This window comes from Nostoc sp. (assembly GCF_036916655.1).
Taxonomy (GTDB): Bacteria; Cyanobacteriota; Cyanobacteriia; order Cyanobacteriales; family Nostocaceae; genus Nostoc.
This window is the reverse complement of the sequence record NZ_JBALFY010000019.1, coordinates 115344-229294: the sequence shown is the minus strand read 5'-3', so window position 1 is coordinate 229294 and position 113951 is coordinate 115344. Positions and strand designations below refer to the sequence as shown.

The 113951-nt window shown below is 41.3% G+C and carries 103 protein-coding genes, 1 tRNA gene and 1 pseudogene (1 of these 105 only partly in view); 47 read left to right on the top strand and 58 right to left on the bottom strand.

What is annotated here, in order from left to right:
- The 6 genes from V7L31_RS05275 to V7L31_RS05250 form a co-directional block, all read left to right on the top strand.
- Positions 1-194: transposase (locus tag V7L31_RS05275; RefSeq protein WP_442944356.1), on the top strand; the 194-nt coding region annotated here is incomplete at its 5' end.
- Positions 195-651: 457 nt separating this feature from the next.
- On the top strand, positions 652-1848 hold the full coding sequence (locus tag V7L31_RS05270) for an ABC exporter membrane fusion protein (RefSeq protein WP_442944359.1): 1197 nt from the start codon (positions 652-654) through the stop codon (positions 1846-1848).
- A 107-nt stretch (positions 1849-1955) separates the two neighbouring features.
- Positions 1956-3128, top strand: a complete 1173-nt coding sequence (devC, locus tag V7L31_RS05265; protein WP_334695257.1) for an ABC transporter permease DevC — start codon at positions 1956-1958, stop codon at positions 3126-3128.
- Positions 3129-3217: 89 nt separating this feature from the next.
- Positions 3218-3916, top strand: coding sequence for a DevA family ABC transporter ATP-binding protein (locus V7L31_RS05260; protein ID WP_334695256.1), 699 nt, complete (start codon positions 3218-3220; stop codon positions 3914-3916).
- A 595-nt stretch (positions 3917-4511) separates the two neighbouring features.
- Positions 4512-5447, top strand: coding sequence for a M23 family metallopeptidase (locus tag V7L31_RS05255; RefSeq protein WP_334695255.1), 936 nt, complete (start codon positions 4512-4514; stop codon positions 5445-5447).
- A gap of 120 nt (positions 5448-5567) precedes the next feature.
- Entirely contained in the window at positions 5568-6107 is a 540-nt protein-coding gene (locus tag V7L31_RS05250) for a late competence development ComFB family protein (protein ID WP_334695254.1), read from the top strand.
- A gap of 93 nt (positions 6108-6200) precedes the next feature.
- Here V7L31_RS05250 and V7L31_RS05245 read toward each other — a convergent pair whose 3' ends face one another.
- Complete coding sequence (locus V7L31_RS05245) at positions 6201-6845, bottom strand: L,D-transpeptidase (protein ID WP_442944358.1); 645 nt, start codon at positions 6843-6845, stop codon at positions 6201-6203.
- A 666-nt stretch (positions 6846-7511) separates the two neighbouring features.
- On the opposite strand from V7L31_RS05245, the gene V7L31_RS05240 reads away from it, so the two are divergent.
- The 3 genes from V7L31_RS05240 (at position 7512) to V7L31_RS05230 (ending at position 9758) form a co-directional block, all read left to right on the top strand.
- Entirely contained in the window at positions 7512-7664 is a 153-nt protein-coding gene (locus V7L31_RS05240; RefSeq protein WP_334695253.1) for a hypothetical protein, read from the top strand.
- Between the two features lie 665 nt (positions 7665-8329).
- Entirely contained in the window at positions 8330-8986 is a 657-nt protein-coding gene (locus tag V7L31_RS05235; protein ID WP_099101330.1) for a sigma-70 family RNA polymerase sigma factor, read from the top strand.
- Positions 8987-9143: 157 nt separating this feature from the next.
- Positions 9144-9758 carry an anti-sigma factor family protein gene (locus tag V7L31_RS05230; protein WP_334695252.1) on the top strand — a complete coding sequence of 205 codons (615 nt, stop codon included), beginning with the start codon at positions 9144-9146 and terminating at the stop codon, positions 9756-9758.
- Between the two features lie 9 nt (positions 9759-9767).
- On the opposite strand, the gene V7L31_RS05225 is transcribed toward V7L31_RS05230, so the two are convergent.
- Both V7L31_RS05225 and V7L31_RS05220 read right to left on the bottom strand, forming a co-directional pair.
- Positions 9768-10223 (bottom strand): gamma-glutamylcyclotransferase family protein, encoded by a 456-nt coding sequence (locus V7L31_RS05225; RefSeq protein ID WP_334695251.1) that lies wholly within the window; start codon positions 10221-10223, stop codon positions 9768-9770.
- Positions 10224-10333: 110 nt separating this feature from the next.
- Positions 10334-10531: a hypothetical protein gene (locus V7L31_RS05220; RefSeq protein ID WP_334695250.1), complete on the bottom strand. Its 198-nt coding sequence runs from the start codon at positions 10529-10531 to the stop codon at positions 10334-10336.
- Between the two features lie 128 nt (positions 10532-10659).
- On the opposite strand from V7L31_RS05220, the gene V7L31_RS05215 reads away from it, so the two are divergent.
- The 3 genes from V7L31_RS05215 to leuS all read left to right on the top strand — a co-directional run bounded on the left by V7L31_RS05215 (position 10660) and on the right by leuS (position 13951).
- The gene (locus tag V7L31_RS05215; protein WP_334695249.1) at positions 10660-10866 is read left to right on the top strand and encodes a hypothetical protein; all 207 of its coding nucleotides are present in this window, start codon (positions 10660-10662) and stop codon (positions 10864-10866) included.
- A 16-nt stretch (positions 10867-10882) separates the two neighbouring features.
- A complete protein-coding gene (locus V7L31_RS05210) occupies positions 10883-11035 on the top strand; it encodes a hypothetical protein (RefSeq protein WP_334695248.1) in 153 nt (50 codons plus the stop codon).
- A 270-nt stretch (positions 11036-11305) separates the two neighbouring features.
- A complete protein-coding gene (leuS, locus tag V7L31_RS05205; protein ID WP_334695247.1) occupies positions 11306-13951 on the top strand; it encodes a leucine--tRNA ligase in 2646 nt (881 codons plus the stop codon).
- Positions 13952-14202: 251 nt separating this feature from the next.
- Here the strand turns inward: leuS and V7L31_RS05200 are convergent, their stop codons facing one another.
- Together V7L31_RS05200 and V7L31_RS05195 are read right to left on the bottom strand one after the other, a co-directional pair.
- Positions 14203-15822: a tetratricopeptide repeat protein gene (locus tag V7L31_RS05200; RefSeq protein ID WP_334695246.1), complete on the bottom strand. Its 1620-nt coding sequence runs from the start codon at positions 15820-15822 to the stop codon at positions 14203-14205.
- A 302-nt stretch (positions 15823-16124) separates the two neighbouring features.
- The gene (locus V7L31_RS05195) at positions 16125-16346 is read right to left on the bottom strand and encodes a DUF4327 family protein (protein ID WP_179068884.1); all 222 of its coding nucleotides are present in this window, start codon (positions 16344-16346) and stop codon (positions 16125-16127) included.
- A gap of 282 nt (positions 16347-16628) precedes the next feature.
- Between V7L31_RS05195 and V7L31_RS05190 the strand changes: the two genes are divergently transcribed.
- On the top strand, positions 16629-17861 hold the full coding sequence (locus V7L31_RS05190; protein WP_334695245.1) for a cysteine desulfurase-like protein: 1233 nt from the start codon (positions 16629-16631) through the stop codon (positions 17859-17861).
- A gap of 70 nt (positions 17862-17931) precedes the next feature.
- On the opposite strand, the gene V7L31_RS05185 is transcribed toward V7L31_RS05190, so the two are convergent.
- From V7L31_RS05185 to V7L31_RS05165, 5 genes are all read right to left on the bottom strand, one after another.
- Positions 17932-19191: a molybdopterin molybdotransferase MoeA gene (locus V7L31_RS05185; protein WP_334695244.1), complete on the bottom strand. Its 1260-nt coding sequence runs from the start codon at positions 19189-19191 to the stop codon at positions 17932-17934.
- A 150-nt stretch (positions 19192-19341) separates the two neighbouring features.
- Positions 19342-19662, bottom strand: coding sequence for a hypothetical protein (locus V7L31_RS05180; protein ID WP_334695243.1), 321 nt, complete (start codon positions 19660-19662; stop codon positions 19342-19344).
- Between the two features lie 379 nt (positions 19663-20041).
- A complete protein-coding gene (locus V7L31_RS05175; protein ID WP_334695242.1) occupies positions 20042-20719 on the bottom strand; it encodes a PEP-CTERM sorting domain-containing protein in 678 nt (225 codons plus the stop codon).
- A gap of 87 nt (positions 20720-20806) precedes the next feature.
- Positions 20807-21379 (bottom strand): cation transporter, encoded by a 573-nt coding sequence (locus tag V7L31_RS05170; protein WP_334695241.1) that lies wholly within the window; start codon positions 21377-21379, stop codon positions 20807-20809.
- Between the two features lie 122 nt (positions 21380-21501).
- Positions 21502-21867 (bottom strand): ArsR/SmtB family transcription factor, encoded by a 366-nt coding sequence (locus tag V7L31_RS05165; protein WP_334695240.1) that lies wholly within the window; start codon positions 21865-21867, stop codon positions 21502-21504.
- A gap of 156 nt (positions 21868-22023) precedes the next feature.
- Here V7L31_RS05165 and V7L31_RS05160 point away from each other — a divergent pair, with 156 nt between their 5' ends.
- The 6 genes from V7L31_RS05160 to V7L31_RS05135 all read left to right on the top strand — a co-directional run bounded on the left by V7L31_RS05160 (position 22024) and on the right by V7L31_RS05135 (position 25819).
- A complete protein-coding gene (locus tag V7L31_RS05160) occupies positions 22024-22581 on the top strand; it encodes an RDD family protein (protein ID WP_334695239.1) in 558 nt (185 codons plus the stop codon).
- A 43-nt stretch (positions 22582-22624) separates the two neighbouring features.
- On the top strand, positions 22625-22819 hold the full coding sequence (rpmG, locus tag V7L31_RS05155; RefSeq protein WP_012411241.1) for a 50S ribosomal protein L33: 195 nt from the start codon (positions 22625-22627) through the stop codon (positions 22817-22819).
- Between the two features lie 2 nt (positions 22820-22821).
- Positions 22822-23037 (top strand): 30S ribosomal protein S18, encoded by a 216-nt coding sequence (gene rpsR, locus V7L31_RS05150; RefSeq protein ID WP_012411240.1) that lies wholly within the window; start codon positions 22822-22824, stop codon positions 23035-23037.
- Positions 23038-23149: 112 nt separating this feature from the next.
- On the top strand, positions 23150-25210 hold the full coding sequence (locus tag V7L31_RS05145) for a ribonuclease catalytic domain-containing protein (protein ID WP_334695238.1): 2061 nt from the start codon (positions 23150-23152) through the stop codon (positions 25208-25210).
- Between the two features lie 157 nt (positions 25211-25367).
- Complete coding sequence (locus V7L31_RS05140) at positions 25368-25625, top strand: ribbon-helix-helix domain-containing protein (RefSeq protein ID WP_334695237.1); 258 nt, start codon at positions 25368-25370, stop codon at positions 25623-25625.
- A complete protein-coding gene (locus V7L31_RS05135; RefSeq protein ID WP_334695236.1) occupies positions 25625-25819 on the top strand; it encodes a type II toxin-antitoxin system RelE/ParE family toxin in 195 nt (64 codons plus the stop codon). The genes V7L31_RS05140 and V7L31_RS05135 overlap by 1 nt, the downstream gene beginning before the upstream one ends.
- A 229-nt stretch (positions 25820-26048) precedes the next feature.
- Here V7L31_RS05135 and V7L31_RS05130 read toward each other — a convergent pair whose 3' ends face one another.
- The 3 genes from V7L31_RS05130 to hemE form a co-directional block, all read right to left on the bottom strand.
- Entirely contained in the window at positions 26049-27656 is a 1608-nt protein-coding gene (locus tag V7L31_RS05130) for a B12-binding domain-containing radical SAM protein (RefSeq protein WP_334695235.1), read from the bottom strand.
- Between the two features lie 240 nt (positions 27657-27896).
- Positions 27897-28847 carry an NAD-dependent epimerase/dehydratase family protein gene (locus V7L31_RS05125; RefSeq protein WP_334695234.1) on the bottom strand — a complete coding sequence of 317 codons (951 nt, stop codon included), beginning with the start codon at positions 28845-28847 and terminating at the stop codon, positions 27897-27899.
- A gap of 162 nt (positions 28848-29009) precedes the next feature.
- Positions 29010-30071, bottom strand: a complete 1062-nt coding sequence (gene hemE, locus V7L31_RS05120) for a uroporphyrinogen decarboxylase (RefSeq protein ID WP_334695233.1) — start codon at positions 30069-30071, stop codon at positions 29010-29012.
- A 287-nt stretch (positions 30072-30358) separates the two neighbouring features.
- On the opposite strand from hemE, the gene V7L31_RS05115 reads away from it, so the two are divergent.
- Positions 30359-31096, top strand: coding sequence for a hypothetical protein (locus tag V7L31_RS05115; protein WP_334695232.1), 738 nt, complete (start codon positions 30359-30361; stop codon positions 31094-31096).
- A 33-nt stretch (positions 31097-31129) separates the two neighbouring features.
- Here the strand turns inward: V7L31_RS05115 and V7L31_RS05110 are convergent, their stop codons facing one another.
- The 3 genes from V7L31_RS05110 to V7L31_RS05100 form a co-directional block, all read right to left on the bottom strand.
- Positions 31130-32449 carry an ABC transporter substrate-binding protein gene (locus V7L31_RS05110; protein ID WP_334695231.1) on the bottom strand — a complete coding sequence of 440 codons (1320 nt, stop codon included), beginning with the start codon at positions 32447-32449 and terminating at the stop codon, positions 31130-31132.
- A 54-nt stretch (positions 32450-32503) separates the two neighbouring features.
- Entirely contained in the window at positions 32504-33670 is a 1167-nt protein-coding gene (locus V7L31_RS05105; protein WP_334695271.1) for a glycosyltransferase, read from the bottom strand.
- A 174-nt stretch (positions 33671-33844) separates the two neighbouring features.
- Positions 33845-34504: a glycosyltransferase family 2 protein gene (locus V7L31_RS05100; protein WP_334695230.1), complete on the bottom strand. Its 660-nt coding sequence runs from the start codon at positions 34502-34504 to the stop codon at positions 33845-33847.
- An 826-nt stretch (positions 34505-35330) separates the two neighbouring features.
- On the opposite strand from V7L31_RS05100, the gene V7L31_RS05095 reads away from it, so the two are divergent.
- The 3 genes from V7L31_RS05095 to V7L31_RS05085 all read left to right on the top strand — a co-directional run bounded on the left by V7L31_RS05095 (position 35331) and on the right by V7L31_RS05085 (position 37149).
- Positions 35331-35654 (top strand): hypothetical protein, encoded by a 324-nt coding sequence (locus tag V7L31_RS05095; protein WP_334695229.1) that lies wholly within the window; start codon positions 35331-35333, stop codon positions 35652-35654.
- Between the two features lie 36 nt (positions 35655-35690).
- Positions 35691-36041, top strand: coding sequence for a class I SAM-dependent methyltransferase (locus V7L31_RS05090; RefSeq protein ID WP_334695228.1), 351 nt, complete (start codon positions 35691-35693; stop codon positions 36039-36041).
- A gap of 364 nt (positions 36042-36405) precedes the next feature.
- Positions 36406-37149, top strand: coding sequence for a class I SAM-dependent methyltransferase (locus tag V7L31_RS05085; protein WP_334695227.1), 744 nt, complete (start codon positions 36406-36408; stop codon positions 37147-37149).
- 536 nt (positions 37150-37685) lie between these two features.
- Here the strand turns inward: V7L31_RS05085 and V7L31_RS05080 are convergent.
- The 5 genes from V7L31_RS05080 to V7L31_RS05060 form a co-directional block, all read right to left on the bottom strand.
- Positions 37686-38327: an FkbM family methyltransferase gene (locus tag V7L31_RS05080; RefSeq protein WP_334695226.1), complete on the bottom strand. Its 642-nt coding sequence runs from the start codon at positions 38325-38327 to the stop codon at positions 37686-37688.
- A gap of 138 nt (positions 38328-38465) precedes the next feature.
- Entirely contained in the window at positions 38466-39368 is a 903-nt protein-coding gene (locus V7L31_RS05075; protein ID WP_334695225.1) for a S66 peptidase family protein, read from the bottom strand.
- 29 nt (positions 39369-39397) lie between these two features.
- On the bottom strand, positions 39398-40861 hold the full coding sequence (dacB, locus tag V7L31_RS05070) for a D-alanyl-D-alanine carboxypeptidase/D-alanyl-D-alanine endopeptidase (protein ID WP_334695224.1): 1464 nt from the start codon (positions 40859-40861) through the stop codon (positions 39398-39400).
- 62 nt (positions 40862-40923) lie between these two features.
- Positions 40924-41394: a tellurite resistance TerB family protein gene (locus V7L31_RS05065; RefSeq protein WP_334695223.1), complete on the bottom strand. Its 471-nt coding sequence runs from the start codon at positions 41392-41394 to the stop codon at positions 40924-40926.
- A 373-nt stretch (positions 41395-41767) separates the two neighbouring features.
- Entirely contained in the window at positions 41768-42580 is an 813-nt protein-coding gene (locus V7L31_RS05060; RefSeq protein ID WP_334695222.1) for an SDR family NAD(P)-dependent oxidoreductase, read from the bottom strand.
- A 387-nt stretch (positions 42581-42967) separates the two neighbouring features.
- On the opposite strand from V7L31_RS05060, the gene V7L31_RS05055 reads away from it, so the two are divergent.
- Positions 42968-43945: a threo-3-hydroxy-L-aspartate ammonia-lyase gene (locus V7L31_RS05055; protein ID WP_334695221.1), complete on the top strand. Its 978-nt coding sequence runs from the start codon at positions 42968-42970 to the stop codon at positions 43943-43945.
- Between the two features lie 76 nt (positions 43946-44021).
- Here the strand turns inward: V7L31_RS05055 and V7L31_RS05050 are convergent, their stop codons facing one another.
- Positions 44022-49364 (bottom strand): trifunctional serine/threonine-protein kinase/ATP-binding protein/sensor histidine kinase, encoded by a 5343-nt coding sequence (locus V7L31_RS05050; RefSeq protein WP_334695220.1) that lies wholly within the window; start codon positions 49362-49364, stop codon positions 44022-44024.
- Positions 49365-49570: 206 nt separating this feature from the next.
- A complete protein-coding gene (locus tag V7L31_RS05045; RefSeq protein ID WP_334695219.1) occupies positions 49571-51880 on the bottom strand; it encodes an NAD(P)-binding protein in 2310 nt (769 codons plus the stop codon).
- Between V7L31_RS05045 and V7L31_RS05040 the strand changes: the two genes are divergently transcribed.
- Positions 51879-52022: a hypothetical protein gene (locus V7L31_RS05040; RefSeq protein WP_334695218.1), complete on the top strand. Its 144-nt coding sequence runs from the start codon at positions 51879-51881 to the stop codon at positions 52020-52022. The genes V7L31_RS05045 and V7L31_RS05040 overlap by 2 nt on opposite strands.
- On the opposite strand, the gene V7L31_RS05035 is transcribed toward V7L31_RS05040, so the two are convergent.
- On the bottom strand, positions 52023-53273 hold the full coding sequence (locus V7L31_RS05035; protein WP_334695217.1) for a hypothetical protein: 1251 nt from the start codon (positions 53271-53273) through the stop codon (positions 52023-52025). It lies immediately after the preceding gene.
- 42 nt (positions 53274-53315) lie between these two features.
- Positions 53316-53513, bottom strand: a complete 198-nt coding sequence (locus V7L31_RS05030; protein WP_334695216.1) for a hypothetical protein — start codon at positions 53511-53513, stop codon at positions 53316-53318.
- Between the two features lie 65 nt (positions 53514-53578).
- Between V7L31_RS05030 and V7L31_RS05025 the strand changes: the two genes are divergently transcribed.
- Positions 53579-54892, top strand: coding sequence for an amino acid permease (locus tag V7L31_RS05025; RefSeq protein WP_334695215.1), 1314 nt, complete (start codon positions 53579-53581; stop codon positions 54890-54892).
- Positions 54893-54966: 74 nt separating this feature from the next.
- Positions 54967-55512 (top strand): RNA 2'-phosphotransferase, encoded by a 546-nt coding sequence (locus V7L31_RS05020; RefSeq protein WP_334695214.1) that lies wholly within the window; start codon positions 54967-54969, stop codon positions 55510-55512.
- 101 nt (positions 55513-55613) lie between these two features.
- Here the strand turns inward: V7L31_RS05020 and V7L31_RS05015 are convergent, their stop codons facing one another.
- The 4 genes from V7L31_RS05015 to V7L31_RS05000 all read right to left on the bottom strand — a co-directional run bounded on the left by V7L31_RS05015 (position 55614) and on the right by V7L31_RS05000 (position 60583).
- The gene (locus tag V7L31_RS05015; RefSeq protein ID WP_334695213.1) at positions 55614-56822 is read right to left on the bottom strand and encodes a NupC/NupG family nucleoside CNT transporter; all 1209 of its coding nucleotides are present in this window, start codon (positions 56820-56822) and stop codon (positions 55614-55616) included.
- A gap of 217 nt (positions 56823-57039) precedes the next feature.
- Positions 57040-57696, bottom strand: a complete 657-nt coding sequence (locus V7L31_RS05010; RefSeq protein ID WP_334695212.1) for a hypothetical protein — start codon at positions 57694-57696, stop codon at positions 57040-57042.
- Between the two features lie 163 nt (positions 57697-57859).
- Positions 57860-59848 carry a S8 family serine peptidase gene (locus tag V7L31_RS05005; RefSeq protein WP_334695211.1) on the bottom strand — a complete coding sequence of 663 codons (1989 nt, stop codon included), beginning with the start codon at positions 59846-59848 and terminating at the stop codon, positions 57860-57862.
- Positions 59849-60373: 525 nt separating this feature from the next.
- Positions 60374-60583, bottom strand: a complete 210-nt coding sequence (locus tag V7L31_RS05000) for a hypothetical protein (protein WP_334695210.1) — start codon at positions 60581-60583, stop codon at positions 60374-60376.
- Here V7L31_RS05000 and V7L31_RS04995 point away from each other — a divergent pair.
- Positions 60568-61122 (top strand): hypothetical protein, encoded by a 555-nt coding sequence (locus V7L31_RS04995; protein WP_334695209.1) that lies wholly within the window; start codon positions 60568-60570, stop codon positions 61120-61122. The two genes, V7L31_RS05000 and V7L31_RS04995, sit on opposite strands and share 16 nt — an antisense overlap.
- 191 nt (positions 61123-61313) lie before the next feature.
- Here the strand turns inward: V7L31_RS04995 and V7L31_RS04990 are convergent, their stop codons facing one another.
- The 4 genes from V7L31_RS04990 to V7L31_RS04975 all read right to left on the bottom strand — a co-directional run bounded on the left by V7L31_RS04990 (position 61314) and on the right by V7L31_RS04975 (position 68732).
- The gene (locus V7L31_RS04990; protein ID WP_292848210.1) at positions 61314-61916 is read right to left on the bottom strand and encodes a superoxide dismutase; all 603 of its coding nucleotides are present in this window, start codon (positions 61914-61916) and stop codon (positions 61314-61316) included.
- Between the two features lie 908 nt (positions 61917-62824).
- Positions 62825-64432, bottom strand: a complete 1608-nt coding sequence (locus V7L31_RS04985) for a bifunctional pantoate--beta-alanine ligase/(d)CMP kinase (RefSeq protein ID WP_334695208.1) — start codon at positions 64430-64432, stop codon at positions 62825-62827.
- A gap of 386 nt (positions 64433-64818) precedes the next feature.
- The gene (locus tag V7L31_RS04980) at positions 64819-66969 is read right to left on the bottom strand and encodes a serine/threonine-protein kinase (RefSeq protein WP_334695207.1); all 2151 of its coding nucleotides are present in this window, start codon (positions 66967-66969) and stop codon (positions 64819-64821) included.
- A gap of 71 nt (positions 66970-67040) precedes the next feature.
- Complete coding sequence (locus V7L31_RS04975; protein WP_334695206.1) at positions 67041-68732, bottom strand: serine/threonine-protein kinase; 1692 nt, start codon at positions 68730-68732, stop codon at positions 67041-67043.
- Positions 68733-68924: 192 nt separating this feature from the next.
- Here V7L31_RS04975 and V7L31_RS04970 point away from each other — a divergent pair, with 192 nt between their 5' ends.
- Positions 68925-70493 (top strand): phenylacetate--CoA ligase family protein, encoded by a 1569-nt coding sequence (locus V7L31_RS04970; protein ID WP_334695270.1) that lies wholly within the window; start codon positions 68925-68927, stop codon positions 70491-70493.
- A 220-nt stretch (positions 70494-70713) separates the two neighbouring features.
- Here V7L31_RS04970 and V7L31_RS04965 read toward each other — a convergent pair whose 3' ends face one another.
- Both V7L31_RS04965 and V7L31_RS04960 read right to left on the bottom strand, forming a co-directional pair.
- Complete coding sequence (locus tag V7L31_RS04965; RefSeq protein WP_334695205.1) at positions 70714-72429, bottom strand: NACHT domain-containing protein; 1716 nt, start codon at positions 72427-72429, stop codon at positions 70714-70716.
- 123 nt (positions 72430-72552) lie between these two features.
- Complete coding sequence (locus tag V7L31_RS04960) at positions 72553-73140, bottom strand: Uma2 family endonuclease (protein ID WP_334695204.1); 588 nt, start codon at positions 73138-73140, stop codon at positions 72553-72555.
- Between the two features lie 153 nt (positions 73141-73293).
- On the opposite strand from V7L31_RS04960, the gene fni reads away from it, so the two are divergent.
- From fni to V7L31_RS04945, 3 genes are all read left to right on the top strand, one after another.
- Positions 73294-74343, top strand: coding sequence for a type 2 isopentenyl-diphosphate Delta-isomerase (fni, locus tag V7L31_RS04955; protein WP_334695203.1), 1050 nt, complete (start codon positions 73294-73296; stop codon positions 74341-74343).
- Between the two features lie 90 nt (positions 74344-74433).
- Positions 74434-76269, top strand: a complete 1836-nt coding sequence (gene sppA / locus V7L31_RS04950; RefSeq protein ID WP_334695202.1) for a signal peptide peptidase SppA — start codon at positions 74434-74436, stop codon at positions 76267-76269.
- Positions 76270-76373: 104 nt separating this feature from the next.
- Complete coding sequence (locus V7L31_RS04945) at positions 76374-77009, top strand: glutathione S-transferase family protein (protein WP_334695201.1); 636 nt, start codon at positions 76374-76376, stop codon at positions 77007-77009.
- A gap of 322 nt (positions 77010-77331) precedes the next feature.
- Here the strand turns inward: V7L31_RS04945 and V7L31_RS04940 are convergent, their stop codons facing one another.
- Both V7L31_RS04940 and lipA read right to left on the bottom strand, forming a co-directional pair.
- A complete protein-coding gene (locus V7L31_RS04940; RefSeq protein ID WP_334695269.1) occupies positions 77332-78267 on the bottom strand; it encodes an NAD(P)H-dependent glycerol-3-phosphate dehydrogenase in 936 nt (311 codons plus the stop codon).
- Between the two features lie 24 nt (positions 78268-78291).
- Positions 78292-79176 (bottom strand): lipoyl synthase, encoded by an 885-nt coding sequence (gene lipA, locus V7L31_RS04935; protein ID WP_334695200.1) that lies wholly within the window; start codon positions 79174-79176, stop codon positions 78292-78294.
- 137 nt (positions 79177-79313) lie between these two features.
- On the opposite strand from lipA, the gene V7L31_RS04930 reads away from it, so the two are divergent.
- From V7L31_RS04930 to V7L31_RS04900, 7 genes are all read left to right on the top strand, one after another.
- Positions 79314-79387: transfer RNA gene (locus tag V7L31_RS04930), tRNA-Pro, on the top strand.
- A 218-nt stretch (positions 79388-79605) separates the two neighbouring features.
- A complete protein-coding gene (locus V7L31_RS04925; protein WP_334695199.1) occupies positions 79606-79920 on the top strand; it encodes a YkvA family protein in 315 nt (104 codons plus the stop codon).
- Between the two features lie 534 nt (positions 79921-80454).
- A complete protein-coding gene (locus tag V7L31_RS04920; RefSeq protein WP_334695198.1) occupies positions 80455-82029 on the top strand; it encodes a CPBP family intramembrane glutamic endopeptidase in 1575 nt (524 codons plus the stop codon).
- Between the two features lie 778 nt (positions 82030-82807).
- Positions 82808-83083: a TM2 domain-containing protein gene (locus V7L31_RS04915; protein WP_179067054.1), complete on the top strand. Its 276-nt coding sequence runs from the start codon at positions 82808-82810 to the stop codon at positions 83081-83083.
- Between the two features lie 109 nt (positions 83084-83192).
- Positions 83193-83372, top strand: coding sequence for a hypothetical protein (locus V7L31_RS04910; protein ID WP_334695197.1), 180 nt, complete (start codon positions 83193-83195; stop codon positions 83370-83372).
- A gap of 618 nt (positions 83373-83990) precedes the next feature.
- A complete protein-coding gene (locus V7L31_RS04905; protein ID WP_334695196.1) occupies positions 83991-86498 on the top strand; it encodes a heavy metal translocating P-type ATPase in 2508 nt (835 codons plus the stop codon).
- Positions 86499-86858: 360 nt separating this feature from the next.
- Positions 86859-87356: an FHA domain-containing protein gene (locus V7L31_RS04900; protein WP_179067052.1), complete on the top strand. Its 498-nt coding sequence runs from the start codon at positions 86859-86861 to the stop codon at positions 87354-87356.
- Between the two features lie 82 nt (positions 87357-87438).
- Here V7L31_RS04900 and V7L31_RS04895 read toward each other — a convergent pair whose 3' ends face one another.
- Positions 87439-87786 carry a hypothetical protein gene (locus V7L31_RS04895; RefSeq protein ID WP_179067051.1) on the bottom strand — a complete coding sequence of 116 codons (348 nt, stop codon included), beginning with the start codon at positions 87784-87786 and terminating at the stop codon, positions 87439-87441.
- 185 nt (positions 87787-87971) lie between these two features.
- Here V7L31_RS04895 and thyD point away from each other — a divergent pair, with 185 nt between their 5' ends.
- Positions 87972-88892 carry a thylakoid membrane protein ThyD gene (thyD, locus tag V7L31_RS04890; RefSeq protein ID WP_334695195.1) on the top strand — a complete coding sequence of 307 codons (921 nt, stop codon included), beginning with the start codon at positions 87972-87974 and terminating at the stop codon, positions 88890-88892.
- Between the two features lie 115 nt (positions 88893-89007).
- Here the strand turns inward: thyD and V7L31_RS04885 are convergent, their stop codons facing one another.
- The 3 genes from V7L31_RS04885 to V7L31_RS04875 all read right to left on the bottom strand — a co-directional run bounded on the left by V7L31_RS04885 (position 89008) and on the right by V7L31_RS04875 (position 90287).
- Positions 89008-89253, bottom strand: coding sequence for a hypothetical protein (locus V7L31_RS04885; RefSeq protein WP_292845435.1), 246 nt, complete (start codon positions 89251-89253; stop codon positions 89008-89010).
- A gap of 141 nt (positions 89254-89394) precedes the next feature.
- Positions 89395-89817 (bottom strand): tetratricopeptide repeat protein, encoded by a 423-nt coding sequence (locus tag V7L31_RS04880; RefSeq protein ID WP_292845438.1) that lies wholly within the window; start codon positions 89815-89817, stop codon positions 89395-89397.
- Positions 89818-89930: 113 nt separating this feature from the next.
- The gene (locus V7L31_RS04875) at positions 89931-90287 is read right to left on the bottom strand and encodes an iron-sulfur cluster assembly accessory protein (protein WP_179069217.1); all 357 of its coding nucleotides are present in this window, start codon (positions 90285-90287) and stop codon (positions 89931-89933) included.
- A 473-nt stretch (positions 90288-90760) separates the two neighbouring features.
- Between V7L31_RS04875 and V7L31_RS04870 the strand changes: the two genes are divergently transcribed.
- From V7L31_RS04870 to V7L31_RS04855, 4 genes are all read left to right on the top strand, one after another.
- Positions 90761-92395 (top strand): DUF6930 domain-containing protein, encoded by a 1635-nt coding sequence (locus V7L31_RS04870; protein ID WP_334695194.1) that lies wholly within the window; start codon positions 90761-90763, stop codon positions 92393-92395.
- A gap of 1783 nt (positions 92396-94178) precedes the next feature.
- Positions 94179-94355: a CopG family transcriptional regulator gene (locus V7L31_RS04865; RefSeq protein ID WP_292845444.1), complete on the top strand. Its 177-nt coding sequence runs from the start codon at positions 94179-94181 to the stop codon at positions 94353-94355.
- A gap of 276 nt (positions 94356-94631) precedes the next feature.
- On the top strand, positions 94632-96071 hold the full coding sequence (gene zds, locus V7L31_RS04860) for a 9,9'-di-cis-zeta-carotene desaturase (RefSeq protein WP_334695193.1): 1440 nt from the start codon (positions 94632-94634) through the stop codon (positions 96069-96071).
- 42 nt (positions 96072-96113) lie between these two features.
- Positions 96114-96557 (top strand): SRPBCC family protein, encoded by a 444-nt coding sequence (locus V7L31_RS04855; protein ID WP_179067044.1) that lies wholly within the window; start codon positions 96114-96116, stop codon positions 96555-96557.
- A 74-nt stretch (positions 96558-96631) separates the two neighbouring features.
- On the opposite strand, the gene V7L31_RS04850 is transcribed toward V7L31_RS04855, so the two are convergent.
- From V7L31_RS04850 to V7L31_RS04830, 5 genes are all read right to left on the bottom strand, one after another.
- Positions 96632-96850 (bottom strand): type II toxin-antitoxin system HicB family antitoxin, encoded by a 219-nt coding sequence (locus V7L31_RS04850; RefSeq protein WP_334695192.1) that lies wholly within the window; start codon positions 96848-96850, stop codon positions 96632-96634.
- Positions 96843-97055 carry a type II toxin-antitoxin system HicA family toxin gene (locus tag V7L31_RS04845; RefSeq protein WP_334695191.1) on the bottom strand — a complete coding sequence of 71 codons (213 nt, stop codon included), beginning with the start codon at positions 97053-97055 and terminating at the stop codon, positions 96843-96845. Before V7L31_RS04845 ends, V7L31_RS04850 begins: the two co-directional genes overlap by 8 nt.
- A gap of 152 nt (positions 97056-97207) precedes the next feature.
- Complete coding sequence (locus V7L31_RS04840; protein WP_118161629.1) at positions 97208-97444, bottom strand: 2Fe-2S iron-sulfur cluster-binding protein; 237 nt, start codon at positions 97442-97444, stop codon at positions 97208-97210.
- A gap of 58 nt (positions 97445-97502) precedes the next feature.
- Positions 97503-98987 carry a cobyric acid synthase CobQ gene (gene cobQ, locus V7L31_RS04835; protein WP_179067039.1) on the bottom strand — a complete coding sequence of 495 codons (1485 nt, stop codon included), beginning with the start codon at positions 98985-98987 and terminating at the stop codon, positions 97503-97505.
- 241 nt (positions 98988-99228) lie between these two features.
- A complete protein-coding gene (locus tag V7L31_RS04830; protein ID WP_334695190.1) occupies positions 99229-99633 on the bottom strand; it encodes an Npun_F0494 family protein in 405 nt (134 codons plus the stop codon).
- A gap of 194 nt (positions 99634-99827) precedes the next feature.
- Between V7L31_RS04830 and V7L31_RS04825 the strand changes: the two genes are divergently transcribed.
- On the top strand, positions 99828-100265 hold the full coding sequence (locus V7L31_RS04825) for a peroxiredoxin (RefSeq protein ID WP_334695189.1): 438 nt from the start codon (positions 99828-99830) through the stop codon (positions 100263-100265).
- Positions 100266-100342: 77 nt separating this feature from the next.
- Here V7L31_RS04825 and V7L31_RS04820 read toward each other — a convergent pair whose 3' ends face one another.
- The 5 genes from V7L31_RS04820 to V7L31_RS04800 form a co-directional block, all read right to left on the bottom strand.
- Complete coding sequence (locus V7L31_RS04820; protein ID WP_334695188.1) at positions 100343-100747, bottom strand: hypothetical protein; 405 nt, start codon at positions 100745-100747, stop codon at positions 100343-100345.
- Positions 100748-100787: 40 nt separating this feature from the next.
- A complete protein-coding gene (locus tag V7L31_RS04815) occupies positions 100788-101675 on the bottom strand; it encodes an ABC transporter permease (RefSeq protein WP_334695187.1) in 888 nt (295 codons plus the stop codon).
- Between the two features lie 123 nt (positions 101676-101798).
- Positions 101799-102818, bottom strand: a complete 1020-nt coding sequence (locus V7L31_RS04810; RefSeq protein WP_334695186.1) for an ABC transporter ATP-binding protein — start codon at positions 102816-102818, stop codon at positions 101799-101801.
- A 134-nt stretch (positions 102819-102952) separates the two neighbouring features.
- Entirely contained in the window at positions 102953-103936 is a 984-nt protein-coding gene (locus V7L31_RS04805) for a choice-of-anchor A family protein (protein ID WP_334695185.1), read from the bottom strand.
- A 194-nt stretch (positions 103937-104130) separates the two neighbouring features.
- The gene (locus V7L31_RS04800; protein WP_334695184.1) at positions 104131-105600 is read right to left on the bottom strand and encodes an aminotransferase class I/II-fold pyridoxal phosphate-dependent enzyme; all 1470 of its coding nucleotides are present in this window, start codon (positions 105598-105600) and stop codon (positions 104131-104133) included.
- A gap of 135 nt (positions 105601-105735) precedes the next feature.
- On the opposite strand from V7L31_RS04800, the gene V7L31_RS04795 reads away from it, so the two are divergent.
- Positions 105736-106443: a M15 family metallopeptidase gene (locus tag V7L31_RS04795; protein ID WP_334695183.1), complete on the top strand. Its 708-nt coding sequence runs from the start codon at positions 105736-105738 to the stop codon at positions 106441-106443.
- A gap of 193 nt (positions 106444-106636) precedes the next feature.
- On the opposite strand, the gene V7L31_RS04790 is transcribed toward V7L31_RS04795, so the two are convergent.
- The 7 genes and pseudogenes from V7L31_RS04790 to V7L31_RS04760 form a co-directional block, all read right to left on the bottom strand.
- Positions 106637-107110, bottom strand: coding sequence for a TspO/MBR family protein (locus V7L31_RS04790; protein WP_334695182.1), 474 nt, complete (start codon positions 107108-107110; stop codon positions 106637-106639).
- 90 nt (positions 107111-107200) lie between these two features.
- On the bottom strand, positions 107201-107674 hold the full coding sequence (locus V7L31_RS04785; protein WP_179067027.1) for a TspO/MBR family protein: 474 nt from the start codon (positions 107672-107674) through the stop codon (positions 107201-107203).
- 356 nt (positions 107675-108030) lie between these two features.
- Complete coding sequence (locus tag V7L31_RS04780; protein WP_334695181.1) at positions 108031-108471, bottom strand: hypothetical protein; 441 nt, start codon at positions 108469-108471, stop codon at positions 108031-108033.
- A gap of 702 nt (positions 108472-109173) precedes the next feature.
- Positions 109174-109851 (bottom strand): response regulator transcription factor, encoded by a 678-nt coding sequence (locus V7L31_RS04775; protein WP_334695180.1) that lies wholly within the window; start codon positions 109849-109851, stop codon positions 109174-109176.
- A 93-nt stretch (positions 109852-109944) separates the two neighbouring features.
- On the bottom strand, positions 109945-110919 hold the full coding sequence (gene era / locus V7L31_RS04770; protein WP_334695179.1) for a GTPase Era: 975 nt from the start codon (positions 110917-110919) through the stop codon (positions 109945-109947).
- A gap of 279 nt (positions 110920-111198) precedes the next feature.
- A complete protein-coding gene (locus V7L31_RS04765; RefSeq protein ID WP_334695178.1) occupies positions 111199-112581 on the bottom strand; it encodes a 1-acyl-sn-glycerol-3-phosphate acyltransferase in 1383 nt (460 codons plus the stop codon).
- A 186-nt stretch (positions 112582-112767) separates the two neighbouring features.
- Positions 112768-113338, bottom strand: a pseudogene (locus V7L31_RS04760) (Uma2 family endonuclease).
- A gap of 177 nt (positions 113339-113515) precedes the next feature.
- Here V7L31_RS04760 and V7L31_RS04755 point away from each other — a divergent pair.
- Positions 113516-113951, top strand: the beginning of a protein-coding gene (locus tag V7L31_RS04755) for a proline--tRNA ligase (protein WP_334695177.1). 1379 nt of this gene lie beyond the right edge of the window; the window shows 436 of its 1815 coding nt (coding positions 1-436); its start codon is at positions 113516-113518; its stop codon lies beyond the right edge, outside the window.

Below are 113951 nucleotides of genomic sequence, written 5' to 3'. Positions count from 1 at the left end.
AGGATGAATGTCGGATTCGTTCTCTGCACAGCCCACAGAATTTTTCTTTGCTACGTCGCATTGCTCTTAATGCCTTAGAGCGAGAATCCTCTTTCCGCCGCAGTATTCGCCAAAAGTCACGGCGAGCCGCGATGAATGATCAGTATATGATTTCTGTGTTGGTGGCAGCTCTTTCAAACTCAACACTCTCCTAGAACCCCACTATCAATAGGGTTTGAGATGCGCTAACCCTGAGGGAAATATGATGTACCTAATACGATTGGTAAACGCTATTATCATCAAAATTTGATATAAATTTCTACTGATCGCAATCACACCAAATATTTTTTGTTATTTACTTAATTTGATTATGATTGTTGGCGCTGTTACAACCCGGAATTTTAAAACCGTTTACTATACCTGAGTACTTTCATAAAACAAAAGTAGTTTGCTAAAAACATAAACCTATAATTTGGTAGAGATATTCGTTATTATCCTAGCCAGCTAAATCACTTTATCTAAGTAAAATCTCAGCAATTTCCAAATTATTTTGTGGACTTGGAAGTGATAAATCAAGAATAACTGACTCAAAAAGTAGGAATTAGTAAACAAGTACAGAGAAAAGCCTAATCTGTTCTTTTTTCTGCGCCACTAGTTAAGAGGTAATCTATGGTGCGAAACTCAAAGCTAGGGTACAGAACGTTCCCTAAGTCTATTCTGCGTCCATCCGTTGCTATAGGTATAATTGCATCTTTATTGGTTGGCGGAATAAGTTTTTATATAGTAAAACGCTGGCAAAATTATGCAAATCCAGAGGCACAAGTGCCAGTAACACAATTACCACAGTTAACAACGGTAACGGCTTTAGGACGACTCGAACCACAGGGAAAGGTAATTAAACTCTCGGCTGCGGTGTCTGCTGAAGGAAGTCGGGTAGAAAAGTTGTTGGTGAAGGAGGGAGATAGGGTAAAGGCGGGACAAATAATTGCAATTTTGAACAGCCGCGATCGCCTCCAAGCAGCTTTAAAAGAAGCACAAGAACAGGTAAAAGTAGCTCAGGCCAACCTAAACCGCACCAAAGCAGGTGCTAAACGCGGTGAAATTGCCGCCCAAAAAGCTGCGATCGCTCGTCTAGAAGCCCAAGGCCAAGGTGATATTAATGCCCAAGCGGCGACAATTGAGCGATTTCAAGCCGAAGTGCGTAACGCCCAAGCAGAAGACGAACGCTATCAGCAACTATATCAACAGGGCGCAATTTCCGCTTCTCAACGGGATAGCAAGCGTTTAAACTTGGAAACTGCCCAAAAAAGCTTGCAAGAAGCCCAAGCACAATTAAGTCGTACCCAATCAACTAGCCAACAACAGGTCAAAGAAGCTACAGCAACACTCGATGAGATCGCTGAAGTGCGCGGAGTGGATGTAGAAGCTGCCCAAGCGGAAATTAATCGTGCCGTAGCAGCCATGAATCTGGCAAAAGTCAATCTTGAACAAGCAGAGGTGCGATCGCCCCAAAATGGACAGGTATTTGAGATCCATACCCATCCTGGGGAATTAGTCTCAAATGATGGCATTGCAGATATTGGACAAACCAGCCAGATGTATGTCATCGCCGAAGTCTACGAAAGTGATATCGGTAAAGTACATTCAGGGCAGCAGGTGCGAATAATTGGTGATTACCTACCGATTGAATTACAGGGAATCGTAGATCGCAAAGGCTTGCAAGTGCGACGGCAGAATGTCATTAACACAGATCCCGTCAGCAATATCGACAACAGAGTAGTAGAAGTCCATATCCGACTAGATGAAACTTCCAGCCGAAAAGCTGCCACCTTAAGCAATATGCAGGTTAAGGCAGTAATTGAATTGTGAAAAGGGGATTGGGTACTGGTTACTGGGTACTGGGAGTGGGAGATTCTGAAGTCGATGAACAAGTCCCTAATCCCTAATCCCCAATCCCTAATCCCCAGTCCCTAATTATGAGATTGCTCAAACAACTGCAACGGCGAACCCCTCTAGGATGGCTGCAACTGAATCATGAAAAAAGCCGTCTTTTTGTAGCATTATCAGGCATTGCCTTTGCGGATCTTCTCATGTTCATGCAGCTGGGTTTTCAGACCGCGCTGTATGACAGTAACACCAGACTACATCGCAGTTTGCAAGCAGACATTGTTTTAACTAGTCCCCAAGCCCGCAACTTGCCAAGCTTGTCTACATTTTCTCGTCGGCGACTTTACCAAGCAATGGATATACCAGGGGTAAAGTCGGCGGAACCAATGTATTTCAACAACACAATCTGGAAAAATCCCCAAACGCATCGGGAGACGGGGGTGTTAGTTATCGGTTTTAACCCAGATAAGCCAGCCTTTGATTTACCAGATGTTAACCAGCAATTGCAAGCGATCAAACTACCCGATACCGTGTTGTTTGACCGTGGTGCAAGAGGAGATTATCAAAAAGCGATCGCTCAAATTGACCAAGGTAAAACCCTGACTACTGAAATAGAACGGCGTACCATTACCATTAGTGGTTTATTTCAAGTCGGGGCTTCCTTTGGTTCTGATGGCAACCTGATTACCAGCGATCAGAACTTTTTGCGGCTATTTTCTGGGCGACAGTCCAACAGTGTCAGTTTAGGTTTGATTGTTCTTAAACCAGGCTATGACCCGAAAAAAGTGGCAGCAATGCTCAAAGCCTACCTCAGAAATGATGTCAAAGTATTAACCCACGCCGAATTTATTGAATTTGAAAATAATTTCTGGAGAACAAATTCCCCAATTGGATTTATTTTCAGCCTGGGCGTATCAATGGGATTTGTGGTAGGCGTGATTATTGTCTATCAAGTCCTCTCCACCGATGTTAATGCCCACGTTCGGGAATACGCCACCTTTAAAGCAATGGGATATCGCAATTATTACTTACTAGGTGTAGTGCTTGAAGAATCCTTGATATTAGCAGCACTGGGCTTCTTTCCCGGATTGGGAGTGTCTTTAGCACTTTACCAATTGACTCGCAAGGCTACAAATTTGCCCATGTACATGACTGCAATTCGGGCGTTGCAGGTATTAATGTTGACCATACTTATGTGTACCATTTCTGGTGCGATCGCTACCCGCAAACTCCAAGCCACCGACCCTGCTGATATGTTTTAAATTTGTCATTCGTCATTGGTCATTGGTCATTTGCAAAGGACAAAGGACAAATGACCAATGACGATCGTCACGAGTAATCAGATCTATTTATGACTAGTCAATCCATCATCTCCATTCAGAATCTCGACCATCACTTTGGTCACGGCCCACTCCGCAAGCAAGTTTTATCTAACATCAACTTAGAGATTAACGCCGGTGAAATCATTATGATGACCGGGCCCTCTGGTTCGGGAAAGACTACCTTGCTGACATTAGTGGGTGGCTTGCGTTCTACTCAATCTGGTAGTTTGCGGGTGTTGGGACGAGAACTTTGTGGCGCGAGTGCTGAACAACTAGTGCAGGCGCGACGGCGTAACGGCTATATTTTCCAGGCACATAACCTGCATGGTAGTTTAACGGCACTCCAAAATGTCAAAATGGCTTTGGAATTACACAAACATCTTGGGCCAAAAAAGATACTAGCTATGTCAGCCCAGATGTTAGAGCAGGTAGGATTAGGAAATCATTTGCATTACTATCCTGATAAACTATCTGGGGGACAAAAACAACGAGTAGCGATCGCTCGTGCTTTAGTCAGTCATCCTCAAATAATCCTTGCAGATGAACCCACCGCCGCCCTTGACAGTCAATCGGGACGAGATGTAGTTAATCTCATGCAAAAACTGGCAAAAGAACAAGGCTGTACCATCTTAATGGTTACTCATGACAACCGCATCCTAGACATTGCCGATCGCATTGTTGATATGGAAGATGGCAAACTCAAATCAAAAGTAACACTATCAACCTAAAGTTGATTACTGTATTCCATCATTCAGAGTCGATTTATAAAGTAAATCTTAAGTGTGGGAGGGCAAACTAAATTTGTGCATTAGAATCATGGCTTTTTTGGCGTTAAAGCGCTATTAAGAGCAAATATTAATATATTTACATTCTTTAATCTAGTTTAATTTATCCTCGTCAATTTACTTAGTTTAAGTAATTTCCCCATACCGATTTCAACTCAACAATGTGATATTAGTGTCCAGTTGAAAAAGTGTCCAGTTGATTCCAAGATTTTCTTAAAGTATTATTTATGTAATGACTGTAACCACAACGGGTTTCCTTTGTTGCTTAACAAGTGACACATATAACAAGCCATGAGAGCATTTTTGCCATCAATCTAGTTAAATTCTATGCTCATTCTCAATGTCATACACCTTGGTTATTAGAGTTAAGACCAATTCAATAAAATTACAGATAAAATAATTAGCCCTTGCAATCCATAAGTATCTGGAGAATTTCCGAAAATTTATGGTTGTCAACAACATCGGCTTCAAGCAGGAAACACTGGCGATTATAAGCTAGTCTATTTTCCAACACAAGCAAGGGATTTTTTGTAGTTATATGATTATTGAGAATAGCGCTAGTAGTTCAAACAAAAATTTGCTCGGTTTTGATGTCAAAACTTTGACAACCAATCGTCGTGCAATCAATGTGTTCAAGGCAATATTTGCTGTTCTCCCGATCGCTTTGGCATTGCCTGTAGATGCCTTACAAGTAAAGGTGACTCCCACTAATCCGAAATTAGGGGATACACTTTCAGTGGAGATTAATCTAGATAATCCAAAAAATGGTACAAACCCAACAGTAGCTAGTGGCAAGAATACATACCCAGCCTTTGAAATTGCACCCAATCAGTATCGGGCTTTTGTTCCGACAACTCCATTAGAAACAGCTGGAAATAGAACACTTCGGATTGCGGGAGATGGTCAAATACAAAACTTGGCAGTGAATGTGCTTAATCGCAAATTCCCCGTACAACGCATTACTTTGCCACCTGGCAAAGCCGGAGTGGATGCTACAGAATATGAACTGAAGCGCGTGGCAGTTTTTAAAGCGCTACAAACACCAGAAAAGTATTGGAATGGAGTATTCCTAAAGCCAAATGCAGGGCGAATGAGTACAAACTATGGTGTACGTCGCTACTATAATGGTACATTTGCAAAGGACTACTATCACCGTGGTCTTGACTACGCTGGTGCTGCCGGCTCACCAGTCGTTGCCCCAGCTGATGGGCGAGTTGCTTTGGTAGGTAGGGTATCCCAAGGGTTTCGGATACACGGTAACGTAGTTGGCATTGACCACGGTCAAGGAGTAACCAGTATTTTCATGCACCTAAGTCGTATTAACGTTAAAGAAGGTGATTTTGTGAAAGCTGGTCAACTAATCGGTGCAGTCGGTTCAACGGGTGCTGCTACAGGGCCACATCTACACTGGGGTTTTTATGTCAACGGACAATCTGTTGACCCAACACCTTGGCAAACTAAAGTCGTTAACTAGTAGAGGCGGAATTAATCGCGTCTGTGCATAATTTGTATATTTTTGCTGATAATTAGGCAAAACAAATTGAATTGATACCGTCCCTACCTTGCTTGGCTAACATAAATGATGATAAGCATTATGAGCATCGAAAAAATTGTAGAACAAGCTCTCCAGGATGGTTATTTGACACCAGCAATGGAAGCAGAAGTCGGTAGAATCTGTGACAACGCCTCTGAACTCTCAATTGAAGAGTATATGGCGCTGGATCGGCTGATGGGTGCGCTATTGACTGGTGAGGTAGTGGCGGTACCTCGCAAACAATTTATTAACGTTATGGAAGAATTGGTGCTAACAGAAGCGATCGCACGAGTCGCAGAAATTGAAGCCACGAGCGAAAGTTCTCTAGATGTCGGGGATATTGCTGCTTACGCTCTCAATCGGCTACCACCTTTATATGCTACTACAGAAGAAGGTGCTAACTTCCAGCGCCAAACGGCTCAGGCACAACTCCAAGACTTAATTTCTCAACAAGTAAGCGAGGCGATTAACCGTTACCTCGATCGACCCAATTTCTTCCCAGAACGGCAAGCTTTGGGTAAAAACAGTGGCAATGAAGTTGTACGCCAAGTTAGTGCTTTACTACAAACTTATGCACCTAACTTTGAGCAAAAATTATGATTTTAAGAGTCATTGGTCATTGGTCATTGATCATTGGTCATTGGTCATTGGTCATTTGTTCTAGATAAAGGACAAATGACTAATGACTCTTAATTAATCACGTACTACGACTGTTGTACCTATTGTTACTTGCTCATACAACAATCGGACATCAGAATTACGCATTCTTAAACAACCGTGGGATACAGCCGTTCCTACCAGGTCAATATCTGGCGTACCATGAAAGCCAATTTCATTCCGTCCATCTGACCAAAAACCAATCCATCTATCTCCCAAGGGACTATCCGTACCAGCCTGAAATACTTTACCCGTAATTGGGTGACGCCAAATTGGATAGTGCCGCATGTGGATCACCTGAAAAGACCCTGTGGGTGTTTCCCAACCTTTCTTACCAACAGCAATGGGGTAGCTGGCTATTACCTCATCTCCTGCATATACATAAGTGCGGCGATCGCTTAAATCAACCACCACTTGCGTCTTCGTATTTGCCAACTTATTAGATGGTACTTGTTGGGCTGAAGCCTGAGACCATAGACCTTTTGGCCAACTATCCGCAACTGGATTTTGTCTTTCTACTTGCGCCACTAACCGCGTCTGAGTTGGTAGTTCAGCTGCTTTAGCGACATTATTCTTAATAATTTTGGGCTGAGTTTGAGGCTTAATATTAGGAGATTTGGGTGTAGAAACCCCCCGAACTACATTCTTATTAATTATTTTTGGCTTAGTTTGAGCCTTAATAGCAGAAGATTTGAGTGTAGAACCCCTACGAGTAGTTGCTTTCGCTACATTCTTCTTAATTATTTTTGATTTAGTTTGAGGCTTAATAGCAGAGGACTTAAGTGTAAACGTCCTCTGGACAGTTGAGCCTTGGGTAGCTTCATCAGCTGGCACAGATGCACCCAACGCAATTTCCCCTAAACTAACTTGGGAAAGATTTTTATAGGCTCCCTCTGGCCGGCTTCCCTTAAGATTGCTTTGGATAGAATCTCGCCGCATCGAAGTAGATGCAGACTTTTCAGACTGCCGTTCCGCCGTAGTAATACGCCAATGGACAGCTAAGGAGAAAAATGCTGTACCAAAACAAAGCAGCATTACCATACGCCCTACAGATTCGTTTCTTACCATTGCCATCGCCTATTGTTTATCCCTGACATATTCAGCCGAGTAATTGGGTGAGTTCATCATCCGAACATCAAAAATTTATCAATACTTATCATTTCTGCTATAAATCTGCCAACACCTCTGGGCACACTAAGACTATGCGAATTGTCCCAAAGGCAAAACTCTAGGTGAGCAACCTCATTCCTCGGAAGTTCTGCGGGTTGTAAGCCTTTAATAAGACTTTCTGGTAGAACTTTTGAAATGTAGCAATCAATCATTAATGGTGTAGGTGAAAGAAAAACCATGTTTGAAAAACTATTGCTAGCAGTCACAATTACATTTTCCCTCAATTTCTTTTTTCAAGTTCGCGTACCAGAGCAACATAACTCTAGTACTGCCTACGGGCCACAACCAGAACAACCAGTAACTATTGTGGTAACAAAATCAAAAAAATAAATCACCATACTAGCAACTACAGCAACTCAACTTCCAGAAATTATCACCTGAATTTTAAAAGTATCAAGAAGCTATAATTACAAAATTTTATCTTTATCCTTATAACCAGATTTAATTATTTTAATCAAGCGTATATACCCAGTTGCTAAAAGTATCAAAGTGTGCATATAATTACAAAACTTTTGTTAGCAAAAACTGCTGCGACCCAAAGGAAACAAGGGTTGAAGTTGAGCCACTCTCCAAATCTCTGCCACAGTTCTCCTGCAAGACGCGCTCGATAGCTCAACGTTAGCGTTAGCGAGGCACGAGCGTCTGACTCCCTACCGCTACGCTATCAGTGTATATCTGTCGCAAGAGCAACTTCCGTTCACCTTGAAAGTGCTGTGAGCAGATAGCTATGGTTGAGCCAGTGCTGAGTAAAAATCCCAGTCCCTAGAACATTTTCATGTAAGGCTTTTGAAACTCGTTTCCCCTGGACTCCCCCCTGCCCCCTGCAAAGACAACAATGAGAGCAGTATAAGGAAAAATTGACTCTGCTTATTGCTATGAATGTATCCAAAATTGTATGCTTCAGTGTTCCAGTAATAAATCCGTCACCTGAGCATGGAACTTCTACCCCATTAGCAGGTCTAATAGATAGGGATGATTTAGAGCCAGTACGATCTATGAGTCAATCGATTACTGTATCCTGGTCAACGGTTGATGCAAAGTATCCAGAAGCATCAGTGCAAGTTGACAAACTCCCTAACCACGATTTAATTTTGCGCTGTCAAGCCGGACTGCGACCAGATCGTGCTGCGTTTGCAGAACTATTACGCCGCTATCAAAGTCAAGTCGATCGAGTTCTATACCACCTGGCTCCAGATTGGGCTGACAGAGCCGATTTGGCTCAAGAAGTTTGGATTCGAGTATATCGGAATATCAACCGATTACAAGAGCCTGCTAAATTTCGGGGCTGGTTAAGCCGTATTGCCACCAACTTGTTTTACGACGAGTTACGGAAACGCAAGCGGGTGATGAGTCCTTTGTCACTGGATGCTCCTCGTTCGTTAGAAGACGGTGAGATGGATTGGGAAATCGCTGGCGATACTCCCGGCCCTGAGGAAGAACTGACAACTAGAGAATTTTACGAGCAATTGCGGGAAGCGATCGCGGATTTACCGGAAGTTTTTCGTACTACCATCGTCCTGAGAGAAATCGAAGGTATGGCTTATGAAGAAATTGCCGAAATCACTGGAGTTTCATTAGGAACTGTGAAGTCAAGAATAGCCAGAGCTAGATCGAGGTTGCAAGCTCACTTGCAGAATTATCTAGACTCCTAATTTACAGGATCTTGCCTCTGCCCAATGGCAGAATTTAAGCATAGATTAAGAATTACCATAAAGACGTAGATCGCTTCTGCCTTTAGGAGGAAAATTGGCTAATTTTCCCAAAATTCCCGCCCAGTTTACCTGTGTATGAATTGGTAATAATGTTAAGATGACTACTGATTCTCAGTTTTACGACCGTTCTCCTTTGCAACTTCCTCAAAATTTGTCAGATGGAATGGCCAATCATACCAATGAATCAACGGGTCTTATGGATATGGTGAAGCGCGATCGCTTCGAGTTATTGAGTGCTTATCTCGATGGTGAAGTCACAGCCACCGAACGCAAGCAAGTAGAAGAATGGCTGGCAAATGATGCCTCAGTTCAATGCTTGTATGCCCGACTGTTAAAGCTGCGCCAAGGCTTGCGGACGCTCCCAGTGCCCACAGCCCAACAATCACCAGAAGTAACAGTTCAGCAAGTATTGACACGTTTGCACCGCTGCTCCCGTCTAAACTGGATGGTGGGAGGTGCTGCCGTTGCTGCTTGTGCGATCGGCATTGTATCTGGCTTCGTCGGTGGTGGTTCGAGAATGCCGCAACTGGCACAACGACCAGAAACAGAACCGATACAAACCTCTTCAGCGTCTATAGTTCCCCCTTCGCCGCTGATGGTAGGACTAAATAACCCGGTAATTGAAATTCCGAAAGCAGCAGTAGCCTCACCGGAAAATTCAATTCATCAGGTACAGCCTCAAGGTCACGACCCCAAACAAGACATCAATTAATCTCAAAGTTTACAGTTCATAACTGTACTCTAGGGTTAAACCGCAGCCACTCCACCAGCCATCAGGTTGGAGGAAGCCTCTTAATTGCTCAACTTGCTCTAGAGTCATTAAATAAACCCAAGCCCAACTATAAGAGAGCGACTGTGCCTCATAAACCTCGATAATTTGCCGATTATAGAGGTTTTCTGGGGTTTGTCTATGGGGCTGGTAATCTTCCAGCACATCTAACTCATTCAAAATCTTTGGGTTAGAAAAAGAGAGCAAATATCCGTAAACTTTGCTATCACCTAGCGTCATCGCTGGGTAGCCCATTGGCAGAGCAAACAATTGTCCTTGTACAAAAGCTTTTTTTACATCTACTACCTTGCCAGCACAGTATCTTTTATAGTTAGCTTCACCTGGTTTGAGCGTGCCGTAAACAAAAACCCGCACCAAATCAGAAGATTTTATATTTGATTCAACCATCGCCTATTTTTACCATCTGAATCGACAGCAATAAAAACTTATCATAGTGAATACCTCTAGATATTAATATCTAGAGGTATTTTTATTTACTCAGATTAATAGTCAAGTAGTTAAGTACTACTCTTGCCCTGATTCCTGTCTAGCTTCTCTTGAATAGCTTCTCTACAAAATTCAGGAGGGTTATCTTGTTGCTGCACTTCTTCTTTCATTGTCTTAGTCATGCGTATATTCATTTTCTCGGTCAGTGGCTCCTCTCTGTCAGTAGTAAATTTTTTTAAATTTTCTGGAGTTCCTTTAGGATTAGCCATTGTTGAGAAATATAAATATAGCTTGATCTACGTGGAAGCGAGTAAATAAGATTTTAAATCGATGGTGTTTTCATCCTGGTAAATGGTTCACCACCGATACCACTTTTACAAATGGGTAATTCTATTTTATGTTCACACGTGCAGAACTCGAAATCAAAACCACTGCTGAGTTGAGAGACTTGTGTAGACGTTACGGATTAAAGCCTACTGGGAATGGAGGGTACAAGACTAGTTGGATTGTCACCTTGATGGCATTCCCACAGATAGCACTCACTCAAACTTTGGCAGGGAAGAGGCTTGAAGTCACCAGGCTTCAGCGTTATTCAATTCCTTGAAGGGGTGGTAGATGAGATGAATTCACCCACTGATGAGCAAGCGGCGCTGATTAAGCTGACGATGGAGGGCAAAGCCATGAGCTATCCTGACAGATACGACCAAGAGAATTTGCTTAACATGTACAAGGCTAAGATGCACCTTGAAATGGCGATCGCATTACTAACCTAGTAAATCAATTTAGAACCATAACACATTTAGTCCCCAGTATCCTAAGCTTAGGGACTTTTCTATGTTCCATATACCTAAAGTTGTTGGACTATTAGTCTAAGAACTTTAGAGATATAAGATAGATAGAAATAGAGGGTAGAAAGAAATAGTAAATTAATTTTGTAAATTAAATTAGAAAATTACTAGACAAATAATTCCCTCAGTATAGTGGTTCAAACGTACTAGTAAAGTCAAATACTAGAAAATTAGTAGAAGTAAAGTGTAACAGGCATGAAACCATTGGAAATACGTGATTCTGTTGATTCCCGATACAACCCAGCAGCAATTGAGGAAAAATGGCAAAAAACATGGGTAGAACTTGGCTTAGATAAAACACCGACAGCTAGCAACAAGCCAAAATTCTACGCTCTTTCCATGTTCCCTTACCCATCGGGCAGCCTACACATGGGTCACGTCCGTAATTATACGATTACTGATGTGATTGCCCGTCTCAAACGAATGCAAGGGTATCGGGTAATACACCCAATGGGTTGGGATGCCTTTGGCTTGCCAGCAGAAAACGCCGCCATTGACCGTGGTGTACCACCAGCAAAGTGGACTTATCAGAATATGGCTCAGATGCGGCAGCAATTGCAGCGTCTTGGTTTATCTATTGATTGGGAATGCGAACTTGCTACCTGTTCACCAGATTATTACAAGTGGACACAATGGATTTTCTTGCAGTTTTTGCAAGCGGGGTTAGCTTACCAAAAAGAAGCAGCTGTAAATTGGGACCCCATTGACCAAACTGTACTGGCAAACGAGCAAGTTGATAACGAAGGACGTTCTTGGCGCAGTGGGGCAATAGTTGAGCGTAAATTATTACGCCAGTGGTTTTTTAAGATTACCGACTACGCCGAAGAATTGCTCAATGACTTGCATAAATTGACAGGTTGGCCGGAACGCGTCAAGTCGATGCAGGCAAACTGGATTGGCAAATCTACAGGCGCTTACTTAGAATTCTCTATTATTGGGATAGATGAAAAAATCGCCGTGTACACCACACGTCCAGATACCGTTTATGGTGTCAGCTACCTGGTGTTAGCACCAGAACATCCTTTAACCAAGCGCGTCACGACAAAAGAACAACAAACAGCAGTAGAAGCCTTTATTAAAGAGGTTTCCCATCAAAGTGAGTTGGAACGTACCGCTGAAGACAAACCGAAGCGGGGTATCCCCACAGGTGGTAAGGCAATTAACCCATTCACAGGGGAAGAAGTGCCGATTTGGATTGCTGACTATGTACTGTATGAGTATGGTACTGGAGCAGTGATGGGTGTACCAGCGCACGATGTGCGGGATTTTAAGTTTGCCAAAAATTACAATTTGCCAATTGATTTTGTCATCGTTTCCCCAGATGATGTTGCAGGTTTTGACTTAACTCCCACATCAGAGGTTGATGAAGTCACACAACTCATCCAAATTGAATATAACCAGGCATACACTGAACCAGGAATTTTAATTAATTCTGGGGCTTTTACTGGTTTGACTTCCACAGATGCGAAACAAGCAATAATTGAATACGCCCAACAACAAGGTTTTGGGAAAGTGCGAGTGCAATATCGCTTGCGGGATTGGTTGATTTCGCGGCAGCGTTATTGGGGCGCACCGATACCTGTAATTCATTGTCCCAACTGTGGGATAGTACCAGTACCCGACAAAGATTTACCAGTACAGTTGCCGGAAGAGGTGGAATTTACTGGACGTGGCGGTTCACCTTTGGCTCAGTTGGAAAGCTGGGTAAATGTACCTTGTCCAACTTGTGGCACTCCAGCGAAGCGGGAAACTGACACGATGGATACTTTTATTGATTCCTCGTGGTATTTCTTGCGGTTTCCTGATGCTAAAAATGAACAACAGGTTTTCGATTCCAGTAAAATAAACGATTGGATGCCAGTCGATCAGTACGTGGGTGGAATTGAACATGCGATTTTACATTTGTTGTATTCGCGGTTCTTTACTAAGGTTCTGCGGGACAGAGGCTTGTTAAATTTTGACGAACCTTTCCAACGCTTGTTAACTCAAGGGATGGTACAGGGTTTAACTTACCTAAATCCTAATAAGGGTGGTAAAGATAAATGGATTCCTTCTAATCTGGTAAATTCAGCCGACCCACGCGACCCCCAGACAGGTGAACCGTTGCAACGTCTCTATGCCACTATGTCTAAATCAAAGGGCAACGGTGTAGCACCAGAAGATGTAATTGCCAAATATGGTGTAGACACAGCGCGGATGTTCATCTTGTTCAAAGCGCCGCCAGAAAAAGATTTGGAATGGGATGAAGCCGATGTGGAAGGACAATTCCGCTTTTTAAATCGGGTTTGGCGTTTGGTGACAGATTATATTGCGGCTGGGGTATCCCGTAAAAAAGCCCAATCTGATTTAACTAAAGCAGAAAAAGAATTGCGACGGGCGATTCACACAGCTATTCAAGCGGTGACGGAAGACGTGGAAGACGAATATCAATTCAATACAGCTATTTCCGAATTGATGAAGTTGAGTAATGCCCTAACTGATGCTGATGGTAAAAATTCACCAATTTACGCAGAAGGTATTCAGACTTTGGTGGTTTTACTAGCACCATTTGCACCACATATTGCTGATGAATTGTGGCATTTATTGGGTGAAAGTAATTCAGTTCATACTCAGACTTGGCCATCATTTGACCCTGATGCTTTGGTAGCTGATGAAATCACTCTAGTGATTCAAGTTATGGGTAAAACTCGCGGCTCGATTCAAGTACCAGCACAAGCAGATAAAGCCGCGTTGGAGAAATACGCGCGTGAATCAGAAATTGCCCAACGTTACATCGAAGGTAAAGAGATTAAAAAGGTTATTGTGGTGCCTGGAAAGTTGGTGAATTTTGTAGTCAGCTAAGAGGATGTTTGTCAAAATTCTTTGTGAAACTGTACAAAATCAGACTTGGTGAGACAAGGGGCTTAAGCCCCTTGTTTTAGGCAATCTCATAGGTAATCGTGTATTTTGCTAAGAACAAGGGGAGCATCTCGCCTTCCTCTCAATACTTTTTGGTTAAGACAAGAGACGCGATGAATCGCCGTCTCTACAATAATCAATCTCTTGTATAAACGCCGATTTATCGCGTCTTTAAGATTTATAATTTTCATCGTTTAGAAGTTTAAAATATCTAATGATTCTTCTATTTCTAAATCTAATATTTTTTCTCGTGTATCTTTGAGTGCTTCTAGCTTACCTTCTTGACGATAGATATCTGCCGCTTTTTGAAAATCTTCAATTGCTCCCTGTTTATCTGCGATTTCTAAACGAATATTGCCCCGATTATAATAGGCATCAGCATAGTTGGAATTAATCTGTATCGCCTGAGTGTAATCTTCAATTGCTCGCTCAAAATCTCCTAAATCTGAATGAGCATTACCACGGTTATAATAAGCATCGGCATAATTAGAATTAATCTGTATTGCTTGAGTATAATCTTCAATTGCTCCCTCAAAATCTCCTAAGTCAGAACGAGCATTACCACGTTTTTTATAAGCTATGGCATCTTGAGGATTAATCTTGATTGCTTGGGGAAATCCCGGTTGAGAGCCTAATAAATAACGAGCAATTCCACGGTTTTTATAAGCATTAGCATAATCGGGATTAATTTTAATAGCCTGGGTATAATCTTCAATTGCTCCTTGATTATCTCCTGCATGAGAACGAGCTTCAGCCCGATTTTTATAGGCTACGGCAACATTAGGATTAATTCTGATTGCTTGGGTATAATCATTAATTGCTTCTTCTAATCGCCCCAGTTGATAAAAGGCTAAACCTCGTTTATTATAAGATTTAGCATCATGGAGATTCATCTGAATTGCCTGAGAATAATCTGCGATCGCAGTTTCATAATCTCCTATTTGATAGTGAGCTAAACCTCGTTTATAATATATACTAATATCACTATGGTTAACTTGTAAAGCTTGATTATAGTTGGCGATCGCATTAATATATTCTCCTTTTTCAAAATATTCATCACCTAGCTTTACGTAAACTAGATTTAAATCTTCACCACTATATTCAGGTTTAAAATAAGGTTTGACCACCTGATTCATAGTTGGTTTAGATAGAATTTCCTGTTTCGGGAGATATTTATAAATTGGTGGTTGTTGCCTAGAAGAATTATTTATAGAAGATTGTAATTGTTCTAGATAGCACCATAAACCACCACCATATAGTAATTGTTCTATCCCAAAAGAAATTTTACCAGTTTTCAACTTAATCATTCGGGTTGGGAGAAAGCCTGCTAAAAAAAGGTGATATTCAGATTGTGCTTCACTCACATCCTCTTGAATCAAAATGCAAACTACAACTGCATTTTTCTCAACTTCTTCAGAACTAATTGACCATCTTACTCTGTCAATTCGACCGTGACGAGATTTAACCTCAATACCAATAGATGGGTCAGAAGTCAAGGTAAAATCTATATTGCCATCGCCGCCGAATCGCTTTTCATAATCGACTTCGGTAATAAAATCAGCTAAACGTTCTTTGACAACTTCCTCACCCAACTTCCCTTTAAGATAGCTAATAAAAACATCGCGGACTGGTAAAACACGCTTATATTTTTCAGCCATCTGCCAGCAAAATTCCCGTAGTGCCTTTAACCTTTCTCCAGAGATTACAGTTAATTCACTATATTGACCTTCTGTTTCACAATGAAGCAGACAACCAGATGCTAACCTTTTAATAAAATCAGACTGTAGCGATCGCAGTAGTGTAATCCAGTCCATTGATATTTCTGCGAATCTTTTAATGAGATTATTCTATTAAAATATCCATTCGGCGTAAACCTTTTAATTAGCTTGGGCGATATTCCCAAAAATCTTTTACTATTTTGTAATAATTCTTAATCTAAGTTAATATATCATTATTACAATTAGCATTTTACTTTCTATTAAGATTTATTGCGTATCTTCAGACTTTTTTGTTGATAACCCCCGATTTAATTCGAGGGCTTTTAATCCCGAAAAACTAATTTGTAATTTTGATTTATTGGAATGCTGCTAATAGAATTCAGCTTTTCAATGCAGCCTCAATCATCTTCCCACAATTCGTGATTCAGTAGGTCAATAATTCTATCTCTGAGTAAAAATTCGTTTTTTTCTAACTCAAGTTCAAAATTCACCCAGTCACGATGAGGAATATATTTACAGATGGTATAAATCGGGTGTTGACGGTTAAGAAGTCCTTTTTTAACTAGTCTAAGTGCTTCTTCCTTGATAACCTCGATGTCGTATTTAACAGTAGTGTTCATAGGTTGTTCCTTTGTTTTCAATCAAGGAATTAAGAGTGGAAACAATACTTGCTTTGACTCTCCCTTAAACTTATCAAATAAAATTGGCGAGAATTGTGAAGAATCAAGACATTAACCCTTGCTGGAAATGTAGGTGTGTCAGTAAGATACTCTTTGTATACTCCCTTGGATAGATGATTACAGAGTAACAAGCTGTAAACTCTAAAAGGGGATGTAGATGCTCTCTGGGCGACTTGCCAAAAGTAAGCTAGGGTAAAGAACATTCTCTAGATTACTTATACTATGCTCCTGAATCTTGATAAAGTTCGTCAATATTTTCCCGCTTTAGCTGGTGAATGGACTTTTTTTGATAATGCTGGCGGGTCACAAACCCTGAAAAAAGTAGTAGATAGAATTAGCGAATTTCTCTTGAGTTCTGATGTTCAGTTGGGAGCTTCTTATGGGGTTTCTCAACTTGCAGGAGAACGATTGGCTCAAGCAACTAGGGGAATGGCTACTTTCATTAATGCCAATTCTTCTAAAGAAGTGGTCATGGGCCCATCTACTACAATGATGTTGAAAATTCTCTCAATTTGTCTGGGTCAAACCTTTACACCTGGCGATGAGGTGATTGTGACGAATTGTGATCATGAGGCCAATATTGGTGCTTGGGTCGCTCTTGAAAAACAAGGAATTAAGGTTAAAGTGTGGCAAGTTCGTCCAGATACTTTGGAACTTCATTTAGCAGATTTAGAACCATTGATGAGTCACCGTACCAAACTGGTATCCTTGACTCATGCTTCTAATGTTCTGGGAACCATCAACCCGATCAAAGAAATTGCTGCATTTGTACACGATCGCAACGCTATGATTTGTGTAGATGGTGTAGCTTATGCACCCCACAGATTAATTGATGTCCAAGATTTAGATGTTGATTTTTATACTTTGAGTTGTTATAAAGTCTATGGCCCACACCATGCCTTACTTTATGGTAAGGAAGAACATTTATTAAGATTGCCTGGTCTTAACCATTATTTTATTGAGCAGACAGATATACCTTATAAATTTCAGTTAGGAAATGTCAATTTTGAACTAAGTTATGGAATGTTAGGTTTATGTGATTATTTAAGTGAGTTAGCACAATTACACTATGGGAATGAAACAGCACCAGATTTGAGAAATCAAATGGTGCAAGCATTTGATTTAATTAGCATACATGAAGAACATATTAGCGATCGCCTCCTAAATTACCTCAACAGTAAGCCTAATGTGCGAGTGATTGGTCAATCAAAGGCTGACCGTCAAACCCGTGTGCCAACTATATCTTTTGTGGTAAATGGAATCAATAGCTCAACCATTCCGGCAAAAATTGACCAACACTATATAGGAATTCGCTATGGAGACTTTTATGCTAAACGGCTCATTGAATACCTGGGGTTAGCATCCCAAGGTGGAATAGTTCGGGTGAGTATGGTGCATTACAACACCATTGAGGAAGTTAACAGTTTGATTGAGGCTTTTGAGCAGATATTTTAGTCATTAGTCATTAATCATTAGTCATTGGTTATTCTCCCTCATCTCCCCAGTCCCCAATCCCCAATCCCCATTACCCAAGCTGCAAAACTTGCACTTCTTCTTGTGGCGAAATTAATGTTTTACCCACTGGTAGAACTGCTAAAGCATTGGTTTGAGCTAAATTAATTAAATTGCCGGAACTATGACTACCACCAGCTTTGTGAAATTCGTAAACTCCATTAATTAAATGCAATTTACCCCAAAGGTAAGTTTCACGCTTGCCATCCGATCGCAATTCATCATGCGATCGCACTTTCAAAAATACTGATTCCCAACCTTCAGTAATTCCCGAAAGTTTTTTGATTGCTGGTAGCACAAACCGCCAAAATGTCACCAATACAGCCGCAGGATTCCCTGGTAAACCAAAGTAGAGTGGGGAGTGGGGAGTGGGGAGTGGGGGAGATTGGGGAGTGGGAAGTGTGGCGACGGTGAGGGGTTTTCCTGGCCTCATTTCTACAGCCCGAATGTGGATTTTTGCTCCTAGCGATTCGAGAATTTTGTCAACATAATCATAATCTCCCACTGAGACACCACCAGAGGAGATGACTATATCAGCGATCGCAACGGCGTGGCTAATAACTTTCTCCAGAGCAACTGGATCGTCTTTCACAATGCCTAAAATTAAGGGTTCTGCGCCACTTTCTCTTACCAAAGCTGCGATCGCATATTGATTAGAATCCACAATTTGCCCTGGTTTCAACGGTTGTTCGACTGTCGCCAACTCATCACCAGTGGAAAAAATTGCCACACGCAGACGGCGGTAAACACTTAATTGCGGACACTTTGCTGCTGCCAGTATGGCAATTTCTGAGGCATTTAACTTAATTCCTGCTGGCAGTAGTTGTGTTCCAGCTTGATAAAAAGATGCTTTGTGTCTGACAAATCCTTGGGGTTTTGGCGCATCTAGGATAAACACGCGGTTTTCCTCCCGGCGTGTCTTTTCTTGCATCACTACAGTATCCGCACCTGCTGGGATCACTGCACCTGTGAAAATCCGCGCAGCTTGCCTTGGTTGAATCGTTGACTGAGGCTGATACCCCGCCGGAATATCTTCAACAATTTCTAAAATTGCTGGTTCTTCGGCACTAGAGTGCTGTACATCTTCGTAGCGGACTGCATAGCCATCCATTGCCGAATTATCCCAATGAGGAAAATCTAGCGGACTGGTGACAGGTGTTGCCAAAATGCGACTATCTGCTGTCAATAAATCGACAACTTCTGTATCTCGTTGACGATCCAACGGTTGTACCAAATTTAAAATAATTGCTTCTGCATCGCTGACTGATAACATAGCGATCGCCTCCGAATTTTCTTTTATCCCTGTAAAGTAGCACTGAGGACTCAATCAAGAGAGCATTTTGTTCTAATGATTCTGATTTTTTGAAAGCTGCTTGATTTTGGAGGTTTTTTTCTGTCTTCTCTATACACGTAAACGCTTACGTCAAGAGTAATTTGGCTCATCTCTACCAATACCTAATTCTCTTAGCTTGACTTTGATACTTGCCCATTCTTGACCACAGTAGTAGTATTTTTTCTCTAGTAAGTTTACCAAATAGTATCCTACCTTCCCGCCATTAATGCGAAATAATTCAATAACAACTTTCTTTTTAGTTGTACCGAACATGAATTCTATATCACCCTCATTTGGTAGATTCAGTGGGTTATAAAAGGTTTTACCTTTTAGAAAATGCCAATAAGATTTTTCTGGGGTAATTTTACGTTCGATAATTCGGTATTTAATAGGATGAATTATTTTTTCCATAGAAACTTCTTAAGAGGTTGTTTGAAAAGTCTAATTTATTACTCACTGGGCGACTGGAAGTCACGCTTACACAACCCAAACCCACCTCCGTAGGTTAAAAACTCTTGATTTTATCTTAATCAACAGAGGTGGACTAAGTTTTGTGTAGGAGCGAATTCTATAAGACTGTTGGCGAATTCATAGGGGGTCTAACCTATCATTATCTATCGCTCTTGATTTCCCTGATTGGAGTCCGTTGAAACGGACTTGAGCTATTAGCCCGAAATTTATTTCAGGGTGGAAAGGAACGCCAAACCAAGGTTTTAGGGGTGAGGGGTCAAACCCATCGATAATTGACCAACAGTCTCATTCTATTCGCCCAAAACTTTTCAAACATCCTCTAAGAGTTAAACTTCTCTTTTACTTCTGTAAAGTAACACTGATCAATTTTAGATTTTGGATTTTGGATTGATTTCTGCTTGAGAGTAAATCCTAAACTACACACTGCCAGTAAACCAATAATTATGTTTCCTTCGGGGACTTTGGATACCTGAATCGAATTGTTGCTTAAATCTAGTATTTGCTTTATGCCTGCTGCATCTCTGTTGTTAAAACCAAATTCTCTAACTAGAACCTCATTACTAAAACCTTGGTCTATGAGTGCGAGATTATTATTCAGCCATGTGTCACCAGGAAGCTCATCATCCTTGCCAACATCAAAGGGGCCAAAGATTTGTTGCGTAGTGTTATCAAAGTTGAATCTCAAAAAGCTGTAGTCAGATACACCATTCAGCACTGGAGTAAAACTATTTATGAGATTATGCAATGGATCAAAGAAGGAAATTGAGAGAGACTGTAAGTTATTTGTAGCTCCCGAACCCACCTCAGAAATGATGTTGGGAGCAGTTGTTGTATCGTAGTTAAATGAACCTTGAGCTAAATAACCGGTGTCTCCCTTCCAGTTAAATTTGAATTCAGCAGCATGAACTAGGTTGTTGGTGGTGGTTATAGCGATCGCTAACCCCAAAGCAGTAGTCGTCACCAGACTAATAGCTGTTTTAGTAAACAGATGTGTCATAGATACAACTTCCAAATTAATTAAAATGAAGTTTCTACAACAATACAATATTTTGCAAAATTCAGAATGAAAGCACTGATTTCTGACTTAAGCTCTTTCCAACTCTCTCCAAGACCTAGAGAGGACTGATCCTGCTGACTTCGCAAAAATAAACGTGAGCATAAGTCCTACTAATAAATCCGGCAAAGATGATTTTGTTAGAAACACCAATCCAGCCGCCACAAGTACAGATGTGTTGGCGATAATGTCGTTACGAGAACAAAGCCACACAGAAGACATATTGAGGTTATCGCTCTTATGCCTTGTCAAAAGATAAAGACAGAACAAGTTGCTACAAAGGGCAATCAATCCAACTGTACTCATGATTTGCAGGTCAGGAGTTGTGTTAAAAAACACCTGATGAGTAGCCCTGGCAAATATCACTACAGCAGACAAAAACATAATAGCTCCTTTGAGCATGGCGGATTTTGCCTGTGATTTTGCTCCCTTATTGATTACGTAAAGACTGCTTCCGTATGCGATCGCATCCCCTAGCATATCCAGAGAGTCTCCCGTCAGAGAAAGGGATTTGGACTGAATGCCAGAGAGGAGTTCTACAACGAACATCACTGCGTTTACACCCAGAACAATCCACAAAACCTTGCTCTGGCGCTTGGTCATTTTTTCCAGTTCACATGATTTGTTTTGGCAGCAGTGGTCAGACATTATCTAGGTTCCTTAGTCACTTGCTTATTCATTCCAACATTCAAAAGAATATCATAATGACAAGATAAAAAAAGAGACTACCGAACAATCTTTTGCAACACAAGATCCAAAATTTCACCTACAAATTGATCTCGCAGTGAATAATAGACGAGTTTCCCATCATTCCTATACTTAAGTACTTTGAGGTCACGAAGCTTCCGCAAATGGTGTGATGCCACAGAGACTTGCACACCAAGAACCTCCGCAATATCACAGACACACAATTCTTGGCGATCTTTCAAGGCATGGAGTATCTTCAGCCGAGATTTGTCAGCAAGAGCAGTAAAGAGTGTTTTAGCTTCTTCAAGGGTCTCCTCCATCGGCATTGCGTCGCGGACATGAACAACTAACTCGTCATTGAAACAGCGCACTTGACAAATGTCATCTGGTTTCAGTTTCGGCACAAGAACTTCCTACAAATCATCTAAAAGCCAGTCTAGCAGTGATTTAGGGTGCTTACTGTATACTTCAATCGCGATCAAAGTTATAGCCCTCACCTTAATATAAAAAACAGGAGCGATCGTTATTTCCCAACCCCTAAATAAAAATACTTATTTTGTATGACTATCGAACGACTTCCCCAAAAACACTATCCCAAGGCTGAAATTGGGCGGCGAGGTATGGCATTGGGACTTGATTTCCTTGGTGTCTGGTTAGTCAGTTCCCTGCTAGGAGGCGGCGATATCGGGATTCAATTTGTAGAAATCTTAGTTTTTGTCATACTTTGGCTAGTTTCGCGGGTGCTAGTACCATACAACAATCAAGGGCAAAGTTTAGGGCGTTGGGCTTTCGATTTAAAGGTGTTGGAAGTCGAAGATGGTGAAGTAGTGGGTAGAATTCCAGATTTGCTCTCACTGGTGAAGCGAGAGGCGATTATCGGCTTGGGTGCTTTATTAGTGTCAATTGCCCTGAGCAATATTAGAGCCAATCCCACTGCTATACTGCTAGTATTTCCCCTAGCGATCGATTGTGGCACAGCCTTCTCTGATACCCAGATGCGGCAGGCTTTACACGATCGCTATTGCGGAACTTTCATTGTTTCGTCGCGCCGTGGCTACTCTCTCGATATAAAAATTAAAAGATTAGTTGATAATATGCGGCGGAATGTGAGAAGATAGTCATTTGTGTTAATTCTCTTCAGGCTTCACTGTTTGTAAGATTATGGCTAAGAGTAAAGGTGCCCGCATTATTATCACACTAGAGTGTACTGAGTGCCGGACAAATTCAGATAAGCGTTCTGCTGGTGTTTCACGTTATACCAGTACCAAGAATCGCCGCAACACCACCAACAGGCTAGAACTGAAAAAGTTCTGCACCCACTGCAACAAACATACCGTTCATAAGGAAATTAAGTAGAGATGAGTTATTTCCGTCGTCGTCTTTCTCCGATCAAGCCAGGAGAACCAATCGATTATAAAGATGTTGATTTATTGCGTAAGTTTGTCACCGAGCGGGGTAAGATACTGCCACGTCGGATTACAGGGCTGACATCTCAGCAACAGCGAGAGTTGACATTAGCAATTAAGCGATCGCGGATTGTGGCTTTGTTGCCATTTATCAATGCAGAAGGCTAAAAAGAGTGATGAGTTATGAGTTATGAGTGATGAGTTAAGAATCAAAACTCCTAACTCCTAACTCCTAACTTAAAACTATTTAAACTGTTCACCAAATTAAAGTGCGAGAGTTGTGGAGAAGGGGACGCTAGTTGAATTTAGGGTTCAAGGCGATCGCCGTCTGGGCATCGTAGAACGTCCAGACGGTAAAACCCGCTGGTTTGTGGTAGACGAACGTGGTCAATCCCACAGCCTCGCGCCTAGACAAATAACCTATACAGTTACCGGACAGACTTACAAGACCTCTGAGATTGCCAGCTTTTTGGAGCAGGTCAAGCCTTATTTAGACCCATCTAGCTTAGAAGTAGCTTGGGAATTACTAGTTGAAGATGGGGAAACTGTTACCCCCGACCAAATGGCGAATCTGCTATTTTCCGAATCAGCTGCGCCTCTTTGTTATGCCGCCTATTGCTTGTTATCAGATGATAAACTTTACTTCAAGCAAAAAGGAGACGCTTACGAGCCGCGAACTGCTGCTCAAGTAGCAGAACGCCAGCACCAAGTAGAGGTAGAGGCACTAAAAGCTAAAGGACAGCAGGAATTTTTAGTTCGTGTAGAGCAGGCGCTCAAAGGTGAAGCCGTAGAGTGGGGGCGTCACGATCGCCAGCGCTTAGAAGGACTAGAGAAATACGCAGCGCTAATCGCTGATACCGTGCGGACGGGGGTTAATTATGACTCCTTGGCTCGCGCTTATCCGCCCAGCGCTGCCGTATTAGAAACAATGACCATGCTGGGACGACCCACAACGCCCCAAGGGGCCTTTCAATTATTGGTAGATTTGGGTTACTGGAGTCCTTATGAAAACTTGTTCCTGCGTCGTTCTTCAATTCCGATTCAATTTCCTCATAAGGTATTAGAAGTGGCGCAACAGCGTTTGGATTTCCCGCCAATTGACTCAGATACAAACCGCCTTGATCTGACTCACCTGAAGGTGTACACCATTGATGATGAAACGACTACAGAGATTGACGATGGTCTGAGTTGGGAAGTACTACCCGATGGACGGGAACGCCTCTGGGTGCATATTGCCGATCCCACTAGATGGTTAGTGCCGGAAGATGAATTAGATTTGGAAGCCAGAAAGCGCGGTACTACAGTCTATTTACCGACGGGGATGATTCCCATGTTTCCCGAAGTATTGGCAACTGGGCCAATGAGTCTGATTCAGGGAAGAATTTGTTGCGCCCTCAGTTTCGGAATTATTTTAGGTACAACTGGGGGAGTAGAAGATTATAGCATTCATACCAGCTTAATTAAGCCGACTTATCGCCTCACCTACGAAGATGTCGATGAAATGCTGCAATTACGGGTACAGGCAGAACCGGAAATTGCGGCGATCGCTATTTGGGCACAGCGACGCAGAGCTTGGCGTTACGCCCAAGGGGCAATTAGCATCACCATGCCCGAAGCGACGATCAAAGTCAAAGGTGAAGAGATCCACATTGATATTTTGGACGATTCCCCATCGCGGCAACTAGTGGCAGAAATGATGATTGTTGCCGGTGAAGTTGCGGCTCGTTATGGTAAAACTCATAACATACCTTTGCCTTTTCGCGGTCAACCGCAACCAGAATTACCTCCAGATGAGGAATTGCTGCTACTTCCAGCCGGATTCGTTCGCGCTTGCGCCATGCGTCGTTGTATGCCCAAGAGTGAAATGAGCATTACGCCTTTGCGTCATGCTGGTTTGGGTTTGGATACTTACACCCAAGCCACCTCTCCCATCCGCCGCTACAGTGACTTACTCACCCACTTTCAAATTAAAGCCCATTTGCGGGGTGAAGTTCTGCCATTTTCCGCAGATCAACTTAAAGAAGTGATGATGACTGTCAGCAGTATCACCCAAGAGGTGACGATGGTGGAACGACAAACTAATAGATATTACGCACTAGAGTATTTACGCCGTCATCCAGAAGAAACTTGGGATGTGACAGTGTTGATGTGGTTGCGAGAAGACAGCAACTTAGCCCTAATTTTGTTAGAAGATTTGGGCTTGCAGTTACCAATGGTTTTCAAACGTTCTGTGAACTTGGGCGAACAGATAGTAGTGAAAGTTAGCCACGCCGATCCACAAAAAGATATGATCCAGTTTCAAGAAATAATTTATCAAGAAGCCCAAACAGCGGCGAATTAACTAATTTGTCATTTGTCATTTGTCATTAGTAATAATCACCTAGTATTATCAATTACGAATTATTTTACCATTGCTCCAATTGCTTTCGGTTAGGATATAGAGTAAACGGAATGAGGGAATAATTGTGAATATATCTTTGACCCCATAACTGGAGCGGTTGGTTAAGGATAAGGTTAATAGTGGTCGATATCACTCAGTAAGTGAGGTGATGGGTGAAGCATTGAGATTGCTAGATGAACGCGATACCTGCGGCGGGCTACGCCAACGCGCTCGAGAAAAACGTTTAGCAGAACTGAAAGCTAAAATCCAAGAAGGTATTGAAGCCTCAGAGCGTGGTGAAGAGGTATTTGCAGAAATTGAAGAAGATATCCGACGCGCCAAAGCTCAAATGCAACAAGCTGAGGCTGCTAAATAATGAGTCGGTATGTTTTAACAATTCCAGCCAAGCAAGACCTCAAAGAGATTAATCGCTATATTATCCGCTACAATCTTGATGCAGCTCGAAGACTGAACGAAAAATTAAACAGCAGTGTAAACTGTTGGCTGATTTTCCTAATATGGGGCAAGGTTCCGATACTTTTGCCAGTGGTTTACGAAGTTTCCCAGTAGAACACTACTTAAAGATTTTGATGAAGTCTTTAATATTTCTAAAATAATTAAAAATTCTACTATTTAGAATTCTCAACTTGAGATTAACACTTTGCTAATGAGTCATGCAGCAGAGTTAATTTTTCAAATAACTGGGATTGAAAAAGCCAAATAGCTCATATAAGTAGATACAAGTTTTTAATTGAGAACGGGTAATAAGTAATTTATTTACTATTACCCATTACCAGCCTTAACTAACTACCGCTTCCGCTTTTTCCTCAGTTTTTTCCTTCACTAGCACATAAGGCGTTTCTGCACCTTGTGCTAGGTATTCTGCTAGCTGGCTTTCAATTTGATCGCGGACTATTTGGCGATACTCTAGAAAATGCTCGTTGTGGGCGCAAGCAGAGATGTAATGCTCAACAACTCCAGGGTTCCGCTTGAGAATGCTGAACAAATGATGCCAGAATTTCCAGCGGGTTTCCCGTTTGATGCCTTGTCGCCAAATCACAATCAGCAAGGCTTTCACGACAATCCACTCTGGCATTTTTGCTGGTGCTTTCCAACTTGGCAAACCCATCATTAAGAAGCAGCGGTAGGTACGATCCAAGTATTGCACTGGGTCGTATAAAGTACAAAATGCCTCAATATATTCTCGTGCAAGTTCTTCTAGGGGACGAGTGGGGACGAAGTTCATCAATGTTGTTTGATTGATGTTGGCAATATTGGCATTTTGGTTTTCTCGCAGTCGTCCTTCCTTTTTCAAGCGATGCCAAAGGGCGGTATTGGGTAACGCTTGCAACATGGCAAAGGTAGTAGAAGGAATTGCAGCAAGTTCTGCAAAGCGGACAATGCGATCGCCTGCGCCTGCTTTTTCACCATCAAAGCCAATAATAAACCCAGCCATTGGGCGCAATCCCGCTTTGGTGATGGTTTGCACCGCCTCAGTTAGAGAACTGCGAGTATTTTGAAATTTCTTGGTCATTTGTAAACTATCTTCATCCGGCGTTTCAATTCCCAAAAACACCGCCGAGAAACCGCACTCAACCATCAATTCCAACATTTCTGCATCTTGTGCCAAGTCAACTGATGCTTCCGTGTCAAATCGGAAGGGATACTTATGTTCTGCCATCCAGACTTTTAACTCTTTCAGCAACAATTTTACATTTCGTTTGTTGCCAATAAAGTTGTCATCCACCATGAACACACCCCGTCGCCAACCCAATTCATAGAGATAATCTAACTCTGCTAACAGTTGGGCTGGGGCTTTGGTGCGTGGTTTGCGCCCGTAGAGAACAATAATGTCGCAAAATTCGCACTGGAAGGGACACCCGCGCGAAAACTGCACCGACATCATGTCATAAGCATTCAATTCCAATAAATCAAAGCGGGGTATTGGTGTGCTTGTGACATCAGGTTTTTCTGTGGCGCGGAAAGTCCCAGAAGTTTCACCCCGTTGAATTGCCTCAATAAACATGGGCAGCGTAATTTCCCCTTCATCCAGAATCAGAAAATCTGCGCCAACATTTTCAACTTCGTGAGGTACAGAAGTGGGGTAGGGGCCGCCAACTGCAACTAGCTTGCCACGTTTTTTTGCTTCCTGGATTTGCTCAAGTAAATCTTGTTTCTGGACAATCATCGCAGAGAGGATTACTACATCTGCCCATGCCCACTCTGCTTCTGTTGCTGGACGGATGTTGCGATCGACTAGCTTGAACTCCCATTCTTGGGGCAGAATCGCGGCTACTGTTACTAAACCTAGAGGTGGTAGTAAAACCTTGCGATCGACTAACTCCAAGATTTTTTCATAAGACCAAAAGGTTTTGGGAAATATCGGATACACTAACAGGATTCGCATGTAGTATCAATCCTCACACTTTGATTGTTATCCCACTCTAACGAAAATAAAGAGTTATTGACTTTTTATTAAAGTTGTTTTATTTTACCACTGATATTTTTACCTAAAATGGGGTAACTATAGCAGTTCTGGTTTGGATACAAGAGACGTTAGGCGCACAGCAATATAAATTACTAGTAAGTTAATGCTCATTATTGTTTTTGGCTTATCATACCAAGAAGGCATAAACTCCCTTACTGGCTAAGGTTTAACGCCACTAATATTTAAAACATCATTCATGGTTGCACAGTAATTTGGCAAGCCGAAACTATCGGGATTGATAAATTTTTCATAAGTAAAATGCCGATAGTTCATGCAAAACCGATCCCAAGCGGCCATCTGAATGCGGAACAGAACAATAATCAAATTAGCCAACGCCAAAGATATGGGAATACCAAAGTAAATCTTTTTGCCCAAATAAGCGCAAAGTTCTTCTATTGCTTGATTAGCAGTTAACGGTGCTTGACCTAAAACAAGCTGACGTGGTTGATCGTTTTCGGGAGGATGATCGATTAAATATCGTACAACAGTGGCAATATCTCGTGCATGGATAAAGTGAAAACTGCCATCTGCTTGCAAAAAGCGAATCAAATTAATATATTTCGTCACTTCTGGAATGCCAGATGTGACAGCAGAATAGGGTTTATTGGCATCACCACCCAATACTAAAGTGGGAAATACTGTGGTAATTTTGGGTGCGATCGCTAATTTTTCTTTTTTCTCTAAGCACTCATATTTAGAACGGATATAATCTGTCCCAATTTCGCCGGCTTCTTTTAATGGTTGATTGTACCGATCCAAAACGCTGGCTGTCGAAAAATAAATTACCTGTTGGCAACGTTCTGGATCTAGTAGTTCTAGCAACTCTATAGTCTTGACGACATTAATATCAAATGTCTCATCACCGCCCCAAGCTGTGGCTGTGAGTACCGCCGTATCAATTGTGGATAGCAAATCAGCAAACTGGCGAATATTCTGCATATCACCTTGTAAAACGTTGATACCTGAACGTGCGTTGGTATCAATTTGCAGTTTGCTTGGGTTCCTAACTAGTAGATACAGTTCGCAATCTGTTTCCTTAATTAAGGCTTCTGTTAAATAATGACCTACACAACCACTTGCACCAGTTACTAAAATCCGTTTCTGGCTCATAGAGAATTTTTCAAAATTTAGGAGTTAAAACTAAAGAGTAAAGAATAAAGTTAAAAGTTCCAAATCAGGATCTACTCTGAAAATTTTAGATTTTGAATTTTGGATTTTGGATTGAAGTAAAAATCTAAAATCTAAAATCTAAAATCTAAAATTGGATGACTCCTAACCCTTAACTCCTGCAAGATTCAATTCCTTTGCGGTTTCAAAGAAGAAAGCGACATTTTCTTCGGGAGTTTCTGGGAGGACACCGTGACCGAGATTGAGAATATGACCCCAATTGCCAGCTTTGCGAACGGTATCAAGGATGCGATCGCGGATAAACTGTTTAGAGCCGAATAACACGCCTGGGTCAAGATTTCCTTGAACTTTGACTTGCTTACCCAATCTGGCTCGTGCATCTGCCATATCTACAGCCCAGTCTACACTGACAATATCAGCGCCAGATTGTGCCATTCTTTCCAACACACCCGCACTACCGCTAACTAGCAAAATCAAAGGTGTTTCGGGATGGGTTTGCTTGACTTGCTGGAAAACTCTCTGCTGATAGGGGAGAGCAAAGGTATCATAATCTTGAGGGCTTAATTGACCTGCCCAAGAATCGAACATTTGGATAACTTGAGCGCCAGAGTCAATTTGGTAGCGGGCATAAATGGCGATCGCATCTGCTAATTTAGCTAACAGTTGATGCAATATCGTCGGATCTGAGAATGCCAGATTTTTGATGATGGAATAGGTTTTAGAACCTTTTCCTTCTACTGCATAAGCTGCTAACGTCCACGGCGCACCCACAAAGCCCAACACCGTTGACTTATCGCCTACTTCCGAACGCAGCGCTTGCAAAATCGTTTTGATGAATGGTAGCGCTGCTTCTGGTTCTAAGGGATGCAAATTATCAATTTGTTCTTGAGTGCGGAGGGGTGAATGAATGATTGGCCCTTTACCTTCCGCGATGTCCATGTCAATACCCAAACCAGGTAATGGGGTGACAATATCAGAAAATAAAATTACTCCATCTGGTTGGAAAGCTTTCCACGGTTGCAAGGAAACTTCAATTGCTACATCTGGAATTTCCGAGCGATCGCGAAACGAAGGATACTTATCTCTTAAGTCTCGATATGCTTTCATATATCGTCCAGCTTGTCGCATCATCCATACAGGGGGACGATCTACTACTTCACCACGAGCAGCCCGTAAGAGATGAGGAGTTGTTGAATAAACACTCATTTATCACTTCATCCTAAGTCACAACTTTTATGCCACTGTTTAGCTTATCATTCCGGGATTACGCTTTTTCAGCAGGTTTGGAGATTAGAGATTGGGGATTGGGGACTGGGGACTAGGGATTGGGGACTAGGAATTAATTGGGGACTGAGGAGTAAAAAATAGGATAAAACAAGAATCAATATTGGACTGAGGATTGGGAATTGGGAATTAGGTATGGTTATTATCCTTATCCCCTAGTCCCAGTCCCCAATCCCCCAGTCCCCAATCCCCAGTCCCCCTAACTCCCTATGCAAACTGACTCTAACAGTCCCGACCATCTTGCATCTGCTAGTAACGAGCCTAATCCAGGAAAGTATTTGATTCCGCGATCGCAGCGACAGAGGTTCTTTATTCAGTTTACCTTAATGACTCTCATTGGATGGGTTGTGGGTGGCGTTGCCAGTATTGCTTTAGAGAAAATTATTCTCCACAACCTCTCATCTAATATTGTCACCCAAGCACAAACATGGAGCATTTTGGTCAGAAGTCTCAGTAATGTTGTATTTGCCGTAATTTTCGCTGCTGACCAGAGCCTTGTTCTTTACAGATATTTACCGGGTTGGCAGTGGCTATTTGCTACTAGCATCGGCTGGCTGATTGCCAATGGCGTTTCTACAGCCTGGATTAAGTATATTTCAACCATTGTCTCATCATCTCCTGAAGAAACTTTTATTTTGGGATTTCTATTTGCGATCGCTTATATTATTTCTGGTATTTGGCTAGGAATTTGCCAATGGCTGGTATTGAGGCGATACACAGCAGACATTTGGTGGTGGAATTTTTTACCCTCAATCTCTTTCTTCTTGATTACTATTTTGGTTTGGTTGCTTTTTATTGTGCAAAATTTGATTCCAGAAACCTACCGTACTCCCATACTATATTGGAGTGGACAAGGACTGACAGCAGCGATTCTCGGAGCCATACCAGCAATTGGTTTGTGTACATTGAAAAGAAATTTACATCCCAAAACTAGAGTTTCTTCATGACTTTTATCGATAGTACCCAATACCCAGTCCCATTTATTTGTCATCCCAAATCAGTTCTAAACGCTCTTGTGCTATCTTGAGAGCTTTTTCAGCAGACTCTCCTAGCAATGTCGCTTCTATCGCTCGACCAAGACTGTCAGAAATACGGCTATATCCAGCAATAATCGGTTGAGAACGTGCTACAGGTAGTTGGTCAAAAAACACTTTTAACATTGGTTTTTCGGTGATAAATTGCTGATAAGCTTTGCTTTGAGCTGATGTGAGAGTAACTGGCAAAAAACCCGTCCCTATACACCATTCGGTTTGGAATTCCTCGCTCAAAACATACTCTAAAAATTTGAGTGCTGCTTGCTCTCTTGCTGGTGTGGTCTTCATCACAAATAAATTTCCGGTACCTGTGACTGTCGCAGGTCTGACACTTGCTGGTATGGGTAATACTTGATGATCGACCTCAGACTTCATAATTAAAGTCCAAGGGCCTGTTATTTGCATCGCTACACGACCTGCAATAAAAGCGTCTTCTTCATAACCTCGTTCTGGGGCAGAAAGCAATACTGAACCATCTTTCATGAGGTCTTGCCAAAATTTTAAGGCCGCGATCGCACCCGCATTCATTAAATTGGGGCGATTATTAATCACAATTTCTCCCTCAGCACCAAGTAAAAATGGGAACCAACTAAATACAGTCCATCCTCCTTTTCCTAAAGGCAGTAACATGCCATACTGTTCAGGGCGGCGATCGCCATTGCGGTCTATAGTTAATTTTTTGGCAACTTGTCTCAATTCATCCCAAGTCTTGGGTAATTCTGTAATTCCCGCAGCTTCAAAAAGTTTAGGACGATAAAAAATCCCAATATTACTGGTGTGCATTGGTACTGACCAAATGTGACCATCTAACTGCATTTCTTCCAGTAGATTAGGTCTAATGTCTGACTTGAGAGCCGATTTGTCTAACCAATCTTCTAAAGATCGAATTGCCCCTAATTCCACAAATTGACCTGTATATTCAGGATGGAATGCCAGCATATCTGGTGGCACATTGGCAACTACTGAGGTCAATATTTTTGGTAATTGAGGTTCACTCTCAAATATAGATTGCACCTGAATATTAGGATGAGTATGATTAAAGTTATCTACTAATTTTTGAAAGATATCTCGATTTGCTGGGGGATTAATAGCGTGCCATAGTGTTAGATGAATTACCCCATCTTCCTTTTGCCTTATACCCTGACAACTAGATAAAAATATCAGACACAAACTTACAATGATTCCTAAAATAAAAAACTGCCGAGCCGAATTTCTCAATAAACACCAAAAATCTCTAATTTTAGGAGCTAAAAAATTATTATTCATACAAAGTCTTTAGAAATAAATATTAGGTAAGATAGCATATTATTCGATTTTTACTCATTCTGAAATAACTTGCTTTATCAAAACTTCTAATCTTTCAGCACAGCTAGCCACACTAAATAATTGTGCAATTTCCTCAGAGCGTTCAATCTTCTCCTGAGGAGTTTTTATATGGTCAATAATGGCTGCTGCTAATGCATGTACATTACTTGGTGGTATTATTGTCCCACATTTAAGTACTTCAGAAATCTCACGTGGGCCAACTGGGCAATCAGTAGCAATAAATGTTACCCCACTAGCTACAGCTTCTACAAGAACCAGTGGTAAGCCTTCAAAATGGGAAGCAAGTATAACTGCTCTAGACAGTGAGAAATAAGCTCTAGGATTGAGAACAGAACCCGCAAACAGCACAATTTCATCAATATCTAAAAACTTTGCTAGAGCTTGTATCTCTGTCTCTAAATCACCTTCCCCTAACAAAATTAGCCGAATATTTAAGTGATTTTCACTAACTTTAGCAAATGCTTTGAGTAAGGTTTTATGGTCTTTTTGATGGTGAAATCTAGAAGCACATACAAAGGTAATCAACTGCGAATTGTTCAACCAAGATTTGGCTGTAGGATGAAGAGGTTGGTTATTAATATCATCTATAGCTGGATTATACGATATTACAGTTCGATGATGCTTTAACCCAATATTTACTAATCTTTGATAGAGAGAATTGCAAACAAATATTAATCCACTAGCTTGCTGAAGCGCAAGCATATCAATTTTGTTAGTAAAACTGGTAAATAAGTTTTGAATCAAGGCGCTAATGGGATTTGTTTTACGTTCAACCTGTGATTCAGAAATATAATCGCTGTGAATATAGCTAATATAGGGAACAGAGAAACTGCCAGGAATGAATTTAGATAGATAAAAGAGTTTAGTAATAAATGCAGTATGACAAACAATAATATCCGGTTTTTGTTCAGCAATCACCCTGCTTAATTTTATTGCTACCCATATTTGGTGTATCATTCCCCCAATAATAAATAGAGTCCCTGCAACTTTCATCACAATCACAGTTTTGGCTGCTTTAAAAGATACTATCCATTGTGACTCTAGAACAGTAAGCACCACAGTAGAAACTTCGTAGCCAGCTTTGGACTGAGAAGAAATTAGCGAATCAGCAACTTTTGGCGCTCCACCAATGTTATTCAAAACTATATGACAAATATGCATAGTTGCAGGTAGCATTATACTGAGTGAATAGAGTCGAAGAAGAATTCAGTAGTCAGAATCAAGACGCGACTCGAAAATACTCGCTATCCGCTAATCTTACAGAATTCATTCTGTTCGCGGATAGCTAAGGTTTAGCCCATTCTGAATTCTGCACGATAAACCGAATTCAAGTTTTTAGGTTAATGAGCGCTGTTCCAAAACATCCTTGGTAATGCTCGTTTCTGCTCTTGTATAAACGTAGGTTTGTGGTTCTGTAACTTTTTGAGTTTTGAAAATTTTTTCTGCTCGTTTCCAAAAGTCTGTATCTTCTCCATAGGGAATATTATTAAATCCCTGCAATTCAAAAAATACTCGCCTCTTACCAAAAAATGTCGGGCCTAAAACACATTCGCGTAAGTTAATGATTTTACCTGGTTGAAAATAATCGGCGACAAAAATCTCTTCTTCAGAAAAAAATCCTCCTTCTATCAAGTCAATTTCTGGATTAGCCTGCATGTATCTAAGTCGCGACTCCAGATGATTGGTTTTATATGTATCATCGCTATCAATAAATGTGATGTATTTGCCAAAGGAAGCTTGAACTCCGGCGTTTTTAGAGTACCCTAATTTTTTATTTTGGTGTTTTAAATAACGTATATTATTAAATTTTTGCAAATATGGATTGACAATTTCAAAAGTATTATCTTGGCTACCATCATCAACTACCAACAGTTCCCAATCTTTAAAAGTTTGCTCAAGGACACTATTGATGCAAGTATTCAAATATTTTTCTCGGTTGTAGGTACAAAGTATAACTGAAGTTTCGGGACTGAAGTCAAAGACAATAGGACTCATAAGAGTTTAGATGTTCAATTTGTAACTAGTTGAAAATTGTTCACACTGACAGTTGAGCATCACAACCAAATAATGATGCTATTTGTGATTTATTCACTAAAGATAGCTACACGCACCATTCGCGGAGCGTCTCGTAGAGAAGGCATCGCACAATACTTGCTGTACAGTAAAGGTAAGTAGATTTTACCGTGATTTATACTTTACTGGTTGACTGCCTCAGGCAATTTTACAGACTTTATAAAACATTACTTAAACATTATTGTCCTAAAGATGGCATTTACCTTATTTTCCTTTCGGGACTATAGCCTAGATTAGTGGGCGTGTCTACACAATTACAAGTGCTTATATCGGTTCCCACTCAAGTGCGGTATAAAATTATATCGCAAGGTGTAAGGGCAATTCATGTAGACGCGAACGCGAGTGCGTCTCCAAGAGTTGCGGCTTCCCGCAGGGCACATTGGTGTCAACTTAAGCTGGAAATACCTTCCTTATCTGTCGGCTTCCATGCCCGCCCGGAAATAAATTTTCGGGCTAATAGCTTAAGTCTACTGAAGTAGACTAGGGATTTTTGGCGATATTTTAGTCATCTTTCAGATGACTTTAGCTATGAGATAGGGATTTACAATCCCTGGCGGACGTGCGGTTTCATGTTAAGTTGACACCAATGCACAGGGCATTGCCTCTATAGGCTTACCTTATGTGAACGAGAACCGCTACACCTGCTGATTAATCGCATTTGGCAACCTATAGCTAAGATTGAAATTTGCTCTGGCTCTCTCAACTGTGGTACTATTACTGCCTGTTATCCCTACTACAGTATTTATCAATGCAGCCGTCAAATTTGGAAATTAATAGAAACTTCTGGAACGAGTATGCTGAACAGTGGAGTAAATATAATTTTCAAATTCCTAACGATCAAATTTCACAGCCTGAAAAAGATTCTTCCATAAGTTATTTAGGTGATGAATGGGGGACAGCAGAAGATGTGGAAGAAATTATTAGTGAATATATTTTCCCATTTTTAACTAAAAATAGCACAGTCGCAGAGATAGGTGTTGGTGGTGCTAGAATCGCAGCCAAAGTAGTTGAAAATGTCGAAAAGCTATACTGTTTTGATGTAGCGCCAGCAATGCTAGATAAGGCAAAATAAAGGATTGGACACTATCCTCAGGTAGAGTTTCATTTAATGGAAAACTCTGAATTTGAAGCCGGGTTGGGTGAAAAATTTGATTTCATATATTCTTTCGATGTTTTTGTACATTTGGATTTACCAACAATTTGGAAATATTTAAACAGTATTTATAAAATACTCAACAAGGGTGGGAGAGCTTTTATTCATACCAGTAGTATAACCACACCAAATGGTTGGACAAGGTTTTGCAGCAAAGCAGATAGTGAACAATTGTATTATACAACTTCACCAGAGGCAATTAAGTGGCTTATAGAAAAGGCACAGATGACTGTGATTAAAGAGTCTATGCCAGATGGAAACAACTTTTATCTGGAACGTGATTATTTGGTGGTGATACAGAAATAGCTGAATTTTTGAGCGCAAATTGTAGGTTATGACTGAAATACAATTATAACCATGCGATCGCCTCTCTTTCTCTACCCTGTAAATACTTCTAATTTTCGCAAAGCCCACTAGTACCGCAAGGCGGGATTCAAAATTCAAAATAAATACACCGTAAGCTTTTCATTGATTGAGAATAGGTGGTTTATTTACGCCGTGTTGTACTAGGGGCAATTGCCTTTAATAAATCACCTAATTATATGTTTAATGGCATAATTATCGTTTCCAGATTGCATCAATCTTAGGTTCTTGAAAAAAAGTAAGTATAAAAGATTGATTCAGTTTAAGATATAAAATATTGAGTTAATGATAATAGTTAATTAAAATCATGGTTAAGCATCTCGCTCCAGCTTTCTTAAGCGATTATTGGCAAAATTCATTTAACTTAAAACAGCATCTACAGGATTTTTTGCATTTAGATTCAGAAACACTAGAAAAAAGGTTAGCAACGGGACAAGAAGAAATGGCCGAGTTAGGCCATAAAGATTTTGATTGGGAAAAAGCAACAGACTTTTATCGCGAACAAGTGGGAGAGGTTTATTTATTTGAGTTAGGAGCTTGGCATCTAGAACAAAGTCAAAATATTGAAAACACGTTACATTTGATTGTAGATCATGCTCAAGGTCGGGTGTTAGATTTTGGCGGCGGGATTGGCACTCATGCACTTAATGCTGCCCTTTGTCCACAGGTTGAGCAAGTGATATATTGCGATCTTAATCCTATTCATTATGATTTTGTGCGTTATCGAGCAGAACAGATGGGCTTGAGCCACAAAATGAGTTTTTACTTGGAAATGCCTGAAAAAGAGACTTTTGATACTATCATTTCTTTTGATGTTTTAGAACATTTGTCAGACCCCACTCAACAGTTACTAAAGTTTCATCAAGCGCTGACACCAAGTGGTAAAACAATCTTGAATTGGTATTTCTTTAAAGGCTTTAATCAAGATTATCCTTTTCACATTGATGATCCTCAAGTAGTAGAGACTTTCTACAGGACGATTCAGAGCAAATTCTTGGAAGTTTTTCACCCTTATTACTGTACAGCTCGTTGCTACCGGAAATGGGATTGAGTTTAAGAGGCGATTAGAAATCGCGGCTACACGAGACTTTACCCACCTCCGTGGGTTAATAAATTTAGGGGCTTGAAACCCTAATGGCAGGGGAAATGAGCGAATCTTTCTCCCCTGCCTCTTGGTCAATTCACGGTGGGTTTGACCCCTAACCCCTAAAATATTGGTTTGGCGTTGCTTTCCCGCCCTGAAATAAATTTGGGGCTAATAGCTAAAGTCCGTTGAAACGGACTGAAATTAGAGTAATGAGGAATGATGGGTTAGACCCCTTATTAATTTGCTAACAGTCTCATTCTATTCGCCTAATGCTTTTGAAACATCCTCTAACTCAAGCCCCACAGTAGTTTTTACGTGTCAGGATCAAATACTGTGTTTATAAACTAACATGAGTATCGTACCAAGGTTCCTGGATTTTAAGCTTGTCTAGGAAAATTTTACCTATGGGGAACCGGTAAATAATTCCATTCACTCCGATTATTTTATAAGTCCAAAAAATGCCTTTGTAGACTTTGATTACTTCACTTTCAGAAAGCCAATTAACCTGGGGTTTCTTCACCAAAAAGTCCGCTAGCGCCATATTCAAACTGATGTGGGATATATTGACCTTCTCGTGCTGGTGAAGGGCAGATTTGTTTAGGTACGTGCCCTTGACTGATGGCTTTGAATTTGTGATAACCCAGTTCTGTTAACAGCGCAAATTCTTCCAGCAGTTCTTTCCAAGAAGTCTTGGTTGATTCTATAGATAAGAACTGTGGTTTAGTATTAAACTGCCGTAATGCCTGTATACATAATAAATCAGCACCTTCAATATCTACTTTGAGATAGTAGGGAATGCCAAACTCCTCTAAAATTCTTTCAAATCTGCGCCCTTCTACAGTTATCTCAATAGAAGGTGCATCAAAAGAGCTTTTGTTCCGAATAGCCCAATCTGGTGAAGTTGTACCCCAAAAGCTTCTCTCCAAGTTGGCGTAAAACGTGACCAGATCATCTTTTGATGATATAGCAATATTTAAGAGGGTAAGTTGACCCTTTTCTATATATAAATTTAGTCGCTTTTTTGTAGCTTCGTAAAGCTTAGGATGAGCTTCAATACCAACAACCCGAAAGCCTTTTTTTAAGTAAAATTCTGTATCTTCACCTGTGTGAACGCCGACATCAATTATTAAGTTTTTATCCATCAATCACGTTTTCCTTGAATAATCATACAAGCGTTCAAACATGTAATACTTTACACTATCTATAGTTGTTATATAGAAATGCTACCAAAAGAAACTTTTGATACACTCATTTTTTTATTCAGCGGATCTGATTTTAACTTAATGTGGATGCGCGATCGCTAATATTCCCGCATCCCCATCTAAAGTTACCTCTACACCCACCGGTAAGGCTGCATTGGGACTATCATGGCCAAAAGGTAAATCGGAGACAACAGGAATCCCCAAATCACCTAAGCGATCGCGCAATACTTCTTCTACACTAAAACTAGATATAGTGGGTGGTGCTTCACAGCGAGTAAAACCACCCAAAGCAATACCGCAGACTTGAGACAAAGCCCCACTCAAGCGCCACTGTGTCAGCATCCTATCGATGCGATAAGGTGCTTCGGTAACATCTTCCAACGCCAAAATTACACCATCTAAATTTGGTAGAATTGGTGTACCCAAAAGGTGAGTAGCCACCGTGAGATTACCTGGTAACAAAGTGCCAGTAACTACGCCACCACCCCAACCGTAACCTTTGAGAGGAGTGAAAGAACTACTTTCTAACCAATCAAATAATCGCTCAATTGACCAATCGGACTCATCTACCAAAGTCGTCATTACCGGGCCATGAACGCCGGAAATACCTGCTGTATAAAGGCTCCATAATAAAGCGGTGATATCAGAAAAGCCGATGAGCCATTTGGGAAGCCCTGAGTTTGACCAATTCCAATTTTCTAAGATGCGAGTGCTACCAAAACCGCCTCTGGCACAAAGGATACCACGACAATCAGGATCTTGCCATGCTGCTGCTAGCTGGTGACGACGGGTTTCATCTGTCCCAGCTAGATAGCCCCATTTATCATCTATCTGAGGACTGATTTCTAATTGATAACCGCGCGATCGCCAAATTTCTAGACTCCGTTCAAATGCCTCAAATTCTCGCAAAGCACCACTAGGGGCAATTACTCGTAGTAAGTCTCCAGATTTCAAGGGCGGTGGTAAAATTTTGGCTGGCATGAAAAAATTTAAGAGTGAAAAGTATCATATTAACAGTGATGCAATTGCGTTAACAACACAACAACTTCATCAATTGCCTGGCGTACAACTGTTGCAGACTGATCCGACTGATTGACGATAATACTAAAAACCAGCGGCTCATACTTTGGTGCATTTATATATCCAGATAGAGAAACGACACCATTTAACGTACCTGTTTTTGCTTGCACAATTCCCTCAGCAGGTGTATCTTGAAAACGACCCTTGAGAGTTCCACTTTTACCCGCTAAGGGTAAAGATGCACGATAGATATATGCGGTTGGTGTTTTTGCGATCGCTCGCAAAATTTGTACGAAAGCTTCTGGTGTCACTAGATTGCGACGAGACAAACCCGAACCATCCACTAAAATATAATTTACTGGATCAACTCCCAATTTAGTTAAACTGGCTTTGACAACTTCCAAACCGACATCAGCACTAGTCTGATTTTTCACTCTAGTTTTTTTCACAGCTAACGCTCTCAGGAGTGCTTCAGCATAAAGATTATTACTATTCTGAAGAGTTTCCATTAATAATTCAGATAAAGGTGGCGATTCTACGAATGCTATTTCCTCTTGATGAACACCACCACTTACTACTAATGTTTGTCCCAAAGTAATTTTTTCTGTTGCCAAAGCACTACGGAAGCGTCGTAAGAAATAATAATTAGGATCAACTACAGGCAAATCTACTAAAGATGGTTCAGAATTCGTTGTCAGTTGTCCTTGAATTCGTAATGTTGTTCCTGATAATTCGCGGGTAACATTAACGTAGCTTGGTTGATTTTGGGCAGCGGTTACTGACTGATTAATTATCCGCCATTGTTTTGCCTCGCCAGGATCAATCCACACGACTTGCAAAGGTTTACCTACAGCCTGCGGTACAAGTTTTAAACTAAAAATATTTTGATTGAGAATAAAGCTGCTGACTGGTGTGCCATAGTCTGACTGCACATCTTCCCATTGCCAGGTGGGGTTAACAATATCCCCTTGAATATAACTATCATCAGCAATCAACCGCTGAATTTGGGTAATACCTTTCTGTTTTAGCTGCTGTGCTAATGCTTGTAGTTGAGTATCACTTAAGCTAGGATCTCCCCTTCCGACAACACTTAAAACACCATTACCATTCTGATAAATAGAGGTGCGAATCCGAAAATTAGCACCCAATGTTTGCAATGCTGCTGCTGTTGTCAGCAATTTGAGATTAGACGCGGGAGTAAAATACTTCTCGGCATCTCGACTATAAAGAATTTGTCCGGTTGACAGGGGTTGTACCAAGATTCCCCAACGCACCCGACTAAATAAGGGACGATTGATTACAGCATCTATGGCTGTTCCCAGTTGGGTAGAGCAAATTGATTTTGTGGTAGTTGCTGGTGCAACTGGGGTTTGTGCTTTAGCTGCTGGCAGGGTAACACCGATTTGAGTACCCAGAAACAGCAGCATCAAGCTAAGAGAAATTTTCCTAGTCATCAGATAGTTATTAAAACTACTTGATGATAATACCTTAGTTGGATGGGAGTAAATTAATACTCTTATTCATCTTCATCTTCGTCTTCGTCTTCGTCTTCCCCGAATACTCCGTCTATAAGTTCTTGTGCGCGTTCGTCTGAAATCTTTAAGGCTTCCTGAAGCTCAGAGATATAATCTTGTTCACTTTCGGGTACTTCTTCATCAATCCCTACTACTAAGATTGCTGTGATATATGCAGCTTCGCGATAATCTCTATTGGGTAAGGATTCGACGGATTGGGCAATTAAATCTTCTGGATCTTCTTCTTCAATCAAGCTGACGACTTTTTCGGTTAGTTCTTCAAAGTCATCGTCAGAATAATCTTCAAATAAGCCAACCCGACTGAGAAATTCACTTAAAGCATATTCTTCGGTTGAAGAAATACCTTCACCATCGGCAGCTGCGGAAAAAAGTCCAATAACTGCGATCGCAACTTCTGGTTCTAGAGCAACTGAACTAACACTACGGCCTTTGGGCAATTTGCGTTGAGACATAATTATCCTCTAAAAGTTACGTGATATTTCAGGAAGTCATAGTTTGTGGTTTTTATGCTTCCTCAAATTTAGGATTCCCAAAAAAATGCGGAAATATACATTGACATAAATCTTTTTTTCATAAAAAATACGTAGAAAAATATATTCTCTACGTATAAAAACGGTTAAAAAAGGGACTGGGGATTAGGGATTAGGGACTGGGAAAATTGTTCGGGGATTCAGACCACTACGCAAATTTTGTTCGCGCAGCGTTCGCACAAGAAGAAAACTCTTCCTAGTCCCCAGTCCCCAATCCCCAGTCCCCAGTCCCCAGTCCCCAATCCCCAATCCCCAATCCCCATATTCTGGCAAAATTGGGATGCTCCCGATGGAACTACCGATTTTTTTTAAGTTCGTGCATACTTCTGACAACTTTTGTCACTAAATTTCTGGGTGTAAATCTGACACTTTCACTCAATATCTTATTTGTCATACCAGGAACGACAACAGTTTTATTTTTCATTAAGCTTCGATAAGCAATTTTCGCGACGGTTGCCGTATCCATCATTCTCTTAACGCTAGCAATCTTGGAATTTTCCATTGCAGCAGTTTGCTGGAATTCCGATGCTGTTGGCCCTGGACAAAGAACAGTCACGCTGACACCAGTGCCCTCTAATTCATTAGCGATCGCTTCTGAAAATGATAAGACATAGGCTTTAGTGGCAAAATAAACTGCCATTAGTGGCCCTGGTTGAAAAGCAGCCGCAGAGGCCACATTTAATATTTTTCCATAGTTTTGCTCGACCATATCCTTCAGGAATAACTTAGTTAAATGAGTTAGGCTGACGATATTTACCTGTAGCATTTTCAGTTCAGTGTTGAGGTCTGTTTCGGTAAATGCTCCATAAGTACCAAAGCCAGCATTGTTAACCAGCACATCAACCTTGATCGATGCTTGCTGTAGTTCTGTAAAAATTTCTTTTGGAGATGTTGGTATAGATAAATCCTTAGCGAAAATTTTGACAAAAATGCCAAATTTTTGCGGAAATTCATCTATAATTTCATTAAGTTTTTGTTCATTCTTATCCACTAGCACAAGATTATAACTATGACGAGCAAAAATCTGGGTTAATTGATAACCTATTCCACTAGCCGCTCCGGTAATGAGAGCAGTTTTTTTTTGCCGAATTTCGGATGTTTTATTCATGTTGCCAAAAGGAGTAAGGTGATAATTAATTTAAGCTTTATCGAACAGAATTCAGGAGTCAGGAGTCAGAATTCAGCAATGTTTTCTATATGACTGACGAATAGCGCCGACGGCAAGCGAGTCTTGTCTGCGACACGCTACGCGAACGAGCGTCTTAATTCTGACTCCTGTTAGCGATAGCGGGGCATTTAGCCCATTCTGACTTCTGAATTCTTCTTCAAAAAACTAGTTACAGCAATATATAATGTTTGCTACAACTAATTTTATGAGGACAATAAATGATGCTATCCACCTGAAATTTAATATGCCTCGATCAAGCATATTAAACGCAAATATAAAAATCTGTATCTATATCAACAAGAGCAAATATATTTAATATTGTTATCAATGTCACAGCATAATTCTGTTACTATAACTGACGTGCAAGCAGCACAAGAGCGAATTTTAGGGATTGCCCACCGCACACCTGTACTGACTTCTAGAATCGTTAACGATCGCACCAATAGCCAGGTATTTTTTAAGTGCGAAAATTTTCAACGCACAGGGGCATTTAAATTTAGAGGTGCATACAATGCTCTAGCCCAACTATCAATAGCACAAAAACAAACAGGCGTTATCACCTATTCATCAGGAAATCATGGCCAAGCGATCGCTCTAGCTGGTAAACTCCTTAATATTCCCACCACCATTGTCATGCCTGATGATGCACCCACTGTCAAACAAACTGCCACTCGTGGTTATGGTGCAGAGATAATTTTATACAATCGCCAAGAAACAAACCGAGAAGAATTAGCCCAAAGTTTAGCAACCGATCGCTCTTTGACACTGATTCCCCCTTACGATCATCCTCATGTCGTCGCTGGACAGGGGACAGCTGCTTTAGAACTGATTCAAGAAGTTGGTGAGTTGGACTTACTATTAGTTTGTTGTGGCGGTGGCGGATTACTTTCAGGAAGTGCGATCGCAGCCAAGTCACTTTTACCCAATTGTAAAGTAATCGGGGTAGAACCAGCGATCGCCGACGATGCTACTAGATCCTTTCACACCAAAACCCTACAAACTGTCAAAAATCCCAATACCATCGCCGATGGTGCGCGAACTCCTAGCCTTGGTCAAATTACTTTCCCCTTAGTGCTGCATTACGTCGATGATATGGTGACGGTATCAGAAGAGGCGATTCTTCGCACCATGTTTTTCTTGTGGGAACGTCTAAAAATTGTCGTTGAACCCACTGGAGTCCTCGCCGCCGCCGCCTTACTCGAAGGTGGTGTAGTGACAGCACCAGAGGCGAAAATTGGTGTCATCATCAGTGGTGGGAATGTAGATTTGGCGCAAGTTGGTAAATTGTTTTCTGACGCAGACTGACCGAAAATTAACGTTTCCAACCCGCGCAGGCGGATTTTGCCTGTGTAGCCGCGACTTCTAGTCGCCTCGTACAAAACTAGATTGCCCGCTTTTGCCAACAGGGAATTTGAATGATAAACTCTGCACCCTGTCCAGGCTCAGAAATGCACTCTATTGTACCTTGATGTTTGTCTACTACGATTTGATAAGTGATTGATAATCCTAAACCAGTACCTTGTCCCACAGGCTTAGTAGTGAAAAAAGGATCAAATACTCTTTCTCTGACACTATCACTCATCCCTACCCCATTATCCTTAATGGAAATAACGACTAAATCAGCGTTGACTACTTGAGTACGAATTGCGATCGCGCCAGAAGTACTCTTAGTCTCGTCTGCTTTTCTGTCCTCATTTAACTTTTCTAAAGCATCAATCGCATTATTCAGAATATTCATAAATACCTGATTTAGCTGCCCAGCATAACATTCAACTTTTGGCAAATCACCGTAATTTTTGATAATCTCAATTGCAGGCTTACCTGGTTTAACTTGGAGACGGCTTTGCAAAATTAATAAGGTACTCTCAATTCCCTCATGAATATTCACCGGTTTCATGTCAGACTCATCTAACCGAGAGAAATTACGCAATGTCAACACAATCTCCCGAATGCGTTGTGTGCCAATTTTCATAGAAGCTAAAGTTTTAGGCATATCTTCTTTAATAAAATCAACATCAATATTTTCTAAAAACTCTTCAATTTCTGGTGCTAAGTCGGGATAGATATTTTGATAAATATCAATCAATCTCAGTAAATCTTGCGTGTAATTATCAATGTGAGCTAAGTTACCATGAATAAAACTTACAGGATTATTTATTTCATGAGCAATACCAGCAATCATTTGCCCCAAACTTGACATTTTTTCGGTTTGAATAAGCTGAGTTTGAGTTAGTTTTAATTCCCGCAGTGTTTGCTGTAATCGCACATTATTTTCATTTAATTCCCTAGTTCTTTCTTGGATTTTCTCTTCCAATTTAGCGTAGAATTGGGCATTTTCTAAGGAAATAGCTGCTTGTGAAGATAGCATCTTTAATACTTGTATTCTATCGGAAGTAAATGCTCCCACTGTTAAATTATTTTCTAAATAAAGTAACCCAACTAATTTACCTTGATTAACAATAGAAGTACATATAAGCGATTTAATTTTATGCTCAATAATATATGGATCTATCGTAAAACTTCCTTCATTACTGGCATCAGATAAAACTACATCCTTTTTTGTTCTTGCAACATAATTAATCACAGAAATAGGTAATTGCTGACTATTTTCTAGTGGTATTGACTGACCAACAGTTAAATCATCTCGATCGACAGTTGCTTTAGCTTCAATAAATAACTTTCCTGCTTTATCTAGCAGCAAAATACCAGTCTGAGCGCCAGCATTCTCAATCACAATTGTCATTAATCTTTCTAGTAAGTTTTCCAATAAAATCACTTCTGACAAAGCTTGTGATGCTTTAATAACCGTGATTAAATCTAGCCCACTTGATTTTTCATTAGCAGTGGAAGTAGTAATCGTATTACTTGTAAATCCTCCTTGAGATTGAGTGGAAACCTTAGTAATTAATTCTGGATATTTTAATTCCAAATCCTTAAATTTAGCACTCGCCCCCCAACGACGATAACCATAGTGTGCCTTTGTCATATATAGCGACGCAAATTCATTTCTCCCTAGACTGAGATAAAATTCTGCCGCACATTCATAAGCTAGCGCCTCTTCATGAATATATTCAGAATTACGAGCGCCTTTAATTGCGCGATCGTAGTGTTCCATCGCCACTAATACTTGTCCTAAAAATCGTGCCTTTTCGGCTTCTACAAGTTCATATTTGTGCTGATTATTTATAGGTGAATGAACCGCCCATTCATTTAATTGATTTTGATTTTCTTCTACTTTCTTTATGGCAGTTTTTATATCTGTTTGGGAAGTAGGATTTAAACAGGGAGCCAACAATGACAGAGAATAATAAAACTTATATTGAGGTAGATAAACAGTCCCACTAGCTGCAACTTCATACTGTTGTGCTAATTGAGCATTTTTAACAGCCTGGCTATAATCTTTAGAGAAATAACTCAGAATACTTTTAGCAAGATAAGCATAAAATATAGCTGTAATATTCCCAGCCATTCTCTGCATTACTGATTCATTAAAACTATCGCCCTCTAAACAAGATTCATTATCCTGTCCTTGAACTAGTTCGATTACCATCTGTTTTAAGATCAGTAAGCAAATTGTAAAATGTTCTTGCTGTATTTTATGCGCTAAATTAATATATTGCTCTAGTCTTTGCTCAACAATCTCTAAATTTTCTCCACTCCAGAAAGGATGCCAACAAACCAATAATCCATTGTAACCCACATACTCAATATCCCCTGTATCTAAACCACTTTGAACACCATCTTGTAGAGGTTCTATCGTTGCTTGAATATGTTCTTTCCAATGTCTAACAAAAATATTAAATAAGGCGTACACTTTAGACTTAATTTGTCTAGCGTTAAATTGATCTAAAATCTTTAAAGATAATTTACCAAAACGATATCCTGATTCAATATCCTTAAGAGGCCCACATAAAATTAGCCCATAAAAACCATAGGCATAAGCTGCAAAAGATGAATTGCCATACTGCACACATAAATCAACCATCGTAAAAGCAATCAGTGGTAAAAGTGCAGGATCGGCTAAATAAGCGGGAGGCATAGCTGTCATTAGTATCCTCATGGCAGCTAGCTTATGAGCATCAGTCATTTCTGGCCGATTGACTAATTCTTCAATTGTTAACTGTGCTGGTGGAGTTTTAGACAATGAAACTCCCAACATCTCTAGTACCTGCAAATCTAAATCTAATGCTTCGCGCATTCGATTTTGAGCCACATAAAACTGAATTTTTTTCTCATATACTTTAACAGTATCAAGAATAGTTATGCTATTATTTATAACGCTAGTAAATAATGCTTCTGCTTGCTCAAAATTTGCATTTAAATATTCTACTTCTACTGTTTCTACATGAAGGTTAAGAGTTAATTCATAATAGTTTTGCCAAGAATCAATTGCAAGTAAGCTTAGACCTTGCTTCAGAAATTTTACAGCAGATTCATAAGCAGCAGAATCTTTAGCTTTCCGTCCAGACATAAGATTTAATTGAGCTAGTTTATATCTTTCTTCTGGAGAAGTGATTAATTCAGTACCGATATTTAACTGATTAACAATATCGAAGATTTTTTCTTCTAATAAACTTTCGTCTAAATTGTTTAATAGCAGTCTACCAATATTTAAATGAATCTCCTTTTTATGCTCATCAGGTATCAACGAATAGGCTGCTTGTTGCACGCGATCGTGAAGAAATTTATAATCAATTATAAAAACATCAACATGGTTTAATAGTTGTGGTTGTTTATAGCTATCACTTAAAGGTATGACTAAACCAGCTTGTAGTGCTTCCCAAATATCAAATGCTGTGTCATTCTGAGATTTATTATTAACACAAGAAAGTATATTTAAGTTAAATCGATTACCAATACAGGCAGCTATTTTTAAAATATTTTGGGTACTATCTTTAAGCTTTTGAATTTTACCGATCATTAATTCAACAACATTGTCAGTAATTCCTAGCATCTGAATATGCTGAATATCCCATTGCCATTTACCAGCAACAAAGTTGAATAAAAGCAGATTTTCTTGATGGATAAATTTGAGTAATTGATTGATAAAAAACGGATTCCCAGCAGTTTTGTTAAAAATCATTTTGGACAAATCTTTAGATTCCTCTAAGCTAGACTTTAGGCTGTCGTTAATTAACTGACAAACATCAGTTATTTTTAAATTTTGACAATGGATAATCTGGACAGGACTACTATTTTTTTCAATTTCCCGCAAAACTAACATTAAAGGATGACTGGGATCAACTTCATTATCTCGGTAAGCTCCAATTATCAATAAATATTGAATTTCAGTATCTACAGCTAATAACTGAATTAATTTTAATGAAGCTAAATCTGCCCATTGTAAATCATCTAAAAATACAACTAATAGATGCTCTTTTTGAGCAAATACATTGATAAACTTTTGAAAAACCAAGTTAAAGCGATTTTGTGCTTCTGCTGAAGCGAGTTGTGGTACTTCTGGTTGTTGACCAATAATAAGTTCTAGTTCAGGAATAACATCAATGATAATTTGAGCATTTGGAACTAGAGCCTCTAAAATTTTTACTTTCCAATTGGCTAATTGTGCTTCACTTTCTGTCAGTAATTGCTGCATTAACTCTTGAAATGCTTGAATCAGAGAAGCATAAGGAATATTGCGCTGAAATTGCTCAAATTTACCAGCAATAAAATAGCCTCTGTTTTTGATAACAGGTTTATGGATTTCATTCACTAATGCTGATTTACCAATCCCCGAATAACCAGCAACTAATATTAATTCTTTATTTCCTTGATTAACTTTTTCAAAAGCAGTCATTAATATATCTATTTCTACTTCTCGTCCATACAACTTTTCGGAAATTTGTAGTTGGCTAGACTGATCGTGCTGACCAATGGCAAAGTTAGTTATAGAATTAGTTTGCTCTAATTGATTCAGACAGTTTTCTAAATCTGCTTTAATCCCAAAAGCACTCTGATATCTTTCTTCAGCAGTTTTGCTGAGTAATTTCATAATAATTGCAGAAATTACTTGAGGAATTTCTGGGATTAACTGATCTACTGTTGTAGGTTGTCTAGCAATATGACAATGAACTAATTCCATTGGATCAATTACTGGAAACGGTAACTGACCTGTAATAATTTCATAAAAAGTTATACCCAACGAATAGAAGTCTGTACGGTAATCAACTGTTCGGTTCATTCTTCCTGTTTGCTCTGGGGACATATAGGCTAGAGTTCCTTCAAGCAAATCAGGATTACTGAGTTTGGGTTTTTCTTGCAAAAGCAGTGATGAGATAGAAAAATCAATAATTTTAACTTGATGAGTTTCTAAATTAACAATAATATTCTGTGGTTTAATATCTTTATGAATAATATGATTTTGGTGTAATTCACCTAATGCTTGGGTAATTTTAATACCTATCTTGAGAAAATAAAGTAATTTAATTTTCTCTGATTGAATAATTTTATAGAGAGAACTACCATCAAAATTTTCTAAGATAATTGCCAAACCATTGTTGTATTTTTCTAAGCTATAAGCTTGTATAACTCCAGGAATATCTAAATTTTTTATTAGTTCATATTCATGCTTGAATGCTGCTATATCTTTTAGTTCAGGGTATTCTATTTTTAAAAGTTTAATAACTACTAGTTTGCCATCCTTATTTCTCGTGGCTCTATAAACAGTAGTTTTTATTCCTTCATGAATTAATTCTATTATTTGGTAATTAGATAATTTAATCATTTGTTATATTGGCATTTTTAATGATTTTCAAACTTCTCAGATGATTATCCTATCATTTACAGAATAATAAATACATTTTTAAAGTCGGTTATTTAACAAACTTTAAAAATGTATCGTTCTACCAAAAAATCTAGATTTTCGCAAACTAAGTAATGCTACATTTTGTTGAGTTTGTCAAAATCCACCTCATAAATTTGAACATACCTTTAGAACCAAGAATCCCACTCACCAATAATTTTTTTGGTGTATTTTATATGGAAGCATTGGTCTAGAATTACTCGTGTCGCTTGCATTGCAGATATCACAGTAGCTTCCACACAACCGGAATTGTAGCCGTTGTTAATCCAGTCGCCAGCTAAGTAAAGATTATCAAATCCAGATTCATCAGTTTTGAGTCGATACTTGGTACTTCCAGGTACAGACAGTACATAACGTTCTGATGGATTAATGTTAACTCGCCAGTATTGAGCTTTAAAGCGTTCTACTCCCTGGCGGTTTTGAAAATCTACTAGTAAATCCCAATTCAAACCTTGGGGATTTTTTGGGTGAGTAGCATCAGGCCAAAGGTTTCCGATGTAATTGTTGAGGAAGTTAATTGCCTGTTGCTCTACCTTTTTTTGAGCTTTAGCTGGAAAATTATATTCTGTGTGGGGAGGAATTCCTGGATCTGCAATTACGCCGGTGAAATAAGCTACGTTATAAGGATAATGCTCAGAAGTCCAATTTTCTCGTTGTAATAACTCGCTCATATCTGCATAGACATCGAGTGGTTCAACGTAAGCGCCCAGCACAGGACTAGATTTTTGCCATCCTAATTGCGCTAAGGTGGGCTTAAGCCATATTTGTCCGCCTTGAGTAGTTACTGTTTTGACTTGCTTTAACATATCATGCCATTTTTGATGGGCTGGATTTTTTTTGGCATGGAGCAATTCACTACAAATAGATGGTAAGGCAGCTATGGAAATTCCCAGCAGCACAATATCAAAATCATCGCCTTTGGTGAGGGTAATTTTGTCTACATTTTGCCAAGGTGTCCAATGTGACTCAAGGTCAATTTCTTTATCTTGGAGTTTTTGGGCTTCTTCATCGACAATCTGATCGTAGAGAGGTTGATTAGGCCAGCAACGAATGTCTTTAACTGTGATAAGTGGTTGATATTCTTGCTCTGGGTTTTTTAAATTTACTTGGCGAGCTAAGGTAATGCTTGCTATTGATTGCTGGTCTTTATCCAAGTGTAACTGCTGGACAACATGGAAGAATTTGAATTTCACACCGCGACGCCTTAGCAGTTCATATAGTGGAGTGACGACTACCTCTGCCATGCCTGATTGCATTTTCCACATGATGGCACCATTGTATTTAAACAAGATGGTGGTGAGGACACGGATAGCTGTTCCGGCTGCTAGTTGTGGTTTATTGGTATTGCCTTCTGGAAAGCCATATACTAAATCGTATAGGACGCGAATAAATGCTGATTTAACGCTTGATTCCCTAGCTCCATGTTTTCTTAGCCAGTCTTTGTAGTTGTACTCATCTAAACTGTCTAGGGAACAAAAATCAATGATCTCATCTACAAATAAACCCCGGATATTTGCTAATGCTAGGTCGATGAGTGTTAAGCGCCAAAAGATTTCTGAATTTTGTCCGATTTTAGATTCTATCTGACTGCTCAAGTGTGTTTGAAAGCGCTTTATTAGTTTGACAATTAACTGGTGATGTTCACGCCTATGAGTTTTAGGATTTCTAGGTAGTGATTGAACTAAGTTGTGGGCAAGGTTTAAGAAAAGTCCTTCAGAAGTCAAGTCTAGGTTTTGGAAGATATTGCTAATGTATTGGTTGATATTGTTCAGCCATCCTCCCCAAAAGATAGGTTTTTGAAGAAATAACTGAATCAACTCGCTCGGAAATTCCAAGAGACTACTATCTGATAAAAATTCTACTACCTCTCTACCTAATACTATTTGTTTGGCAAGAGATGCTGAGAAACTTTTAGCAGAATAGGACTGTTCGTATTTATGAATGCCGGCGTAAGTCTGAATGACGAATTCAATGGTGGTGCAGATATGATCCCAAAGGGAACAAATGCCGCCACCTTTCCAGGGAACGAGAGAATTGGTAGGGAAGTTAAAAGGCAAAGTTACCCAATTTTGATTGATGTATTCTTCTAAGACGATGAGACTGTGGGGTTTGAATGCATCTTCTATGGTGCTGAAAGGCCCGTTACCACCAAGTTCGTCGTAGCATTGCTTGAGTAAACGAAAGGCATTTTCGTAAAATCCAAAAAAAATGTGCAGTCCGTGTTCTTCGATGCGGTAGTCAGGTTCATAATCAGGTGCATGGGGTTTGATGTTGCGTCCAGTTGCACATTTACCACCCAAACGCCAACCTGTTTGATAAATAGTAATGTCGTAGAGATTATCCCATCCTGGTTGACTGGTTAATTCATAAGCGGTGGTTAATGATGCCATTCCACCGCCTAAGATAGCGATCTTTTTTGGCTTTAAGGTTTCGGACATGGTTATTTTTCGTTATGTGGTGAGGGTAAATAAGGAAAGAGCAGGTAGAGGAGATAATTTACTCAGAATTCAGAATTCAGAACTCAGAACTCAGAATTCAGAACTCAGAATTCAGGACTCAGAACTCAGAATTCAGAACTAATTAATTTTTCTGTGGTGCTTGCCAAACGGCTTTTCCATCTTTGAGGATGAAGTCGAAATGCAGAACGAAACCAAGCTTGACGGGGATATTTATTGACTCGCTACCTGCGGGATAACCTTTGGCTAGTCCTAAGTCTTGGACGATTGGTTGGCTAGCGAAATTATTGATTTTTAATTGAAATTGATCGCCAAAATTCTTGAAGCCAAAGAGTTTGCCACCATAGAAGGTTTGTAGCTGCATGGGGGATTCAATCAGTGCTTGATAGCAGGCTTTTTTGCTATTTTCTACGTCGCGGATTTGTTTGAGGGTAACGAGGGGAACGACTCTTTTTAGAAGATATTCGATGAGATTGAAGGGTAACTGTAAGCCAGGAATTACAACTTCGTCGTTATCAAATAATAAGCTAGCGATCGCTCTTACTGATTCTTCAAAGCTGCCCCATGTTTTGATATCTTGATGTTTATCTCCTGTACCGATGCGTTGAATTTCCAGCAGGCGCGCATCTAGAGATTGACTTGTAGGAGAAAATTCTTTAAATACTAAGGTGTCTACGGTTAATAAATCCGGTTCTTGATTTAAGTCAGGAATCTTAAATGTGCCAAGTTGTTTAAAGAAGCCGTAGACTTCTCTACCAGAAACTAGGATGGGAGAATTATTTACGTATAAGTAAGGCATGAAGCAAGCTAGGCGTTCGGCAATGAATAAAGGCCCAACTCTTTTACCTACTACTGTTAACATCCAAAAGATAGCTTCTTCTTCATGCACAGTTCCTTTGTCATAGTCGGGTGGATAAATAGAACTTAAAGAATTTATCTTGTTGAATGTCAAGATGAGATAGTTTGTCGCTGGGCGATATTCAATCTCGCCGTTATTGGGATCGTTGAGATATTTATCACACACCTCTTGCAACTTTGCCATTGAACCTTCAACCACAAAGCCGTACATTTTTGTGTCTTTGATTTCGTAAGGTTGATTAAATGCCTGTCCATCTGCCCGTTCTATATATTTAGGGTATGATGATTTGTTACCGCCTCTGCCAAAGTAATTTTGGAAAAAACTAGTTGCGTCTTGTTCCATATTTTTGCCTTTTACGGCTAAATCTTGGAACAATTGATCTGGTTTTTGTTGGATTTGGGTAAGGTAATCTGTAAGTTTTTGGGGTTCTTGAAATAGGGTAGTAAATTCGCTAAAAGCGCCTAAAGCCGTATGGAAACCTGTTTGTATTGTCTGCAAAGGGTTGTTGGTATTCATCGGGTTGTGGGGAATAAATGAGTCTTGTTTGAAGTATTCCCTTTACACTGGCTTTTCTAACAAATTACTTAGATGGCGAAATTTGGCTATTAGATTTACCACTAACGCGACTAGTGTCAATCGAATAACCAATGTCAGGAGGGGGTTCGATGCTTGGGGGCGATGCGGTATTGTGGAGAGTGCGATCGCACTTTTTGTGAATGTACTACGAAAATTTTGCTGAAAAACCCTGATGTTCATGGTTTTTGCGAAGAATATTTCCCCATGCTAATATTGTTAGCTTGGTTTAAGTACAGATATTCAGTATGGTTCCCGTAAAGACTGTTCTCAAAGATTCAGAGGAAGTCACTCGGTTGTTTTCTCATCTCGAATTTGATGGCAAAAAGCTTAATCATCAACCGGGTAGTCTATTGGGAAGTACTGCGTTGATCGCAGGAACCACCGTCGGGGCGGGGATTCTCGCTCTACCAGCCGTTACCTTGCCATCTGGTATTGTGCCATCCACATCTGGATTAATTGCTGTTTGGCTCTACGCTTTATTTTCAGGGTTATTGATTGCAGAAGTTACCTTAAACACGATGCGAACACAAGGGCGTTTGAGTATCGGTTTTTTGGGAGTTGTAGAAAATATCCTTGGTAAGTTGGGAGCGCGAATTGCTGGAGGCGCATATTTATTCATGCATTATGCTCTCTTAGTGGCATACATCACTGAAGGTGGAGAGATTTTAAGAGTTGCGGCGGCAAAAGTCTGGGGTGTGCAGATATTGCCGATGTGGTTAGGTACAACGACTTTCACGCTCTTATTTGGTGGCATTATGTATCTTGGGCGAGAAAAGTTTATTGAGAAATTAAACAGCGCCTTTGTTGGAATTGTGATCGTTTCCTTCTTGGGACTATTATTTTTAGGAGGAAGCCACATTCAGACTACCCAACTCTTATTTCAGGATTGGAGTGCCCTTGGTAGTGCTATTTCAGTGATGTCTGTAGCGCTGTTTTTTCAAAACGTTGTGCCGCTAATTGTGACACAACTTGAAGGAGATGCCTGCAAAATTCGTCAGTCCATCTTGATTGGTTCTGTGATTCCTTTAATTATGTTCTTGGCGTGGAATGCCGTAATTTTAGGAAGTGTCAGTCCTGATATGCTACATGGCACATCTGATAGTAGTGTTTTTGATCCACTGCAAATTCTCCGAGCTGGTGGTGCAGGGCAATGGTTAGGAGTATTAGTATCCATTTTTTCAGAGTTTGCGATCGTCACATCATTCATTGGATTTGTGTACGGATTGCTGGATTTGTTCAAAGATATTTTCCTTTCTACAAAGGGTGGATTTGCTAGCCGCTTACCCCTCTATTCGCTGGTTCTTTTCCCTCCTATGACTCTCGGAACGCTCAACCCCAGCATCTTTTTTACTGCCCTAGATTACACTGGAACATTTAGTATCTCAGTTCTAGGTGGAATTATTCCGGCGTTAATGAGTTGGAAGCAACGTCAAGAACAAGAAAACTCAAATAGTGTCAATCAACCACTCGTTCCTGGTGGAAAGGTGACGCTCATTGTGATGATTGGAGTGGCATTAGCCATGATGGGACGACAAATTCTGTCAATTTACCATCATTGAAGGAGAAAGACCCGATGAAAATTTAATGTAACATATAGGTATACGATTGTAGTATAAGTTTCGGACACAATTAAATGAGTGATTCTCGCCTCGTTAAAATTAGCAAATATCTGAGCAAATATCTGCGACATACACCGGATGCAATTGGAATTCAACTGGCTCCCGGTGGTTGGGTTGATGTTGATGAACTACTTAGCGCTTGTGCTAAAAACAAATTTCCGCTCACCCGTCAAGAATTACAGGTGGTAGTTGAATCCAGTGATAAACAACGCTTTTCTTTTGATGCTACAGGTAATCTGATTCGTGCTAACCAAGGACATAGTGTAAAAGTCGATTTACACTTAGAAGCTGTTGTTCCTCCAGATGAACTTTATCACGGCACGGGACACAAATCTGTAGAGTCAATTCTGCAAACAGGACTTTCCAAAATGTCGCGGCATCATGTTCATTTATCAAAGGATATTGCAACAGCAAAAACTGTTGGTGCAAGACACGGAAAACCAGTGGTTTTTGCTGTAAATGCTGCGGCAATGCATCAGGCGGGTTACATCTTCTATTGTTCTGCTAATGGTGTTTGGTTAGTTGAGAATGTACCACCTGAGTATCTACAAAAAATTTGAACTGGGAATTGGGGATTGGGGACTGGGGAAAATCATGAGTAAGATTTGCTTGGGATCTGAATCCCCATTCAAATATTCAAATCTTCCAAGTCCCCCCCACTTCAAATCAATATCCCAGCAATACAAGCGGTGATAAAACCCGCTAAAGATCCGCCAATCATTGACTTTAGACCCATACGAGCTAAGTCATGTTGGCGATTAGGTGCTATCCCTGTAATGCCGCCAATGGTAATGCCAATTGAACCGATGTTAGCAAAATTACATAATGCATAAGTCGCAATAATTACTGCGCGTTGGGAGATTTTACCACTTTCAATTAGTGCTTTCAAATCCAAAAAAGCAATAAACTCATTCAAAATTGTTTTTGTACCCAACAAAGCCCCAACTTGCCGACAATCAGCCCAAGGTACGCCCATCAGCCACGCCACGGGAGCCATAATAAAAGACAAAATCCACTGTAACGAGAGTTGCTGGAAACCCACAAATGACCCTAACCATCCCAGTAAGGCATTGAGGGCAGCTAATAATCCCAAAAAGGCGATAATCATTACCCCAACGTTAACTGCTAGCTTCACGCCGTCAATTGCTCCAGTAGTAGTAGCATCAATTACATTTACATAATTGGTTTTTACATCCGCTTTGACCTTGCCAACCGTTTCTGATACTTCTGTTTCTGGATAAAGTAATTTTGATACCACCAACGAAGTGGGAGCAGTCATAAAGAAAGCAGCAATCAAGTGTTCTGCTGGTATGCCAAAGGAAAGATATGCCCCTAAAACTCCAGCAGCAATTGTCGCAAAACCACCCGTCATTACGGCATGGAGTTCCGATTGCGTCATATTTGCTATATAAGGTTTAACTATCAGCGCCGATTCTGTGGGCCCCAAAAAGATGTTAGCTGCACAGGATAAAGATTCCGAGCCTGATGTTTTCATCGTCTTCATCATTACCCACGCCATCACATTTACAACTCGCTGTAAAATGCCGTAGTAATACAAGACGCTGATGAAGGCGGAGAAAAAGATAATTGTGGGCAGCACTTGGAAGGCAAAGAAATGATCCTTAAAATTTTCTCCAAAGACAAATTTGGCACCGACATCAGAAAATGCTAAAAATTGGCTGACAATATCTCCGAGAGATTTAAATATATTTAGACCCCAAGGAGTTTTAAGAATCACTATCGCAAACACAAACTCCAATCCCAAACCCCATGCCACGATTCGCCAACGCACCGCACGACGATTAACAGAAAAGGCGTAGGATATACCGATAAAAACTAAAATTCCCAACGCAGAGATAGCGCGTTCCATTTTTACTCCCAAAAAGTATCGCTAAGGCACTTAGTCAAAGAGCATACACAAAATACGGCTATTTTTGTGGCTTTTTAGTCAATTACTAGAGTTTTGATGTGTAAATAAGAATTTAGCGATCGCACATTTAGCAGATTTATATTTTCTGACAAATTTGTCTTCTCAAACTTTAAGCACACTTATATTAATAGGAACATTCAATGTTAACAGGAAAAAATTAATATTTTTTGTAAGCTGAGTTGAAGCAAAAGATAGTTACGCGATCGATGTTTAAAGCTTTACGAATTTCTTCTGAAGTAGTTTTGAGAACATCTTCCTTATTGAAGGATTCTCGCACCCAACGGGTAATTTTGATTAATAGTTGGGAGTAATTCGTTTCGGCTTCTTTCTCTGGCACCAAAATCGAAAACAGGTCTGTGAATAAGGTGATGTTTCTCTCTAACATCACTAATTCATCTTGGCTAGCGATAAAAACTTGAGTAAACTCACTGTCTGGACGTAGCCGATTTTTGATATTGTTAGAAATTGCAGCAGCGTTGCTAACTCGACTAATAACTCGATTTGTCACAAAAACAGCGATCGCACCAGCTAAAATTGCTGTAACCCCCATACCAGTTAACAAGAGTGATAGTTGTCTTTGTAGGGCAAGTTCAATTTCTGTTGAGCTTTTGACACTCTCAAGTCTTACTTGCGGAATTTGTTTGCTAATTAAATTAATGCCGTAGTAGTAAGTAGTTGTTCCAATTGCAACCACAGCCAGGACACTAATACTGAGTGCCCACACTATTGCTTTAGTCTTTAAACTCCATTTTTGCTGCCATAGCCTTTGTTGACGATTTCGCCTTGCTTGCTTTTGAGAAAAAGACTGGCTCATAAATCAAACCTGGAGTGCTGCAATTGAGAGTTAAGTAAATAACCTCACCCACCAAATTTTACACAAAATTAAACAACGACTGGTTTTCAGGAGTATTTTAAGGCAGTAATCCTCTACATCCAAGTTCATACCTCAATTCAGCAACACCCACAAACGTATTGGCTTAAAATCCAATTTCAATGGTCAAGCTGCGAATCTTTCCTATATCTGCGTTAGCTTTATCTGCAACTTCTAGAATCCAGGTTCCTTGAGGACTTTTACCTTTGAAGGCAGCAAGTTTAGGGGTGTTTACCTCATCATAAGTCGTTTTGATGTTATCTGTAGCTCCGCCCTGGCGATCGTGCAGAACTATTGGCAGTATGGCAGTTTGCACTGGGGGAAGGAGAGTAACTATAAGATCCCCAATATAAGTATGCTCGATGTCTACTAGAACTTTGATGGATTTCAAAAGGGTGGTATTAGCGATCGCCAACGATAATGTTGATACTTGCAAATCATTAATGGGAATATCTTGAACTGCTTTAAATATGCTAATGGGCGATGTTTGAGCAGGCTTGGCCAACTCTACAGCTTTGAGAGCATTAATTCGACCGTAACCGTAGAAAGGGCTATGACCATTGGCATCATATTTACCTCCAGTGGGGTCAATGCGATCGCTAGAACGTTTAAAAATATCTCGCACTTCATCCCAACGCAGATTTGGGTTTCTGGCAAGAATCAAGGCTGCAACACCCGCAGCACCCGGACAAGCGCTGGAAGTTCCGCCAAATTCATTTGTGTAGTTGCCTGCGGCATCACCTAGATTCTGATTACCCGAATTATAACCAAGTACACCAGAGCGATCGGTCGTCCAAATTCCAGAGGTTTGAGAACTATCACCATTGTTGCTGGGGAAGGCGCACCAGACCGCTTGACCAAAGTCACTATAAGCGCTTCTCTTACCGTAGTCATTACAAGCTGCCACCGCAATCACTTTTTGGTAGCTGGCGTAGCCGTCGTTATCCACGCTTTCATTACCATTGCCAGCAGCGAATAAAACTACACAACCCTTGCCGTTGCGCCCCTTGTTGATTGCAAAATCTATAGCAAGTCGTGTGGAATCAGGCAGAGGTACTTTTTGCTTGTGTACAGGATCGTCTGGCTCAAACCAAGTACCGTCTGCTGGGCCCCAGCTACAAGAAATCACATCAGCACCATTTTGAGCCGCCCAAATAAAAGCATCTGCTTCATCTTGTGAACCCAACGCCGAAGCTAAACGAATCGGCATCAGCTTTGCGCCTGGTGCGACACCAGATGCCCCAAAGTTGCCGTTTCCACAAGCTACACCAGCACAGGATGTGCCGTGGTTATTATCGTTTCCTGGTCTGGGATTGTTCGTTTTACGTGTGACATCACGTGGGGCAACAATCTTGCCGGAGGAACGGAACTCTTCATGATCGAGATCCACACCGTCGTCGATAATTGCAATAATTGTCCCTGTGCCATCGCTCAACTTCCAAGCTGCTTCAACGTTGGCGTGGGCGTTGATTATCTTACCATTAATTGTTGTTTGCTTTAAGTGCCACTGCTGCGGGAAAACCTGACGTTGGCGTGATTCACGCGCTAGTTCAGGATGGCACAGTTCCACTGATTCTTCATTCAAAAGTCTCTCGGCAATGTCAAAGACGGCCATACCAGTATTTGTAGGCGCGCTGACAAAATAAGCATTTCGTGCGTATTCAAGTTGGCGTTTAATTGTTAAGCTATAACGTCTTAAAACCTCTTGGCAGACCCTTGACCCTTCCTCGCTGTCAAATTTAACAAAAAGGTTTTCAGTGTAAACTACAGGTTGTTGGGATATTGGATCGATCAGGACACGTCCGGCAAATTGGACTTCAGATTCATTGTTGAGAATTTCACGGGCGCGATCGCGCAAAGCGACACCCTGATTCGGAACTTTCGCTTGCAAAATTTCTACACCCGCTTGCCGAAACCGTGTTGTTAACTCAAATTGATTGAGGATACTACGAGCTATGGGTGATACAGGTGCGACTTCAAAGGATCTTGCACCCACAATAGTGCTTCGGCTTTCAGTACGTACTACAACATGTTCGTTGCTGATCGCAAATTCATACTTTTGGCCGTTCTGTCCACCATAGCGAACCTGAACCATTGTTTAATCTCCTAAATGTTTTGAAAATTGGGAATTGGGCATTGAGAAGAGGCAGAGGGGCGGGGTGCGGGGGGCAGAGGGGAAAACTTTTCTCCCTTTCTCCCTCCCTGCCCCCTGCTCCCTTGCTTCTTTCCCAGCCCTGAGTGGGGAATTTCACTCATTACTCATTACTCCTAAGAGTCATGGGGAAACCGTATTATGCCTTAATTTTAAGGACTGCTGCATACATAGTGAGATGCTGTTTAGTTTATGGATGTTTTTTATTTCATGTGTTATATGTGTATTACGATACAAAATTTAATCTATCTAAATTCATACAAGTCTTCGATTCGTTTTTCCAGAAAAGAGGAGATTCAAAATCAGGTTGCTTTAAAAATCTTCACTACCAGTAGGAACGAACTGTACGTCAATGAAGAGGAAAGGGGGCAGGGAGCAGGGAGCAGAGGGGAGAACCCCATAAATAAATTTAGGGGCTAATAAAACGGACGCATTATTTCTCTCTACGAGACGCCAAAGGCGAACGTGCTACGCATCTCGAAATAAATATTTTTGCTTTTGGGCATAAATAAATTTAGGAGCTTGAAACCCGAATAGCAGAGTAATTCCAGAATCTTTCTCCCTTGCCCCCCGCTCCCTGCTCCCCTGCCCCTTGGTCACTATGAAAAAAATCCATTTTATACCACTGAAAAACGCTATAACATCATTAGAACTTGAGAAAAATGTTTTATTTTCCATCTGAGTATTTTCTACAGGTTTACTCTCTACCCCTGAGTGCTGAAGTGAGATTGCAAAAAGATTCTTTTTCTGAGTATCCCCAACAAATTCGCGTTGGTAGCGGTCGCACTGCTGTATCCTACACTCGTAAGTCTGGATACTATGCAATACATTACAATCAAGCCAGCACCGTGCCAGCAAATGCTATTTTACAACTGAATAACGGTGCGATCGCAGTTTTTTCAGGCGAACCCAATCAATCAGAAAAGGGTCTATTAAGTCCAATTTATACACTAGAAGCAAATGCTTCCTTAGCAGTCCCCACTGGACTGGTTTTTATTCGCTTTCCTGAAGGCGTTGACGTGGAGTCGCAGCGCGAGGTTATTAATCAAGCGGGTTATGAAGTAGCACAAAGCCTTTATTATGCGCCTCATACCGCTTGGTTGCGTGCCAAATCAGGTAATATTTTTGATGCGATCGCTGGAATTTCGCAGTTAGAAGCGATCGCTAATGTTGAGAATGTCGAACCTCAAATGCTTATGGAAAGAGGTTGGAGATAAATTATAAATTACAAACTATGCATCTGGTGAGGGGTTTAAAAATTATTGAAATATCTCATTTGCCCAGATAATTAAAAGCAGCCACGACACTAGTCATGACTGCTGGTAATTATTAATAAATTAACTGGTTGTCTCCGCTTCACATATTTATTAAAAGCTACTGTTACAACCAATTTAAGATTGACAGATGATTAAGCTTTAGCAAAGTTTTCAGCAGCAAAGTCCCAGTTAGCCACTTTGTCTAGGAAATTCTTGATGAACGCTGGACGGGCATTTCTGTAGTCAATGTAGTAGGCGTGTTCCCAAACATCCAAGGTTAGGAGTGCTTTTTGTCCATGAGCTAGTGGATTTTCTGCATTCGGTGTTTTAATCACTTTCAGCGTACCACCATCATCAATCAACCAAGACCATCCGCTACCGAACTGAGTTGCGGCAGCGTTAGAGAACTCTTCTTTGAATTTGTCAAAGCTGCCGAAATCTTTGTCAATCTTGGCTGCAAGTTCACCAGTGGGTGTGCCACCACCGCCTGGCTTTAAGGAATTCCAGAAGAAGGTGTGGTTCCAAACTTGGGCGCTGTTGTTGAAGATTCCCGCCTTAGAGGAGTCTTTGAAGGAAATTTGGATTACTTCTTCCAGAGACTTATTGGCAAGTTCTGTGCCTTCAACCAGCTTGTTCAGGTTGTCTACATAAGCTTTGTGATGCTTGCCATGATGATACTCTAAGGTTTCGCCTGATATACCAAAAGGCTCTAAAGCATTCAATTCGTAGGGTAGGGCGGGTAGTGTAAATGTCATTTTATGAAATCCTCTCTTTACCGGTTTCCAGTTGAAAGCTATTGCAGAAGCTTAGGAAATTAGCAGCTTTTGTTTTTGACAGTTTTATGATTTTCATGATGAAACATAAAACTTAACATCGTTATTCTACTACCAAAGTGAAGATGAAAACAAAGTACTTTTGTGATAAGTTAAATCGCTAGTAATTGCTGACTATAAATAAAAATGGCTAATATTTCACAAATTCCAGAGACTAATAAGTAATTAGCATTTAGTAATTCCGGCTTTCATACTTCCATCTTGAGTACGATTATTGCGATGTCAAAAATCAGTCTAAAGCCAGATGATTTAATGCTTAATTAATCTAATATTTTTAGTACGAGGCTGAAAGTTATGATTTTCAATCAAGATAGCCAATAGTCAAATTAGCTATTTTGTTTTTAAGAGTGTTCCAAAAAATAAATGATCCAAAAGCCGTCATAGCGATTGCTTCGCTTCAATCGCTATGACTGGGATTGCTTCGCTTCACTTGCAATGACAATTGGGGATTTTTTTACTTCGAGTACTCTAAATGCAGTTTTGAGGATGGTGGGTGAATAATCATTCCCCGCATTTCTCACAAGCTTGAAATGCAGAGGTGCAGGGGAGCAGGGGAGCAGGGGAGAGTTCAATGTGCCTTGTTCTTTCCCCTCTGCCCCTCTGCCTCTCTGCTCCTCTGCACAAGCTTTTGAGAGATGTGGTGAGAAATCCGGGATTCACCCACCACTCTTTGAAACTAAACAACTAACAGCAAACAGCGATGATTAGGGAACTCCAAGAAATAAATTATCCAAAGTTGTGGGGTGGGCAACATGAGCGCCATATCAACTGGGCTATCGTGTCGCCCACCCCACAAGAGTTAATTGAATATTTTTTTATTTGAAAGTCCCTTACCACCCAGATAAACGCTGCTGGTAATAGCTAACGATTTGTGCTGTGACTTCAGACACGTCCAAACCATCGGTTTGAACTTCGATCGCATCTGCTGCTTTTTGCAAAGGAGAAACTTTGCGATTGCTATCTTTCCAGTCACGTTCGGCGATGTCGTGTTCTAGCTGCTCTAAACTCACTTCGGGTTGACCTTGTTTGTTAAAGTCTTGCTGGCGACGACGGGCGCGTTCGCTGACTGAAGCGGTTAAGAAGATTTTCACTTCGGCATCGGGGAACACGTGAGTACCGATATCCCGACCTTCAGCGACTAAACCACCTCTTTTACCCCAGTTTTGCTGTTGTTTAACAAGTGCTTGACGGACAGCGCTTTGTGCGGCGATCGCCGATACTTGAGAAGTTACCTCAATGGTGCGAATTGCCTGGGTAACATCAATACCGTCAATCCAAACCCGCACAGACGCTTGTAAGTCTTGGGTGGGAGTAAGTTCAATTTTGCACTGATTAGTTAATTCTGCGATCGCACATTCATCATCAATAGCAATCCCTTGTTGTAGTACTAACCAAGTGACAGCACGGTACATCGCTCCTGTATCTAAATACACTAAACTCAGGTTTGCTGCCACTTGCCGCGCCACTGTGGATTTTCCAGCACCGGCTGGCCCATCAATGGCGATAATAGGTTGACGATCGCGCAATATCGTATTGTCAATCAAACGTGTAGCACCAAGACGAGCTGCGATCGCCAACATTCCTTCCTCCTCAACTTTTTCTAAAGACATTAACGTAGTCGGTTCAACCAATTCAATATATTCCACTGAGACCGTGCTGACCATTGCCACTTCTTGCTGTACCACTGCTATTAACTTGTTGCTATTGCGATCGCCTGCCCGAAACGCGGCTTCAGCCCGTCGCAAGCCACGATATAACACCGCTGCTTGCTCTTTTGCCGTTGCAGTCAAATATTGATTACGAGAACTGAAGGCAAGACCCGAAGCTTCCCGCACTGTTGGACAAGCAACAATTTCTACTGGCAAATTTAAATCAGCTACTAAGCGTTTAATAATTGCTAGTTGCTGACCATCTTTTTGACCAAAGTAGGCACGATTGGGCTGCACCAAATTGAAAAGTTTGGTAACAATCGTAGCTACACCCTGAAAGTGACCCTGGCGAGAACGACCACACAAGCCTGTTATCATAGCAGATGGGGGGATAACTTGTGTAACTTTTGATTCTTGTATACTCTTCTGAGGAACGGCCATCTCTTCCGCAGTCGGTGCAAAAATAGCATCTACCCCAGCTTGTTCGCAAAGTTGTTGGTCTTGCTCTAAAGTGCGGGGATAGCGTTGATAATCCTCATTGGGAGCAAATTGCAGCGGATTAACAAAAATACTCACAATCACCGTAGAATTTTCTTGTCGCGCCCGTTGGATCAAGCTTAAATGACCTTGATGTAAATTCCCCATCGTTGGCACCAGACCGACTGCCGTCTGATACCAGCCAGTAATGTCATCTAGTTTCAGATTCTCAGTAACCGTTATCTGTTTGTTTTCTAAGCAGCGTTTAGTTAAATAGCAGCGTAAAGCTGCCACTGTTGTCAGCAGGCGCACAAAAATACCCCTAGTTCTTATCGATCCCTCCCCCGCTAGTTTATATCTGAAATCGAGGGAAGAGTTAAGCTTTTCATCTCATGTCTGGTTGAGGGGAGTGGGGCAATGTTGCTTGGATAAGCAGGGGAGGCAGGGGGCAGGGGAGGCAGGGGAGCAGGGGAAGCAATACGGTTAGGTTAAAGTTAGAGACGCTGAATCACCGTTTCTACAAAAGACTGATTATTAGAATACTCCACATAAAAAAATGCCCAATTGTCATTGCGAGCGAAGCGAAGCAATCCCAGTCTTTGCGATTGCTTTGCTTCGCTCACAATGACATGTTTTGGATCATTTATTTCTTGGAAGTCTCTTACTGATTCACCTATCAAAACTTTTGGGACAGACCACTATAGTTTTGTCTCCGGCGTCGGTGTGGGTGTGGGTGTGGCAGCTTCTATGGGAGTTGGTGTCGGAGTTTCCGTTGGCGTTGGTGTGGGAGTTTCTGTAGGCGTTGGTGTGGGTGATGGGGTGGAAGTTGGCGCTGGTGTCGGAGTTTCTGCTGTGATGGTGAGTTGATAATCTACTGGTTTTGTTGCTGTGGAAACCACGACAAACTCGTAAAATCCGCTTTCTGGTAATTTAGTTGACAAACTACGCTTAGTAGAATCTTCTAGAAATTGAATTTTACCAGAGGGTGAATAAACTGATAATAAAACTTGAGAATTTCCTTGTAGTTTCAAGTCCAGAAATTGGTTTTTGGCAAGTCCAGCAATAAATACCTTACCACCACCAGGTTGAAGAGTACCGTTAACCGTTTTGCTGATCGCACCTGGATCAAAGACAAGTTTCTGGAAAGTGCTACCGGCAAGGATAGCGCTAAGTTGATCGCTAACAAAACCATACCAAACTTGTCCAATGGGCTGACCTTGGAAATTTTTACCTCGCTGTTCAGGAAATACACTGAAAAAAGCAGCATCTCCTAAATCATATAAGGAACGACTACCAACGTTGATTTTATTGACTTCTACTTTCCAGCGATCGCGTTCAGCAGTTGTGTAACTTCCCAGTTGTCGGCGGGCATTGGAACTCAGTGGCGCAAGTTTTTCTAGTAATTCTGAGGCGGTTGTATCCCATTCTGCGCGCAAACTCTCATCTTCAGAACCATTGCTGAGAGTGCGTCCTCGTAAACTGGGGTTTCTATCCCAAAAAACTTGATTTACTAAGTTTACATAGAAGTTAGAGCCAATACCCAATTGTTGACGGCGATCGCTTAATTTTTCTTTACGCTGCCGTTCTGCTGGTGAATATTGCGCTAAGGGATCGGTTGGTTGTTCACTGGTTGGAATTGGGCTGGCTGTGGGGGTAGGTTTGACTTCCCCGATATCGCGGCGGCCAGTCACTCCCCACCAAATTAATCCAATACTACCAGCCGCTAGCACCGTTATTAGAAAGGTTTTTGTTGGTGTCCACCACGAGGGAGGGGGGGGAGATGAGGGGGATGAGGCGGATGAGGGGGATGGGGGAGGTGGGGAGATGGCGACGGTGGCGGATGTGGGTTGTGGTGGAGTGGGGTATTGAGTAGGGGGATAGTTTGCTGGGGGGGGTGAGTTGATAGCTTGGAGTACTTGACGGGCTGATTGATAGCGATCGCCTGGTCTAGCAGATAGCATTTTATCTAATACTTGTCCCAAAACTTGACTCAGGTTAACTTCACGCCGCCACTGCCAGCTGAGAGTATAAGTATCAATTAATTCTTGGGGTTGTTTTCCTGTCAGTAAAACTAACATTGATGCGGCCAAAGCATACAAGTCGCTGTGGGGAGATACTAACCCAGTTTGCATCTGTTCTGGGGGAGCAAAACCTATTTTACCTAATAGGGTTGGTGATGGAGAAGATGCAACCATACCGGGTTGGTAATATTCGGAAGCAACGGTTGCTACTACTTGTTTGACACCGCCAAAATCAATTAACACTGGCAGTTTGTCAACAGTGCGAAGCATTAAGTTATCTGGAGAAATATCTCGATGAATAACGCCAATGGAGTGAATATATTCCAGCACTGGCAAAAGTTGCTGCAACAATTGGCGTACTTCCGCCTCGGTAAAGCGCAAACCCTGTTGTATTCGGGCATTTAACAACGAGTTGTAAGTTTCCCCTTCAACATAATCTTGCACCAAAAACAGATATTCTTTACCGCCTAAATTTAGCCGCAACAGTTCCCGAAAGCGGGGAATTTGGGGATGTTGCAGTTTATAAAGAACACTCGCCTCTCTCTCAAATAGTTCTTCAGCTTTTTGGACAACGTAAGCGGTTTGAATTTGCGGAGAAAATTCTTTTAAAACACAAAGTTCGCGAAAACGGTTGACATCTTCAGCTAAATAAGTGCGTCCAAAGCCACCTTGGCCAATTTGACGCACAATCACATAGCGATCGCCTAAAGTTAATCCCGGTTGGATACTATAACTCATGGATGCACCCGACAATTTTTCACCACACTGGAGACAAAAGCGACTACCTGGGGAATTTTCATGTCCTTTAGAACAATATATTTTAGTCATTAGTTATTAGTCATTGGTCATTAGTCATTTGTTATTAGTTATTTGTGACTCTTCCCCAGTCCCCAGTCCTTTTACTTGCCAGATTGTACTTTACTGACTTGATCGGCTGCGATCGCATACCAAACTTGACCAAAAGTCTGTTGATTCAGTTTCCCACGCTGCTGACCAGGAAACAACCGATCAAATTTTTCATTTGTATCTTTGGTCAGCTGATCGATTGTATAATTTCCAAACTGCCCCGATCGCGCTTGTCGTCTCCATGTTTCGTAATCTTGTGCAGTATATTTACCGAGTTTTCGACGAGATGCTGTACTGATATCAGCCTGTTCTATTTTATTCAATAAATCGTCAGCAACACCAGACCATTCATCTCGTAAACCAGCATCTTCAGGTTTAGATGTCAGGCTACGTCCTTTTAATTCAGGTTTTTTTGTATAAAATAAATCATCTACAAAGCGAATAAAAAATCCTTCAGGAATTTCTAGCTGTTGACGACGATTGATAATTTCTTGGAGGTTGCTATTTTTTCCTTTGTCGCTGACTGGCTTACTACTTGGAAATTGGGGAATTTGCGGTAATGAAGGTAATGAAATTGATGGGATGGTGATTGAAGTTACGGCCCGAATGGCTGCATTTCCCGCCGCTAAAGTTAATCCCACTAAAGCCGTCCCCCCTAAACTGATCGCAAAAGGTCGAATCCAAACAGGCCAAGACATCGGTTTAGCAATTGCTTGCGTTTTGCTCTGAAATCTACTCACAATCGCACTGGCGCGTTGTCTTCCCGGAGCAACTACCATCGTCTTAATCTTGCTAGTAATATAATTACCTGGGGATTTAGTCGCAGTTGGCGATGGTATATCTTTGAGGATTTGCTCGGCTCGTTGATAGCGATCGCTCGGTTTATAAGCTAGCATCTTTTTTAACACCGCTTCTAGGTGCGAGCTAACTTGGATTTCCTTTCCCCATCTCCAAATTCCCTGATAGCTGTCGTATAATTTTTGTGGTTCTTTACCTGTGAGCAACACTAATGCAGTCACAGCTAAAGAATATAAATCGCTACTAAAAAAGGCTTGTCCTTGCCGTAGTTGTTCTTCTGGAGCGTAGCCTTTTTTACCCAGCAGAGTGTTATTTCCAACCAACTTAGTGCGCCAAAAACCTTGAGAAGCCGGCAACTGCTTGACACCGCCAAAATCAATTAGCACTGGCAGATTATCAGAACGTCGGCAAATCAAGTTATCAGGAGAGATATCACGATGAACGACATCTTGCGAGTGGATGTAGGATAAGACTGGTAAAATTTGTTGCAGGAGGGTGATTACTTCCGCTTCACTAAAGGTTTTGCCTTGACTTTCACGCTGTTCTATCAACTGGTAGTAATTATCCCCATCCACATAATCTTGCACGAGAAAGAAAAAATCTTTAGCGCCTATTTGTACTTGTAGCGAGGCGTGAAAACGCGGAATCTGTGGATGCTGGAGTTTTTTCAGAACATTCGCTTCTCGTTCAAATAACTCTTTAGCTTTTTGTAAATCTTGGTGTTCTTGTACTTGGGGTGCAAATTCCTTCAGCACACAGGTTTGATGAGATTTCTTTGTATCCTCCGCCAAATAGGTGCGTCCAAAGCCACCTTGTCCTAGTTGACGGATAATTTGATAGCGATTATCTACAACCTGTCCCACAGCTAGAGGTAATGGTTCACCGCAATGGGTACAAAAGCGGTTACTACCATTATTTGTATGTTGTTTACTGCAATAGAGCTGCATGGTGCTGAAGGATAAATTAAGGTTTTATTGAATAACTACAACGCGCCTATCCCCATTTTCGGATATCCTACGAATTACGCTAGCGATCGCCCAGCATCTCGTAGAGAGGAACAAGCTTTATTACGAATTACGAATTACGAATTACGAATTAATTTTAACGGTGTTGATTTTACTCCAGGAACAACAAGGGTCATGAACCGGAAATCAAGACAACAGCAAGTAATCAAAGCATTTGAAGATTTTTTGTCTACCCCCCTAGAAACATTACTGCAACGGCATCTCACCACTCAAACTTCGGTAGCTTTGAGTTTATTTCACGATGTAGCGGCTAATGTACCTGCCTACAAGGCGTTTTTAGCAGAAAGAGAAATTAATCCCGCCACTATTCAAACCTTAGAGGAGTTTCAAAAACTCCCAGCGATCGCTAAACAAAATTATATCCTGCGTTATCCCTTAGCTGACTTGTGCCACAACGGACAACTAGAAGCGTGCGACATGATAGCTGCTTCATCCGGTTCCAGTGGGAAACCGACATTTTGGCCTCGTTTTTTCACAGATGAACTCCAAATCGCCACACGCTTTGAACAGATTTTTCACGATAGTTTCTATACAGATGGCAGACGTACCCTAGCTGTGATTTGTTTCACTTTAGGCACTTGGGTAGGTGGGATGTTTACCACTAATTGCTGTCGTTATCTTGCTAGCAAAGGTTATCCCATCACTGTAATTACTCCTGGTAACAATAAAGAAGAAATATTGCGAGTTGTCCAAGAACTAGGTTCAGAATTTGAACAAGTGGTGTTATTGGGATACCCACCATTTTTAAAAGATGTCATTGATACTGGTATCGCTCGTGGTGTTGAGTGGCAGCAATATCAGATTAAATTAGTGATGGCGGGAGAAGTATTTAGTGAAGAATGGCGGACTTTAGTTGGTGCGAGAATTGGTTCACAAAATCCTTGCTATGATTTTGCATCACTCTACGGCACTGCGGATGCCGGAGTTTTAGGTAATGAGACACCGTTAAGTATCTGTATTCGCCGTTTTTTGGCAGAAAATCCCGATGCGGCTAGAGTTTTATTTGGGGAATCGCGTTTACCCACGCTAGTACAATACGATCCTTGCAATCGCTTTTTTGAAGTTCAAGACGGCGGATTGCTGTTTTCGGGAGATAATGGTATTCCCTTAGTGCGTTATGACATTTTAGATACTGGCGGAATAATTAGTTATGATACCATGCTGCAATTTTTAGCAGAATGGGGATTTAACCCTGTTGCAGCGTTAGAGAACTCAGCACTGCCTCAACGCCCCGCTATCGCTAACAGCACTCCCCACTCCCCACTCCCTACTCCCCACTCCCCTAGAGGTATTCATCAGCTACCTTTCGTTTATGTCTTCGGGCGTTCCAACTTTACAGTTTCCTACTTTGGTGCAAATATCTATCCCGAAAATGTGACGGTGGGATTAGAACAACCAGGAATTCAAGAATGGGTAACGGGTAAATTTGTGTTGCAGGTGAAGGAAGATGCAGACAAGAATCGATTTTTATCAGTGGTTGTGGAGTTAGGAGCAGGGGTAGAGGGTAGTGAAGAGCGAAGAGTTGCGATCGCATCTTCTATTCTTTCACAACTGCTACGGCTAAATAGCGAGTTTGCTAATTATGTTCCGGCAGAATATCAAATACCACAGGTTACATTAGCGCCAATGGGGGATGCTGAATATTTTCCGATTGGGGTGAAACATCGTTATACCCGTCAATAGTACTAGGCGCGATGAATCGCGTCTCTACAAGGGGCGATCGCAAAAACAATCGCATCCCCATTCTGTTCACAATATCTGTTTTATTAGGGGCGAGGCATTCCCTGGATTGCGGAAAGGTCGGACGCGATAGATTTACGAGACGCGATGAATCGCGTCTTTACAAGGGATTACTGCTTCCACATTTCCCTTATGTTTTGGCTGGAGGAAGTATTTGTATTTCCTACTCTCCATCTTTCACTTTCTCTTGTGGATGCCAAGCTTGATAAAAAGCCGGATAGGTCATATTTTCAGCGCAATGGTAGAGTGTCCAATAGCAATCAAAGTAGAAAGCACGATTATTTTGACAAACTGGATCTTGTAAGTAGCAACTTAACTTGGCAACTGCTAAAGAAAATAAATTATCTCTAAGGATTATTCCTAAACATGCAATAGGACTAACAAATCCAACTAAGCCATCATTGTCTATTAAATTAATAATAAACTTAAATACATTTTCATTGCTAATACCAATAGCTGTTAAAGCCAAGATAGCATGTTCTTTAATTGCATAATTTTCATAATATGTATGGTTATTGATTATTAATATGAGAATATCTATTAAATCTAGATTACCGCTTCCAATTCTCTGGACATATTTAAGAGTCTTAAACAAAAGGTAGCGATCACAATCTTCGTTGGAATGCAGCGATCGCTTAATAACATCAATAATGGGAGCAATAGCCTCTGGATTGCCAGTAATGATTTTTTCTAATCTCAACATGCTCTCAACCTTTTGAGGGTTAGCATCATCAATATTGTTGAGAGAGTAAATCAAATCTATTATTTCTTCTCTACTACTATGATTCTCTTTTTCAAGTGTCTCAGAGGATACCTCAATAGGCCGTGAATCCGAAAATACACGCCGTCTTATAGCTTCAAGTTGTTCATTAAATTGAAGCTTATTCAACCAGAAATGTGCAACAAAGTAATCATCGCTATTATTAATTAGTTCCTTAAGGACTTCGGAAGCTTCAAAGTTATCAGGAGAAAAATCTAATAAAGTTAATGCAACTTGTCCAAGAATTATTTCATCGAATTTATTACCATTTTTATCAGTAAGTTGTCTGCGAATTTCTTTATCTTGGCATAAATGCAACAATTTAGTAAGTTCAATAACAACTTTAATGCGGTCAGTATCTCGAATTATTGTTCGAGCTTTTTTATCAAGTGGAAGGAAAGACTGCCACCCTTGTTTAGTACTCTCAAAGCAACCAAAAGCCCATTGAACTATCTGTGCTACTATTTCATCAGCACGACTACAATCCTTAAATTCTGCAATACCATTGGCTGCCAAAAAGTAGGCTTGAAACCAATAAAGTTTGCAGAAACCATCATCAAATTCCACCAACGCCTGAATAAACTCTTCCTTCTCCTTTCTCTCCACATCCTCACGTCCCAACCACAGCAAAATCACCTCTTTCCACTGCGGCGCAAAAATGCGATAAACGCCTAGCGCGGGGTTGTCGGGAACATGATTCAGAAACTCGTGCCAATCAGCGATCGCCAACGCCGCAAAATATTCCTCAAATGTGGTGTGGTAAAAAGCGTAAACTTCCTCTTCAATGTCAGATTCGGCAGCCAGTCCAACTTGATTTAGCCATCCCAACTTTAGCGCCAACCAAAATAGAGAACCCTCCTCTTCTGGATCGCCCAATTCATTACTTACAAACTCATAGTGCAACCGAAAGCGAGAAGTTTCTGTGTCAATTGCCCGCTTTGCCAAACGTCCCAGTGCTACGTTTAGTTTTTGTCGCTGCTCTTGAGTCGTGCGAAAGCGATTTTTTCTCCAAGTGTAGAACCGCTTAACAAACTGCTGATAAAGTCCGGCTTTAGTTTCCGGTAAACCTTTATCTGAACCTCGCAAAAGCGATGCCTGCGGCGGGCTACGCCTACGCATTCGTAAAGCCACCATTACGCGGTTAAAATCCACCGCAGACTCAAAAGCGGCTGCTACACAGACGGCGTAATGAGCAACAAATAGGCATCATTCACAGTGAATGATGCCCATGTTCTTGCAGTTTTATTCTTCAATCAACTCAAAATCAACTCGCTCATAAATATCCCGCAAGGTAATTTGAAATTCAATAGAATCTAAGACTAAAATTGCCTCTTCACCTTCATATTCTTTAAAAATCCATTGACCTTCTGCTTGCTTAACAAATTGTTCCACAGCAAAACTATACTGGTCAATCATGATATATTCTTGAAAACCAGGAATTGAACGATAATATTTAAACTTATCTGTTTTGTCATAATTTTTAGTTGAATTTGATAAGACTTCAACAATGAATAAGGGATTAGTAATAATTGTTGTACCCGTTCCCTCATAAATAGGCTTACCTTTGATGACCATAACATCAGGATAAGTATTAATGCGATAACGAGGTATTGATAATTTAACATCGCCTATATATATGTTATAACTTTGTCCTTGCACTGTCAGGGGAAATTTTTTGTAAAAATTACCTGCAATGTTGTTGTGGTTAGTTGTTCCTCCTATCATGGGTATAATTTCTCCGTCTCTGTATTCATTTTTATATTCAGCCTTCTCTTCTAATTCCAAATATTCTTCTGGGGTGTAGTAGCGCTTTTCTGTTTGTAAAACCATATTAATTAACTCATAAAATGAGTGAATGGGTATGTTATCAATAGCGTAACGTACCCGAAAGATAGCGAAAATAAATATTTTTGTTATACAAATACGGTTGCAGACAATGTAACAATAGCGATCGCAAGCCAATACTTTTAGCCATACCCACCAGTGAACGCCCCTACCAATATCTCTGCACAAACTCAGAATCGCAAAGCCGATCACATTCGGATTTGTTTAGAGGAAGATGTTCAGTCTCATCAAATCACCAATGGACTGGAACGTTATCGTTTCACCCATTCTTGCTTACCCGAACTAAACCACAACGATATTGATATCAGTACAACTTTTCTGGGAAAACACCTTAGCGCACCCTTATTAATTTCTTCCATGACTGGCGGAACAGAACAAGCCGCAATCATTAACCAACGTTTGGCCCAAGTCGCGCAACACTACAAAATTGCAATGGGTGTTGGTTCCCAGCGAGTCGCGGTAGAAAAACCCCAAGTGGCTGATACTTTTGCTGTTCGCAAGTATGCGCCCGATGTTCTATTATTTGCGAACTTGGGAGCTGTGCAACTTAACTACAAGTACGGCTTAGATGAATGTTTGCGGGTAGTTGATATTCTAGAGGCTGATGCCCTGATTTTACACATTAATCCTCTACAAGAATGCATTCAACCCCAAGGCGATACTAATTTTCGGGGTTTACTTGACAAGATTTCTAAATTATGCATTAAGCTACCAGTGCCAGTGATTGCAAAAGAAGTTGGTAACGGCATTTCCGCAGTGATCGCACAGAAACTTCTTGCCGCCGGAGTAGCAGCAATTGATGTCGCGGGTGCGGGGGGTACTTCTTGGGCAAAAGTAGAAAGCGAACGCGCAGAAAGTCCCTTACAGCGTCGCTTAGGGATGACATTTGCCGATTGGGGTTTACCAACAGCAGAGTGTATTACAACGATTAGAGCGATCGCCAAAGATGTGCCTTTAATTGCTTCGGGAGGTTTGCGTCATGGATTGGATGTTGCAGCCGCGATCGCCTTGGGAGCAGATATCGCTGGTTTAGCAATGCCTTTTCTGCAAGCAGCAGCAACATCAGAGACAGCAGTAGCCGAACTTGCTGAAGTATTAATCGCCGAAATTACCACAGTCTTATTTTGTACTGCTAACACTACCTTGTATCAGTTAAGGCACTCTGGTAGTTTACAGCGCATAGAATAAGTAAATGGGTCATTAGTCATTAGTCCTTTGTCATTTGTAAATGCCCAATGCCCCATGCCCAATACTCAATGCCCAATAACTAAATAACTAATGCGTAATTTTATCAAACAAACTTTTGCTAGTTTAGTTGGCACTTTACTAGGACTAATTATTTTCGGTGGTTTAGGAACCACTGGACTTTTCTTGTTGATATTGGCTGCTAGTTCGTCTAAAGATACTGGGCCAAATGTGAAAGATAAGTCAGTGCTAGTCTTTGACTTGTCAATGAAAATTACTGATAGCGAACCTAGTTCAAGTGAACTGTTTCAAAACACGATATCAGGTGTAGAGGACGATAGAATAGCACTCCGTAAAGTTTTGGAAACTTTAGAAAAGGCGCGGCGCGATCCGCGAATTGTCGGAATCTATCTGGATGCAACGAACGCAAGCCAAGGTGGTAACGTCGGCTATGCCTCCCTGAAAGAAGTTCGGAAAGCCTTGGAAGAGTTTCGTGCTGCGGGGAAAAAGGTTGTCGCTTATGGGAGTGATTGGAGTGAAAAGGAATATTACGTTAGTTCAGTGGCGGATTCCATCATCCTTAATCCATTGGGAATGATGGAAGTCAACGGTTTGAGTTCACAACCAATGTTCTTAGCTGGAGCGTTGCAAAAGTATGGCATTGGTGTTCAAGTCGTGCGGGTAGGGAAATTTAAAGGAGCCGTTGAGCCGTTTATCCTCAACAAGTTAAGTCCAGCAAACCGCGAACAAACTCAGAAATTGTTGGATGATGTTTGGGGAGAGTGGCGCACTGCTGTAGGCGCAAGTCGAAAACTTGAACCTAACCAGTTACAGACGATCGCAGATAATCAAGCCATACTAGAAGCCACACAAGCCAAAACTAGCGGTTTAGTCGATCAAGTACAATACCCCGATGAAGTGGTAGCAGACCTAAAAAAGTTGACAGATAGCGATAAAGAAGACAAAACATTCCGTCAAATTAGCCTGAATAGCTATGCACAAGTTTCCGGCAAATCTTTGGGTGTAGAACGTAGCTCCAAAAATCAAATAGCCGTAGTTTATGCTGAAGGTGAGATTGTCGATGGTAAAGGTGATGATGGACAAGTTGGAGGCGATCGCTTTGCCAAAATCTTCAACAAACTACGACAAGATAAGGATGTGAAGGCTGTTGTCTTACGAATTAACAGTCCTGGTGGTAGCGCTACCGCAGCCGAAGTCATGCAGCGAGAAGTGAAATTAACTCGTGAGGTTAAACCAGTTGTAGTCTCAATGGGCGATGTCGCCGCCTCTGGTGGTTATTGGATTGCTAGCGACTCAAATCGCATTTTTGCAGAACCAAATACCATTACAGGTTCCATAGGGGTGTTTGGAATGCTATTTAATGGGCAAAAGCTAGCTAATAATAATGGCATTACTTGGGATTCAGTGAAAACCGGACGTTATGCTGATAGTCAAACAGTTTCGCGTCCGAAATCGCCTCAAGAGTTGGAACTTTATCAGCGCAGTGTTAACCGGATTTATAGTATGTTTCTGAATAAAGTCTCTCAAGGTCGCAAACTCCCAGAACAAAAAGTAGCAGAAATTGCCCAAGGACGGGTGTGGTCAGGTGAAGCGGCCAAAGAAATTGGTTTAGTGGATGAAATTGGTGGTTTGAATACTGCGATCGCATACACTGCCAAACAGGCGAAACTAGGAGAAGACTGGGAAGTGCAAGAATATCCTCGCACTAGCAGTTTTGGAGAACGCTTTTTTGGGCGTGCAACAGAAGAGGCGCGGACTGCTTTAGGGATTGAGTCAGCGAAACTCAAATCAGCTAATCCCATCACCACTGAATTCCAAAAATTACAACAGGAAATAGAGACTCTGCAAAAGATGAACGATCCACAAGGAATTTACGCCCGCTTGCCTTTCAACTTAAAGATTGATTAGATGCTTTGTCTTCATAGAACAGTCGCCCAGAAGCCTACACTGTACTGTACTCAGTCAGTGTAGAGCAGTCACATAACAATAAGCTACCAGAAGAGGAACGTTTTATGATAGTTGTGCATCATCTTAACAACTCGCGATCGCAGCGTGTGCTATGGCTGCTCGAAGAATTAGGTATTGAATACGAGATCAAGTTCTATGAACGCGATGCAAAGACGATGCTGGCACCAGAATCGCTGCGCCAAGTTCATCCCCTCGGCAAGTCACCAGTGATTACAGATGCAGACTCGACGATTGCTGAGTCGGGGGCGATCGTCGAATACCTAATCGATCGCTACGGTAATGGTCGGCTAGTCCCAGCATCGGGTACGCCGGAGCATCTGCGCTATAAGTATTGGCTACATTACGCCGAAGGCTCGGCAATGCCCCTACTAGTGATGCAGTTGGTATTGAACAATTTTGGAGCAGGAGACAGCAGTGTAGTTAGCGGATTCGTTGCACCCCAGATCAAACTTCACTTTGACTATATAGAAAGCGAACTTCGTAAAAATACGTGGTTTGCGGGTGAAGAATTTACCGCCGCCGATATCCAAATGAGCTTTCCTTTGGAAATAATCGCTATGCAGCCCAAAGAAATCGAGAGCCGGCCAAAGCTGAAAGAATTTGTCGAGCGCATTCAGACGCGACCTGCTTACAAACGCGCCCTTGAGCGTGGAGGTAAATACGACTTCTCCTCTCAATGATTTGGGAAAATAACATTGAAGGAGGCAGGAGGCAGAAGGCAGTCCCGATGAAACAAGTTTCACAGCCTTGTATGAAAGAGGGACAAGGGAGACAAGGGGGACAAATAGTAAATAACTCTTTCAAGTCAGAAGGGAATCCCCATAAATAAATTGAGGGATTTAATAAGGACGCAATATTTCTTGTGCTTTGCATCTCGAAATATATATTTCCATATTTTTCATAAATAAATTTAGGGGCTTGTGACCCCTTTGGCAGAGGGGAAATAGATTCATTCCTCCTGCCTCCTGCCTCCTGCCCCCTGCCTTTCTTGGTCAAGTCGTTCTAATAGTTGTACTCTGGCTTGATATCTCGCAACATCAGCTCATCAAGTGCTTGTCCGGGTGTGATTTCGCCTTGAAGTAACCGATAAACTTGCTCAGTAATTGGAACCGCAATGTTTTGTTGCTTGGCTCGTTGCATCAAAACTCGGCAAGTGTTTACTCCTTCAGCAGTTCCTTGTAAATTTGCGAGAGTTTCCATAAGTGACTTACCACCAGCTAACTGATAGCCAACTTGGTAATTGCGACTTAAGGGACTATTGCACGTTGCTAACAAATCTCCTAAACCTGATAAACCATAAAATGTTTCGGTCTTTGCACCCCAATTGTTGCCGATGCGAACCATTTCGGTAAGTCCACGGGTGACTAAAGCAGCTTTGGCATTGGTTCCCAGTTGTAAACCATCGCATACACCAGCTGCGATCGCAATCACATTTTTTAGTGTCCCCCCCAGTTCCACCCCCAAGGGATCGGGATTGGTATATACCCGGAAACGATGAGAAGAAAATACTAATTGCACTACTTCCGCCGCCGTGGGGATGTTACTGGCTACCACCGTGGCTGCTGGTAATTCCATTTGAATTTCTTTTGATAAATTAGGCCCAGACAAAACAACCACTGCATGGTTAGGGAATATTTGTTGCCAAATTTGTGACGGTGTACAAGTGGTTTGGGGATCTAAGCCTTTCGTCGCCGTCACAAAAATTGTCTCTGGAGAAAGGGGGAAAGATTGAACTTGGAAAGCAACATCTCTCACACCAATCATTGAGATAGCAGACAGGACTATTTGGACATCTTTTAAAACTGCTTGAAGAGTTTGGGAACCTTGACGCGACCACACGCGCACCTGATGACCATTTGCAGCAGCGAGATTTGCGAGAGATGCACCCCAAGCACCTGCACCAAGAATTGCAACGGAAAGTTTTGCATTGGAGTACATCTGCTCACTCATAACTCCTAATTCCTAACTCCTAACTTTTGAGCGTGGGTAACGTTGCATCAATTCTCTAACTTGTTCTGCATGATATGAGCTTCTTGTCAATGGTGAAGAAACAACTTGTAAAAATCCGATTTCTTCACCGAATGCCTTCCAGTCAGCAAATTGTTCTGGATTGACAAATTCATTTACTTGCAAGTGTTTTTGACTGGGTTGGAGATATTGCCCAATGGTTAAAATATCGCAATCCACAGATCGTAAGTCTTGCATGACTTGGCGAATTTCGGCATCAGTTTCACCGAGTCCAACCATAATGCCAGATTTAGTGTAGGCAGTAGGAGAAAGTTGGCGAGTGCGCTGCAATAATTCTAATGTGCGATCGTAGTTTCCTTGGGGACGCACCCGACGATATAGGCGTGGAACAGTTTCGGTATTGTGGTTTAATACCTCTGGCGCAGCTTGTAGAATTATTTCTAGAGCATTCCAATTACCGCATAAGTCAGGAATTAGCACCTCTATTGTGGTGTTGGGTGAAACAGAGCGAACCGCATCAATACACGCCACAAACTGAGATGCACCACCATCAAGCAAGTCATCTCGGTTTACAGAAGTGATGACTACATGATTAAGGTTCAGACGGCGAACAGCTTGGGCCAGTCGTGTAGGTTCCGTGGGGTCTAGTGGTTTAGGTTTTTTCTCAAAATCAATATCGCAGTAGGGACAAGCGCGTGTACAAGCCGGGCCCATAATTAAAAACGTGGCAGTCCCAGCGTTGAAGCATTCACCAATATTCGGACAGGACGCTTCCTCGCAAACTGTATTAAGGGCTAAATCCCGCAAAATTTCTTTAACGTTACCGATGCGCTCACGCCCAGGTGCTTTCACCCGCAACCAGTCTGGTTTTACAGTCACAATCCGCTTTTACCACTAGAGTTATACAAATTTAATCCTAGCAAGCAAAGTCTTTGGTGAAGCGATCGCATATAGATGTAATTCTGATATTTGGCACTAGTTGTGATATTCTTATGTTTACAATGCCATTTTTGTGGCGGGATGTGGCGCAGCTTGGTAGCGCACTTCGTTCGGGACGAAGGGGCCGCTGGTTCGAATCCAGTCATCCCGATTGGTAGATGTCGAATAACTAATTATTTGTGAAACTAGATAAAGAGGCAAAGGATTTGTCCTCTACATCAACATAGTTATAAATATTCCTGGTTGCCTACTTGTTTGTATTTGCTGACAAATTACTAGTAGCGTCTTCCAGACTAACCAGGGCGGTTATTCACACCGGAAGTTTTTGGGATAGTTTGTCAAAATTAAAGATAACTGGAGGTTCAAAATATGAAATTTTCAATCCAATCACTTTACACTTGGTACCGCGATGTGCTTCGTAACCCCAAGTACCGTTGGTGGGCAATTTTAGGAACATTAGTCTATTTGGTTAGCCCATTTGATGTTCTCCCAGATTTTATACCGGTTGTAGGACAAATTGATGATGTTTTCCTTTTGACTCTGCTTGTTTCTGAGGTGTCTGGGCTAGTCATTGAGGGCTGGAAAGCTCGTAAGGGTGATTTGGGTACTGAAGTGCCTAATACTACCGAGGGTTCTACCTCCAGTGCCAGCACCATTGATGTTGATGCTGTTTCGATTAAGTAGTTTTGTAAATAAAATAAAATTTAACGAACCCCCTGCTTTTGCTATCTGTTTACAACGGTGCTTCTGAAGTAGGGGATATTTTTTTTACAATAGTCAAAGTTAATTAAAGGTCATTTAGAGGATGTTTGTAAAGTCTAATTTATTACTGCCTGAGCAACTAGAAGTCGCGGCTACACAGACAAAACCCGCGTAGGTGGTCCGAAAAACTTTGATTTTCCATTATGATATGTAGCCTGAGTCGGCAGGCTTTGTTTTTGAGCCAGTAACTTATTGTCTCACTGTGATATTCCCCATATATCAACTCTTCAGGACTTTTCTGTACTACTAAGGTTATCCGCTAACAGAATAAATTTTGATAGCGCAGCGTAAAGCCTTCTCTACGAGAGGCTCCGCCAACGGCATAGATTCGCTTAGAGCGAGTATTTTCGAGTTGCGTCTTGATTCTGACTCCTGAATTTTGAATTCTGAATTCTTCTTCAATGCGATAATTCCCAAGGGGGACACGCTCCCCACTGGTTAGTCAAAGGGGGATAGATGACACTCAAGCGATTGATTTTATTTTTTGTACTGACGCCGATAGCAGTTCTGTTGGCAGTTACGGCTTTATTCGGTAGTTGGCAAGAACCTCAATTTCAAAGTCGCCTGGAATTATACCAAACCAATATTGCTTTACAAGCCCAAGCTTGGCAATCAGAAGATAGCAACGATGATAATCTCCAGGCGGTTCGGGAAGCAATACTTGGCGAACAACCCCTGGAGAATGCTACAAAGCAGTATCAGGAGGCGCGTCAATCAGTTCAAGCTAATTTAGACAAAGTTAATAATCAACTTGCAGAATTACGCTCTCAAGCTGAAATAACTCCTATACCTCCGAAACCTCTACCGGATGTTCCTCCCCCGACTAAAATCTCTAGACAGGGAAAGCAATCGTTACAGCAATCCCTCAAGCAATTACAAAAATTACTCGCTGAATTAGACTTACGCCTGGGAATTTTACAAGCACAGCAAGGACAAACAGATACAGCCTCCAAGACTTGGAGTGAATTACAACAACGCTCAGATATCAATCCAGAATTTGGACAAACTGCTGCTGTACTAAGTGGACTGTGGAGCAATCCTCCTCGTCTTCTTCCAAATGCTCAAGAACCGATTCAGAGGAATTTAGAAGGTTGGTTTCGCTCTACTGCTTTGGTTAAGTTATACCAACTCCAGCAACGACAAGATGCTTTATCAGCAGTAAAAGCTGCACAACAAGAATCATCGGCTCAAGCTGTGTTGAAATTGGCAGTTATTGGCACTATTCCCACCTTGGCAGCTTTAATTGGTTTAATACTGCTGATTTTGTTATTTGCTCAACGCTTTTTGAAAGGAAAAGCCTCGTTATTAGCTCAAAATGCTGATATTCCTTGGTCAACACCTTGGGATGGTGAAACAGTTTTGCAGGTTTTTATCATCGGCTTTTTCTTCATGGGGCAAATTTTTGTACCCTTGGTAATCTCAGTGCTACCCATCCCGCGTCCGATTGTGGATGTGCGACTTCAGGCGTTTTCTGTCTTGGTTAGTTACCTGTTGGTGGCATTAGGTGCGCTGTTAGTGCTGTATTTTTCTCTCAAGCGCTTTTTTCCATTACCAGAATTCTGGTTTCGCTTCCGTTTTCAAGATAATTGGTTTTGGTGGGGACTGGGAGGCTATTGCACGGCTTTACCTATAGTTGTGGTAGTATCTTTGATTAATCAACAGCTATGGCAAGGACAGGGTGGTAGTAATCCTCTGTTGCAACTAGCCCTAGAAAGCCAAGATGGTGTAGCGCTTGGCATATTTTTCTCCACAGCCGCGATCGCTGCGCCATTTTTTGAAGAAATTCTGTTTCGTGGCTTTTTATTACCCTCTCTGACTCGTTACTTACCCGTGTGGGGAGCGATTCTGATCAGTAGTTTGTTGTTTGCGATCGCTCACCTAAGCTTGTCAGAAATTCTGCCACTGACGGCATTAGGGATTGTCTTGGGAGTAGTTTACACGCGATCGCGTAACCTCCTCGCTCCCATGCTCCTCCATAGTCTCTGGAATAGTGGTACACTATTAAGTTTATTTGTTTTAGGTAGCAATTAGCACTAAAACAGTACTGTTGCTCAAAATCAAAATATTTGCTTTTATCTCCATAAGTAGAGATAATTAACTAGTTACAATTGGTTCAAGCATAAATACTGGCTGAAAACCAAATTGAAATCGTGGCAAAAGCAAATCAAAGAATGCTTTTAACATAGGCAACAAACTATCTAGTTAAGCATTTATTCTCATTCGGATGATTTTAGCCATTTTCGAGATGTTAATTGTCTTCCCGAACCATTTTTAGCTGTCATAAATTGGATTGCAATTCCGTTTTGCGCTCATCGAAGTGGAAATCGGTAACTAAAAAGGGGTTAGAAAGAAGTGGAAGACGCGTCTTGCGCTTCTAGATTCCTACTAACCACACAGTTGGTTTTTTGCCGCTAGCGATGTCTACGACGGGCTACGCCTACGCCAAAAAAATCCGGAAATAATACTGATGGACTTGTAAAAAGTTGTGATGTAGCAGCTTTTGCTGATTATTGAGGTTCATTGTTCTCAAGATCAATGTTTTACCTAAAAATCTGCAAAACTGCTGCACCAGAGTTGCGATCGTCAAATCCATTAAAAGTAATGAAGGAACGCCAGATTTTCAGGCTATGCCACAAGACTTAGCGTTCCCTCTGGAATAGAAGCACGCTGATTTTGGTTATTCGTCTTGAGGCTGACTCATACTGAAAAAATTAAAAATCTATTTATTTAAGTAAGTAAACGTATTTGCCTTCATTACAATAAAGACTTTATTTTTATACTCACTGATCAAGGAGCAACACTTAATATTATGGCAAATCTCAACCCCAGTCACCCCACCAAGCAACTTCTATCTGGTTACTGTGGCATTATCCTGGGAGCATTTGGAGTTCATAAGTTTATTCTAGGATACGCTGCGGAAGGCTTTATCATGTTGGTGATTTCTGTAGTTGGGGGTTCTTTCACCTACGGCATTGCCTTGTTAGTTATGCAGCTTGTAGGTTTAGTTGAAGGCATGATCTACTTGAACCAGCCCCCTGAAAAATTCGTAAATACCTACTTTGTGAAAAAGCAGGGCTGGTTTTAGTAGTTTTCCAGCAAATTTGATACGTGTAGATTGGTAAAAAATCTCATAAAAAAGCCATATACCAAGACACTTTCAACCCTATTCAATACGCTTCGGTTAAGGTTTTTTGATGGAAATTGTAGAGCGCAAAGATCCGATAAATCATTATAAAGACGCGATAAATCGCCGTTTCTACAAAAGATTGATTATTGTAGAGACGACAATTCATCGCGTCTCTGGTCTTAACCGAACAGTATTGATTCCCTATTACCTGCTGTATATGCAGCAATTATTTATACTGATATGTTGACTCTTAAACCTAAACATCTTTCCTCGGTGATGTTCCTCGTGTTGGGCTTAGGATATTTCAGTGCTATGTCTAATTTGGAAGTCAACTATTTTTTAAAAAGCCTAATTGCGCTGATGCCAATACAGGTTGGAGCTATTATTTACATAACTTATCTACGCTGGAACCGTCGTTAACCCTCAGCGAAGTACGATAAAATAGGAGTCAGAATACAGAATGGGCTACGCCCCGCTGCGCTAACAGAATTCAGAAAACTCTAACCATAAAGGGATAGAGTTTTCAGGCGAGAATATTTTTATTTTTTTCGCCCACCAGGGGCGAAAGCGCGTAGCGGGACGTACCCCTACGGTGATCTTGCTACGCGGTAGCGTCTCTAAGAGTTGTAAGGTTTTAACCAATATTCAGACGCGACTCGAAAATACTCGCTTGCCGCCGGCGCTATCACACACTCGTACAGAAGAATTAATACTGAATTCTGACTCCTGAATTCTGAATTCTTCTGATAAATTAATAATTTTAATATGGTTGACGTTCAGTCGTAGTTCGATATTTCGCCTACGCTCAAATTAGAGACGCTTTTAGTCAGGCGTTGAATTTCTGTAGCGAATCTAAACACTTGCCATGCAACTTGTCCCGAAAACTAAGCTAGTCCCAGAACTTGAACCAATTCTAGAGAAAATTATTCTCGATGTTGGGGGCATGAAGTGTGCTGGGTGTGTGAATGCAGTAGAGCGACAGCTAACCCAACATCCAGGAGTTAAGAGTGCCTGCGTAAACCTGGCCACAGAGGTAGCTGTTGTAGAGTCAGAAGTTGGTGCAGTAGATGCAGATGCACTAGCACAGCGATTAACAGGCGTTGGATTCCCGACTCAACCCCGAAAAGCTAGTGGCACAGTAGCAGGTGAGATATCTACCTTACCAGACCCAGCAGAACGCCAACGCCGCGAAATGCGATCTTCGGTAAGACAGTTAGCGATCGCTGCGGTGTTGCTGTTATTGTCGGGAAGTGGACATTTTGGTAATCTTGGTAGCTCAATGCTACCAGTGCTAAATAACATCTGGTTTCACTGTGGACTGGCGACAGTGGCGCTATTAATTCCCGGTCGCCCGATTTTAGTAGATGGCTGGCTGGGGTGGCGGCGAAATGCACCCAACATGAACACTCTAGTGGGATTAGGAACACTCACAGCCTACATTGCTAGTTTAATAGCACTGCTGTTTCCCAAAATGGGTTGGGAGTGCTTCTTTGACGAACCAGTAATGATGTTGGGCTTTATTCTCTTAGGAAGGACATTAGAGCAACAAGCTAGAGGTCGCGCCGCCGCCGCATTTAGGAAATTGCTAGCACTCCAGCCAGTTTTAGCCCGATTGATTGCCAATCCAGATAAAGTTGGAATGGGTTCCTCTAGTATAGAAATTCCTGCGGAACAGGTACGTGTCGGTGAATGGTTACAAGTGCTGCCAGGTGATAAGATTCCCGTTGATGGTGAAGTGGTTGTTGGTCAAACAACAGTCGATGAGTCAATGCTGACCGGGGAAGCCGTGCCAGTAATTAAGCAACCAGGGGATATAGTGACAGGGGGGACACTAAACCAATCAGGAGCGATCGCTATTCAGGCAACCCGGATTGGAAGTGATACAACTCTAGCTCAAATTGTCACCCTAGTAGAAGCCGCCCAAACTCGGAAAGCCCCAGTACAAAAATTAGCAGATACAGTAGCAGGTTACTTTACCTACGGGGTGCTGACGGCATCTGTATTAACATTTATCTTTTGGTACTTTTTCGGTACTCACATCTGGACTGATATCACCATGTCTGGTGGTATGGAAATGATGAACCACAATACAAAAGAAGTTCCTCACTCCCCTTTATTAATTAGTTTAAAACTAGCGATCGCTGTGATGGTAGTCGCCTGTCCCTGTGCTTTAGGACTCGCTACACCAACAGCCATTCTTGTCGGCACTGCTATGGGTGCAGAACGGGGTCTATTAATCAAAGGTGGCGACGTTTTAGAAAAAGTACACCAACTAGACACCGTAGTTTTTGATAAAACAGGCACTCTAACCACAGGTAATCCCATCGTCACAGATTGTCTGTTAATTGAGGGATTGGGGACTGGGGGCTGGGCACTGGGCACTGAAAATTCCCAATCCTTAATCCAACTAGCAGCAGCCGTAGAAAGCGGTACTCACCATCCCCTAGCAAAAGCGATTCAGCAAGAAGCACAGCGGCAACAGTTATCTATTCCAAAAGCTGTGGACTTTCACACGGAACCGGGATTAGGGGTATCTGCTGTGGTAGATAACACAGTTGTGCTATTGGGTAACTGGGACTGGTTGAGTTGGCACGGCATTCCCATTAGTGAAACTGCACAAAAGGTAGCACAGGATTTGGCAACAGATGGTAAAACAGTCGTTTGTGTAGCAATTGGGGGAACTTTAGCCGGATTAATTGGTGTTTCTGATACCCTCAGACCAGATGCCCAATCCACCGTAGACAAATTGCGTCAGATGGGCTTACGGGTAATGTTGCTCAGTGGCGATCGCCCAGAAGCAGCTAGCGCCATAGCCAAACAACTGGGATTAGACAGCGCTGATGTCATTGCAGGTGTCCCCCCAGCTAAAAAAGCGGCTGCAATACAGTCTCTTCAGAAGGAGGGACTGGGGGCTAGGGACTGGGGACTAGGAAAAATTCTTCCCAATTCCCATTACCCCTTATCCCCAGAGGGGGCCCCACCTTCCCCAATTCCCAAACCCCAATCCGTTGTTGCAATGGTAGGAGATGGAATCAACGATGCTCCAGCTTTATCTCAAGCAGATGTAGGAATTGCTTTACACTCTGGGACAGATGTGGCGATGGAAACTGCTGAAATTATTTTAATGCGCGATCACTTAAACGATGTCGTCGAATCTATTCAGCTGAGTCGTGCCACCTTCAACAAAATCCGCCAAAATTTATTCTGGGCTTTTGCATATAATACAGTTGGAATTCCTTTAGCAGCAGGTGTTTTGTTCCCTAGTCTAGGTTTTGTTCTGAACCCATCTGGTGCTGCTGCATTAATGGCTTTTAGCTCTGTGAGCGTAGTCACCAACTCAATATTATTACGGCGATTAGCTCATCACCCTTAGAATATTCCTTGAATATTCCTTTACACGTAAAATTTCCCAGCACCAATCTTGGTAATTGCCATATAAGGAACTTCCAAATAAAAAAATACCCAATTAACTCTTGTAGGGTGGGCAACATGAGCGCCTTATGAACTGGGCGCTTATGTTGCCCACCCTACAATATTGGATAATTTATTTCCTGAAGTTCCCTAAAATTAAACTGAGTCGGTATTCAAGTTTTATCGGCTCACAAATCTTCTTTAGACACTTACCAAAGCTATCATAGCTACTGGAGTAGAACGGACATATTCTACTCTTTCAAGGTATCATGCAATTTTAAAGCTTATTTAGATCAGCACCACAGATTTATGGTGCGCGAAAATGACAGGATACGATACTAAACAAATCTTGATCAATTATAGTTCCACCGATTTGTCAATGGCAGCAGAAACCAATGAAAACCATCTACTGATTATTGAAGACGATCAAGGTCGCAAAGAATTTTCTCTAGAGCACCCCGTCTACTCTATCGGTAGAGATCGCGAATGTAATATCCGTTTGATGTCGCAGTTTGTCTCCCGCCGCCATGCCACATTAGTGAGATTGCCACGAGAGCATAATAGTCATAGCTACTATTACCGGATTGTAGATGGCGATGTCAAAGGTAAGCCTAGTTCTAACGGTTTGATGATTAATGGACGCAAGATACCAGCCCACGATCTCAGAAATGAAGACGAGATCGTTTTTGGCCCTCAAGTACGTGCCATTTATTACCTTTTAAGAAACACCCAACGTTTAGGACAAACGGATTCGAGTGAATACGACATTACACTAATAAACCCCGGTATGGCCGAGGATTTAGAGGATATAGGAGAGTGAATTATAACTACCAATCACTACCAATCACAGTCTGACATTCCCACAACTTTAAGCAGTGGGAGTGTCAATTCAATCACCAAAGCTATCCTGCAAGACTTTCAATCAAATGCCAATGGCGGCTATTTTCAATAGCCTGCTTGATAAATTCAAACATTTGTCGGCAGTAATTATCTAGTTGAAGTGGTAGTTCTTCGTTTTTAATCACAATACTCATCCGGGTTTCTGTTTCAGTAGATTTTGATTTGTCAATCAGTACTTCTACTGTTACCAATTTAGGAAAAGGAACATTGCCAGGAACTTGACGAGCGATAATGTAATCGCCCGTGTGGTATTGAATATCCAACTGACAGTCCTGTAGAAGTTCTACAAGTAACGGCAACAGATGGTCACTAGGAACAGAAACAACAAATGAACAGGTATAGCGAGCCATAATAGCCCCACGCCTTGCAACACTCCGTCCATCCTATAATACCGAAGCATCTAAACACATAGTCATTAACAAAGCAAAGTTTTTGAGATCAGGCATTACCAACATTTGTTCTATGGACAAGGAAAGTGCCGTAAGCTGAAAGCTCGATCAAAAACTTTACAATAAAGGTTTGGCTGAGATAGAACATGAAAGTCGCAATTACTGGAGCAACAGGATTTGTTGGTAATCTTTTGGTACAACGACTCCACGCTAAAGGTCATAAGATCGTAGTATTAACTCGGAACACCGCCTTTGCTCAAAAGGTTTTTCCATCTGAGGCTTTTCCCAATATAGAAATTGTTGCCTATACACCAAATGCATCCGGTTCTTGGCAAAGTGTCATCTCTAGTTGTGATGGTGTAGTTAATTTGGCAGGAGAACCCATTGGTGAAGGACGTTGGACACCTGAACGGAAACAAGAAATCCTCAATAGTCGAAAGTTAGGTACACAAAAAATAGTTGAGGCAATAGCTAACGCTAACCCCAAACCTACAGTGTTAATTAACGCTTCCGCTATTGGTTACTACGGTACGAGTGAAACGGCCACCTTTGATGAAACAAGTCTGTCTGGTAACGATTTTCTGGCCCAAGTCAGCCAAGCCTGGGAAGCAGAGGCAACAAAGGTAAAAGATAGTGGTGTAAGGCTAGTAATTCTGCGTTTTGGGATTGTTTTGGGCAATGGTGGTGCTTTAGGTAAAATGATTCCGCCCTTCAAACTCTTTGCGGGTGGGCCTATTGGCAGCGGGCGTCAGTGGTTCTCATGGATTCACGTAGACGACTTAGTTAATTTGATTGTGCAAGCTTTAAGTAAATCGGAAATAGAAGGTATATATAATGCCACTGCCCCTAACCCAGTTCGGATGGCAGATTTAAGCCAAACTTTGGGACAAGTTATGAATCGCCCTTCTTGGTTGCCTGTTCCTGGTTTTGCGATCGAAGCTCTTTTAGGAGACGGGGCTATAGTAGTTTTAGAAGGTCAGCAAGTCATCCCAAAACGCACCGTAGAAACTGGTTTTGAGTACAAATATCCTAATTTGCAATCAGCATTAACACAAATTCTTAATTAAAAGGTACTGGGGATTGGGCAAAACAGGCAGAGGCCCAGAGGAGAGAAATTTTACCCCTGCTAATCTGCTTCTTTTTCATTACCCAGTCCCCAGTCCCTAATTCCCAGTCCCCAGTCTATTGACTAGAAAGAAATTTTTTGGAAACCCAACTGATGATACCGCTAAGAATGGCACCGCCCATGAGGATACCGATCGCTGGGTTAAATAAGGGTTGCCACAGTTGATGCCACAAATCCAAGCCCAGGTTTACTCCTACGGCATCACCGATCGCAGCGATCGCTAACCAGCCAAAGCCAAACAAAACCAAAAAAACATCTGCGACTAAAGCCATGTTTAGCCAATTTAACAATTTATCTTTCATGATTCGAGTGGGGAGTGGGGCATTGGGCATTGGACATTGGAGATTGGGCCTTGGGGATTGGGAAGAGACAACTTAGAGACTTACTTCAATAAATTCCCCCTAGTCCCCAGTCCCCAATCCCTAGTCCCCAATACCCAATCATCATTCTTCAAACAACCAATTTTTGACTTTTTTCAAACTCTGCCAATCTGGTTTTCTACTTAAACCGTCTTCAATACTATTTTTTATTTCATCACTCCATTCTTCATTGACAAAAATCAACTGCTGTGCTATGTCAATGTGTTCCCGTAAACCTTTTTGACCTGTTTCTAGCATTGCTAGGGCGAGATTTATTCTGGCTTGGGGATCTTGTGGATTTAACTTGACTGCTTTCTGTCCAGCTTTGTAAGCCAAGCTGGGTTTGTTATCGAGTAGATACAACCACGTTAAACAAACCCAAGCGGCACTAGTTTTAGGAGCGCGATCGCACACTTCTTTAAACACAGGGATTAAAGATTCTACTGATTCTCCAGCTTTATAGCGTTCTAAACCTGTATCAAACAGGGATTCAACTGTATTAGTCATTGGTCATTGGTCATTAGTCATTAGTCATTGGTCATTGGTCATTGGTCATTGGTCATTGGTCATTGGGCAACTGCAAATGATAAATGACAAGGGACAAATGACAAATGACAATATTACACCCCAAATGACTTGCCGCAACCACAAGTTTGGTTGGCATTGGGGTTAGTGAATTGGAAACCACCGCCAATCATGGCATCGCTATAATCGAGCATTAAGCCGTAGAGATATAAAAGACTCTTGCGATCGCTGACAATTTTGAAGCCATCATAGTCAAAGACTTCATCCTGGGGGGTGATCTTGCTAGTGTCTTCAAAGTCCATCATGTAAGACATCCCAGAACAGCCACCTTGTCGCACTCCTACCCGTAAGCAGAAGTCTGTGCCTTGCTTGTCCCGGAGAGATTTTACCTGGTGCAATGCGGCTTCGCTCAACAGAATTCCGCGTTGTTGAGCCTGAATTGCTTGTGTCATCTGCTTTTTAAACTCCTTAATTAGTCTAAGCGTTACCCGATATCGGCTTGTTAATGCCTCTGGGTTGCTCTTGAGTGTTTTTGTATTCATTCTAGCGACTTCTAAGGCGCTAGATACCAAATTGTAAACACTCTGTTAAAAGCAGCCAAAGATTTTTATTCTAGAATTGAGAGACTCAGTATATTTATACGAGAAGGCAGAAGGCAGGAGGAAAAAATTATGAATGAAAACTTTAGTTATCGGTATAAAATCCAGTTTAAAAAGAAGAATTGTATCAAGTCATTTAATCCGTGCTAAGTAAAAATCCCAGTCTCTAGAACATTTTCATACAAGCCTTTAAAAACTCATTTCATCGGGATTACCTCCTGCCCCCTGCCCTGAGAAGCAACAACCCTTCAGGTGCAGCCATAAAAATTTAATCCGAGACTAACTATCTCCCAAAGTTTACTTCCAAATTGCTTCTTTTGATCTCTATGACAAGTTTTAATCGCTCTACCAGTCGTCGGTTGAAGAAATTAACTCAAATTCCTTCTGTATGGGAGGGCGATCGCCGTCCGTTGTCATCACCAAACCAGTTCTCAGACTCAGAGGCAAAGGGAGAATGCATTCTTTGGGTAGATTACTCCCAAGGTGTTGTTCGAGGTATGGACGTAGTAGCCTCAGATATTGGCCCAGAAGCAATAGTTCGCACCTTAATGCAAGCTATGGAGCATCCCCAGAGTCCGGCAAGACCTGCCAGGCCCCAAAGAATTGTAGTCAAAGACCGCGAGATCCAATTTTACCTGCGGGGAGTGTTACAAGATTTGGATATTGCTATTGACTACGCCCCAGAACTGCCTTTAATTGACGAACTATTTCGTGGATTTGCTGACATTCTCGATAGTCAAACCCCCGACTTGCCGCCACAATATGCACAAATCTTACGAGAAAAAGCATTTGCAATTTGGCAAGCAGCACCTTGGGAGTTTTTAGAAGAACAGCAAATTTTGTCAATTGAGATTAATAAGTGGGATGTTGGTACACTCTATGCCTCAGTCATGGGAATGCTGGGAATGGAATATGGGATTTTGTTTTATCGTTCAGAAGAGTCTTTAAAACAATTTCGCGCCGCAGTTTTAACAGATCAAGAATCCACAGAGCATTTAGAAGAAGCATTTCTTAAGCAAGATTGCTTGTTTCTCACTTTTGAGAGTGCTGATGAAACCGATGAGGATGAGGATGAAGAAGATGATTTGGCGGATCTGCCATTATCAGAAATTGACCCTACCTTCGGTAATATCCACCCATTAGAAGGACTACGGTCTGTTTTATATGACGAAGAAGCATTGGTAATCTTGGTTGCGATCGAAAGCCTGAGCCGCTTTATTCGCGATCGCCGTCGCCAGCTTCAAGAAGATATTTTCCCGACTCTGAGTCGTCGCTATCGCATTTCTCTACCGCAGTCGGAAGAATCAACTAAATCTGTGCCTGTGATAGTCTCTACCATGCCGCAATTAGCAGCAGAATTAGAGGAGATGGCAGGTTTTGATGTCGACGACGATCAAGAGATTGACAACCCTGACTTTCAATCATTGCAAGATGACTTGATACCAGAAGATTCCTTCCTCAGCTTAGGTGTGGTGTCCTGGGAAATGTTGGAGTATCTGCGAAAGGGAGTCAGCTACCATCAGGCTGGCGAAATCAAACAAGTCGGTGATGGTTTGCCAGTAATTTTAATTCAAACTTCCCGACCTAAGGCAAAAACTGTAATTGAAAGAATTGAAGCAACAGGCGGACTGAGAGCAATTTGCTTTAATCCAGGTGCTAACCCCTTCGATGGCGATCGCTACGACCTGGGTTTATTGCAAACTCAAAATGGCGAATTGTTCCTATTTGGTGAATTTTTAGACGAAGATCCGACTCATGTCGAAGCCCGAAAAAAATGGAATCAACGGTGTAAAAACACTAAGGGCTACTGTGGTTTAATCATTGCTAAAGGACTAACGGGAGCCTCGCGTGGCAATCCTCAGTTACGAGATATGATGGCTTTGTTTGAAGCGCGATCGCTCTCACCCAAAGATTTAGGTATTGGCACTCTCCAACTGATGCCCCAACTTAAATTTGAATAGTTGCACGAATTTCCATAATTCTCTATCTCACATTGATTTAAGGGGTGCAAAAAATTCTCTAAATCCCCCGATCAATTGGGGGATTTAGGAGGATCTTCAATAGTTGCGGTTTTGTACAAAAATGTGTGTAGACCGTTGTTATAGCGTTTCCCGATAAGCCTAAGGTACACCTGTATGGGATATCCCATACACCTTGGGATATAATGTTGTACCTCATCTCAATAGGAACCGCTATATACCAATTTAAAAAATGATTGCGACAGATGTTTTCACAAAAACCAGACACAGAAAGCGATTCCCAATCCAAAATCTAAAATTCAAAATGATATTACTGAAAGACGGGTGGGTTATCTGTCGGAAATATTTTTGGAATTGGTATAGCTTTACCTTAAGTTCATGAAGTACCTGTATTTTCATAATTTTTCATTCATCATCATTGCAATATTTTCAGTATAAATAGCTACAAAGTACTAAAAGCTATTTGCAAAGCTTGCTTTAATCAAACCTAACTGATGCATTTAGATATCTGAATCTTTTTTAGCAAGTTTTTTATTTGAGCATCTTCTTATATATCAATATCATTAAGCAAAAGTTCAGATGTATATCTTTTTCTTTGTAATTTTTTTATAAAGCATGAAAATTAGCTTATTGAATGTCTAAATGAAGATTATTTAAAGTACGTAAATAATGGCTATAATGAACAAACCACCGGAGTATATTGAAATATACAATTATTTTTATAGGTATACTTACCAAGTAATAAATAGTTGTAAATCAATTTTTCTGGCAATAGTTTATCTCTTAGCTTAAATCTGATAAGAAGATTTGCTGTTGAATTTTTAGTACCATGATTGACTAAAAATTATTTACATAACCTATAGATAGATGAATAGGAAAAATGCAAAGTAGTCGTTAGATTGAAAGCAAATTATATCGCTAGAGGGAAGATAAAAAATACGCAAAATTTAATCGTATATTTACGGTAACTTTAGTGTAAGAGCATGAAATCAAACTAAAATATTATTATCGGCAACAGTCAATTAACATCACATCTATCTGGGTCAATTCATCTGTGTGAAATTACAGATAATGCTGTCAAAATTTACCAAAATGATTGGCTATTTACACCCATTAGACTGAGTTTTGCTCCCTTTTTTATGGCTACTACATTGGCACTGAAAAGCAATCAGCTTGATCGAGGTGAGCCAAAAATTATAGCCGTTCAAGTAGCTCTAAATTCTTACTTCCAGTGATGGGTGCAGATGGAGTTTTTTCTGGAGCGATCGCTTATTTTCCTACTTTATAAGTGACTATTCACGCTCTACACAAACCACTCTAACCCGGCTGTGAGGCAGCATTTCAGCACGATTGTGATTCTGAAGTTTTACTTTCTAGTGTTCTAGCAGATGTTCTCTCCAAACAAGTTTGCCGAACTTAGTTAAGAGAGAAGGTCAAGTGCTTTCGATGAAAAATAACTTTATAAATCTTCATTGGGTCAACAGTAGGTGTCTCAAATTGATTTATCAAATTTCATTGTCAGTCTTTACTCATGCTGTTAGTAGGCTTATTATCTTCAAAAGCAACTATGTGCTAATTATGCTGTCACAATAGTAACAAATAAAGTATCGCTTTTTGATTTCTTTAGAAAATCATGAATCCTTTGACAAAACGAACATTTTTAATATTAATGGTATTACTTGTTTCCTGAGACAAACTCTGATAACCTTATCGGTTCCCTCTTAAATTTAGACTCTTTCGACCATCTAAATATACAGCAGATAGCATGATAATGACAAATAAAAAATGGGCCGTTAAACGCATAACAGTTAATCTCGCAACACAAGAAGCGGAAAAACTAGAAAAATATTGTCAGCAAACAGGTAGACCTGCAACTGACGTGATTCGTGAACTAATTAGAAGTTTGCCTGTTTCCGACGACAGCAAAGATGGAAACAAGTAAGAAGTTACTTTCATGATTGATCCAGAAAACTGCTTTGCCACCAAAAAAATATCTATGATACTTTTGAGAGTCCGCTGCTATGGACAAGAGTTTGTCTAGATGATCCAGACGCGAGAAAAACGCGTCTGGTCATTTGCTGGGATTAAAAGAAGTAATCAAAGAGGTTTTAGTATCGACATTGCCATGCCTTAATATGCTGGTGGAGTTGATATTAAGTAGCAAATTCCGACACCAACCCAGTTACAATCTGTAAAGAAACTGAAAAGGAACGACGGAATGCGTGTTGCAATCGTAGGTGCGGGACTGGCTGGACTAGCAACCGCAGTAGATCTAGCTGATGCTGGTTGTGAAGTCGAGATTTTTGAGTCTCGTCCGTTTGTGGGTGGTAAAGTTGGCAGTTGGGTTGATGGAGATGGCAACCATCTAGAAATGGGGCTGCATGTATTTTTCGGGTGCTACTACCAACTATTTGACTTAATGAAGAAAGTGGGGGTGTTAGAAAACTTACGCCTCAAAGAACATACTCACACTTTCATTAACAAAGGGGGCCAGACTGGTGCTTTAGATTTTCGCTTTCTTACAGGTGCGCCTTTCAATGGCTTAAAGGCATTTTTCACTACTTCCCAACTATCCTTGCAGGATAAATTGCAAAATGCGATCGCTTTGGGTACTAGTCCCATAGTGCGAGGATTGGTAGACTTTAATGGGGCGATGAAAACCATCCGCAATTTGGATAAAGTTAGCTTTGCCAATTGGTTCCGCAGTCATGGTGGCAGTAATGGCAGCATTAAGCGTCTGTGGAACCCTATTGCTTACGCATTGGGGTTTATTGATTGCGAAAATATGTCTGCCCGTTGTATGTTAACCATATTCCAGTTATTTGCAGTCAGAACTGAAGCTTCAGTTTTACGAATGCTGGAAGGTTCCCCTTATGAGTATTTACACAAGCCCATTCTGGAATATCTGGAAGCTAGAGGCACTAAAATTTACACGCGTCGGCAGGTACGGGAAATTCAGTTTGCTGAGTTAGATGAACAAACCCGCGTCACTGGTATAGCAGTTGCCCAAGGTGATACCGTAGAAACAATTACTGCTGATGCTTACGTTTTTGCCTGTGATGTTCCAGGAATTCAACGCATCTTACCCCAGGAGTGGCGTAAGTGGTCAGAATTTGACAATATTTACAAACTTGATGCAGTGCCAGTGGCGACAGTGCAGTTACGCTTCGATGGTTGGGTAACGGAACTGAAGGATAAAGAGCAACGAAAACAGCTAAATCATGCGGCTGGAATTGATAATTTACTTTATACAGCCGATGCTGATTTTTCTTGTTTTGCCGATTTAGCGTTGACTAGCCCTGCTGATTATTATCGCCCAGGACAAGGGTCTTTGTTACAGCTAGTGCTGACACCGGGAGATCCGTTTATTGCCCAAAGTAATGAAGCGATCGCACAGCACGTCCTCAAACAAGTCCATGAACTGTTTCCCTCATCGCGGGAGCTAAATATGACTTGGTACAGCGTGGTAAAACTCGCTCAGTCTCTCTACCGAGAAGCGCCAGGAATGGATGCGTACCGTCCTAACCAAAAAACACCAGTAGATAACTTTTTCCTGGCTGGCAGTTATACTCAGCAAGATTACATCGACAGTATGGAAGGTGCTACTATTTCTGGACGGCGGGCGGCAAAAGTAATTTTAGAGAGTTTGAAGAAATAACTAACCGCAAAGGGCGCAAAGGGCGCAAAGGAAGAATAGAGAATGTCTGATTGGTTAGAGCATACTGTGCAGGTAGAAGTAGAGGCTCCCATAGATTTAGTATGGAGCCTCTGGTCTGATTTAGAGCAAATGCCTCGGTGGATGAAGTGGATTGATTCGGTGAAAATTCCGCCAGATAATCCAGATATATCTCTTTGGAAATTAAAAACTGGCAGTCTAGAATTTAATTGGCAATCTCGAATTCTCAAAGTTGTTCCTAACCAAATTATCCAATGGGAATCTGTTGATGGTTTGCCGAATCAGGGAGCAATTCGCTTTTACGATCGCCACAATAGTAGCATTGTGAAAATGACTATTTCCTACGCCATCCCCGGCATTATTGGCAAAATTATGGATAACTTATTTTTGGGGCGGATAGTTGAATCAACAATTCAAGCTGATTTGGAAAGGTTTAAAGAATACGCGTTAAACATTAAATCTAGTTAAGCAAAGATGGATTTTGTGAATAGTAAGTTTCCTTATATTATTGTGATAAAACTGTGAGAATTTAAGATCCTAAACTATGCAGCTTTATAAACTGTTGGTTCTGGAAGTGAATCACCCGTAGTTTCGTAAGCAATAATTAGGGACTCCAAAGCTTCAATTCCATTTGCCACCGCTAACTCGTAACTATCCCCATGAGTCCGCCACTGTTGTCCTGGAAAATCAGGGAATCCTACCAAGAAGCAATTATCTTCTTCAGACCACTGAATAATCATTTGGTACTTAAGCTTACTCATATTTTTCTTTCCCTTCTACTTCCTCAATTGCCTGTTTCACTTCCTTCTCTTGGTAGCGTTTAGCATCTGCTCCGTCTTTGCCTGAAATCGTGATTTTTCCACTATAGAGGGGATGCACCCAGTTGGTATGACTTCCTTTTCCTGGGACTTCTGTAAAACCTACTTGGGAAAGCATTTGCTTCAGTTCCCGGATTTTCTTTGGCATTAATTTTATTAAAAAATGCGATCGCCACAGTAAAAAACAATGGTTTAAATATTCCTTGCTGTCTATCTAAAAGAATCTAATCAATGATTAGATTTTTGTTTATGAATTGACTTGTTTTACTATACTAGTCCTTATCAATAACAGGGCTGATATTACCAAGTAGGATCGCTAAACAAATTAATCGTCAATTCCTCGCGTGGCGGTACTGCGGTGATACAAGCGCGAATAATCTCTCCATCTTCTAATTCGACGGTGCAAGCGTGACAAGACCCCATTAGACAACCGGTGGGAATAAATACCCCAGCCCGGTCTGCTACATCTAAGAGGGCTTCGCCTACTTCAGCATCTACGGTGACATCATCTGGTAAAAAGTGGACACGAACAATCATCAGATAATAATTCGTAATTCGTAATTAAGAGACTCTCAAATTGAGATCAGAGCCTAGTTTAAGACAAAAATGGAGTTAAGTCTAAATGGCTTTCTACTTCAGTGGCTAGAGAGTCCAAAATCTGCTCTCGCTGTTCTCGATAGTTAGCAACACCGGTAGGCAAAGATTTTAAACCGCGCTGTTGACGGAGGCGATTTAACCAAGCCCGTCGCCAAGGGCCATTGTCAAAAAGCCCGTGGAGATAACTACCCCACACTGATTGACAACTATCTACTAACCCTAAATTAATATCGTCAAATAGGGCGTGGTACGATTGGGGGTCTATGCCTTGCTGTTCAATGCGCGATCGCCCTTGGTGAATTTCAAAGCCATTAACTGGCAAGCCCTGTTGTGGATAATTTGAGCTAACTTGGCGCTGGCGGGCGATTTTTTGTCCGGTAATTACGGTTCTAATTGGTAAAAGATTTAACCCTTGAAATCTGCCTGCTTGTCCTTCTATCCCTTCTGGATCGGCGATGATTTGACCGAGCATTTGATAGCCACCGCAGATACCCAAAACCGTTCCGCCAGAAGCAGCATAGTTTTGGATTGCTTCTGCCATACCGCTTTTTTGCAGTAGTAGCAAATCAGAAATTGTGGTTTTTGTACCTGGGATAATCACGGCATCAGGATGTCCCAAATCTTGCTTAGGGCTAAGATATTTTACTGAAACTGTACTTTCTGATTCCAGTGGGTCAAAGTCAGTGAAGTTGGCAATTCTTGGTAAGCGGATGACGGCAATATTGAGGTCAGTTTGGGCTTTACTTGACGACGATTGACGCTCTAGCAAGTCAAGAGAATCCTCTGCTGGAAACATTTCTTGTAAATAAGGTATAACACCGACAACGGGGATACCTGTACGTTCTTCTAACCATTTTATCCCTGGATCTAGAAGCGATCGCTGTCCTCGAAACTTGTTAATGACTATACCCTTAATTAAGGCACGTTCATCGGGTTCTAATAACTCTAAAGTGCCAACAACATGGGCAAAAGCACCACCCCGATCAATATCAACCACTAACATCGTTGGTGCATTTAAATATTTTGCCACCCGCATATTAGTTAAATCGCGGTGCTTAAGATTAATCTCGGCTGGACTACCGGCACCTTCACAAACCACCAAGTCGAACTCTGTTCCTAAATGCTGTAGCGATTCTTCAATTGTCCGCCATCCCAATTCAAAATATTGCTCGTAGTAATCTGAAGCACTTACTTTGCCTACAGACCTACCTTTGATAATTACTTGAGAAGTCATATCCCCTTGGGGTTTGAGTAAAATTGGGTTCATTTCTACCCAAGGCACGACTCCCGCCGCCCAAGCTTGCACTGCTTGAGCATAGCCAATTTCTCCACCACTGGCAGTCACATAAGCATTTAAAGCCATATTTTGACCTTTAAAGGGAGCCACTCGCCAACCACGCCGCGACAGAATGCGACAAATCGCTGTAGTTAAAAGTGATTTCCCTGCATGAGATGTTGTCCCCACCACCATAATTGATTTCATAGTCGCTATCACTTAGTTTTTCAAGATACAGGGTTAATTTTTAGGAGCAAATAGTTATGTAACAATCAATTCATCATTTAAAAAGCAGGGGAGGAATCAATTCAAAATTAAAGAACTTCTCCCTCCTGCCTCCTCCCCAATGCCATTAGATGGTTATGGTAAAGACTTCATGAATAGATGTGATGTTTCCGTATATATTGTTCCCTTTGATTCCCTAATCCTAACTCTTGGGATTTTGATTCTAAAAAGGTATCCGTAACCAACGAATCACAGCATCGTATAAACGATCGCGCCATGAAGGAGTACGCCAATTTTTTCCTTGATATTGTTCCACTAACTGGCGTCCCAGAGGAGTGAGGCGAAAACTATCTGTAATCCCCTGTCCATCGACTTCTCGCCGCAATACACCCACTTGAATTAGCCAGCCCAAGGCGTTATCACAGGCTAATTCTGATAAAGGGCGCTTAGTATAGCCCTGCTTGAGTCCATTTTCTAGAGCGATCGCATTTAATGACACACTCTGGTGTCCCATCACTTCAAATAAAGATACATTAAAGGGTGAACACACTAGCGATCGCTCGGCTCTTTCTACTGTGCTTTGAGGATAGACAAAAATATTTGGGTTTTGGGAATCAGCAACAGGCATTGTGTATGGGTAGAAATTTTTCTTCTAAGAAAGATTAATTGAAGAATATATTTTTTATCGCAGTAAACACCTCATTAAACCAAAATTAGTTACCTAAAGTATAGTTCTGCTATTTTTTAGTAATTATATTTAAACATTATAAATTAATGTAAAATTTCAAGTGCATCAACAATCTGAAACAGGAAAGGTTAATTATGCCTCTAGCAGTTGGTACGGATGCACCTGCATTTACCGCCAAAGATACAAACGGCAACACAGTCTCTTTATCTGATTTTGCCGGCAAGACAGTGGTTTTGTATTTTTACCCCAAAGATGACACGCCAGGCTGCACCAAACAAGCCTGTAGTTTTCGGGATGCCCAGTCTCAATATCAAGGTAAAGATATTGTCATCTTGGGAGTCAGTGCAGATGATGAAGTCTCCCATCAAGCATTCACCCAAAAATATAATTTGAATTTTCCCCTACTGGCTGACAGCGACAAATCCCTCATCAAAGCTTTCGATGTGGATGGTGGCGGTTATGCCAAGCGCGTCACTTACGTAATTGACCCCAGCGGCAAAATTACTCATGTTGACGCTAACGTAAATACCACCAATCATGCTAGCGATATTTTAGCTGCACTTGGGCTGTAGTTTTTTACCTGATAATTCAGGATTTTTTAAATAGTCTCAGCCCCAAGCTTCTATGGCTTGGGGTTCTTTATTTTAATTCAGTTACCAGATGGTGGTGTAACCAATGGCGGCGTAGTTGATGGTAGTGTAATCGTTGGTAAACTGGGGGTTGCTTGCTCTTTCTTTTGTTGACCTCGAATTAAATTTTGTTGCCTTGCTCTAAAGGCTGCTGCTGCTGAGTTTAGTTCTTCGTTCTGTTGGTCAGAATTCCAGTTGAGAGTGCCGAAGTTTGCCCGATGAATCAGATCAAACATATTGAAATTGTCTGAGTTTGAGCGGGAGAAAGGATCGGTATTTTGGTCTGTGGTACTATTACTGGGAAAAGCATCCGTTGGGCTGCTGATTTGAGCGGAACTGGGTTGAGCCATCAGCAAGGAAGCAAAGCTAATCCCTGCTGCCGTAGCTACAAAGAGTCTAGCAATTTGTAAAAATGGTTTTTTCATGGGATTTTTACCCTACCTAAAATTTATCTATTTTATCTCTTTAAGCAAGAGTCCGACGCAGTTGGGGTTGAATACTTAGTAAGGCGACTAGGGCAAAGCCAAACAACACTAGCAACGCTCCCCCAAAGGTAACATTGCCCCAAGGAGCCTGCATCACTACACTACCTAATTCCCAATCACTGTGGAAATAGAGATAGCGAATTGGCTCGATCGCATAGCTAAGAGGATTTAGGGTAGCGATAACCTGCAACCACTGAGGCATGAAAGATAGAGGTGCTAAAGCAGTACTCGCAAACAATAATGGTAGGTTAGTGACAAAAATCACTGCAATCAATTCAATGTGTCCGGGTAGAGCGAAAGCTAAACCGAGGGAGATGGCTGTTACACCCAAAGCTAATAGTAAGACAATGAGAGCGATCGCACTTAAACCCGCCACATCTGGTAGTCCAGCCCCTAAGAATGCTGCTGCTGCAACAATTACGGCTGCTTGCAACAAACTTTGGCTGATGATGAAGATGGCTGAAGCAAAGACAATAGAAAATCGCGATGCTAATGGTGCTACCAACAAACGATTCAAAAAGCCGAACTCACGGTCAAACATTACCGGTAAACCAGCATTCAGTGCTCCAGCAAAGGCTGTAAACACAATGATGCCAGCAGCCAAAAATTGACCGTAATTTGTTGTATTGCCAAATATACCTTTGGGAGCATTTTGGAACAATGCACCAAATAGTACTAACCACATTACTGGTTGAATAATTCCAGCAATTAAAGATGAGGGACGGCGTTGCAACTGAATAAACAAGCGACGAGTTAAAGCCAACGTCTCTTGTACCAATTCACCGAAAAAGTTAGGTGCAATATTAGCATCTGCTTGTGGCGATGCTAATGGCTGCCAATTGATATCAGATTTAGGAGTAACGCTCATGATTGGGGATTAGCGATTGGGGATTGGGGATTGGGGATTGGGGATTAGGGATTGGGAATTAGGGATTGGGGATTAGGTCATCTCTTTCCCAGTCCCCAGTACCCAGTACCCAGTACCCAACCCCTATCTCATATTCTGCTTTTTCTCAGCTTTGGGATCGCGGGTGGCAACAGCTGCCAGTTCTGCATCCAATAAGGTGCGTCCTGTCGCGGCAAGATAAACGTCATCGAGGCTGGGGCGGGATTGGGCGATGCCAAATATGGGCAAGCTCGCAGTATTCAGCACTTGCTGTATATTAATCAAAACATCGTTTTGAGGTGTCACCACTAAGTTAAGGGAATTACCTTGAGCGCTGTTGATGATTACTTCTTGGACAAATGGCAAAGGTTTCAAGAGGTTTTTGGCTTTTTCAGCTTCCTCAATGGGGGAAAATTCGCGGATTCGCAAGGTGATGCGATCGCCCCCTACTTGATCTTTTAATTGTGAAGGTGTACCACTGGCAATTACAACGCCACGATCTATAATTGCCACGCGATCGGCTAGAGCGTCAATTTCTTCTAAATAATGGCTGGTAATTACTATCGTCGTCCCAGAGGCACGTAATTTTCTCAAGAAATCCCATACCACAAAACGAGTTTCTATGTCAAGCCCCACAGTTGGCTCATCCAACACCAAAACATCCGGTGCATGGAGCAACCCAGCAGCCAAGTCTAGGCGCTTGCGTAAACCGCCAGAGTAGGTTCCTGTCTTTTTATTGGCGTATTCTTGCAAACCGAGTAAATCTAATACCGTCTCAATACGCTGTTTGGCTACTGCTTTTGGGAGGTGATAAAGTGCTGCTTGCAATTGCAGCAGTTCTTTTCCAGTAAGCACCTTATCTATAGCGACTTCCTGAGCTACATAGCCTAGTCGTTGTCTTGCCACTCTCGGATTATCTAACACAGAGATGCCAGATACTTCGATAATGCCTGCATCCGGTGTGGTCAGCGTACACAAAGCACGCAACGTAGTAGTTTTCCCAGCACCGTTGGGGCCAAGTAAACCGAAGATTTCTCCTGGTTCTACCTGAAAGGAAACATCTTGGACGGCAACTACTGTGCCGTAGCGCTTTTGCAAATTTTGAATGAAAACGGCGGGAGCCATGACAGCTGATCCCCAACTATACAAATCTCAATAAAGTCTATCCTTATTGTAGAAGGTAGGGAGTAAGGAAATAGCGCATGAGCGAAAATCTCTAAATAAATTCGCGTCAGCGCTATGCTACCAAAAATTTCTAGCTATTTTAAGCAAGTTACTGGATTGCGTTTGTGGCGAAACAAACCAAATGCTACAGCAATTAATCCTAAACCTGGAAGATTTGTCGGCTCTGGAACCTGAGTACGAGTGGGAGGCTTAGGCGGAGTGTAGTACTTAGTTGGGACATCTGGTAGATCGCCATTAAACAGATAGTTGTGAGATTCGCCATTTCCGGTTAGGGAACCTACTACTACGTTGCCGTTAACTTGGCCGTTATTGAAATTGAAGTTAGCTAAAGGCGCAAGAATACTACCTAGTATACTAATCCCACTGGCATTTATGTTTGTCGCTTCATAAAAGTTGTAAATCACCTTTTGTTTATCTGTGCCAAGGATATTAAACCCAAAGTTTTGCAGCGACACATCCTTACCGCTGATATTGACAACAATAGTTGAATTTGCATCCCCCTTAATTTCAAAATAGTTTGTCTTGGAGACATCTGAGCCGGCAACATTAAAAACATTTAAAGCAGTACCACTACCACTAAGGTTAATAGCACCCCAAGATTGAACAGTTGTTTTACCAGTAGGGGTTAAGGTTGCCAAATATTGAGATAGTCCTCGTAGTTGCTTTCCTGCTTCATTGAAGTCGATGGGATTACCCTTGGTGAAAGTTCCCTGTGGAAATCCCACATTGCTAGACACATTGGCACTGCCTCCGTAGATAGCATTACCGTGATTGACTTGACCGTTGCTTAGAGTTAAGTTTTGTCCAGCTACTACTACGTTGCCGCTATTGCCAGAAAGTTTGCTTCCAAGTCCGCCGACGAAATTCACATTACCGCCAGCAGCAAGTTTTCCTTCAATATCTGTATATTTTTGAGTAATATCTCCCAGAACAAATACATTGTAATCAGATGCAGCGCCTAACTCAACTGCATTTGCTCTTGCTGAGAAACCCAGCGCCAGAGTGACTACAATCGGAGTTGCTACTAATCTCCAAACATAATAGATTTTCGATTTCATCTTTTGCTTGAGTAATTATCTATACAATGCTATCGGTATAAATCAAAGATGGCATTAGTTTACAGCTATTTTCATTGAAGTTTCATAGCTGCTATAATCACTACGTATTTTTACTTATTTACTCAATTAAACCGCATATCTACTGTTGACTACATAATTAAATTTTTATCAAATATGAGTTAGGAGTAAGGATGTTATTTCACAACTTTCAAAGTTCTGAGGCTAATATCATTGCAACCGCTGATAAATCCCCCCATAGTCTGGATTTCTTGTAGGTATTGTAGGACAGATTTGGTGATGACTTCTCCCGGCATTAACACAGGAATTCCTGGGGGATAGGGACAGATGATTTCGGCACAGATGCGTTTATTGGTTTGTGACAAAGGTAATGTTTCACTAACTGCAAAAAAAGCTTCACGTGGAGAAAGTTGCAAAATATGACTCGGTGTTTTATCCAGATTTTGCCAAACTTGGTTTTTAACTGTTGAATCAGTTCGGCAATATTCTTTTGCGAGGGTGGTAAAACTTTGGACTAATTGCTCAATATCAGCTGAGGTATTGCCCAAACTAATGATAAAAGTGAGATGTTGTAGTGAGGCGAATTCAGCAGTAACACCTAATTTTTCATCCAGAATTTCATCTGCCTCAAATCCAGTTAAGCCGAAAGCGGAAACTGTGACAGTTAGTCGTGTTTTATCTAAAGTCATAAAGCCAGGTGATTCTCCCAACCAAGGCATTTCTAAGATTGATAATCCAGGAATTTGACTGATTCTCGTTCTAGCTTCATCAGCAAGTTGCAAAGTGCGAGACATCAGCATTTTTCCGTGGAGTGCCATTTGCTGACGTGCTGCATCTAAGGAAGCTAAAAGTACATAACTAGGACTGGTAGACTGTACTAGTTGCAAAGCTTTACTGATGCGATCGCCATCTATCCTTTTACCTTGGATGTGCAACATTGATGCTTGTGTCATCGCACCAAGTACCTTGTGGATGGATTGTACAGTTAAATCTGCACCTGCGGCTAAAGCTGGAGTTGGTAATTCGGGATGAAAGGCAAAATGTGCGCCGTGTGCCTCGTCTACGAGTAGAGGAATATTATATTGATGTGTGATGTTAGCGATCGCACTCAAATCTCCGCAAACGCCGTAGTATGTTGGATAAACTACCAAGACTGCTTTCGCATCGGGATGCTGTTGGAGTGCAGATTGTACAGCATTGGGCGTGATACTATGGGCAATATCTAAAACTGGATCGTATTCAGGATGGACAAAAATTGGTATTGCACCAGAGAGAATTAAACCTGCGATCGCCGAAGAATGCACATTGCGAGGCAGAATGATTTTATCGCCTGTGCCACAAGTAGCGAGAATTGCCGCTTCAATCCCACAGGTAGAACCATTGACAAGGAACCATGTTTGCGAAGCGCCAAAGGCCTCCGCCGCTAGTTGTTGTGCTTCTTGAATAACGCCTTGGGGTGCAAAGAGATTATCTAAATCTCCTAATTCGGTTAAATCAGCACGAAAGACGGCTTTACCAAGTAAATCAGCCAAAGGTTGAGAAATTCCCTCACCTAGTTTATGTCCTGGGGTGTAAAAAGGCGCATGAGGTCTTGCTGTATTGGCTTTTAAGGCATCTAATAAAGGTATTTGGTTTTGATTGAGCATTTAATAATTCGTAATTGAAGGTGCAAGAAAGGTAAATTTATTAGTGTACAGAAATAAATTATTCCTGATGCACAGCATGAGGTAATAATTACGAATTACGTTAGCGAGTCTTCGAGCGTCATTACGAACTATCACATGAGGCCTTATCATCAAATCCCGATTTTTGAGTGTGGTGAACCGCTAGTAGCGATTCCTTTGGAATTGTTTGCGGTGGAATCTCCCCATCCTTATGAAAAATTAGGTGCGCCTTATGGCGATCGCTCCCCTTATTATCTCCGTCAAAGCGTTATTGAAAGTTTGATCCAAGCGCAAAATTATCTTAATATTCTGCATCCTAACTGGCATATCCAAATCTTTGACGCCTATCGCCCGATCGCAGTCCAACAGTTTATGGTAGATTACAGCTTCGCCCAAGCAGTGCAGGATAGGGGACTGACTGAGGTGGAATTATCCCCAAACCAACGTCAAGAAATTTGGCAGGCTGTTTATGAAATTTGGGCTGTACCGAGTTTGGATGAAAAAACTCCGCCTCCTCACAGTACAGGTGGGGCGGTGGATGTGACGCTGGTAGATGATGCAGGGCAAATAGTAAATATGGGTTCGCCAATTGATGAAATGTCAGAGCGATCGCACCCAGATTATTATGCCAATAGCGACGACTCAGAAGCACAAAAGTATCATGCTTACCGTCAGTTATTGCGAGATGTAATGTTAAAAGCTGGCTTTCAACGCAATTCTAGAGAATGGTGGCATTTTTCTGTCGGCGATCAAATGTGGGCTTGGCTGAATAATCAATCCAATCCAGCTAATCCTGTCGCAGCACGTTATGGACGGCTTATATAGATGCGTTATCACAAAAGAATTCAGGAGTCAGAATTCAGAATTGGAGTCTGACTAGCAGACTTGTTCAATCTAATGCTGAATAAATGGTGAAACTAAATGCTAAATCTTTTTTGCGGAATCCATAAGGAATAAATAAGCATTCATCCCACACTTTCTTCTTCTGACTACTGAATTCAGACTACTGAATACTTCTTCAAGCATCTTGAGGATTTAACTCTCTTAACTCGTCGGTAGTGTAAGTACCAATGGGAGTCCAAACTAGATAGGGAAGGAGTAACAGCGCCGCCATTAGAGAAATCGGTAAAACGCAGATTGCCAAGACAACGGCTAAAATCAAACCCATTAATCCAAGAATTTCCCCAATTTTGAGACTGCGAAATCTCAACATTAGAGGTATGTAGGCGACGGTGATAATTTCCACCACGAGATATAAAGCCATTAATAGCCAAGCAATTAGGCTTCCGGGATTTTTTTGCCAGACAACATAAGCTGAAGCTGCACCACTGATAAAAATCACAGTCCAGATGAACGGAATCAGTGGCTCAAAAACTAGCCAGCGAGGGCGACTTAACTTTGCAAACCATTTAACATCACGCGGCGTGATTAAGAAACTCCCAAGGGCGATGAAGAAAGTTACAGCCCCAATTATTATCCAAGATGGAATCATAATGCACTCAAATTTTGTGTATTTTGTCAAGTCATACACTGCAAGTTTGACAATTTAGGCTAGATGTTTAATCATTCTCTGGGGCGATTCTTAGGCATCTTGAGGATTGAGACTGATCATCTGCCAAGTGGTATAAGTACCAATGGGACTCCAGAGCAAATAAGGAACTAGTAATAGTGCTGCCCAACCAGAAAAACCTAAGACTGCAAGTATCAATAAAGCACTAATAATTAAACCTGTGCCACCGAGAATTGTGCCCACTTTCAGACTGCGAAGCTTAAACATGACAGGCGTATAAGCAATGGTGACAATTTCTAATAGCAGATATAAAGCCATGATTAACCAGGTTGAGGTGCTTCCTGGGTCTTTTTCCCAGACAATATAAGCTGACCAAGCACCGCAAATAAATATTACAGTCCAGATAATTGGAATTGCACCCTCAAAAGTTAGCCATCTTGGTCGTTGTAAACGCTTGAACCATTGGCGATCGCTAGGCGTAATCACGTTCGCGGCTAAAGCAACCAAGAAAGCCACACCCCCAATCACCATCCAAGATTTAATCATGCCCGTTAGTCCTTTACAAGCGCTATCTATCGCTTAATATCACTCTTTATAGTGTGATTTTGTCAATTTAATTGCTAATTACTCATCATCCCTGAGTTTGAAACCTTGATATCGTTTGGCAGGATTTTAAATTATGGGCATTGGGAATTGGCTAGAAGCTGAAAAGTTAGGCGATCGCTACTGGTTTGGAGGCGATCGCACCGCGATTACAGTGAAGTTTTTACCATACTAAGTACAGCTTTGCATAAGTTCGTAACTTTTTTAAACGCAGAGGAACACAGAGGTAAACGTATAGGCGCTTCTCTACGAGACGCTACGCGAACGCCTTCCCGCAGGGTAGGTACGCAGAGCAATCTTTATGAGCCGACAGTGATGGTGTAAGATAACGCAAAAGGCTTGAAACTAGCTCCAGATTTGGGAGTACCGCTTAATTCCAATTCATAAGTTCCTACTTTGGGAAATACAATTTCGGCTCCAGGAATGCTTTTATATTGCTTGGTTGACACATTATGTAAAGTTGGCTTCAGCAATGGGCTATCAGTTTCGTTGTGAGGTTGAGGGTAGATAGCCAACTGACAGTTACATTGGGTTAGGGGAATTAATTGCCCACCTTTACGGGTGAGGACAATCCAAGCATGAGCAGTTTTGCCAGCTTGAGGATTGTCATGGGGTTCAATATGCAGCATTCCGCCCACGTCTTTTGATACCTTTTCGGTGTGGGCATTAACTGGTGTAGCTATCAAAACCGAAATCAATAATAGCCATCCCAAATTCTTCTCTAAGGTAAAGTGGAACATAGAGTTTCTAAGAGTAAAGTGAAGTAAAGCAGGCTGACTGGAGAAAGGCAATTAAAGGAAAATTCAAAGATTTTTGATGCTATTTTTCCACCAGTATTTAGGATAAAGATTTTAAAAGAAAAGAATAGTTGCGTCAAAAGACAGTCTGTCAAACTTTACCCAAAAATTCCTTACCAACTACTAAGGCTCAATCTCAACTAAAAGCTAGTTGACTCCTAAACTTCTACCTTAAAGACAAATTAGCCTATTACTTATGATAGTTACCATAATTCACTTGAATAAGTGAAAGTAATAACAATAACGAGCGAGAGTAAATATACTTAGTAGCTGAGGTTCAAAGCATGGACTTGACAGGTAAAGTTCAAATTGTGGACTCGTCCTGGTACGTTCCACTACCGCTGAAAGAGTATGCAATGAGCCGAGTAACTGTCTACTTTTATAGCGACAGATGGGTTCCAATTAAATATTGTTCTTTGGAAAAGGCGATTTTGCTTCACCAAAAAGCAAATTTAGAAGGCAAGGAAATTTTACTATTTCCAGATCATCTAGACCCTAATCAATTCTCAAACTCTTTTAACGAAAATGCATTGAGGTAGACTATTTTTCCAAATTCTTGGCGACAAATCAATCGAATTAATCGGTCATAGAGGCATACATATATTATATGTATGCCTCTAGTTGTAAAGTTTAATTTATATATAATCAAACCAACCCAGAACGCAATGCAACGACTGCTGCTTGCACGCGATCGTCTACTGCTAATTTATTCATAATCCCTCGAACATGAGTTTTAATAGTGTTGGGACTGAGATAGAGTTTTTCGGCAATCTCTGGGTTACTCAAACCGTCTACCATAAGTTTCAAGACTTCTAATTCGCGTCCAGATAAATTCGCTGTGTTGGTAGTGGGTGAAGGTGCTTTGAGATTATCAATTACTCGCCGCGCAATTTGGGGATCGAGATAGGCTGCACCATCAACTGCGGCGGCGATCGCACTTAACAATCTTTCTACACTTGCACCTTTGATACAATAGGCATCTGCACCGCTAGATAGTGCCGCAATAATTTCTGTCTCCGTTTGATGAGATGTCAGCATCACTACATGAGTTGCTGGCAGCGCCGCCTTAATTTGCTGTGTCGCCGCAATGCCATCCAATCGCGGCAATCCAATATCCATAACTACCAAATCGGGTTTCAGTTGCAGTGCGGCTTGAACTCCCAAATAACCATCTTCAGCTTGTCCAACAATTTCCAACTGAGGATGAGCCATTAACGATTGCTCTAATCCCAATTGCATCATTGGATCATCTTCAACAATTAACACACGCAATGGCGGAGCATTAGCGGGTAAATTTAAAGGATAGGGAGTATCTAAAGACATTTTTATTTATTAAGAGTCATTTGTTCTTTGTCATTAGTCATTAGTCCTTTGTCCTTTGCCTTTTTGACCAATGACTAATGACCAATGACTAATTTATTCTTCGACGCGATAACCTAGCTCTGCTAAACTGAGCCGCGACTGTCGCCATTTTGGCTGAACTTTCACAAATAATTCTAGGTAAACTTTACCAGCAATTAACTTTTGAATTTGTTCGCGAGCTTCACTGCCAATTGCTTTGAGCATTGCTCCACCTTTGCCAATGAGTATACCTTTTTGGGAATCGCGCTCGACGTTGATGCTAGCAAGTACACGGGTAATGCTGGGTGTTTCTTCTACTAAGTCAATGGCGATCGCAACTGAATGGGGTACTTCTTCACGAGTCAATAATAAAATTTGCTCTCGGATTAATTCACCCATAATAAAGCGCTCTGGTTGGTCAGTTACCAAGTCTGGGGGATAATATAATGGCCCAAGTTCTAAATGTTCAATTAATAATTCTTGAAGTTCCGGTAATCCTGCACTTGTCTTGGCAGAAAATTTCACGATTTCCCATTCATGAGATTGGGCCATCTGAGCGTAACTATCATCTAGATACTGAGAATCAGGCGGTTGTTGGTCGGTTTTGTTCACACCCAGAATCACCGGTGTTTTGCTGCGACTGAGCAATTCGGCAATATAGCGATCGCCTGCTCCACAAGCCACCGCTCCATCTACGACAAATAGCACTACATCTACTGATTCAATGGCAATTTTGGCATTTTGCACCAATACTTCGCCCAATTGATGATGAGGCTTATGAATTCCTGGCGTATCTACAAATATTAACTGCGCCTCTGGTGTCGTTAATATACCGCGCAAACGGTTACGTGTAGTTTGTGCTACTGGTGAGGTGATGGCAATTTTTTGTCCTACTAATTGATTCATTAGAGTAGATTTACCGACATTTGGACGACCAACAATGCCGATAAAACCTGATTTGAATTCAGGAGGAGCTTGAGGGATTGTTACTTCTCCTGAAAAAGAGAAAGTGTAATTATCAATACTAGTCACCTTTGGCTCCACCCTCATATTTTATAGCTGGGATAACTTGGTTTTTTCTGAGACACAAAACAAGCATAAAATTACCCTGGCATTTTTAGGGATTTTTTTGCCGAGGTTTAATCTACTACTGGCTCTACACTTATATTTTACAGCTGAGACAACTTGGTTTTGTTTTTAGACACAAAACAAACATAAGATTACTTGGGCACTTTTTAGGAAGGACTTTTGCTTGACATTTCATACATATTTATCTTATTTTGTCAAGATAATTTGAGGTATCTAAAGCAATTGTCCTTTCCATCCTGCTCAAATTAAAGCTTCCAACGCTTGTTGTAAATCATTCGTCACATCAGCAACAGCTTGTCTAGCACCCAAACGATTTTCTTGATATTTCGGGTAACGTTCCGAAATAGATATAGGTTCGCCTATAGTTATTTTTACTTTTTGCTTACCCAATTGTGGACGCTGCACAGCTTTATTTCCTTTGATTTTAGCAATCATTTGCCATAAAATTAAAGTCGTCTCAGCAAACCTTTCTACCGTTGGATTTTCGCGAATATAATTACCAGAAACAGCTACAAAACTTTCTACTAAACGCATGTGCCACATCCGCGCATTCGCTTCTTCTGCAACGCGATCGCCTAAAGCTCTTTCGACAGCAGATACTCCTTTGACATCCTTAAATTCTTCTCTAAATATATAATTCCAACCTGCTTGCTCGACTCGCCGACAACGGTCACTCAAACTACCTTTTGACTGTAAATTAAAATACTGTTCTGAGATTAACAGCGCTGCATTCAATAAAGCTTGTAAACGAACTGCTAATGCTTCATTTCTATCTGGAATTTGCCCGTTGACAATCTTCGCATCTGGCAGTTTTTGATGATAAAACCGGGTGTAAAATTCTTCCATTAGCAAAAGTAAATGTTCTGCCAAAGCCAACAACCGGGGATAAAGCGATTCTACCGAAGCCTGTTCTGGTGGATTTACAGGTAAACCGCTAGCCGCCTCTAATTCACTTAAAAGATTGGCGATCGCATCCCAAGGAGCATCAACGTAACTATATTTAATCCCAACTGGTACAATCAGAACTTGTTGATCGTCTCCGGCTTTGTGCAAATCTTCAGCACACCAGAAGCCTAATTGGGCGATACCAGGTTCTAAAGGGCTGATATTCTCCGATAAACCATTGGTAGCACCTTCAGGCGCAGCCGCCATCGGGAATTTGCCATTGGCGAACAACTCACGCGCCGAACGTAACCCCGTCCAGTCAGCTTTACCCCGTTGAATCGGAGTACCACCTAAATGAGAAGCAATCCAGCCAACGTGGGAACCTGCCCAGAGAGGAATGCCGCGATCGTAGATAAAATGAGCGTGAATGGGATATTGTAGTGGTGTGTTTTGCGATCGCGCTGTCTTTGGTACAAGCTGAGACAGCAAGTAACCTAAACAAAGTGGATCGTCTGTTTTCGGATGGCGAAATGCCAGCATAAAACGGATCTTACCCTCCTGAAACTGGCGATACAGATCCACCAGAACTTCTACGTTATCTGCTTCAATTTGGGTAATAGATGTTTGCCAATTTATCCAACTGGGTAGCAATAGATTGACGACTCGTAACAATAAAGGGTTAAACGCCGGAGGAATAAATTCTAAGGGTGCTTGTGCTTGATAAATTACATCTGCCAAGGTAGTTTCTCCTAAAGATACCGTGATTTCTTTTAAGCTATCTTAGCCGCTGTAAGATACCCTGACGATTGAAGTTGCAGTCACACACGACAAAAAATGAAGCGTACCTACGCAGACTTATAGAGTATTTTTTACTGCAATGCAAAGTATGGGCAGATAATGGAGATTTAGCAGCACTTGCAAATTTTAATAACAGGATAGACTCAAGCTAAATTCTGGTAACACATTTTCACCCGATAATTGTGTAGGCAGATTTCGCACCTCTACATCTTGCGTTTTGGCGATAAATTTCTACTTGCTGCTGTTGGGGATTTATCAACCACGCCAATTGCACCCCTGAACCTATATATTCGTGCATTTTAGAACGCAACATTTCCAAATCATCTATTGCCGATCTTAATTCAATGACAAAATCGGGTGCAATGGGGGGAAATTTCCGTCTTTGTTCAGGTGTGAGTGCTTGCCAACGTTCTCGTTGAATCCAAGCGGCATCTGGGGAACGGTCAGCACCATTAGGTAATTTGAATATAGTAGAAGAACTGAAAGTGTAACCCAGGCCAGTTTGTCGATTCCAGATTCCCAGATCGATAATTAAATCTGCTTCTCGATTCCCGCTTTCACCTCCAACGGGGGACATGATGATTAATTCTCCCTTGGCAGTGCGTTCAAATTTCAATTCGCGGTTATTTTGACATAAGTGATAAAATTGTTCGTCACTAAAGTGAACGGTGTCTAGTTTTAATGTCAAAGGACTCATAATCTAGACCTAGATTGTAGGAAAGATTATATCACAATACAGTTCGGAATGAGCAACAAAACACTTGTAGAGACGGCAATTTATCGCGTCTCGAAAACCCAAAATTGTTGCCAGTAGCCTTTAACTGAACCGTATTGGTTTATAAACAAATTAAAGATTCTAGAAAGGGAGTAAACGATGCGACTTTCACAAATGTTATTTGTTACACTGCGGGACGATCCAGCGGATGCTGAGATTCCCAGTCATAAATTATTACTCCGTGCAGGTTACATTCGTCGCATCGGTAGTGGTCTTTATGCTTATTTGCCTTTGATGTGGCGGGTACTGCAAAAAGTTTCTCAAATTGTGCGGGAAGAAATGAACGCTACAGGCGCACAAGAATGTCTTTTACCACAATTACAACCTGCTGAGTTATGGAAAGAATCAGCACGCTGGGACACTTATACCAAAGCTGAGGGAATTATGTTTTCCCTAATTGACCGCCGCGAGCAACAATTAGGATTAGGCCCAACTCATGAAGAGGTAATTACAGCGATCGCTCGTGATATGATTCGCTCTTATCGCCAGCTACCATTACATCTTTACCAAATTCAAACCAAGTTCCGCGATGAAA

Excerpts from the sequence above, each read along its gene's own strand:
- V7L31_RS05080 (WP_334695226.1), bottom strand. The coding sequence starts at position 38,327 with ATGGATAAAAACTTAATAATTGATGTCGGCGTTCACACAGGTGAAGAT.
- V7L31_RS05005 (WP_334695211.1), bottom strand. The coding sequence starts at position 59,848 with ATGGTTCAGGTTCGCTATGGTGGACAGAACGGCCAAAAGTATGAATTT.
- dacB (WP_334695224.1), bottom strand. The coding sequence starts at position 40,861 with ATGACTAGGAAAATTTCTCTTAGCTTGATGCTGCTGTTTCTGGGTACT.
- V7L31_RS04870 (WP_334695194.1), top strand. The coding sequence starts at position 90,761 with ATGACAAGTTTTAATCGCTCTACCAGTCGTCGGTTGAAGAAATTAACT.
- V7L31_RS04795 (WP_334695183.1), top strand. The coding sequence starts at position 105,736 with ATGAGGCCTTATCATCAAATCCCGATTTTTGAGTGTGGTGAACCGCTA.
- zds (WP_334695193.1), top strand. The coding sequence starts at position 94,632 with ATGCGTGTTGCAATCGTAGGTGCGGGACTGGCTGGACTAGCAACCGCA.
- V7L31_RS04925 (WP_334695199.1), top strand. The coding sequence starts at position 79,606 with ATGAAATTTTCAATCCAATCACTTTACACTTGGTACCGCGATGTGCTT.
- V7L31_RS05025 (WP_334695215.1), top strand. The coding sequence starts at position 53,579 with ATGGTTCCCGTAAAGACTGTTCTCAAAGATTCAGAGGAAGTCACTCGG.
- V7L31_RS04885 (WP_292845435.1), bottom strand. The coding sequence starts at position 89,253 with ATGAAAGATAAATTGTTAAATTGGCTAAACATGGCTTTAGTCGCAGAT.
- V7L31_RS05170 (WP_334695241.1), bottom strand. The coding sequence starts at position 21,379 with ATGACCAAGCGCCAGAGCAAGGTTTTGTGGATTGTTCTGGGTGTAAAC.
- V7L31_RS04805 (WP_334695185.1), bottom strand. The coding sequence starts at position 103,936 with ATGAAATCGAAAATCTATTATGTTTGGAGATTAGTAGCAACTCCGATT.
- V7L31_RS04880 (WP_292845438.1), bottom strand. The coding sequence starts at position 89,817 with ATGACTAATACAGTTGAATCCCTGTTTGATACAGGTTTAGAACGCTAT.
- V7L31_RS05040 (WP_334695218.1), top strand. The coding sequence starts at position 51,879 with ATGGTTATTTTTCGTTATGTGGTGAGGGTAAATAAGGAAAGAGCAGGT.
- V7L31_RS05255 (WP_334695255.1), top strand. The coding sequence starts at position 4,512 with ATGATTATTGAGAATAGCGCTAGTAGTTCAAACAAAAATTTGCTCGGT.
- V7L31_RS05075 (WP_334695225.1), bottom strand. The coding sequence starts at position 39,368 with ATGCCAGCCAAAATTTTACCACCGCCCTTGAAATCTGGAGACTTACTA.
- V7L31_RS05230 (WP_334695252.1), top strand. The coding sequence starts at position 9,144 with ATGACTACTGATTCTCAGTTTTACGACCGTTCTCCTTTGCAACTTCCT.
- V7L31_RS05130 (WP_334695235.1), bottom strand. The coding sequence starts at position 27,656 with ATGCGAATCCTGTTAGTGTATCCGATATTTCCCAAAACCTTTTGGTCT.
- V7L31_RS04900 (WP_179067052.1), top strand. The coding sequence starts at position 86,859 with ATGACAGGATACGATACTAAACAAATCTTGATCAATTATAGTTCCACC.
- thyD (WP_334695195.1), top strand. The coding sequence starts at position 87,972 with ATGAAAGTCGCAATTACTGGAGCAACAGGATTTGTTGGTAATCTTTTG.
- leuS (WP_334695247.1), top strand. The coding sequence starts at position 11,306 with ATGAAACCATTGGAAATACGTGATTCTGTTGATTCCCGATACAACCCA.
- V7L31_RS04905 (WP_334695196.1), top strand. The coding sequence starts at position 83,991 with ATGCAACTTGTCCCGAAAACTAAGCTAGTCCCAGAACTTGAACCAATT.
- V7L31_RS04910 (WP_334695197.1), top strand. The coding sequence starts at position 83,193 with ATGGAAATTGTAGAGCGCAAAGATCCGATAAATCATTATAAAGACGCG.
- V7L31_RS05250 (WP_334695254.1), top strand. The coding sequence starts at position 5,568 with ATGAGCATCGAAAAAATTGTAGAACAAGCTCTCCAGGATGGTTATTTG.
- rpsR (WP_012411240.1), top strand. The coding sequence starts at position 22,822 with ATGAGTTATTTCCGTCGTCGTCTTTCTCCGATCAAGCCAGGAGAACCA.
- V7L31_RS04830 (WP_334695190.1), bottom strand. The coding sequence starts at position 99,633 with ATGCCTGTTGCTGATTCCCAAAACCCAAATATTTTTGTCTATCCTCAA.
- V7L31_RS05045 (WP_334695219.1), bottom strand. The coding sequence starts at position 51,880 with ATGTCCGAAACCTTAAAGCCAAAAAAGATCGCTATCTTAGGCGGTGGA.
- V7L31_RS05185 (WP_334695244.1), bottom strand. The coding sequence starts at position 19,191 with ATGTTATCAGTCAGCGATGCAGAAGCAATTATTTTAAATTTGGTACAA.
- V7L31_RS05095 (WP_334695229.1), top strand. The coding sequence starts at position 35,331 with ATGCAGCCGTCAAATTTGGAAATTAATAGAAACTTCTGGAACGAGTAT.
- V7L31_RS04960 (WP_334695204.1), bottom strand. The coding sequence starts at position 73,140 with ATGGTTTTACAAACAGAAAAGCGCTACTACACCCCAGAAGAATATTTG.
- hemE (WP_334695233.1), bottom strand. The coding sequence starts at position 30,071 with ATGAGTGTTTATTCAACAACTCCTCATCTCTTACGGGCTGCTCGTGGT.
- V7L31_RS04975 (WP_334695206.1), bottom strand. The coding sequence starts at position 68,732 with ATGCAGCTCTATTGCAGTAAACAACATACAAATAATGGTAGTAACCGC.
- V7L31_RS04875 (WP_179069217.1), bottom strand. The coding sequence starts at position 90,287 with ATGACACAAGCAATTCAGGCTCAACAACGCGGAATTCTGTTGAGCGAA.
- V7L31_RS05015 (WP_334695213.1), bottom strand. The coding sequence starts at position 56,822 with ATGGAACGCGCTATCTCTGCGTTGGGAATTTTAGTTTTTATCGGTATA.
- V7L31_RS05020 (WP_334695214.1), top strand. The coding sequence starts at position 54,967 with ATGAGTGATTCTCGCCTCGTTAAAATTAGCAAATATCTGAGCAAATAT.
- V7L31_RS04820 (WP_334695188.1), bottom strand. The coding sequence starts at position 100,747 with ATGAAAAAACCATTTTTACAAATTGCTAGACTCTTTGTAGCTACGGCA.
- V7L31_RS05160 (WP_334695239.1), top strand. The coding sequence starts at position 22,024 with ATGACTATCGAACGACTTCCCCAAAAACACTATCCCAAGGCTGAAATT.
- V7L31_RS05210 (WP_334695248.1), top strand. The coding sequence starts at position 10,883 with ATGAATTCACCCACTGATGAGCAAGCGGCGCTGATTAAGCTGACGATG.
- V7L31_RS05105 (WP_334695271.1), bottom strand. The coding sequence starts at position 33,670 with ATGCATATTTGTCATATAGTTTTGAATAACATTGGTGGAGCGCCAAAA.
- V7L31_RS04895 (WP_179067051.1), bottom strand. The coding sequence starts at position 87,786 with ATGGCTCGCTATACCTGTTCATTTGTTGTTTCTGTTCCTAGTGACCAT.
- V7L31_RS04990 (WP_292848210.1), bottom strand. The coding sequence starts at position 61,916 with ATGACATTTACACTACCCGCCCTACCCTACGAATTGAATGCTTTAGAG.
- V7L31_RS05135 (WP_334695236.1), top strand. The coding sequence starts at position 25,625 with ATGAGTCGGTATGTTTTAACAATTCCAGCCAAGCAAGACCTCAAAGAG.
- V7L31_RS04815 (WP_334695187.1), bottom strand. The coding sequence starts at position 101,675 with ATGAGCGTTACTCCTAAATCTGATATCAATTGGCAGCCATTAGCATCG.
- V7L31_RS05085 (WP_334695227.1), top strand. The coding sequence starts at position 36,406 with ATGGTTAAGCATCTCGCTCCAGCTTTCTTAAGCGATTATTGGCAAAAT.
- V7L31_RS05060 (WP_334695222.1), bottom strand. The coding sequence starts at position 42,580 with ATGAATAAAACATCCGAAATTCGGCAAAAAAAAACTGCTCTCATTACC.
- V7L31_RS04855 (WP_179067044.1), top strand. The coding sequence starts at position 96,114 with ATGTCTGATTGGTTAGAGCATACTGTGCAGGTAGAAGTAGAGGCTCCC.
- V7L31_RS05175 (WP_334695242.1), bottom strand. The coding sequence starts at position 20,719 with ATGACACATCTGTTTACTAAAACAGCTATTAGTCTGGTGACGACTACT.
- V7L31_RS05190 (WP_334695245.1), top strand. The coding sequence starts at position 16,629 with ATGCTCCTGAATCTTGATAAAGTTCGTCAATATTTTCCCGCTTTAGCT.
- V7L31_RS05235 (WP_099101330.1), top strand. The coding sequence starts at position 8,330 with ATGAGTCAATCGATTACTGTATCCTGGTCAACGGTTGATGCAAAGTAT.
- V7L31_RS05110 (WP_334695231.1), bottom strand. The coding sequence starts at position 32,449 with ATGAATAATAATTTTTTAGCTCCTAAAATTAGAGATTTTTGGTGTTTA.
- V7L31_RS05065 (WP_334695223.1), bottom strand. The coding sequence starts at position 41,394 with ATGTCTCAACGCAAATTGCCCAAAGGCCGTAGTGTTAGTTCAGTTGCT.
- V7L31_RS04850 (WP_334695192.1), bottom strand. The coding sequence starts at position 96,850 with ATGAGTAAGCTTAAGTACCAAATGATTATTCAGTGGTCTGAAGAAGAT.
- V7L31_RS05030 (WP_334695216.1), bottom strand. The coding sequence starts at position 53,513 with ATGAACATCAGGGTTTTTCAGCAAAATTTTCGTAGTACATTCACAAAA.
- V7L31_RS04845 (WP_334695191.1), bottom strand. The coding sequence starts at position 97,055 with ATGCCAAAGAAAATCCGGGAACTGAAGCAAATGCTTTCCCAAGTAGGT.
- V7L31_RS05050 (WP_334695220.1), bottom strand. The coding sequence starts at position 49,364 with ATGATTAAATTATCTAATTACCAAATAATAGAATTAATTCATGAAGGA.
- V7L31_RS04920 (WP_334695198.1), top strand. The coding sequence starts at position 80,455 with ATGACACTCAAGCGATTGATTTTATTTTTTGTACTGACGCCGATAGCA.
- V7L31_RS04800 (WP_334695184.1), bottom strand. The coding sequence starts at position 105,600 with ATGCTCAATCAAAACCAAATACCTTTATTAGATGCCTTAAAAGCCAAT.
- V7L31_RS04940 (WP_334695269.1), bottom strand. The coding sequence starts at position 78,267 with ATGTACTCCAATGCAAAACTTTCCGTTGCAATTCTTGGTGCAGGTGCT.
- V7L31_RS05180 (WP_334695243.1), bottom strand. The coding sequence starts at position 19,662 with ATGGAAAAAATAATTCATCCTATTAAATACCGAATTATCGAACGTAAA.
- V7L31_RS04790 (WP_334695182.1), bottom strand. The coding sequence starts at position 107,110 with ATGATTCCATCTTGGATAATAATTGGGGCTGTAACTTTCTTCATCGCC.
- V7L31_RS04825 (WP_334695189.1), top strand. The coding sequence starts at position 99,828 with ATGCCTCTAGCAGTTGGTACGGATGCACCTGCATTTACCGCCAAAGAT.
- V7L31_RS04785 (WP_179067027.1), bottom strand. The coding sequence starts at position 107,674 with ATGATTAAATCTTGGATGGTGATTGGGGGTGTGGCTTTCTTGGTTGCT.
- devC (WP_334695257.1), top strand. The coding sequence starts at position 1,956 with ATGAGATTGCTCAAACAACTGCAACGGCGAACCCCTCTAGGATGGCTG.
- V7L31_RS05215 (WP_334695249.1), top strand. The coding sequence starts at position 10,660 with ATGTTCACACGTGCAGAACTCGAAATCAAAACCACTGCTGAGTTGAGA.
- V7L31_RS05035 (WP_334695217.1), bottom strand. The coding sequence starts at position 53,273 with ATGAATACCAACAACCCTTTGCAGACAATACAAACAGGTTTCCATACG.
- V7L31_RS05200 (WP_334695246.1), bottom strand. The coding sequence starts at position 15,822 with ATGGACTGGATTACACTACTGCGATCGCTACAGTCTGATTTTATTAAA.
- V7L31_RS05195 (WP_179068884.1), bottom strand. The coding sequence starts at position 16,346 with ATGAACACTACTGTTAAATACGACATCGAGGTTATCAAGGAAGAAGCA.
- V7L31_RS05125 (WP_334695234.1), bottom strand. The coding sequence starts at position 28,847 with ATGAGCCAGAAACGGATTTTAGTAACTGGTGCAAGTGGTTGTGTAGGT.
- V7L31_RS04970 (WP_334695270.1), top strand. The coding sequence starts at position 68,925 with ATGAACCGGAAATCAAGACAACAGCAAGTAATCAAAGCATTTGAAGAT.
- V7L31_RS04995 (WP_334695209.1), top strand. The coding sequence starts at position 60,568 with ATGTTTTATTTTCCATCTGAGTATTTTCTACAGGTTTACTCTCTACCC.
- V7L31_RS05055 (WP_334695221.1), top strand. The coding sequence starts at position 42,968 with ATGTCACAGCATAATTCTGTTACTATAACTGACGTGCAAGCAGCACAA.
- V7L31_RS05225 (WP_334695251.1), bottom strand. The coding sequence starts at position 10,223 with ATGGTTGAATCAAATATAAAATCTTCTGATTTGGTGCGGGTTTTTGTT.
- era (WP_334695179.1), bottom strand. The coding sequence starts at position 110,919 with ATGAGGGTGGAGCCAAAGGTGACTAGTATTGATAATTACACTTTCTCT.
- V7L31_RS04840 (WP_118161629.1), bottom strand. The coding sequence starts at position 97,444 with ATGATTGTTCGTGTCCACTTTTTACCAGATGATGTCACCGTAGATGCT.
- V7L31_RS04775 (WP_334695180.1), bottom strand. The coding sequence starts at position 109,851 with ATGTCTTTAGATACTCCCTATCCTTTAAATTTACCCGCTAATGCTCCG.
- V7L31_RS05260 (WP_334695256.1), top strand. The coding sequence starts at position 3,218 with ATGACTAGTCAATCCATCATCTCCATTCAGAATCTCGACCATCACTTT.
- V7L31_RS05220 (WP_334695250.1), bottom strand. The coding sequence starts at position 10,531 with ATGGCTAATCCTAAAGGAACTCCAGAAAATTTAAAAAAATTTACTACT.
- V7L31_RS05100 (WP_334695230.1), bottom strand. The coding sequence starts at position 34,504 with ATGAGTCCTATTGTCTTTGACTTCAGTCCCGAAACTTCAGTTATACTT.
- V7L31_RS04915 (WP_179067054.1), top strand. The coding sequence starts at position 82,808 with ATGGCAAATCTCAACCCCAGTCACCCCACCAAGCAACTTCTATCTGGT.
- V7L31_RS05240 (WP_334695253.1), top strand. The coding sequence starts at position 7,512 with ATGTTTGAAAAACTATTGCTAGCAGTCACAATTACATTTTCCCTCAAT.
- V7L31_RS04945 (WP_334695201.1), top strand. The coding sequence starts at position 76,374 with ATGATAGTTGTGCATCATCTTAACAACTCGCGATCGCAGCGTGTGCTA.
- rpmG (WP_012411241.1), top strand. The coding sequence starts at position 22,625 with ATGGCTAAGAGTAAAGGTGCCCGCATTATTATCACACTAGAGTGTACT.
- V7L31_RS04780 (WP_334695181.1), bottom strand. The coding sequence starts at position 108,471 with ATGTTCCACTTTACCTTAGAGAAGAATTTGGGATGGCTATTATTGATT.
- V7L31_RS05090 (WP_334695228.1), top strand. The coding sequence starts at position 35,691 with ATGGAAAACTCTGAATTTGAAGCCGGGTTGGGTGAAAAATTTGATTTC.
- sppA (WP_334695202.1), top strand. The coding sequence starts at position 74,434 with ATGCGTAATTTTATCAAACAAACTTTTGCTAGTTTAGTTGGCACTTTA.
- V7L31_RS05000 (WP_334695210.1), bottom strand. The coding sequence starts at position 60,583 with ATGGAAAATAAAACATTTTTCTCAAGTTCTAATGATGTTATAGCGTTT.
- V7L31_RS04865 (WP_292845444.1), top strand. The coding sequence starts at position 94,179 with ATGATAATGACAAATAAAAAATGGGCCGTTAAACGCATAACAGTTAAT.
- V7L31_RS05115 (WP_334695232.1), top strand. The coding sequence starts at position 30,359 with ATGCAAACTGACTCTAACAGTCCCGACCATCTTGCATCTGCTAGTAAC.
- V7L31_RS05010 (WP_334695212.1), bottom strand. The coding sequence starts at position 57,696 with ATGAGCCAGTCTTTTTCTCAAAAGCAAGCAAGGCGAAATCGTCAACAA.
- V7L31_RS04810 (WP_334695186.1), bottom strand. The coding sequence starts at position 102,818 with ATGGCTCCCGCCGTTTTCATTCAAAATTTGCAAAAGCGCTACGGCACA.
- V7L31_RS04965 (WP_334695205.1), bottom strand. The coding sequence starts at position 72,429 with ATGCGTAGGCGTAGCCCGCCGCAGGCATCGCTTTTGCGAGGTTCAGAT.
- V7L31_RS04980 (WP_334695207.1), bottom strand. The coding sequence starts at position 66,969 with ATGACTAAAATATATTGTTCTAAAGGACATGAAAATTCCCCAGGTAGT.
- cobQ (WP_179067039.1), bottom strand. The coding sequence starts at position 98,987 with ATGAAATCAATTATGGTGGTGGGGACAACATCTCATGCAGGGAAATCA.